Raw genomic sequence first — 114,544 nt, 5'->3', positions numbered from 1 at the left:
TCGAGAAGCACACCCCGCCGCCCGCCGTGGTCGCCCGGCTCTACGAGCAGATCATCCGGGTGCTGAACGACGAGGTCCACAGCGTGGGCCGGGTACCGGCACCGGGTGAGACGCTGGACACCTCGTACTTCAGGAAGATCGAGGACCGGCTGGATCTGTGCCGCCGTACGGCACCGCAAACCTTCGGCGCGCATCTCCTGGACACCGACCGGATCGTCGTCAACGGAGTCTCGTACCTCAACCACTCGGCTCTGCTGGAGCGGTTCCGTGCCACGCCGGAGTTCGCGGAGTTACTGGAACCGGCCTTCCACTCCCTCGTCATGGGCGACACGAACACCGAGAACATCAAGATCACCAACGACGACCCGCTACGGCACGCCCAGCGACTGATCGAATCCGGGGCACCGCGAGAGGACATCGACGCGGCCCTGGCGGCCATCACCCCCGCCGCGCTGGGGATCAGGTTCCTCGACCCGCGGGCCATCGGCTTCAAGAGCGACGGCAAGGAGACTCGCGACGACGCGATGTACGACAACAAGCCGTGGCACAACTCCATCGGTCACTACGACGAGATCCACTTCGAGCAGTTCACGATGAGCGTCGACGCCGGCGAAGGCAGGACTCCCCACGTCGACATCGCGTTCCTGCACGGCAACCCGTACCAGAAGGCGTACCGGATACGGGACGTGATCGCGAGCGGCGGCAGCGTCGACACCGAGGCACCCCAAGGCATGGAGGACCACTTCGCCACCGTCATGACGGCCGCGCTGGGTCTTGACGATCCCGACTCGCCCTACCTGCGGGACGACCCGTACTGGCTGATCCGGTTCGTGTTCATGATGGGCCAGCACTTCACGGCGATGCCCCCCTTCCACTTTCAGAAGGAACTGGACGGCACCCTCGTGGACACCTACCAGACCCAGCGCCGCCCGGTCGCCATCTACTGCGAGGGCATCAAGTGGCTGAACTGGGCCCTGCAGATGCTGGAGGGAAGCAGGACCGAGTTCCTGGGCCTCGCCGTACCCCCGCTGCCCTATCTCGACAGCTGACGGCACAACCCCGGGGGACGGTCGCCCTTCCTGCGGCCGTCCCCTCGCCGGGGCGGGCACCTTCACGTCTGCCCGGCCCCAACTCCCTTATCACATCCGCCCGTTCCCGGGCCGGATGGACAACCGTTCCCATCGAAGGACCGGCCTCATGAACTCTGTCACGCGCTCGCTCCCCGTCTCCGGACTGGGCGACATGTCCAACGAGTCCCGGATGATCGCGACCCCGTGGAGCCGGATGCTCCGCGGCATCGGCCTCGGCCAGTACCCGATCGACTACGACGCGGCTGTCGCCGGACACATCCGCGACGCCTTCGACCGCCTGGCAAAGAAGGTGTCGCCGTCCGACGGCTACACCCTGTTCTGCCGCGACATGGCGGACTTCACGCTGAGGGTCGCCGAACCCGGCGGCGACCGTGACTGGATGGCACCGGCCGTGGGGCCGCTGCTGGAAGCCGTCCGGTCCGTGCCCAACCCCTACTACCGGGCCACGGCCGGAAGCATCCTCATGGACGCGTTCGCCAAGCTCGGCCTCGACCTGTCGCTGCTGGTCAACGACGAGCGGGACTTTCCGGCAGAGGTGCTCGGCATGCTCGACGAGATCGCTCCCGACGCGATCCCGGACGAGAACCAGGGGCGGCACGGAGAGTACGAGCGGGTCTCCGCATGCTGCACGGTCTTCCTCGCCCTGGGGCAACTGGGCCTGCGGGACCGTCTGGTCACCGCTGAGCGGAACCACGTCGTCGAAGCGCTGAATCTGCTGGAGCACTTCCCCATCCCCTACTTCTGCGGGCGAGTGGGCGGGATGCTGATGTCCGTGATCGCGCTGCTCGGCTACACCGAGCACATCTTCGACGGCGAGCGCGACTACATGGCGGAGGTTCTCGGGTATCTGACGCGGGCCGACGAGGTGGGGAACTGGCCGGCCTTCCCCAACCCGATGCCGACTCCGTGGCTGAAGGTCTATCCGCTGCTGACGATGCTCAACGCCGTTGCCATGTGCGGCAGGGCGGAGTATCTGACACAGCCGATCGACGCCCTGGCCGAGTCCAGGAAGCTGATGTCCGAGATCCCCTGGAACACCCGGGTCCACATGTCGCAGTACTACGTCATCGCACTGCACAACCTGGGGCGCCTCGCGGACCAGCTGCCCGACCTGAACTCCTTCATGCAGGACGTCACGGCGGTCCTCGACATCGTCGACCCCGGGGAGAACTTCTCCCCCCGGGGCAACGCCTACCCCTACATCATCGAACTGTCGATGATGACCGGCCGAATGGATCTGATTCCGGACGAGGCGCTGGTGCGCATGGCCGACTCGTTCCCCGATCTGGACCGGGTGGGCGACTGGACGAACAGCATCGACGACAACCGGGCGAACCGCGCGTTCCCGTTCAGCTACGCCCTCAACGTTCTCGGCGAGATCGGCGCCGCGGAGCTGATCTTCACGCCCCGGGAGCGCTACGAGGGCCGCTCGGCCATCACCTGGTTCGTCGACGACCTGTCCGAGGACACCAGGGAAGAGGGCGACCGCATCTCGATGCTCGATCACTGCCTGGTCAGCTACGCCCTGAGGATGCGCGGAGCCGACGCCGGGCAGACCAAGCTCTTCCAGTCCTTCTCTTTCCCCTTCTCCGGGTGAACCCACCCCGTCACCACGCGTGGTGACGGGGCACCCCCCACTGGGCGGGCCGGACCGCGTCAATGCGGCCCGGCCCGCCCCGCGGCCGTTGCGGGCGACCACGCGGCCGCTGCGCAGCACGACGCCCGGGCAGGTCATGACCTGTCCGGGCAGTACGTCACGGGCCTGCACACCGGCCGGCCCGCCCCGGCGTCGAGCACCCGGGGCTCCCTCCCTGACGGAGGGACGGCACCCGGGTGGCTCGCACCGCCTGTGGGTTACTGCGCGGTCGACCGGTCGCTGCGCAGGAACACGGCACTGGTGAGGAGGCCGAGGAGCACGATCGCGGCGTTCACCGCGATCGCGACCTTCAGACCGCCGAGGATGGCCGAGGCTCCGGTGCCGGCCATGGCGGCGGTGACGACGGCGCTCATGATCGGCGTGCCCATCGTGATGCCGACCTGCTGGGTCATGGTGGCGAGGCCGGTGGCCAGACCCTGCTCGTGGTTGGCGAGCCCCGAGGTGGCGGTCACCATGAAACCCACGATGGCGAGCATGTTGCCGACACCGCCGAGGAAGCTGGCGACCAGCATCAGCCACATCCACGAGCGGTCGTCGCCGAGGCCGACCAGAGCCGCGGTGAACACGGTCTGCAGGACGCCTCCCACGATCAGCGTCCGCTTGGTACCGATCTTCCCGATGACCTTCGAGGCCGTGACGCCTCCGGTCACCGTTCCCAGGCCGAGGAAGCCGAACGACAGGCCGGCGACGAGCGCGGAGTAGCCGAGCACTTCCTGCAGGTAGAGGGTCAGAGGGAAGACCAGGGAGGTGAAGGTCGCGAACGCGATCAGACCGGCGACATTGCCCCAGGCCACCGACCGCTTGCCGAGCACGCTGAGCGGCACCAGCGGCGCGGACACCTTGCGCTCGACGACGTAGAAGATCACCAGCAGCACCACGCCCGCCGCGAGCGACGACAGGGCGCCTGCCGAGCCCCAGCCCTTCTCGCCCGCCTGAGTGAGCCCGAAGATGATGGCGAGCAGACCGAGCGTGACGCTGACGGCGCCGGGCAGGTCCAGCTTGGGGCGCTCGTCGAGGCGGGACTCCTTGATGATCCTCGGGGCGATGATCAGCACGGCGAGGGCGACGGGCACGTTGATGAAGAACGCCCACCGCCACGACAGCAGGTCGGTGAGCACGCCGCCGAGGATGGCGCCCGTGGTGAACCCGCTGGACATCAGTGCCCCGTTGAGGCCGAGCGCCTTCTGGCGCAGCGGGCCCTCCGGGAACGAGGTCGTCATCAGCGACAGCGCCGCGGGGGTCACGGCGGCGGTGGCCAGCCCCTGGAAGACGCGGGCCGTGATCAGCATCTCCGGGTTCTGCGCCAGGCCGCCCATGAGGGAGGCCGCGCCCAGGACCACGAGGCCGCCGAGGAACACCCGGCGGCGGCCGAAAAGGTCCGCGACCCGGCCGAAGAGCAGGGTGAAGCCGGCCGCGCACAGCGCGAACGAGGTGCCGATCCACTGCAGGTGCGCCAGCGAGAAGCCCAGGCCGTTGCCGATCACCGGCAGCGCCACGTTCAGGATGGCGAAGTCCACGGCCAGCATGAACTGCGTGGCGAGCAGCAGTACCAGCACCAGCCGGAGCCGGGGGGTGAGCACGGCTTCGGCTGGTGCCGTGTCGACGGCAGCACCGGGCGCGGTACCGGCCGCCTCCGTATCAGTGACAGACATGACGTCGAGTCCTTTTCCTCAGGGTTCCTGGCACGCGGCACGCTCGGTCACGTCACGCGCTGTTACGGAAAAGGATCGGCGGCGCCCGGATTCCCAGCCAGAACCCTGCCTTGCACAGCCATCACGAGGGTAGTCATCACACGACTACCCTTATGGCTACCGGCCCTTGGGCCCGACGGGCATCATGGGAGGTCAGTGGCCACGGCCCGACGCACTCCCCCGACCGTTGCGAGGGTAGTCATGACAGCACCGTCCTTACCGCTACCGGCACTTCGGGCCCGGTGGGCAGCACGGGAAGCCTGTGGCCACGGCCTGACGCACTCCGCCGACCTGGAGGCATGAATGGACGCCTCGTCCGAGCTGGGAGACTTCCTCAAGTCGCGCCGTGCCGCGCTGCGCCCCGAGGAAGTCGGCATCACCCCGCACCCGTCCCGCCGCCGTGTCACCGGGCTGCGCCGCGAGGAACTGGCGATGCTGGCCAACGTCAGCATCACCCACTACACCCGCCTCGAACAGGGCCGCGCCACCAACGCCTCCGACGGTCTGCTGGAGGCCATCGCGCGTACCCTGCGCCTCACCGACGACGAGACGGCCCATCTCAAGGACCTCGCCCGTCCCGCCACCGCGCCGTCCCGCCCCGCACCATCGCGGGTGGCGCACGCCAGCGTCTCGGCCCGGCAGCTGCTGAAGGCCATGACCGACGTACCGGCCGTGGTCATGGACCGGCGCAACGACGTCCTTGCCTGGAACCACCTGGGTCATGCCCTGCTCGCCGGACACCTGGCGCCCGAGAGCCCCGACACACCCGGCGACCGCCCGAACCTGACCCGGATGCTCTTCCTGGACGAGCAGTACCGGGAGTTGTACAGGAACTGGGACGACCAGGCCCAACTCGCCGTGGCCGCCCTGCGTCTGGTCGCCGGCCGCCACCCCGACGACCGCTCGCTGGCCGAGCTCATCGGCCAACTCACCATGCACAGCGATGAGTTCGCCTCTCTGTGGGCCCAGCACCCAGTGCGCACCTGCACCTCCGGAGTGAAGCATCTGCGTCACCCGCTGGTCGGTGCCATGGAACTCAGCTTCGAGAATCTCGTCATCCCGGGCACCTCGGGCCAGCGAATGATCGCCTACACGGCAGAACCCGGCTCACCGTCGGAGGCGGCACTGCGGCTCCTGGGCAGCGCGACGGCTCCGGTGGCCCAGGACCCGGCAGCGGTACGGCACGGCGTCACCGCCTCGGCGGTACGGTGACGCCCGCCCCGCTCGGACGTCGAGCGGGGCCGGCGTCGGCGTGGACCTACCGCGCCGTCAACGGGATGGCGGGGAGGGAAGCCGTCGCGGTGCGCGCGACGGACTCCTGGACCGCCTCCAGCGCCGCTGCCCTCTCCCCGTCGGTCAGGTGGGCCGGTCCGTAGGTGATCACGGGTTCGAGGACCTGGTAGCCGACGAACTCCAGCATTCCGCGGTGGATGTGGAACAGGAAGTCGTCCACCGCGCCGAAGGCGCCACCGGGTCGGAACGCCTCTCTGGAGCCGCCGGTCGTGAACAGCAGCATCGCCCGCTTACCGGCGAGCGCGGCGTCGCCGAAGAACCCGTGGTCCCCGCCGAAGAGGGCGCCCATGACGAACACCCGGTCGATCCACCCCTTGAGGATGGCCGGTAGCGAGAACCACCACAGCGGGAACGACAGCACGAGAAGATCGGCGGCGAGCAGCCGCTCCAGATGGTCCTTGACGGCCTCGTCGAGCGTGCCGTCCTGGACCGCGCGCATCTGCTCGGCCTGCGGCTTGAACGGCCCGTCCACAGGGGCGAACTCCTCACGGGCGAGGACCGGGGCCCAGGCGTCGCCGTAGAGGTCCAGGACGTCGACTTGGTAGCCGGCGCCACGGAGGGCCTGAGCGGCGGTGGCCATCTGGGCGGTGCTGAACGAGTCGGGCTCGGGATGAGCGTGGACGATCAGGGCGGTGGGAAGGGCAGCGGAGGTCGACATGCCGAGATCATATCGACGCATTGCGATACGTCAATATGAGTTCGGCGGGTGGCGGGGGGGGACGTCGCGCTACGAGGCGCCAGAGAGGTACGTGTACGGCTGGGCCGGTGTCAGCTTCGTTCCATGCGGGCGCAGATCCGGGTGGCCAGGTGGAAGGGGGTGACCGGGTACTGCTGGAGCGGAGCGACGAGTGTGCGGTGCGCCCTCGCGGGGACGAGCAGCGCGTGCGAAGGCATGGGCGGCGCGCCGGACTGATCGACGACCTCCACGACGAGACACCAGGTCGGCTCACGCTCGACCACAAAGCCTCCCAGGTCGCCGGTCCACAGGATGCGGCCTGTGTCGCCAACGGCAACAGGCGGTGCGCCGACCGCAGTCAGCGACCACCGCCTGTTGCCGTTGGTGGCACAGGTCCCTTGGCATCGGTCGGCTCATGCACCGCCGCAGACTCGCCCGCGACTACGAGAGACGACCGAACACCAGCCCTTGAGCCAGGCGCCGTGCGATGACACCCGCGGTCACCAATAGTGGCGTCGGCCGGCGACGGCGTGCCCCATGGACCCCATCAGCCAGAAAACGGCGCCCACCACGGCCAGGATGATGCCGAGGGTCCACAAGATCGATATGCCGGTGAGGAAACCGACAACAAGCAGGATGATGCCGAGCGCGATCATGACGTACCTCCTGGCGTGAGCTGATGTGTTACCTCCCGAGTGCCCCGAACCGGCAACCTCACCCCACTCCGCCGAGCAAGAAGCAACCACCGACGGGACTTTGGGGCGGGATCGCCTCGCGACCCCGCCCACCAACCCCCTGATGCACAGCACTTCCGCATCCGTATGTATCCCAGACCTTGCCCAGCCTATCGAATTTCGATAGGTTTCCATCGCAAATCGATGGAAGGACGGAACATGGGAAAGCTGACCGTGGGTGCGCTGCGTGTCGTGCTCGTGGTGGTGTTCGCCGGCACCGTGTTGGTACAGGCGTTGATGGTGTGGACATTGGTCAGCGGGAGCGACCCGGAGGACGGGTCGCTCCCGCTGACCGCACTGCGCGTGATCACGATCCTGGGCATGGTGTCGGTCCAGGTCGCCACGGTCTGCGTGGGGCGGTTGGTGACGATGGTGCGGCGCGGAACCGTGTTCTCCCACGCCGCCTTCCGATATGTGGACGGCGTGATCGGCGCGATCGTGGCGGCTTCCCTCGTGTGGTTCGCGGTCACGATCGTCAATGCGCCGGGCCAGCGGGACGACCCGGGCGTCACCGTGATCATGGGCGGCATCGGCCTGGCCATCCTGGGAGTTGCGCTCATCGTGCTCGTGCTGCGGATGCTGCTCGCCCAGGCCGTTGCCCGCGACGTCGAAGCGGCGCAGACGCAGGCCGAGTTGGACGAGGTGATCTGATGCCGATCGCCGTCGACATCGACGTGATGCTGGCCAGGCGGAAGATGTCCGTGGGTGAACTCGCGGACCGCGTGGGGATCACGCCCGCCAACCTGGCGGTGCTCAAGAACGGCCGCGCCAAGGCGGTACGCTTCGCGACCCTCGCCGCCCTCTGCGAGGTACTCAAGTGCCAGCCGGGCGACCTGCTGCGCTGGGAGGCCGACGACGCCGCGGGCGGATGACGTGCCTCAGGGCGGGCGGGACCACCGGCCCGTGACCCGCCCCCCGGACCGCCCTCGCGCCGCGCACAACCCGGGGCTCGGCAACCGTCGCCCGCGTCACGACCGCCGGCCTCCTCACCCCCCGCTGCCGTACCGCGCCGACCTGTCGACCGGTCAACTGTCGCTGCGCCTGACGCTGTCCCCACATCCACGACGCCGGGTACTGGCGGGACTCTTTCCCGTAACCCGTGATCTCGGCGCTCCAGGTACTCGCCGTCGCCGTCGAGGCCCGTCCCGGTGCACTCGGGACGGCTACCGCGAGGCTGTAGTCAATGAGCAGAAACTACGGCCGCGGATGCCGTCCCCTCAGGATCCCGCAGGTCCGGCGGATCCGGCCGGACGAGGCTGCCGGTAAGGCTTCACCACGCGGCGGGCGATGGCGAACCGGTGGGTCTCGGACGGGCCGTCGTAGATCCGGAACGGCCGCACCTCGCGGATCAGCCGCGCCAACGGGGCGTCAGAGGCCGAGATGCCCAGCGCCCCGCAGATCTGCACCGCCCGGTCGACCACCCGGCCCACCGCCTCCGCCACGAAGACCTTGGACACCGAGGAGAACTGCGCGGCGGCCCTGGAGCCGGTATCCAACTCCCATGCGGTACGCCAGATCAGCGCGCGGCTCGCCTCAATGTCGATCTCGGAGTCGGCGAGCATCTGCTGCACCATCCCGAGGTCCCCCAGCAGCGAGCCGAAGGCCTCACGGCTCCCCGCGTGTTGCAGCGCGACGTCCTGGGCGCGGCGTGCGGAGCCGAGCCAGCGCATGCAGTGCGTCAGCCGGGCGGGGCCGAGGCGGACCTGGGCGTTCTCGAAGCCCCGGTCCACCTGGCCGAGCACCTGTTCCTCGGCGACCACGCAGTTTTCGAACACGATCTCGCCATGACCGGCGAAGAAACTCTCGTCCAGGGTGTCGATGCTCCTGACGATGCTCATGCCCGGGGTACCGGCGTCCACGAGGAACATGGTCGCGCCGCCCGGGCTTCCGGGGCCGCCCTCGGTGCGGGCCATCACGATGGTGAAGTCGGCACCGCCGGCCCCGGTGATGAACCACTTGCGCCCGTCGATGCGCCAGCCGCCGGGAACCCGCGCGGCCGTGGTCCGCAGCGCCCGGGGGTCGGCGCCGGCGCCGGGCGCCGGTTCGGTCATCGCGAAGCAGGAACGGTACTCACCGGCAGCCAGCGGGCGCAGATAGCGCTCCTGCTGCTGCTCGGTGGCCACTTTCTCCAGCAGGTGCATGTTCCCCTCGTCCGGAGCCGCACAGTTCAATGCCAGCGGGCCGAGCACCGAGTAGCCGGCGGCTTCGAACACCACGGCCTGTCCCCGCAGGTCCAGGCCGTGCCCGCCCCACCGTTCGGGAAGGTGGGGCGCGAAGACGCCCGCCTCACGGGCGCCCTTCTGCAGGGTCTCCCGCAGCGCCTGCGGAGCGTCGTGGACGGACCCGCCGCACTCGCGCTCGGCCGGGATCACCACCTCGCGGACGAATTCGGCGGTGGCCTCGGCGAGCCGGGCGACGGACGGATCGACATCGAACTGGATCGGCATGGTTCCTCCGGCCGACGGGCGTACGGGCGCCGGTGCCCGTCGCGTCGTAGAAACTGTACAACGGGTCAAGTATCTTTCCCGAGGGGTGGCGTCGATCCTCTTCTGAAGAGCCCTCATTTGTGACCAGAAGAGGACCTGCCGCCACTGAAACTTTAGGACGGGCCCAGTATGTAAGCCCGATCGCCGACGAGCTGTGCCAACGAATGGGAGAAGACCTCCGATGAGCACCCAACCGGTCCGGGTCGTCCGCCACTCCGACGGGATCGTCGAACTGCTGCTGGACGATCCCGGCCGCGGAAACGCCCTCGACCTGCCGACCGCCGAGGCCTTGCGGGACGCGGCCCGTGACGTCGCCCGGGACCCCGGCGGCGCGGTCCTGCTGCGGGCAGTGGGCGGGAACTTCTGCGTCGGCGGCGACCTGCGCGCCTTCGCGGGCCGGGGCACGGAAACCGGCTCCTATGTGCACGCGGTCGCGAGCGCCGCCCACGCGGCCGTGCAGGTCCTGCATGAGCTGCCCGTGCCGGTGGTGACCGCCGTGCGCGGCGCCGCGGCGGGCGGTGGAGTAGGGCTCGCACTGACGGGCGACATCGTGGTGGCGGCCCGGTCGGCACGCTTCCGGCTGGCCTACACGGCGATCGGGCTCACCCCGGACTGCGGTGCGTCCTGGGTGCTGCAGCGCCTGCTGGGCCCACGCCGGGCCGCGGATCTGATCCTTACCAACCGGGTGCTGACCGGCGACGACGCCGAGGGATGGGGCCTGGTGTCCCGGGTCGTGGAGGACGCCGAACTGGACGACACGGCCTACCGGACGGCCGCCGCCCTGGCCGCGGGATCAAGGGGCGCGCTGCGGGCCGCGAAGGCGCTGTTGCGAGCGGGGGCCGACGCGCCGCTGGAGGAGCAACTCGCCGAGGAGTCGCGCTCCATAGCCGCCCTGGCGGGCGGCACGGAGGCCCAGGACGCCATGGAGTCCTTCCTCGCCGCCCGGTCCCGCGCCAGGGCATCGGCCGAGCGGTCGGCGGACCAGGAGCCGCAAAGTGTTTCTTGAGTTCCTCTTCACTAACAGGGTCGCTGGAGCGTAACCTCCGGGCAACACAGATCGCAGTTCCCTGCGACCCGGCATCCGTCGCCGCGCGGCCTGAGCCCGCGCCCCCACAGGAACAAAGGTGTGGAGATGCATTCTGCTGCCGCGGAGCGGACAGACACCATAGACCCGTCCCTCGCCGACGCCGTCATCGACCTCGTCCTGCGCGGCATGTGGCGCGGAACGCAGGAGTCCGCGCACCGCCCGCTGGTCGACGCCGGGCTGGCCATGGTGAAGGGCCCGATGGTGCTGCCCACCGAGTCCGCCAAGCAGGCCGCCGCACAGATGCTGCGGATCCCGGCCGGCTCCGGGCAGGAAGCGCAGATCAGCGCGGTCTACGAGGCGTTCCTGCCGGTCAACAGGAAGATCCGCGAGGTCTGCACGGCCTGGCAGTGCCGCCCCGACGGCAGCGTCAACGACCACGGCGACAGCGTCTACGACGCCGAGGTGCGCGAGCTGCTGGAGGACGTGCACGAGGCGATCCAACCTGTACTGCGCAGGCTGGAGCGGCTGCTCGCGGACAGCGGCCGCTATCTGACCGGCCTGGAGGAGGCTCTCGACCGGTTCGACGACGGCGACCGGCAGTGGCTGGCCTCCCCCCTGTGCGACTCGTACCACACCGTGTGGATGCGGCTGCACCAGGAACTGCTGCTGGTCCTGGGCATCAGCCGCGCCGAGGACGAGGCCCGCGAGGAGCAGCTCGTCCGAGGGAGCCACGGGTGAACATCACCGACCACCGCCCCGGCGTCGACACGCCGCCGCAGGCCCCCGGCCTCGCCCTGGTGCCGTACGGCCAGGGACGGACCCGCGGACTGGACGCGGACGCGCTGGGCACGCACGGCGTCGCGATGGACCGGCTGGTGGCCCTCGGGCTGACGGTGGTACCGGGGCTGACCGTGCCCGCGGGCACCGCGGCCTCGCTGGGCGAGCCCGGCACCGCCCGTGCGGCCGTCGAGCTCGTCGAGCAGTTGTCCGGGCGCCGCGTCGGCGATTCCGCCAGGCCGCTGCTGCTGCGGCTGTCGGCCAGTGCGCCGACGGACATCGCGGGGCTCCCGCCCGACCTCGCCTGTCTCGGAGTCACCCCCGACAGCGCCGTCGACCTGTGCACCGTCATCGGCCGCGCGGACGCTTTGGACGAGGTCTGGACGGCCACGGTGCGGATGATCGCCGAGTACGGACTCGACGTACCGGCCGCGCTGCTCGACGACGCCCTCCTCGACAACCCCGCACCCCATGCCCGCGTCGAGGCACTGCTCTCCCTGGTCGCCCGACATGCCGGACGGCCCTTCCCCGACGACCCGGCCGAGCAGCTCGCGCTGGCCGCCCGCGCGGTCCTCGCCCGCTGGGACTCGCCAAGGGCGCGAAGGGCACGCAAGGCCCAGAAGCTTCCGGCCGACCTGGACATCGCGCTGCACGTCCAGGCGCTGCGCATCGGTCCCGCCGACCGCTCCGGCTACGGCACGGCGGTCAGCCGCCACCCCGAGTCCGGCCGCTTCTCTCCGCGGGGTTCGTTCTTCCGGGGCGTACGCCGCAGCGCACCGCCCCCGCACACCGGCGAACCGCTGGAGAAGCTCGCGGGCGGGACGGTGCTCCTCGAGCATGCCCTGCTCACTCTCGAACGCCATCTGCACGCCCCCGTGTCCGTCGACTTCGAGGTCCGCGACGGCGAGGTCTCGCTGCTCGCCGCCTCGGCGCAGAGCCGCCCGCCGCTGCGCGCTTCGGTGTGCCTGGCGGTCGACCTGGTCCGTGACGGCGCCCTCGACAAGGACGCCGCCGTACGCCGCATCGGTCCCGCCCAGGTGCAGGAACTCCTGCACCCGCAGCTGAAGTTGACCGGCGACGAGGAACTCCTGGCACGGGGCCTGCCCGCGTCTCCGGGCGCCGCGACGGGCACGGTCGCCCTGTCCAGCGAACGCGCCCTCGAACTGGCCGCCGAAGGCGCGCACGCCGTCCTGGTGATGCACGAGACCACACCGGCCGACGTCCCCGGGATGCTGGCCGCCACCGCGGTGCTGACCGGCAGCGGCGGCATCGCCTCGCACGCGGCCGTGGTGGCGCGCGGCGCCGGCAAGCCGGCCGTCTGCGGCGTCGAGGGTCTGCGGCTGGACAAGGCGGCCGGCACGGTACGGATCGGGGAGCGAGTGCTGCGCGAGGGCGACGCGGTGTCGCTCGACGGCCGTACCGGCGCGGTGTACGCCGGAACGCTCAGTGTCAGCGTCGCCGGACCGCCGCCTGAGCTGTCCACCCTGCTCGAGTGGGCGGACGACTCCCGGCGGCTCGGAGTACGGGTCAACGCCGACACCGCGGCGGAGGTGACCACGGCCGTCGCGCTGGGCGCGGAGGGGGTGGGCCTGTGCCGTACCGAGCACCAGTTCCTCGGCGACCGGCTGCCGCTGATCCGCAGGGTCATCCTGGCCGCCGACCCGGCGGCTCGCGACGAGGCGCTGCTCGCCCTGGAGCACGCACAGCACGAGGACTTCACGGCGCTGCTGGCCGCGGTCGGGGACCGCCCGGTGACGGTACGTCTGCTGGACGCCCCTCTGCACGAGTTCCTGCCCGCTCCCGGCGAGGCCGGGGACGCGGCGGCCGAGCAGCGGGCCGCTTCGCTGCGCGAGGCCAACCCCATGCTCGGGCTGCGCGGGGTACGCCTGGCGCTGCTCCACGAGCGGCTGTACCCGGCGCAGGCGGAAGCCCTGTTCTCCGCCTGGGTGGAGGTCGCCGCCACCGGCGTCCGCCCCCAGCTGGAGGTGATGATCCCGCTGGTCAGCCTGCCGGAGGAACTTCGGGTAGCCGCCGCCTTCGTGCGCGACGCCGCCCAGACGGTGGCCGCCCGCACCGGCGTCCGGGTGCCGTACCGGCTCGGCACGATGATCGAGACACCGCGCGCAGCCCTGCTGGCCGCCGAACTCGCCGAGCACGCCGAGTTCTTCTCCTTCGGCACCAACGACCTCACCCAGCTCACCTACGGGTTCTCCCGGGACGACGTGGAGCGCCAGGTGCTCGCCTCCTACCAGGAGCGCGGATTCCTCACCGCCAGCCCGTTCGCCCGGCTCGATCCGCACGGCGTCGGCGCACTGATCGCCCTGGCCGTGGAAAGGGCCAGGAGCGTACGGCCGGACATCAAGCTCGGCGTGTGCGGTGAGCACGGCGGGGATCCCGAGTCGGTCTCGTTCTGCGACGACGTCGGACTGGACTACGTCTCCTGCTCCGCGCACCGCGTGCCGGTCGCCCGGATGGCGGCGGCACACAGCACGCTGCGCGGAAGCGGAAGCGACGAGAACGGGACGCCGGCATGACGACCACTGTGACCGGCCCCGCCGCCGGAACGACCGAGGCCTCGGAGGCCGAACTCGAGGATCTGCGCGCGACCGTGCGGTCCGTGTGCGCCGACGCGGGCGGCATCGCCGCGGTGCGCCGGCTCGACGAGCACGCCCCCGGCATCGACGCCGGCCTCTGGGACACCCTCGGCCGGCAGGTGGGCCTCGCGGCCCTCGGACTGCCCGAAGCGGTGGGAGGCGTCGGCGGCCTCGCGGAGATCGCCGTGGTCTGCGAAGAACTGGGCAGAACGTCGGCCGCCGTGCCGCTGCTGTCCTCCACCGTGCTGGCCGGGCAGGTGCTGGCCGGCTGCGGTACCGCCGAAGCACCGCTGGCGGAGGTGGCCGCAGGCACGGTGCACGCACTGGCCGTGGCCGCGCCCGACGGCGTGTGGCGGCCGGACGCCGTGCCGATCGGCGTCACCTGGCAGGGCAGTACCCCGACGCTGGACGGCATCGCACCCTTCGTGCTCGACGGCGCCGACGCCGAGGCCCTGGTGGTCGCGGCCGCCGGACCCGACGGCGTGGACCTCTTCCTCGCCGACCCGCGCGGACCGGGCGTGACCGTCCGCCGGGTGCCCACGCTGGACCTGAGCCGGGGCCAGGCCGTGGTCACCTTCGCCGCTGCCCCGGTGCGTGCGCTGACCGCTGGGGGCGAAGGGACGGAGGTCGTCACCCGCGCCCTCGACGTGGCCTTCGTGGCGCTGGCCGCCGAGCAGCTCGGCGGGGCGCAGGCGGCCCTGGACATGACGGTGGCGCATGTGCGGGACCGTACGCAGTTCGGCCGGGCGATCGGCAGCTTCCAAGCGATCAAGCACACCTGCGCGGACATGCTGCTCCAGGTCGAGTCCGCGCGGTCCGCAGTGGTCCGGGCGGTACGGACGGCCGGGTCGCCCGAGGCTTTCGCGGAGGCCGCGGCGGTGGCGCAGTCCTGGTGCGGCGAGGCGTTCACGTACGTCGCCGCCGAATGCGTCCAGTTGCACGGCGGCATGGGCTTCACCTGGGAGCACGACGCGCACCTGTACTTCCGGCGCGCCCAGTCAGACGCCGTGCTGCTGGGCGGCGCGGCCCACCACCGGGAACGACTCGCCGGGCTCCTGAGCTGGTGACCGCAGGACGGAAGCGACCGGTCACGTCGGGAAGGGCCGACCGTGACGGCAGGAAGAAGGCGGGCGGCATGACCACCAGACTCATCGACGAGAGCCTCTTCGACGGCGCGGATCCGCCGCGCCTCGTGGGCGCGCGCTGCACCGGGTGCCGCACCGTCGTCTTCCCCCGGCAGAACTCCTGCCCCAAGTGCTCGGACGGGGCGATGGCCGCGCACGTATTGCCGGACAGCGGCGAGATCTGGTCGTGGACGGTGCAGTCGTTCCGGCCCAAAGAGCCGTACCGCCCGCCCACCGGCGATCACCAGCCGTACGCCCTCGGCTATGTCGACCTCGGGGAGATCCTGGTGGAGGCGCGCCTCGACATCCCTCGCCGGCTGATTCGGATCGGGCTGCCGGTCCGGCTGACCACGGTGGAGGCGTACCGCGACGAGGACGGGACCCGGATCCTGACCTTCGCCTTCGGCTCGGCTGCCGAGGACGAGCGATGAGCCGCTCCGAAGAGGTCTACGTCGTCGGATGCGGCATGCATCCCTTCGGCCGGGACGAGAGCGTCAGCGGTATGGACATGGCCGAACGGGCGATACGGGAGGCACTGGCCGACGCCGGTGTCGGCTGGGCGGACATCGGGTACGCGGCCGGCGGCTCCGACGTGTCCGGCAAGCCCGACACCCTGGTGGGGCGTCTGGGGCTGACCGGCGTGCCGTTCGTCAATGTGCAGAACGGCTGCGCGACCGGCGCCTCGACGGTGCTCGCCGTCGCCAACGCACTGCGGGCGGGCGAGGCGTCGCTCGGACTCGCCGTCGGCTTCGACAAGCACGAACGGGGCGCGTTCCATGTCTCCGCGGCCCGGTACGGACTGGGCGACTGGTACGCGGAGACCGGGCTGATGTTGACGACCCAGTTCTTCGCGCTGAAGACGCAGCGGTATCTGCACGAGTACGCCATCCCTGAGCGGGCGTTGGCGATGGTGGCGGCACGCGCCTTCCGCAACGGCTCCCGCCACCCGCTCGCCTGGCGGCGCAAGGAGCTGACCGAGGAGGAGATCCTCGGTTCCGCGGAGGTCAGCCCGCCGCTCACCCAGTACATGTTCTGTTCTCCGGGGCAGGGCGCGGCGGCGCTGATCCTCGCCCGTGGCGACCGCGCCTTCGATCTGTGCGAACGTCCGGTCGAGCTGGCCTCGTTGGCCTTCCGGACCAGACGGTTCGGCTCCTTCGAGGTGTTCGCTCCCTGGCTGCCGCCTGGGCCGCACCGCAGCCCCAGCGTGGACGCGGCCGAGGCCGTGTTCCGCGGCGCGGGTCTGAGGCCCTCGGACGTCCAGATCGCGCAGTTGCAGGACACCGACAGCGGTTCCGAGCTGATCCACCTGGCGGAGACCGGGCTGTGCGGGCACGGCGAGCAGCCGGAACTGCTGGCCTCGGGTGCCACCGACCCCACCGGCCGGATCCCGGTCAACACCGACGGCGGCTGCCTGGCCGGTGGTGAGCCGGTGGGCGCTTCCGGTCTGCGCCAGTTCCACGAGGTCGTACGGCAGTTGCAGGGCCGCGCGCCGGGGGTGCAGGTGCCCGGTGGTCCCCGGGTGGGCTTCACCCATGTGTACGGGGCGCCCGGGATCAGTGCCTGCGCGGTACTGACGGTCTGACCGCAGTCGAAGGGAATCACCATGAGCGAGAACAGAACCGCCCTGGTCACCGGCGGCGCTCGCGGGATCGGCGTGGAGATCTGCCGACAACTCGCGGAGCGGGGGCTGCGGGTACTGGTCGCGGCACGGCAGCTGGAGGCCGCCGAGGAGGCGTGCCGCACCATCGGCCAGGGGGCGCTGCCGCTGGCCCTGGACGTGAGTTCCCCGAAGAGCGTCACCGAAGCGGTGCGGGAGGCCGCGGAGCTGACCGGCGGCGGGGTGGACGTGCTGGTGAACAACGCGGGAGTGTCCCTGGACGGCGAGCTGCGGCCTCCGTACGTCGACGAGGAGATCCTGCGTGCCACCCTGGACATCAATCTCGTGGGCGCCTGGCGGGTGGCCGAGGCCGTCGTCCCGGGCATGGTGCGGGGCGGCTACGGACGCGTGGTCAACCTCACCAGCTCGTACGGCTCCCTGGCGCTGATGGACTCCGGCCGGCACCCGGCCTACCGCGTCTCCAAGACCGCGCTCAACGCCTTCACCCGGATGCTCGCCGGCGAGCTGTCCGGCACTGGCGTCCTGGTCAACGCGGCCGACCCCGGGTGGACCCGCAGCGGCATGGGCGGTCCGTCCGCGCCGCGCGGCCCGGAGGAGGGCGCGGACACGCCCGTCTGGCTGGCGACCCTCCCTGACGGCGACGAGACGACGGGCGGGCTGTTCGCCGGCCGCGAGCCACTGCCCTGGTGAGCCAGGTCTGCCTTCCGCCGCCCTGGTGACTGACCGGCTCCGCTGAACGTGCCCGAGGGCGGTCTCAGGCCGGGGCGGCCGCGCTCCCCCGGTCGGCGGCGACGATGCGCAGCGCCAACGCCCTGACGGCCTCCTGCACGGACCGTGACGGCAGTTCCGACAGCGGCCCGCCCTCCGCCCGCAGCGCGGTGACGAGGATGGTCGTACTGATCAGCGTGCGCACGGCGAGCGCCTGCGACGCATGCCGCGTCTTGGCCGCCCGCGGGTTGCGGGTGGTGCCGTCCGGCAGATAGTCGTACGCCCGCTGGATGTGCCGCTGCTCGAACTCGTCGCGCAGCGCCTTGAGGTTGCCGTTGGCCGAGGCGACCTGGACCTGGTAGAGCCGGGCCTCGTCCGGGTTCTTCTCCACCCAGTCCCACACGGCGTCGATGACCCGCACCAGGCCTTCGGCGTCACCCGGCTCGGACTCCGGCCGGGCCGCCTCCACGACCGCGTTCAGCTGGTCGAAGACCCGCCGCATGGACAGTTCGAGCAGCTCCTCCTTGCCGGCGAAGTGGTAGTAGACGGCCGTGGGCACCACCTCGGCCTCGTCCGCGATGTCCTGCACGCTGGTCTCGGCGAACCCGTTGCGCCCGAACACCCTGACCGCGGCCGCGATGATGTGCTGCCGCCGCGAAGGACGGTGGGCCGGTTGCTTGCCGTTCTGCTTCGTGGCCATGCTGCTCCCTGTACGCCCGACGGTACTCGCCATGCTATCCAGTAACTCTGCCTGGTCGGGACCGTAATTCCTGGTGCCCGTGCGGTACGGGCGCAGAAAGATCCCGGCATACTTGACACCATGACTACATCCGGAACCCGCGCCGCTCACCGCCCCTCGCGCAGGCAGTGGGTGATCGAGGCGGCCACGGAGCTGTTCGCGACCCAGCCTCCGGACGAGGTGACGGTGGCCGACATCGCCGCGCGGGCGGAGATGACGTCAGCCGCGGTGTACTACCACTTCTCCTCCAAGGACCAGGTGCTCGTGGAGGGCATGCGGGTGTTCGCCGCGGCGCTGCGTGAGCAGGTGGAGACGCTCGCGGAGACCCACACCCCGGCCACGGACATCGGTCCCGCCATCACGGCGCTGGTGGCCTGGCTGGGCGAACACCGCTCCGCCGCCACCGTCTTCTTCGTGTCCTCGGCCGGTATGAGCCAGGAGGCGGAGGCGCTGCGGCACGAGGTCCGCACGCAGCTGCTGGAGGACTTGGTGCGGCTGGTCCGCAAGGCCGGCGGGCCGGTCACGGACGCGGAGGCGGCGGTGATCGGCCTGGGTGTGCTGGCGCTGCTGGAGACCGCGGCGATCTCACAGGCGCGGGGGGACGAGGCGTACCGCTCCCTGGGGCACCGCTCCTTTCTCCGCGAGGTGGGCCGCCTCGCGGAGCGGATCGCCGATCCGGTGACGAAGGGCTGAGCACTCCGCCGGAAGAACGGGACGCGGGCGCCGGAGACGACGTCAGACCAGCAACCGCAACGGCCTGCGCAGCAGTTCACCGACCGTGCGCAGGTACTCGGCCGCCGGAGCCCCGTCGACGGCACGGTGGTCGAAGGTGAGGCTCAGGGTGAGCACCCGCGTCCGCCGCGGCTGGTCGTCGACCCACTCGACGCCGTCCCTGAGCCTGCCCACGCCGAGGATGGCCACGTTGCCGGGATTGACCACGGGAGTGAAGAAGTCCACGCCGTAGCCACCCAGTGAGGTGACGGTGAAGGTGGCGCCCTCCAACTGCGCCGGGGAGATCCGCCCGGCACGGGCGTTCTCGGCCAACTTCCGGGAACAGCGCGCCATTTCGGGCAGCGGCAGGTCCGCCGCGTCCTGGATGACGGGAACGAGCAGGCCGTTGGGCACCGCGACCGCGAACCCGAGGTGGATGTCCTCGAACAGGTGGATGCCGTCCTCGAGCACTCCGGCGTTGAGCAGCGGATGGTCCCGCAGGGCCAGCGCGGCGGCCTTCATCAGGAAGTCGTTGAGACTGGGCACCGGCAGGTCGCTGTCGGCCCACTCCTGCTTGAGTTGCTCCCGCAGGGCCACGACGGCGTCCATCCGCACTTCGTAGCCGTGTGTCAGCTGGGCCATCTCCTGGAGGCTGGCGTGCATCCGGCCGGCGATGATGCCGCGCATGCCGGTCAGCGGGATGACGTCCCCTGGCTGTGGCGACGCGGTGGCCCGGCCGGCCGGCGCCGGAGTCGGTGCGGCCGCCGGGGTGACGGCGTCGAGGTCGGCCCGTCTGATCCGCCCGCCCGCACCGGTGGGCCGTACGTCCGCGAGGTCGATGCCCCGTTCCTTCGCCAGCCGGCGGACCAGGGGGGAGGTGGGGGTCACCGGGTCCGCCGAGAGGACGACGGGCGGCTGCGCCGGCAAGGCGAGCAGGTACTCCTCCACGTCCTCGGAGACGATCCGGCCACCGGGCCCGGTGCCGCGCAGGGCGGCCAGGTCGACTCCGGTCTCGGCGGCCACCCGCCGGGCGTTCGGGGAAGCCAGGAGCCGGCCCCCCGAGCCGTTGAGCCCACCGCTCCCGTTGAGGGATGCCGCCACGGGGGGAACTCCTGCGGCGGCCGACACCGCGTCCGCCGTGCCGGCGTCCACCGGTTCGGTGGGCACAGGCCCGCCGGATACCGGCAGCGCCTCCCCTTCGGCCAGCAGCCAGCCGATCAGCGCCCCTGCCGGAAGGGTCGCCCCGGCCTGGACCACGGGGTGGAACAGGCCTCCGGCCTCCGCCTCGACGTCCACGTCGACCTTGTCGGTGGCCAGCCGCAGCAGTGCGTCACCTTCCGAGACCGCGCCACCGGTCGGCACGAGCCACTCGTCGATCGTGCCTTCCTGCATGGTCAGGCCGATCTTCGGCAGCAGAACCTCGACCGCCACTTCGGTCACGACCTTTCGAGGAGACGACGGCAGCCCTGCACGATGCGGGCCTGGTCGGGCACATAGGCCTTCTCCAGCACCGGGGAGAACGGCACCGGGGAGAAGGGCGCGCCGATGCGCAGCACCGGAGCGTCCAGGTAGTCGAAGGCCGCGTCCTGGATCTGGGCGGCGATCTCCCCGCCGAGCCCTCCGAAGGTCACGGCCTCGTGCACCACGAGAACCCGGTTGGTGCGGCGCACGGAGGCGAACATGGTCTCGGTGTCCAGCGGCTGCACGGTACGCGGGTCGATGACCTCGACCTCGATGCCATCGGCGGCCAGTTCATCCGCCGCCGCGAGGGCCTCGCCCACCATGCGGCCCAGGGCGATGACGGTGACGTCGGAGCCGTGCCGTGCGGTGTGCGCCTGCCCCAGCGGAATGCCGTAGATCTGCTCGGGCACGTCGCTCGTACTGCCGAGGAGCACCTTGTTGAGCATCACGACGACCGGGTTGTCGTCCCGGATCGCCGACACGGTCAGGCCCTTGGCCGTGTACGCGTCGCTCGGCATGACGACCTTGAGCCCGGGGACATGCGCGAGCCAGGCCTCCAGGCTCTGGCTGTGCTGGGCGGCGGCGCCGAGGCCCGCGCCGGAGGCGGTGGTGATGGTGAGCGGCACCGAGACGGAGCCACCGAACATGTACTTCATCTTGGCGGCCTGGTTGACGATCTGGTCCAGGCAGACGCCGATGAAGTCCATGAACATCAGGTCGACGACAGGGCGAAGTCCCCGGGCGGCGGCGCCCACGCCCAGGCCGACGAGTGCGGCCTCGGAGATCGGGGTGTCGATCATGCGGCGGGGCCCGAACTCGTCGAGCAGGTTGTCGAACATGCGGAAGACGCCGCCGTAGCCGGCCACGTCCTCGCCGGCGACGAAGACGTTCTCGTCCTCGCGCATCGCCTGGGCGAGTCCTTCGTTGAAGGCCTTGACGTAGCTGAGCTTGCGGGCCGTGCCGCCCGGAGCGAGGGCCGGTGCTTCGGTGATCGTGGTCATGGCGGTCATCCCGAGTAGACGTTGAGCAGCAGGTCGGCGGTGTCGGGCAGCGGGCTGGCCTCGGCGTACGCGATGGCCTCGGCGATCTCGTCGCGGGTGCGCCGCCAGGTCTCGTCCAGCTCGGCGCGGGTGGCGGTGCCGTCGGAGAGGGCACGGGCCTCGATGAGGTCGATGGCGTCGCGGGCCTTCCACTCCTCGACCTCCGCGTCCGAGCGGTAGGGGTGCCGCAGTCCCTTGACGCCTTGGTGGTCGTAGTAGCGGTAGGTCTTGGCCTCGATGAACATGGGGCCCTCGCCGGCCCGGGCGCGTTCGACGGCTTCGACGGTGGCCTGGTGGACGGCGAGCGCGTCCATGCCGTCGACGATCACGCTGGGCATGCCGTAGGACGCGGCCCGCTCGGCGACGTCGGTGATCAGCATGTGCTTCGACTGCGGGGTGAACTCGGCGTAGCCGTTGTTCTCGCAGATGAACAGGACCGGCAGCCGCAGGATCGCGGCCATGTTGGCGCCCTCGTGGAAGCTGCCGATGTTGGTGGCGCCGTCACCGAAGAAGGTGACGGCGATGTTGTCCTCGCCCCGGTACTGGGCGGCGAAGGCGGCGCCCACGGCGATCGGGACGCCGGCACCGACGATGCCGTTGGCGCCGAGCATGCCGAGGGAGACGTCGTTGATGTGCATGCTTCCACCGCGGCCGAGGCAGGCGCCGGTGACGCGGCCGTAGAGCTCTGCGTACATGTGCTTGAAACTGACACCCTTGGCCACGGCATGCCCGTGCCCGCGGTGCGTGGAGGTGATCTGGTCGTCGTCGCGCAGGGCCGCCATCACGCCCGCGGCCACGGCTTCCTGACCGACGTAGAGATGCAGGAAGCCCGGCAGTTTGCCGGCCTCCATGAGCTTTCCGGCCTCGGTCTCGAACAGCCGGATGCGCACCATGCGCTCATGCAGATCCCTGACGACCTGCGCGGATGTGTGGTTCGCGGCCGGACCGGCCGACTTCTTCGATGCCCTTTGAGCCATCGTCCGCCCCTTCGCCCCGAGCGAGGTGTTTCCAGCAATCGGACTTTGTTGTACCGGTCTACAGTAACCAGCAGCGGGCACGTTACTGGAGAGGTTCTCTAATTACTACGCTTCGGTCCGACCAGGCTCCGGATCACCTCCGGGCCCGTCGCCCGACTCGAGCGCATCACCTTCCGGTTCGGCCCGGAAACCGACCCGGCGGGCGGCCGGCGGCACGGCCGACCGTGCACACGGCGGGGCCGGACGATCAGCAGTTCACCACCCTGGGCGGCCGGGATTTTCGATGGAGCCCGGGAAGTGGGAGCCAACGGCCCGTCACGCGCGAGCGACTGGAGCCGCTCCCCAGAAAGATCGAACATGTTCTGTAGCCATTTGCCCCGACTGAAGGTGATGTGACCTGCGGTATACCGTGCGGCGAGTTCCGGACTTTCTATTGACAGACAACACTTACCCCTGTTGTCGTGTCGCTCACAGCCCGGCCGCCGCATCTGAAGCCCCTCGCCGGTTCGCGGCCGAGAGGATTGTGAGGACATCGTGGTCCAGACCAGTTCGCCGGAACTCCGGGAGACAGGTGCCGATCACCGGCCGCCCCCGGCACCCGAGTACTCCTCGTGGATCAGCCGCGACCGGTCCACCGACGCCGCCGCCGTGGCGATGCGGCAGGAAGCCGCCGAGCTCGTCGAGCGCGTGCTGGAGCACTACCGCAACAACACGACGCACGAGGCGGACGGCCAGTGGACGGAACCCGTCGCCAACTACCTCGACGCCGACCGCTGGCAACGGGAGATGGACGCCGTCCACCGGACCGTCCCACTGCCGCTCGCCATGTCCGCCGAACTCCCCGGACCGAACACCTACAAGGCACTCGACGTGCTCGGTGTGCCGGTACTGATCACCCGGGACCGGCAGGGCGCCGTGCACGCGATGATCAACGCCTGCCGGCACCGCGGGGCCAAACTGATCGAGCCGGGTTGCGGGGTCTCCAAGCGGCTGACCTGCCCCTACCACTCCTGGTCCTACGACCTGGCCGGTGAACTGCGGGGCGTGTACGCCGAGAAGACCTTCGGCGACGTGCCCCGCACCGGGCGCGGTCTGGTACGGCTCCCGGCCGGCGAGCGCGCCGGCATCGTCTTCGTCTCACTGGACACCGCGGCCGAGCCGGACCTCGACGCCTGGCTCGGGGATCTGCAGCCGCTCCTCGAGGGGCTGCGTCTCGCGGACTGCCACCACTACTCGACCAAGGAGCTGACCAGCCCCAACTGGAAGGTCACGCTCGACGGCTACCTGGAGACGTACCACTTCGCCTCGCTGCACCCGAAGACGGTGTTCGAGACGAACCTCTCCAACATGATGGCCCATGACACCTGGGGTCCCCACCAGCGCATCGCACCGGCCCTGCGCCCCATCGCGCAGGCGGTCGAGCTGCCTCCGGAGCAGCGCGACCCCGGAGAGTGCGTCGGAGCCATCTACTGGCTCTATCCCGGTCTCGCCATAGCCGGAGGCTGGCGCAACAAGATCGCCGTCTCCCTGGTGCTTCCCCGGACGGCCACCGAGTCGGTCACCCAGCAGATCATCCTGCTGCGCGAACCGGCGGTCACCGAGGAGGAACGCCGCGTCGCCGACACGTTCGGCGAGTGGTTCTACGAGGTGGTCCGCGACGAGGACTACGCGACCACCTACGGAGTCCAGCAGGGGCTTGCCGCCCTCAACGGGACCGACTTCGTCTTCGGACGCAACGAGCCCGGACTCCAGCACTTCCACCGCACCGTTCACGAACACCTGGACAGCAGAGCCGCCAGGTGACGCACCGACAACCCTCGCAGGAGAACAACATGGTGGCTACGGGCAGCCTCGACGGACGTGTCGCGGTGATCACGGGCAGCACACGCAGTATCGGCCGCGCCATCGCCGAGGCCTTCCTGGCCCACGGCGCGACGGTCGTCATCAGCGGCCGCAGCGAACTCAAGGGCAAGCAGGCGCTGGAGGAGCTGGACGCCGGGGACAAGGCGGTCTTCCACCCCTGCGACGCCAACAGCCAGGCGGACATCGAGGCCCTGGCCGACTTCACCGCCGAGCGCTTCGGCCGGCTCGACATCTGGGTCAACAACGTCGGCGGGACCTCGGGCTTCGCTCCGGTCCACCAGCTCAGCGACGAGGCCTGGCACGACGCCCTCAACCTGAACCTCAACGCCTACTTCTACGGCACCCGCCGCGCACTGCCGACCATGCTGGCGGGCGGCTGGGGACGCGTCATCAACATCTCCTCCGTCGAGGGCAAGCAGGCCAACAAGCCCGCGATCAGCCACTACATCACCAACAAGCACGCCATCCACGGCCTGACCAAGGCGACCGCCTTCGAGTACGGCACGCAGGGCATCACCTGCAACGCCATCTGCCCCGGCGCCGTCGACACCGATCTGATGCGGGCCGCCGGTCCTGCCGCGGCCGAGGCCGAGGGGATCTCGTACGAGGAATGGCTGGGCCGCTTCGCCGAGCACGCCGCCACCAAGCAGATCACCACCGTGGAGCAGGTGGCCGCGGTCGCCTCGCTCCTCGCGAGCGACGCCGGCGCGGGCATCACGGGCACGCTGATCAGCGTGGACGGCGGAACGGCGCAATGGTAGAGACCGGCACCGACACGGACAGCAGGAGATCCTCGGCATGAAGAGCTGGATCACGGACGGGCGCCGCAGTGAGCGGCTGCCCCACTACACCCGCGCCAACGCGGGCGAGACCCTGCCGGAGCCCGCCAGCCCACTGGGCTGGACCCTGGTGTGGGGACGTGGGCTGCAGGGCTGGCGCCGCGGCTTCGTCGGCTTCGGCATCTACCACGAGGAGGAAGTGACCGGCCCCTGGCCGCCGTTCGCCGGAATGTTCGGCGGGTACTTCTACCTCAACCTGTCGCACATGCGGCTGTTCGGCATCCGTATGGGACAGACGGCGGACCAGATCGACACCGCCTTCGTCGGGCAGCGCTCCGACACCCCGGTGTACGTGGCGCATCCGGAGGACGAGGACGCGGAGCTGACGGCCAAAGCCGGGGCGACGGTGCAGCGGATGCTGGGACAGCCCGGCTTCCCCGAGGCCGACGCCGACCAGGAGCGGCTGCGCCGGATCCGGCGCGAGCGGCCCGACCTGACGCAGTTGTCCGCGGCGGAACTCGTGACCCACGCCCGCTCGCTCCTCGGCGAGGTGGAGACCACCTTCCAGCGGCACGTCGAGTCGTCGCTGCCGGCGTCCGTCGGACCGGCCATCCTCGGTCCGCTGTGCGCGGGTCTGGACCGGCCCGGCGCCATGCTGGACCTCATCGGCGGTCTCGGTGACGTCGACTCGGCCTCCCCCTCCACCGGCCTGTGGGCACTGTCCCGCCAGGTGGTGGCCTCGGCCGAGCTGACCGCGCTGTTCGACCGGGGTCCGGCGGCGGTGGAGCGGGCGCTCGACGGGGCGAGCGGCGACGTGAAGGCGTTCCGGGACGCCTTCGAGGAGTTCCTGGCCGCGTCCGGGGACCGGGGCCCCAACGAGTGGGACATCCACGCGCTGTCCTGGGAGGCGGCACCGGTCCAGGCCCTGGCTCTCGTCGACCGCATCCGGCACAGCCCGGACGACGACTCCCCGGCCGAGCGTCACCGGCGGCTGACCGAGCGCCGCGAACGGCTCGCGAAGGAGATCCGGGAGGCCCTCCCCGAGGACGTCCAGCCGGTGTTCGACGCCGGAGTGCACGCCTCCCAGGTGTGGATCCCGGCCCGCGAGCGGACCAAGGCGAACTGCGTGACCGTCATCAACGAGATCCGGATGGCGGTACGGGAACTGGGCCGCCGCGGGGTCGGGGCGGGGCTCTTCGCCGAGCCCGAGGACGTGATGATGCTGCTGGAGAGCGAGCTCGACGACTACGTCGCCGATCCGGGCCGCTTCGGCCCCGTCATCGCGCAGCGGCTTCGGGAGTACGCCGGACTGCGGGAGCTGGAACCGCCGTTCTTCGTCGCCCAGGACGCCCAGACGGCGATCGACACCTGGCCGCGGCGCAGCGAGGACGGGATCGCGACCGCCGGTGAAGGCGATGTGCTGAAGGGCGTGGGAGGCAGCCAGGGCACCTACACCGGCCGGGTGCGGGTGGTCACCGACCCCGCGTCGTGCGAGGCGCTCGAGCCGGGCGAGGTGCTGGTGGCGCCGATCACCGACGCGGCCTGGACACCGCTGTTCCTGGTCGCCGGGGCCGCCGTGGTGGACGTGGGCGCGCTCAACAGCCACGCCGTCGTGGTCTGCCGGGAGCTGGGCATCCCGGCCGTCATCTCCGTCGAGGGCGGTACCCGGCGGCTGCGGGACGGCATGGTGATCACGGTCGACGGCACCAGGGGCACGGTCACCGTGGACGGCGTCCCGGCAGCGCTCGCCATCTGAACGGCCCACGGGCCCGTCGTTCCTTCCTGACAGAGGGCGGCGGGCCCGAGGGCATGAGTACGAAAGGACCACCGTGACTGAGGAAGTCATCGTCGCCGGCTGGATGGACTACGAGCCCGCGGACCGCGACACGATGCTGGGCCACCTCGTCGAGGCCGGAAAGCACACTCGTGAACAGGAGCCCGGCTGTCTGGACTACGCCATGACGGCGGACCCGTCCGACGAGCGCCGGATCCGGGTGTACGAACGGTGGGCGTCCCAGCAGGCCCTGGACGAGCACTTCACCACGGCGCACATCAAGGACTTCCGCGCGGCCACGACCGGGCTGACGCGGGTGGGTGTGTTCCTGGAGGTCTTGACCATCGGGGCGAGTCGCTCCATGCGATAGGCACAGGGCATGCCGGGGGCGTGGGCCGGCCCACGCCCCCTGAACTATGCGCGGTGGTACGGATCGTCGGCCAACCGGACCAGCATCTTGCCGACGTTGCCACCGTCCAGCAGCGTCAGCAGGGCGCCGGCCGCGCTGTCGAGGCCGTCCGTCACGGTCTCACGGGCGGTGATGCGGCCCGAGCGGAGCCAGTCGGCGACGCGGCTCTCGAACTCCGGCCGCAGGTCGTCGTGGTCGCGGACGATGAAGCCGCACAGGGTGAGCCGCTTGAGGACCGCCTGGATCAACTGGTTGATGTCGGCGGAGCGCGACGCGCCGCCGAACTGCGACATCATGCCGCACAGGGCGACCCGGCCCCCGGTCCGCAACGCGTGGAGGGCGGCGGCGAGTTGCTCCCCGCCGACGTTGTCGAAGTAGACGTCGATGCCGTCGGGCGCCAGCCGCGCGAGCGCGTCGCGTACCGGCTCGGCGCGATAGTCCGCGGCGGCGTCGTAGCCGAACTCCTTGACCAGCAGGGCGCACTTGTCCGGCCCTCCGGCGGTCCCGATGACCCGCTCAGCGCCCAACAGCCTGGCGAGCTGGCCGGCCGCGCTGCCCACTGCCCCGGCCGCCGCCGACACGAAGACGGTGTCGCCGGGGCGCACCTCGGCGATCCGCGTGAGCCCGACGTAGGCGGTGAAACCGGTCTGTCCCAGCAGCCCCAACCACGTGGGCAGCGGAGCGAGTTGCGGGTCGATACGGCCCGCGGCATCGGTTTCCGCGAGGTCGAGCACGGCCCACTCCCGCCAGCCGAGCTGATGGCGTACGAAGGTGCCCGGCGGCACTGACGGACAGCGGCTCTCCACCACGACGCCGAGGGCGCGGCCGTCCAGCGGTGAGCCGGGCGTGAAGTTGTGCGTGTAGTGCTTCTCGGTGCTCTCCAGGCGCCCGCGCATCGACGGGTCGACGCTCATGTAGAGGTTGCGGACGAGCAACCGCCCCTCGCTCAGGGGCGGAAGCGGGCGCTGTTCGACGGCGAAGTCCCCGAGGGCCGGTTCCCCGTCGGGCCGGCGCACCAGGCAGACCACGCGGGTGGTGCGGGGCGGCACCGGCTCACGCCTCCGGCGGCGTGGCGCCGCGCCGCTGGGCGAGACGGCCCACCCAGCCGGCCATCTGGAGGTCGGCGTGGCGCAGTTCGCCCGACTGCCAGCGAGCCTGGAAGTCGAAGATGCCACTGGCTCCGGTTCTGGGGTCGGTCACCTCGACCAGCCCGTCCTCGGTGAGCCGGTACACCTGCCCGGTCAGCGGATGGGTCACTTGCTTGCGGCTCACGGCTCACTCCTGCGGTCGGCGGCGTACGCCGCGTTTGGTCACGGTCACCGGGCCCTCGACCCGGAGCCGGCAGGCGAGCCGGGTCAGGCCGTCCACCGGCCTGCGCAGGGCCTCGATGCCCTCGCGCTCCAGCGGGCCCACGGGAGAACAGTTCTCCACGCCCTCCTCGACCTGGACGAAGCAGGTGCGGCAGGTGCCCTTGCCGCCGCAGACGGTGGGCCAGCGGTAGCCGAGCCGCTGGGCGGCACTGAACAGGTCCTCACCGTCGCGGACTTCGATCTCGACGTCCGAGGGCCTGACCGCCACCGTGTGGGTCACTTGTTCATCCACTGGTCGAGCGTCTGGTTGAAGTGGCGGATGCGGCTCTCCTGGTAGTTGGACAGCGTGATGCCCGGCTTGCGCATCGCCTTCAGGCCCTGCTGGACGTAGGGCAGGTTCTCGCAGTCCTGGTCGAAGACCGGCCCGAGCACGCCGAGTTCGGGGATGTCCGCGAAGAGCATGTCGTCCGGCACCCAGCGGATCTTGACCGGGGGCGGCATCTCGCCGGGCTTCTTCGGGGCCGACATGAAGATGATCTCCGCGGTGCAGGAGTCGGGGTCGAGCCCGTGCGGCCGGAACCGGTAGATGATGTTGGACTTGGCGCCGCCCCAGGGATTGAAGTTGGGGAACAGCAGGTAGTTGATGGCGTCCAGCAGTTCGGTGTCCGCAGTCTGCGAGAAGTCCTGATGCGAGGTGGCTGCCAGCTGGTCGCGCATCCGCTGGGCGAGGACCTGGCGGGCGGTGCCGCCGGGCGGGATCGACGGCAGTTCGTCGCCTTCCTGGATCACCAGATCCCGGCCCTGGGCCGCCGCGTAGAAGGCACGGGAGTCGTAGAAGGTCTCCAGGACGTCCTCCTCCGTGACGGAGTCGGCCACGTGCGGGCTCGGGGCGCCCTGGATGTTGATCATCCGGTTCCAGTTCGGCTGGTCCGCCATCACGTCGTACTGGGAGTTGGCGTCGGCCAGCCACGGCAGCATCTGCGGGTGCGTGGCGATCACATGGAAGGACTCGATGAACGCGTCCTGGGCGACCTTCCAGTTACAGGGCAGCACCTTGGCGATGTGCAGCGACTTGTAGCGGTTCTCCAGCGGCCAGATGTAGTAGTCGTCGAAGGTGCCGCGGTAGCTCTCGAAGGACTCGGCGTACGGGTCCATGTTGATGAAGACGAAGCCGCGCCAGGTGGCCACCTGGGCCTCGGGCAGCGAGAACTTCTCGGGGCTGACGTGCGGGAAGTCCCAGGCGCAGGGCGGACTCTGCATGCTGCCGTCGAGGTTCCAGGCGAAGCCGTGGAAGGGGCAGCGGAACTCGCCGACGTTGCCGCCGCTGGTGCGCAGCTTGCGGCCGCGGTGCAGGCAGACGTTGACGTACGCGCGGATCTCCTCGGGGGCCGTGCGCACCACGATCAGTGAGTCGTCACCGATCTCGTAGATCTCGTGGTCGCCGACCTCGGGGATCTCGCTCTCCAGGCAGGCGAACTGCCACACGCGCCGCCAGACCTGTTCCATCTCGCGTTCGGCCCAGGCGCGGGAGGTGAAGCGGGCGGCGTCGACGTCCTCGCTGCCGATGTGGTCGTTGTGGTCGAACCTCAGCGCCTTGGGGACCGGCCGGCTGTCCCGGTCGAGATAGTCCTGGACGCTGGGTCCGGGGCACCGCGCCGGGCCCGTCTCCGACGTATCGTCCATCTTCGCTCCTCCGACAGAAACTTTAGAGTGAGTGTAGTTATCGATCGCGGTCAGGAGCAACACTCACTGAATCACCGACGCGACGTTCACCTTGAATTAGTGAGGACCAACCCCTCCCCAAGCCGGTCGGGGCGTGTCACACTCCGTCGCATCCGAGGCTGTAGAGCCTCAAAAGTTTCTCCACGGCCAGAGGTGGCGTTCCGCCCGTCTCGGCCACAGCGCCGCCCGGTCATCCCGACGGCCCGCGCCGTACCCCACGACGGCGATCCACGCAGCTTTCGATCACCCATGCGTGCCGTCCCGGACCGGGCGGCAACGGATCCCGCCTGACAGAGCCGGCCGCCGCGGACGCACAAGCGACGCGGGCCGCCGCAGCGCAGGCCCACACCACGGGAGTACTCAACGATGAGTCCCAGACCCGGACGCGCGCTCCGTCGCGCGCTCACCGCGATCGTCCCCGTCACCGCCCTGCTCACCCTGGCGGCGTGCGGCACCGACACCACTCCGGCCGCCGACTCCGCCAAGGCCGCGGGCGCCGACCCCGCCGGGCTGAGCGCGGCCCGTGCGGCCATGACGAAGTACTCGGCGCGCCCGGACAAGATCCCCGTCACCGCACCGGTGGGCAAGAAGATCCCCGCGGGCAAGAAGGTCGACTTCATCCTCTGCGGCGTGCAGTCCTGCAAGGATCTGGCCGACTTCTTCACCGCCGGGGCCAAGGAACTCGGCTGGGACGTCAAGCAGATCGCCACGCAGGGCACACCGGAGTCCGTCCAGGCCGCCTACGAGCAGGCACTGCGCGACAAGCCGGACGCCGTCGTAGCCTCCGGGTTCCCGCGCGCGGTGTACGCCAAGCAGCTGGCGCAACTGAAGCAGGCGGGGATCCCGGTCATCCAGTCGAACGCCGACGACGTGGCCGGCGACGGCATCTCCCTGCTGAAGAACGGGCCGAAGGACGTCGCCGTCCAGGGCGAGATGCTCGCCTCGTGGGTGGTGTCGGACAGCGGCGCCAACGCCGACACCGTCTACTTCGACCTGCCCGCGTACACCATCCTGAAGCCCGTCAAGGACACGTTCGCGGCCAAGTACCAGCAGTGGTGCGCGGGCTGCGGGCTGGACACCGTCGACGTACCGATCACCGCGATCGGCAAGGACATGCCGGACCGCGTGGTCTCCTACGTCCGCTCGCACCCGAAGGTGACCCACATCGTCTTCTCGCTGGGCCTGCTCAACGTGGGCGTGCCGGCCGCACTGAAGACCGCCGGCATCACCGGCAAGCACATCGCGGTGAACGTCGGCGACGCGCAGAACTACCAGTACATCGAGGGCGGTCTCAGCGACGCCGCCATGGCTCTCAACTCCCACGAGGCCGCCTGGCTCCAGGTCGACGCGCTGGCCCGCCACTTCACCGGCCAGTCCATGGCGGTGGATCAGAAGGCGGTGCTGCCCAACATGCTGATCACAGGCAAGGACAACCTCCCGTCCGCAGACGGCGACTTCCCGCTCGTCGAGGACTACCAGGCGCAGTTCAAGGCGCTCTGGGGTCTGAGCTGAGCGCCGGAAGGAGCAACGGTGCACGCTGAAACGTCGCTCGGGTCGGCCGGGACGCAGGAGACCGACCGGCCCGTGCTGCGGGTGTCCGGGCTGTCGAAGCGATTCGGCGCGACCCAGGCACTCCAGGACGTCGACCTCGACATCGCCCACGGCGAGATCCATGCGCTGATCGGGCCCAACGGCTCCGGCAAGTCGACCCTCATCAAGATCCTCGCCGGGTATCACCACGCAGCCCCGGGAGCGGCCGCCGAACTCGACGGCGAGCCGTTCGACCTGGGCCAGGTCACCGGCTCCCGGCACGACCGGCTCCGCTTCGTCCACCAGGAGCTGGGCCTGGTGGGCGAGTTGAGCGCCACGGACAACCTCGCCCTCAGCCGCGGCTTCGCCCGTACGGCCCTGGGCAACATCCGCTGGCCGGAGATGGAACGCCGTACGACCGCCCTGGTCGAACGTTTCGGCCTCGGCATCGACGTACGCCGTCCCCTGTCGACCGCCACCCCCGTCCAGCGCGCGGTGGTGGCCATCGCCGCCGCCCTGCAGGGCTGGGAGGGCCGCCGTGGCGTCCTCGTGCTCGACGAGCCGACCGCGGTGCTGCCGCCCGGGGAGGTGGCCCGGCTCTTCGACATCGTGCGGGAGATCCGCGACTCCGGTGCCAGCGTCCTGTACGTCTCGCACCGGATGGACGAGATCTTCGCGCTCGCCGACCGGGTCACCGTGATCCGCGGCGGTCGCCGGATCGCCACCCGCCGGGTCGACGAGCTCACTCCCCGGTCGCTGGCGGAGCTGATGGCGGGCGAGGAGACGGAGACCGAGCACCGGCCGCGGCCCGTTGCCGATGGCGCCGAGGCGGTGCTGGAGGTGCGCGGGTTGTCGGCCGGTCCGCTGCACGGCGTCGACTTCACCGTGGCCCGGGGCGAGCGGCTGGGCATCACCGGCCTGGTCGGCTCGGGCCACGAGGTGGTGCCGTACGCGGTGTGCGGGGCGTACGGCGGACCCGTGCGCGGCCAGGTGCGGGTACCGGAGCGCTCCCCGCGCTGGGGCGAGGCGAAGGACGCGGGGCGGCTCGGTATTCCTCTCGTTCCCGCGGACCGGGCCGGCGAGGGCGTGATCGGTGACTTCTCGGTCGGCGAGAACCTCACCCTCCCGCTGCTCGACCGGCTCCGCGCCGGGGCCGGGCGGCTGCACCGGCGCCGCGAATCCTCACTCGCCGAGGAATGGATCCGGCGGGTCGGGGTGCGCACCGCCGGCCGCGGCGCCCGGATCACCACGCTGAGCGGCGGCAACCAGCAGAAGGTCGTGGTGGCCCGCTGCCTGGCCCAGCAGCCGCCGGTACTGGTGCTGTGCGAACCCACGGCGGGCGTCGACATCGCGACCCGTCTGCAGCTGTACGACCTGATAGAGCGTCAGGCCGACCACGGGATGGGCGTGATCGTGTCCTCGTCCGACACCGAGGACCTGCTCGCCCTGTGCACCCGGGTCCTGGTGGTACGGGACGGCCGGATCGTACGGGAGATCAGCGGCCGGGACATCACCGAGCCCGCGCTGGTCCACGCCATGGAAGGAACCGAGTGACATGACATCCACCCCGACCCGGACCGCCGAGCTCCGGCCGAGCGGAACGGAGGTGCCCACGGTGTCCGGCGCACGGACCCTGGGCACGCTGAGCCGACGGGCGGTGGCAGCCCTGTCGTTCCGCACCATCGGCGCCGTCTACGTGTGGCTGCTGATCATCGTCCTCTTCTCCGTGTGGGCGCCGGACACGTTCCCGACCGTCACCACGGTCAAGCAGGTCCTGAACGGCAACGCGGTGGCCGGACTGGTGGCGCTCAGCGTCGTACTCCCGCTGACCGCACGCGTCTTCGATCTGTCGGTCGCCTACACCATGTCCCTCACCAGTGTGCTGACCGCCTACTTCATGGTCACCAAAGGGCTCGGCCCCGGCACCGCGATCGCCCTGGCGATGACCGCCGCCCTGCTGATCGGGTTGGTCAACGGGGTCGTGGTGGTGGTGCTGCGGGTCGACTCGTTCATCGCCACCCTGGCCACCGGAGCGCTGATCCAGTCCCTGATCACCATGGTCACCAACGACAGCTCCATCACCGGGGTGAAGCTGCTGGCCAAGCCGTTCGCCAACATCGCCCAGCTGGACGTCGGTGGCATCACCCTGCCGGTGCTGTATCTGCTGCTCGCCGCGACGGCCATCTGGTTCCTGCTGGAGCACACCGCGACCGGGCGCCGGTTGTACGCGACCGGCTTCAACGCCGACGCGGCACGCCTGCAGGGAGTGCGCACCAACCGGCTGCGCTTTCTGACCCTGGTGACGTCCGCGCTGCTCGCGGGCTTCGCGGGAGTCGTCTTCGCGTCCTCTGTGGGGTCCGGATCGCCGAGCGCGGGCACCCCGTATCTGCTGTCGGCCTACGCGGCGGCCTTCGTCGGGGCGACCCAGTTGCGTGCGGGCCGGTTCAACGCCTGGGGGACGGTGATCGCTGTGCTGCTGCTCGGCACCGGCATCACCGGGCTCGGACTCGCCACCAGCGCGCAGTGGGCCGCGAGCCTGTTCACCGGTTCCGTCCTCATCGTCGCGCTCGTTCTCACGGGTGGGCGGATCACCCTGCCGGCGGTCCTGCGCCGCCACAAGGCGCCCACGGTCGCCGAGACCGACGACGTGTCCGCCCCGGACGAGGAGTTCTCAGGATGAAGGCGGTTCAGTACCGGACGGTGGGCAGCGCGCCCGAGGTCGTCGAGGTTCCCGTGCCCGAGCCGGGCCCGGGTCAGGTGCTGCTGAAGGTGACGGCCGCGGGGCTGTGCCACTCGGACCTGGCGGTCATGAGCTGGCCGCAGGAGCAGTTCCCCTATCCCCTGCCGATGACGCTGGGCCACGAGGGCGTCGGCACCGTCGCGGGGCTGGGCAGCGGGGTCAGGGGAGTGGCCGAGGGCGACGAGGTGGCGGTGTACGGCCCGTGGGGGTGTGGTCTGTGCCGGGCGTGCGCGGAGGGCAGAGAGAACTCCTGCCCGCACGCTGCCGGGCTCGGCATCATGCCGCCCGGGCTCGGTCGGCCGGGTGCGCTCGCGGAGTACATGGTGGTGGACTCGCCGCGCCATCTGGTGCCACTGAAGGGGCTGGACCCGGCGCAGGCCGCGCCCCTGACGGACGCCGGCCTGACGCCGTACCACGCGATCCGCGCGTCCCTGCCCAAGCTCGTGCCCGGCAGCACCGCGGTGGTGGTCGGCGTCGGCGGTCTGGGCCACATCGCCGTACAACTGCTGCGGGCGTTGACCCCTGCCCGGGTGGTCGCCCTCGATGTCGGCAAGGAGAAGCTGGAACTGGCCCGCGCGGTCGGCGCCCACGAGACGCTGCTCTCCGACGGCGAGGCGGCGGCCCGGGTGCGGGAGCTGACCGACGGCATCGGGGCCGAGGTGGTGCTGGACTTCGTGGGGGCCGAGGCGACCCTGGCCTTGGCCGCCGCTTCGGTGGCGGTGGCGGGCGATGTCACCGTCGTCGGCATCGGGGGTGGCACTCTCGCGGTCGGCTTCGGCGGCGGTCTGCCGTTCGAGGTGTCCGTCTGCGCTCCCTATTGGGGCAGCCGCCGCGAGCTGATCGAGGTCCTCGAACTGGCGAGGCAGGGGCTCGTCTCCTCCCACATCGAGACCTACTCGATCGAGGACGCGCCCCGGGCGTACGAGCGCCTGCACGCCGGGGAGGTGGGCGGGCGCGCGGTCGTGCTGCCGCACGGCTGAGCCACGCGTGCGTGTCTGGGCCCGGGCCCCCGCAGGGACTCGGGCCCAGACACGTCAGGCCGACGCCGGTGCGGTGACCGGACGCTCGGCGCCCACCACCCGCTCCAGACACCGCCCGAGCACCGTCAGGAACTCCGGTGTCTCCCAGGGGCCCCGGTCCACGCGCCCGGTGTCGGCCACGCCGAGGTCCTGCATGTCGTACCGGCCCCGGCAGTGGCCGAGGGTGAAGTAGCAGACCTCGCCGAGACCGTGCCGTTTCAGATAGAGGACGGGGCGGGCCGCGGCGTCCAGCGCTGCCGTGTCGCCCTCCTCGAAGCCGCGGCAGGGCCCGGTGTACTCGGCGTGCAGCAGCACTTCCAGCTCACCGTGCAGCTCGCACACGTACAGCTCGTCGGTGACGGTGAACGGTTCGATCCCGGCGACCAGCGGATGGTCGGGCCGGGTCACGCGCACCTCGTACGGCTCGATGGGCGGGTGCGCCAGGAACTGGCTGCCGAGCACCTCGGCCAGCTGCCCGAGCAGCCGGGGGGTGGAGAACGTCCGGGGGCCGCCGGGGGCGGGTGCCTCGATCACCGCGTTGGTGCCGTGCAGGGCGAGCCAGCGCCCGCCCCGCGCGGTGAAGCGTGCCAGCGCGTCCCGCTGCGCCGGGCGGGGCCGCACATCGCAGGTGTAGCTGATCAGCAGATCAGCCTGCTCCAGCGCGGGGAGGCAGTCGTAGTCCTGATAGACCCTGGTGCGGACCCGGGGGTGGGCGCCCAGCATTTCCAGCAGCCTGAGCCGCGCGTGGTCGAAGTCGTGCCATCTGCCGCCGCAGACCAGTACGGCGTCCAGGCGGCCTGCCGGGCCCGCCACGGCTCAGTACTGGACGCGGGTCAGCAGCCCGCCGTCCACCACGAGGTTGACTCCGACGCAGAAGGAGCCCGTCCGGCCGAGCAGGAACGCCACCGCGGCGGCCACGTCCTCGGCGGTGCCGTAGCGGCCGATCGGCAGCTTGGCGAGCACCTCCTCGTAGACCTCCGGGCGGCTGGTGCGGATGGTCTCCCACGCGCCGCCGGGGAAGTCGATCGGGCCGGGCGAGACGGTGTTGACGCGGATGCCCTTCGGTGCGAGGGCATGGGCGAGGGCCGAGGCGTGCTGGACGACGGCGGCCTTCAGCGCGGAGTAGGAGTTGGCGCCCGCCGGGCGGGCGGTGTCGGAGGCGTTGGTGGTGCCGATGGCCACGACGGCGGCCCGGTCGGATGCCTCCAGATGGGGAAGAGCCGCCTCGACGAGGCCGGCGAACGGGATCAGGTCGCCGCGCAGGCTGGCCTCCCACGACTCGGGCCCTTTGACGTTGCCCGCCGAGACGTTGGACACCAGCAGGTCCAGTCCGCCGAGTTCACCGGCCGCCCGCTCCACGAAGCCCGCGAGGGCGGCCGGGTCGGTGACGTCGACCGGTTCCGCGAAGACGGTGGCCCCTTCGCCCCGCAGTTCGGCGGCCGCCTTGGCCAGCCCTTCCTCGCCCCGGGCGCACAGGGCCAGTGCACAGCCCTCGGCGGCCAGGGTCTCGGCGATCGCCCGGCCGATACCCCGGCTCGCACCGGTCACCAGCGCCTTCGCGCCTGTCAGTCCCAGTTCCATCGATGTCACTCCTTTGTGAGAAAGCCGCTTGGAAGCCTTTTAGTCGCCGGGAAGCTCCGAGAAGGGCGCCCGGTCCACCCGGGGTTCCGGCGGCAGCTTGAGGACCCGTTCGCCGATCAGGTTGCGCTGGATCTGGTCGGTGCCTCCGGCCAGCCGGTAGCCGGGGGCGCCGAGCAGATGCTGGGTCCAGGCGAAGGTGCCCGGTTCCCCGGTGTCGGCGCTGATCCGCGCTCCCATCAGCTCGGCGGCGACCTGGCCGGTGCGGGTGAGCAGTTCGGAGGCCATGAGCTTGGTCAACGAGGCCTCCGGACCCGGCCGGCCGCCGGCGGCGCTCGTCCTGGCGACGCGGTCGACGGTGGCCGTACGCAGGGCGGCGCGGACGTAAAGGTCGGCCAGGCGCTGGCGGACGAGTGGGTCCCCGGTCCGGCCGAGGGAGCGGGCGAGCGCGAGGACGTCGGGGAAGGTGCCGCCCTTGCGGCGGTTGCCGCTGCCGGATGCGGTCCGCTCGAAGGCGAGGGTGGCGTTGGCGACCTCCCAGCCCTGGCCCGGTCGCCCGATCCGGAGCCGGTCCGGGACGCGTACGCCGCTGAGGAAGACCTCGTTGAAGGAGGCGCCGCCGCTCATCTGCCGGATGGGGCGCGCCTCCACTCCGGGTGCGTCCATCGGGACCAGGAAGGCGGTGATGCCTGCCTGTTTGACGACGTCCGGGTCGGTCCGGGCGAGCAGCAGACCGTAGTCGGCGAACTGGGCGCCCGACGTCCACACCTTCTGGCCGTCGATCACCCACTCCTCGCGGTCCTGCCGGGCGCGGGTGCGCAGGGCCGCGAGGTCGGAGCCGGCGCCGGGTTCGCTGAAGAGCTGGCAGGCCAGCAGGTCGGTGCGCAGGAACGCGCGGGCGTGGTCGCGTCGTTGCTCGTCCGTTCCGAACAGGGAGACGGCCATCGCGACCAGGCGCACCGTGACACTGATCAGCTCGGTGGACGGCGGCACCTCGAACGCGGACTCCTCCTGGGCGAAGACCGCCACGTGCGCGGCGCTCAGGCCCGCGCCGCCCTTGTCCTCGGGGAGTGTCAGCGCCTGGTAGCCGGCGTCGAAGCGGGCCCGCTGATAGGCGCGGCAGCGATCCAGCAGGAGGCGTTCCTCGTCCTCCGGAAGGTTGTGGAACACGGCGAGGTCGGCGGCCTGGGTGGTGGACTCCGGCGCCGGCGCCGGTTCGAGCACCGTGGCCAGCCACTGCCGGACCTGCTGGCGCCATGCGTCCGGATCGGGCTGGGACATGGCTCCTCCTCGGGTACTTACCAGACGACAGTTTGAGTAACGGTGAGTGGGCCGTGGATCTCTTGCACCGCTGGAACATGCGGGAACGGCTTCGTCTGAGGTCAGAGTGTTCCGTACTTTCTTGATAAACGCTACAGTCTCCGCATTCCCTCTCTCCCGTCGACATCGGGAGAGGACCGCGGAGCCGCCGGAGGAGCCATGTCGCTGCTGCCACTCGACCGTCGCGCCCAGGAGACACCCGAGGAACCCGCCCTGGCGGACGACTTCGGAGTGCTGTCCTGGTCCGGCCTCGCCGACCAGGTGGCCCGGGCGGCGGCCCGGCTGCTGGAGTTCGCGCCCGGCCCCGGCGACCGGATCGCCGTCCTCGGCGACAACGCGATTCCGACGCTGGTGGCCCATCTGGCGGGCCTGCGAGCCGGAGTGGGGACCGTGGCCACCTCCCGGAACCTCACCTCGGGCGAGCTCGTCGACCAGATCACCGACGCGGGTGTGACCGGCATCGTCGCGGGACCGGCCGGCGCGGGCGCCGCCCTCGACGCGGCCCGGGAACTGGGTCTGCCGATCGTGACGCACGGAACCCCGTTGGCCGGGCACGCCTTCGACTGGGACAAGTGGCTGGCCGCCGCGCCCGCCGGACACACCCTCCCGACGGACCGGCCCGCCCGGCCTCCGCTCGTGTACACCTCGGGAACCACCGGACGAGCACGCGGCACCGAGGTGCGCTGGGTGAGCGGCCCGGTCGCCGACAGCTCCGCCTACCTCGCCGCGATGTCCGCCCGACCGGGATTCCCGCCGGGACCCCACCTGGTGTGCGGTCCGCTGCAGCACAACGCGCCACTGACCTCGCTGCGGCACCTGGCGGCCGGTCAGCCGGTGGTCGTCCTCGGCAGATACGACGCGGAGTCGTTCCTCAGCCGGGTGCAGAAGTGGCGGGTCTCCTCGACGGTGATGGTGCCCACCCACTTCCAACGACTGCTCGCCCTCCCGGAGGACGTCCGCGCCCGGTACGACGTCTCCAGCCTGCGGCAGGTCTCCCACACCGGCTCCGCGTGCCCGCCGGACGTCAAGCGCGCCATGATCGACTGGTTCGGTCCGGTGCTCACCGAGTCGTACGGCGCCAGCGAAGCGGGAACCGTGGCCCGCATCAGCAGCACCGAGTGGCTGGCGCACCCGGGCTCGGTCGGGCGGGTACACCCCCCGTTCGAGGTGCTCGTCACGGACGACGAGGGCGGGCAACTACCCTCCGGGGAACGCGGGTTGCTGGCCTTCCGGGCGCCCGACGACCAAGGTGTCCGCTACCACGCGGACCCCGACAAGACCAAGGCCGCCTATCTCTCCCCCGGCGTCTTCACGCTCGGCGACATCGGCTACATCGACGCCGACGGCTACATCTTCATCACCGACCGGGCTGCGGACGTCGTGGTCTCCGGCGGCGTGAACCTGTACCCGGCCGAGAGCGAGGCGGTCCTGCGCCGGCACCCCGCGGTCGTCGAGGTCGCCGTGATCGGCGTGCCCGACCCGGACTTCGGCGAGTCGCTGCGGGCGCTGGTCGTGGTCGCCGGGGACGAGCCGCCCGCCGGCGAGCTGGAGGCCTTCTGCCGCGAGCGCCTCGCCGCCTACAAGTGCCCGAAGTCGTACGAGGTCGTTCCCGAGCTGCTGCGCAACGCCATGGGCAAGCTCGACAAGCGCGCGATGCGCCGCCCCTACTGGGGCTCGGAACGCACCATCGCCGGCTGAGCCGCTCCCACATACCTAAGGATCATCCATGACCGAACTCCTTCTCGTCCGGCACGGCCTCCCCGTGGCGGGCGTGTTCGACCCGGGTCTGTCGCCGGAGGGCACCGCCCAGGCCGAACGCCTCGCCGACTGGCTGGCACACGAAAAACTCGACGCCCTCTACGTCAGCCCGTTCCAGCGGGCCCGCGAGACCATGGCGCCCCTGGAACGGCTCACCGGCCTGACGGCCACCGTCCTCGACGACCTGCGCGAGTGGGACACGGACGTGTCCCAGCCCTACACCCCACCGGAGCAGATCGGCACGGGTGACCCCCGGGCGGCGGCGCTCGCCGAGGGACGCTTCGAGGACTTCGTGCCCGACCTGGACTGGGACGCCTTCCGCGGGCGGGCCGTGCGCGCCATGGACACCATCCTCGACGCCCATCCCGGCGGACGGGTCGCCGCCGTGTGCCACGGCGGCATCACCAACACCTATCTCGCGACAGTGCTCGGTCTGCCGACGATGTTCTGGTTCCACCCCGGCTACACCTCGGTCAGCCGGGTGCGGCGCATGCCCGGCGGACGAGTCGTTCTGCACTCGGTGAACGAGACCGCCCACATGATCGCCGAACGCGCCGTCGACCCCGTCGTCTGACCGTCCCACACCCCAGGAGGTCCCGGCCATGCCCGGATCCGTCATCGTCGCCGGAGCAAGGACGCCCATCGGCAAACTGCTGGGCGCCCTCAGCCCGCTGTCCGCGGTCGATCTCGGCGCCCACGCCATCCGCGCGGCTCTGGCCGCCGTCCCTCTGGACCCGCGGGCCGTGCAGGCCGTCGTCATGGGGCATGTGGTGCAGGCCGGCGCCGGCCCCAACCCGGCCCGGCAGGCCGCGGTCCTCGCCGGCATCCCCTTCTCCGTACCGGCGAGCACCGTCAACAAGCTCTGTCCGTCCGGCCTGCACGCCATCGCCCTGGCCGACCTCATGATCGCCTCCGGCCGTCACGAGGTGGTCGTCGCGGGCGGCATGGAGTCCATGTCCGGCGCCCCGCACCTGCTGCGCGGATCACGCGCCGGCTGGAAGTACGGCTCGAACGCGGTCGAGGACGCCCTCGACCGGGACGCCCTCGTATGCGCCTTCGACGGCGTCTCCATGGGCGCGGCCACCGAGCGCTACCAGCAGCCGTTCGCCCTGACCCGGCAGGAACAGGACGAGTACAGCGCGCTCTCCCATCAACGGGCCGCCCACGCCCAGCAGTCGGGCGCGTGGTCCGAGGAGATCGCCCCCGTCACGGTGGCCGGACACCGAGGCGAGACGGTGGTGGACACCGACGAGGGCGTACGGCCGGGAAGCACCGCCGAGACCCTGGGCCGCCTGCGGCCGGCCTTCTCCGGCACGGGCACCATCACCGCCGGCAACTCCTCGCAGCTCTCCGACGGCGCCGCGGCCGTCGTCGTGATGAGCGCGGAGCGCGCCCGGCGGGAGGGCCTGACGCCGCTCGCCGAGATCGGCGCCTACGGCACGGTCGCCGGCCCCGACCCCTCACTGCTCGTCCAGCCGGCCGGCGCCGTCCGCGACGCCCTGGAGCGGGACGGCCGGCTGAAGGCCGCCGACCTGGATCTGTTCGAGATCAACGAGGCGTTCGCCGGAGTGGCCCTGGCTTCCGTACGCGAACTGGACATCCCACTGGACAAGGTGAACGTCAACGGCGGAGCCATCGCGCTCGGTCACCCGGTCGGCATGACCGGAGCCCGGCTGGTGCTGACCCTGGCGACGGAACTGCGCCGGCGCGGAGGCGGCGTCGGAGCGGCGGCCCTGTGCGGGGGCGGCGGTCAGGGTGACGCGCTGTTGCTGCATGTACCGACGCAGGCCTGAGACCGGGAGCCGAACCAGCATGAACGACCAACTGCCCTCGGTCCCGACCACCCTCACGGTGGCCGCCCGCGCCCTCGCCGCCGACGGCGTCGTCTCCCTGACCCTGCGCCGCCCCGACGGCGGCATGCTCCCCGTCTGGGCGCCCGGCGCCCACATCGACGTGCTCCTGGACGGTGACGCCGACGGCCTGGTCCGTCAGTACTCCCTGTGCGGACACCCGGCCGAACGCGAGGCCTGGCAGATCGCCGTGCTCCGCGAACCGGAGGGCCGCGGCGGTTCCGCGTACGTCCACGACCACCTGCGTGAAGGCTCCACCGTGCGGGTCCGCGGACCGCGGAACAACTTCCCGCTGCGGCCGGCCACCCGCCAGCTGTTCGTCGCAGGCGGCGTCGGCATCACGCCCATCCTTCCCATGGTCGAGGCCGCCGAGGCCGCCGGGGCCGACTGGCGTCTGCTGTACGGCGGCCGCACCCGGACCTCCATGGCATTCCTGGACCGCCTCGTCCCGCACGGCGACCGGGTACTCGTCCGCCCGCAGGACGAGTACGGCCTCCTGGACCTCGCCGCCCACCTCGACGTGCCCAAGGAGGGCACCCTGGTGCACGCCTGCGGTCCCGAGCCCCTGCTGCGGGCGGTGCAGGAGCAGTGCGCGGACTGGCCGCCCGGCACGCTGGGCGTCGAACGGTTCACCCCGGTCGCGACGACCGGGACCGGCGCGGCCACGGCCTTCGAGCTGGAGCTCGCCCGTTCCGGCCTCACCCTCACCGTGCCGCCGGACCGTTCGGTGCTCGAAACCGTGGAGGGGGCCGGCGTCACGGTCGACTTCTCCTGCCGGGAAGGCACGTGCGGCACCTGCGAGACCGACGTACTGGACGGCACACCCGACCACCGCGACTCGCTGTTGACCGAGGACGAACGAGCCGCCGGCGACACCATGCTCATCTGCGTCTCCCGCTCGTGCGGGCCTCGTCTCGTCCTCGATCTCTGACGCCGATCACTTCCCGCTCACCAGACCCGCTCACCAGAAAGGACGGACCCCGGATGGATCCCGTCACCCGTCTCGGCGTCGTCGGATGCGGCCTCATGGGCTCCGGCATCGCCGAAGTCGCCGCCCGTAGCGGCATCGACGTCCGTGTCGCCGAGGCCACGCATGACGCGGTCGAGGCAGGCCGCCGCCGGCTCACCGCCTCCCTCGACCGGGGCCTGCGGCGTGGCAAGCTCAGCGAGGAACAACGAGACCAGACCCTCGGCCGGCTCTCCTTCACCCGTGACCTCGGTGACATGGCCGACCGCCAGTTCGTCGTCGAGGCCGTCGCCGAGAACCGCGACATCAAGACCGGTGTCCTGCGCGACCTGGACAAGGCGATCGAAGACCCTACGGCGGTCCTGGCCACCAACACCTCCTCGATCCCCGTCGTCGATCTCGCCGTCGTCACCGAGCGGCCCGAGCGGGTCATCGGTCTGCACTTCTTCAACCCCGTCCCCGTGCAGCAGCTGGTCGAGGTCATTCCCTCCCTCGTCACCGGCGCGGACACGGTGCGGCGGACCCGCGGCTTCGCCGAGCAGCTGGGCAAACAGGCCATCCAGGCGCCCGACCGTTCCGGCTTCGTCGTCAACGCCCTCCTCGTGCCCTACCTGCTCAGCGCGGTACGGATGGTGGAGTCGGGCTCCGCGCGGCCGGACGACATCGACCGGGGCATGGAACTCGGGTGCGCGCACCCCATGGGGCCGTTGCGCCTGCTCGACCTCATCGGCCTCGACACCGCCCAGGCCGTGGCCGAGTCGATGTACGAGGAGTACAAGGAGCCGCTGTACGCACCGCCCGCTCTCCTGCGCCGGATGGTCGCCGCGGGTCACCTCGGCCGCAAGAGCGGCCGCGGTTTTCACACCTACGACAGCTGAACAAGATCCGGACGCCGAGGTCGAGGTCGACCTCGGCGTCCGGATGTGCACTGCCGTCCCGCTGAGGTGGTCAGTGCGGTCCGGGCAGGTGGGTGTCCGGTCTGGTTCGGTCCGGTGGCCTCCCGCGCGGCGGAAGGCTCAGGCGGCGTGGCAGAGGACTGCGGGGCCGGCCGGGGCCGCGGTGCGGGCCACGGTCGCCTGCACGCCAAGGGCGGTGCCACCGGTGGGCGCGGCCTGCGAGCGGCTCCTCGCGAAGACGACGAGACGCAGCAACGTGAATCGCGCGACACCGGCGAATGCTGAGGCCGAGAGGTAGACGACCTGCTCGAGGACCGCACCCGGCGCCGCCACCAGCTGCTGCAGGAGCAGCATTGCCGCACAGGTGACCGCGTAGGCGATCGCTGCGGACCCGGCCGACTGCGCATGCTGGCGCCAGGTCGCGCGCCCGCCCCCGAAGGTGAACCGGCCGTGCAACTCGGTGGCGAGGAGCGTGGAGACCACGGTGATCAGGGCGTTGGCCACAGCCCATGGAATCCAGGAGGCCAGGGCCGCCACGGCGAGGCTTGAGGCGACCCCTACCCCACCGCCGAAGAGCACGAAGCGGGCGAAGGCGGCGAAGGCAGCGGGCGCCGTCTGCTCCTGGCTGTGCGCTGACTCCATGGTCCGACCCCTTCGATGGCTCACTCAGCGAAAACGCGCGCCCCTCGCCTGCGAGACCGGGAGTGCGCGGTTAGTGATGCCACTATGGCACACACGTGGCGCCACTACGAGCCCAAATTGGCGCCCCAGTAGGGACGCCGCAGCGCACCGAAAGGCTCCAGATGGCACCGGAAGAGGTCACTGACGCCATTTCGCGCACCAGAGAACACGGTCCCACCACATGGAGGCACCACTCGGGGTTGCATGTGGCACTGCATTGGTGCCATCATGGCGTCATGGACCTCACCCCGTATGTCGACTCCCTCCGCCGTGAACTCGCGGTGGCCGCCGAAGCCGGCGGCGAAGAAGCCCGCGAGCTGGCCGAGAGGCTCACCGCTCCCCTGGAGTCGGCCACCCGTCTGACCATGCTCAACATGCTCTCCGCCGCGATGGACGAGATCACCCGTGAACTCGCCCCCGGCTCGGTCGACGTACGGCTGCGCGGGCTCGACCCAGACTTCGTGGTGACACCGCCGCCCACCTATGGCGGCGCCCCCGCCGAGCCGGTCGCGCCCGCCGAGCCGTTCAGGGCCCCGGTCCCGGCCGACGGCGACGACGGGGGCACCGCCCGCGTCAACCTGCGTCTGCCGGCCCACCTCAAGACTCGCGCCGAGGAGGCCGCGACCCGCGAGGGCCTGTCGGTCAACGCCTGGCTGGTGCGCGCCGTGTCGGCCGCGGTCGACGGCGGGACCCGGCCGCGTACGACGGAGAAGGCCCAGACCGTCGGGCAGAGTTTCACGGGCTGGGTGCGCTAGTCGCACCCCCCTCCACACCACTTCACCCACACCGCGTCCCACCAGCGGGGACGATCCAAAGACTCAAGAGGACGGGACAGCCATGCCTTCTTTCGACACTCCTGAAGCGATCTCGGTCACGGCGCGCGTGGAGGCCGGTTCCATCCAGTTCACCGCGGGCGACCGCCTCGACACGGTCGTCGATGTGCGGCCCCGCGACCCGAAGAAGGACGTGGACGTACGGGCGGCCGAGCAGACCGACGTCACGTACACGGGCGGCGCACTGACCGTCAGGACACCCAAGGGCAATCTGCTCGGGCTCGGCCGCACCGGCACGGTCGACGTGACGGTCGAACTGCCCACGGACTCCCGCATCGAGATGACGGGTGCCTGGGCCCAGGTGCTGGGCGAGGGCCGCCTCGGTGAGGTCAACGTGAAGACCTCCTCCGGCGATGTCCGCCTCGACACGACGGGTCCGCTCCAGCTGACCGCGTCGCACGGCTCGATCACCGTGGACCGGGTCGAGGGCCGGGCCGAGATCACCACCAGCTCCGGCAGCCTGCGCGTAGGCATCCTCGACGGCCCCGCCGTCCTGAAGAACTCCCACGGCACCACTACGGTCGACGCCGCGACCGGCGAGCTGCGGGTGAGCGGCGCCAACGGCGACATCGAGATCCGGCGGGCCGAGGACTCGGTCACCGCCACCACCGCCCACGGCACCCTGCGGGTGGGCGAAGTTGCCCGCGGAACCGTCCAGTTGGAGACCAATTACGGCGCCATCGACATCGGCGTCCGCGTGGGCACGGCCGCCTGGCTCGACGTCAGCTCGGGCTCCGGCCAGGTGCGCAACACGCTCACCGCGTCCGAGAGCCCGGAGCGGACCGAGGACACGGTCAAGGTCCGCGCCCGTACCAAGTACGGCAACATCGACGTCCGCCGCGCCAGGGCCTGAGCACTACATCCTCAACCAGCTCCGGCCCCCACCCACTTCAGCCTTCGACCGGAGGGCCCCATGCCTTCATCTGTCATGCCCACGCCCAGAAGGAGCGACGATCCGCGGTCGCCCGCCGCCGTCTCCACCGTCGGTCTGCGCAAGTCGTACGGCGACAAGACCGTCCTCGACGGCATCGATCTGCGTATCCCGGCCGGGTCCGTGTTCGCGCTGCTCGGGCCGAACGGTGCCGGTAAGACCACCGCCGTGAAGATCCTTTCCACGCTCGTCACCGCCGACGGCGGACAGGCCCAGGTCGCGGGCCACGATGTCGCCACGTCACCGGACGGCGTGCGTGCCGCGGTCGGTGTCACCGGACAGTTCTCCGCCGTCGACGGACTGATCACCGGCGAGGAGAACATGCTCCTGATGGCGGACCTGCACCACCTGCCCAAGCACGAGGGGCGGCGGGTCACCGCCGAACTGCTGGAACGGTTCGACCTCACCGAGGCCGCGAAGAAGCCCGCCTCCACCTACTCCGGCGGTATGAAGCGCCGACTCGACATCGCCATGACCCTGGTCGGCAAGCCCAGGATCATCTTCCTGGACGAGCCCACCACCGGCCTCGACCCGCGATCCCGCCACAACATGTGGCAGATCATCCGCGAGCTCGTCTCCGACGGCGTGACCGTCTTCCTCACCACCCAGTACCTGGAAGAGGCCGACGAACTCGCCGACCGCATCGCGGTGTTGCACGAAGGCAGGATCGCCGCCGAGGGCACCGCCGACGAGCTGAAGCGGCTGATCCCCGGCGGTCACATCCGGCTCCGCTTCACCGACCCGGACGCCTACCAGTCCGCCGCCTCCGCACTGCGCGAGGCCACCCGGGACGACGAGGCACTCGCGCTGCAGATCCCCAGCGACGGCAGCCAGCGCGAGTTGCGCTCCCTCCTCGACTGGCTGGACTCCGCCGGTGTCGAGGCCGACGAGCTGACCATGCACTCCCCCGACCTCGACGACGTGTTCTTCGCCCTGACAGGCGGCAACGACCGAACCGACAAGAAAGGTGAGGCTGTCCGATGAGCTCCGCCCTGGCTCCCGCCCGCCCGACCCGGATCCCGCTCGCCGTACGCGACTCGACCACGATGCTGCGCCGCAACCTCCTGCACGCCCGGCGCTACCCGTCCCTGACCCTGAACCTGCTGCTGACGCCGATCGTCCTGCTGCTGCTGTTCGTCTATGTCTTCGGTGACGTGATGAGCGCGGGCATCGGCGGTGGCGGCGCCGATCGCTCGGAGTACATCGCGTATCTCGTCCCGGGGATCCTGCTGATGACCATCGGCGGCACTCTGGTCGGCACAGCGGTGTCCGTCTCGATGGACATGACCGAGGGCATCACCGCCCGCTTCCGCACGATGGCGATCCACCGCGGCTCCGTGCTCATCGGACACGTCATCGGCAGCGTGCTGCAGTCGCTCATCAGCGTGGTCCTCGTCGGCGCCGTCGGCGTGGCCATCGGCTTCCGCTCCACGGACGCCACGGTCCTGGAGTGGCTGGCGGCATTCGGGCTGCTCACGCTCTTCGCCCTGGCGTTCACCTGGATCGCGGTCGGGATGGGCATGGTCAGCCCCAGCGCCGAGGCAGCCAGCAACAACGCGCTGCCGCTGGTCTTCCTGCCGCTCATCTCCAGCGCCTTCGTGCCGGTCGACGCGATGCCGGGCTGGTTCCAGCCGATCGCCGAGTACCAGCCGTTCACTCCCGCCATCGAGACCCTGCGCGGGCTGCTGCTCGGCACTGAGATCGGCGACAACTGGTGGATCACCATCGTCTGGTGCCTGGGCCTCGCGGCGCTCGGCTACCGCTGGTCGAAGGCGGTGTTCGACCGCGACCCGAAGTGACCATGCGAACTGCCTTCGACAGCTCGTCCCGCCAGTCCTCACGCGCGCCATGCTGTCCGAGGCGCACCGCCGGAGCTCGCCGCGGGCCATGTTCACCCTTCGAAGCGGTAGCCCATGCCTGGCTCGGTGATGAGATAGCGGGGGTGGGAAGGGTCCGTCTCCAGTTTGCGCCGCAGCTGGGCCATGTAGACGCGCAGGTAGTTGGTCTTGTTGCTCTGGGAGACGCCCCAGACCTCCTGGAGCAGGTGTTTCTGTGTGATCAGGCGCCCTGGGCTGGTGACCAGGATCTCCAGCAGGTGCCACTCGGTGGGCGTGAGGCGTACGTCGCGATCGCCCCGTACGGCCTTCTTGGCGAGCAGGTCGATGGTGAAATCAGCCGTCTCCACCAGGGTCGCCCCCGGCGCGAGCGGCAGGTCCTCGGTGCGGCGGACGGCGGCCCGCAGCCGGGCGAGCAGTTCGTTCATGCTGAACGGCTTGGTGACGTAGTCGTCGGCGCCGGCGTCCAGCGCGGCGACCTTCTCCTCGGACGCCTGCCGCGCGGACAGGACGAGGATCGGCACCCTGGTCCAGCCCCGCAGTCCCTTGATGACGTCGACCCCGTCCATGTCGGGCAGCCCGAGATCGAGCAGCACCACGTCGGGCTGACGGGCGGCTGCGAGCCGGAGCGCGGTGGTGCCGTCGGGGGCCACGTCGACCCCGTACCGGCGTGCCTGGAGATTGATGACGAGGGCTCGTACGAGCTGTGGGTCGTCCTCCACCACCAGCACCCGTGTCATGGGCGTGCGCCTTCCTGTCGTACGTCGGACCATGAGCAGCGGAGGCCGTGCGGTCGGCCTTATGGCGGCGGGAGTCGGCGGAACCCGGTTCTCCCCGGACCCGCCAACTCCCCTGTGGATCGCGTAACTCCATCAGCTCTTCGAAACGAGTTCCTTGAGCGCGATGTTGAGTTCGAGGACGTTCACCCGGGGCTCGCCGATGAAGCCGAGGGTGCGGCGCTCGGTGTGGTCGTCGACCACCTCCCGCACCTGGGCCACGGAGAGGCCGTTCCTCTCCGCGATCCGGTGGACCTGGATGTCCGCGTACTGCGGGGAGATGTCCGGGTCGAGGCCGGACCCGGAGGAGGTCACCGCGTCGGCGGGTACGTCGGAGGGCCTGACCGTGTAGCCGTTCACCGAGTTGTCCTTGACAACGGCGGCCTTGGCGGCGGTCACCCAGTCGATCAGCTCCTTGTTGTCGGCGGACCGGTTGGTGGCGCCGGAGAGGATCAGCTTGTACTGGGTGTTGACGCTGTTGCTGCCGAGGCCGTTCTGCGGACGGCCCTGGAACCATTTCAGGTCGGGTTCCGGGGTCTCCTGGCCCTTCTTCAGCGGCAGGTTGTACGCCTGGCCGATGAGGGACGAGCCGACGACCTTGCCGTCCGCCTTGATCTCGCTGCCGTTGGCCCGGTCGCTGAACAGTCCCTGGGCGATACCGGTCACCACCAGCGGGTAGATGACGCCGGTCACCAGGGTCAGCACGAGGAGGGCACGCAGGCCCGCCCAGAGCAACCGGGCAGTGTTGGATACCGAGTTGTTCATGGGGATCAGCACGCTTTCAAGGAATTACAGCCCGGGGATCAGGGAGATGAGCAGGTCGATGAGCTTGATGCCGACGAAGGGGGCGACCAGGCCGCCGATACCGTAGATCGTGAGGTTGCGGCGGAGCATTTTGTCCGCGCTGACGGGCCGGTACTGCACACCCTTCAGAGACAGCGGGACCAGCGCGATGATGATCAGCGCGTTGAAGATGACCGCGGACAGGATCGCGGAGTCCGGCGAGGCCAGGCCCATGATGTTGAGCTTGTCCAGGCCCGGGTAGACCGCCGCGAACAGCGCCGGGATGATCGCGAAGTACTTCGCCACGTCGTTGGCTATGGAGAACGTGGTCAACGCGCCCCGGGTGATGAGGAGTTGCTTGCCGATCTCGACGATCTCGATGAGCTTGGTCGGGTTGGAGTCGAGGTCGACCATGTTGCCGGCCTCCTTCGCGGCCGACGTACCCGTGTTCATCGCGACGCCCACGTCCGCCTGTGCGAGGGCCGGTGCGTCGTTGGTGCCGTCGCCGGTCATCGCGACGAGCTTGCCGCCGGCCTGCTCCCGCTTGATCAGCGCCATCTTGTCCTCGGGGGTGGCCTCCGCGAGGAAGTCGTCGACGCCGGCCTCCTCGGCGATGGCCTTCGCCGTCAGCGGGTTGTCGCCCGTGATCATGACGGTCTTGATGCCCATCCGCCGCAGCTCGTCGAACCGCTCCCGCATGCCCTCCTTGACGACGTCCTTGAGGTGGATGACGCCCAACACCCGTGCCCCGTCGGTGTCCTGGACCGCGACGAGCAGAGGTGTGCCGCCCGCCTCGGAGATCCGATCGGTGAGCACGCCGGCGTCCTCGGACACCTCGCCGCTCTGCTCCCGGACCCAGGCGACGACCGAACCGGCCGCTCCCTTGCGAATCTTTCGACCGTCTACGTCCACCCCCGACATCCGGGTCTGCGCGGTGAACGCGATCCACTCGGCGCCGGTGAGTTCGCCTTGGTGGCGCTCGCGCAGGCCGTACTTCTCCTTCGCCAGTACGACGATGGAGCGGCCCTCGGGTGTCTCGTCGGCCAGCGACGACAGCTGGGCGGCGTCGGCGAGATCGGCCTCCGTCGTCCCGCTCACCGGCACGAACTCGGACGCCTGCCGGTTGCCCAGAGTGATGGTGCCGGTCTTGTCGAGCAGAAGCGTCGAGACATCACCGGCCGCCTCGACCGCCCGGCCGGACATGGCCAGCACATTGCGCTGCACCAGCCGGTCCATGCCCGCGATGCCGATCGCGGACAGCAACGCCCCGATGGTGGTGGGGATGAGGCAGACCAACAGGGCCACCAGCACGACCATCGTGAGGTGGGTGCCCGCGTAGTCCGCGAACGGCGGCAGGGTCGCCACCGCCAGCAGGAACACGATCGTCAGCGAGGCGAGCAGGATGTTCAGCGCGATCTCGTTCGGCGTCTTCTGCCGGGCCGCGCCCTCGACCAGGTTGATCATCCGGTCGATGAAGGTCTCGCCCGGCTTCGTCGTGATCCTGATGACGATGCGGTCGGAGAGGACCTTCGTGCCGCCGGTCACCGCGGAACGGTCGCCGCCGGACTCCCGGATGACCGGCGCCGACTCGCCGGTGATCGCCGACTCGTCGACGCTCGCGACGCCCTCGACGACGTCACCGTCGCCCGGGATGATGTCGCCGGCCTCGCAGACGACCAGATCACCGATCCGCAACTCGGTACCGGGCGCCTGCTCCTCGGACTCCCCCACGAGCCGCCGCGCCACCGTGTCGGTCTTGGCCTTGCGCAGGGTGTCCGCCTGCGCCTTGCCGCGCCCCTCGGCGACCGCCTCGGCCAGGTTGGCGAAAACGACGGTCAGCCACAGCCAGGCGCTGATGGTCCAGCCGAACCAGTCGCCCGGGTCCTTGAACGAGAACACGGTGGTCAGCACCGAGCCGATCCACACCACGAACATCACGGGCGACTTGACCATCACCCGCGGATCCAGTTTGCGGCAGGCGTCCGGCAGCGACTTCACCAGTTGCCTGGGGTCGAAGAGGCCCGCGCCGACACGGCTCTCCGTGTGACCGGTCGGGACGTCCTGGTGGGGTGCCCGGGCCGGGGTGGCTGTGGACATCGAGTCCCCTTGCTTCTGCGTGTCGGTCGTCATGACGCCAGCCCCTCGGCGAGCGGGCCCAGCGCGAGCGCCGGGAAGTAGGTCAGACCGGTGATGATCAGGATCGCGCCCACCAGCAGGCCGGTGAACAGCGGCTTCTCGGTGCGGAGTGTGCCCGCGGTCGCCGGCACCGGCTTCTGCTCGGCGAGCGAACCGGCCAGCGCCAGCACGAACACCATCGGCAGGAAGCGCCCGAGAATCATCGCGAGGCCGATCGTGGTGTTGAACCAATGCGTGTCCGCGTTGAGACCGGCGAAGGCCGAGCCGTTGTTGTTGGCGCCGGACGTATAGGCGTACAGGATCTCGGAGAATCCGTGCGCCCCGCTGTTGGTCATCGAGTTGCCCGGGGTGGGCAGGGCCATCGCCGCGGCGGTGAAGACGAGCACCAGCGCCGGGGTGATGAGGATGTAGCAGGCCGCGAACTTGATCTCACGGGTGCCGATCTTCTTCCCCAGGTACTCGGGGGTGCGGCCGACCATCAGCCCGGCGATGAACACCGCGATGATCGCCATGATCAGCATTCCGTAGAGGCCGGAGCCGGTGCCGCCGGGTGCGATCTCGCCCAGCTGAATGCCCAGCATGGTGATGCCGCCGCCGAGTCCGGTGAAGGAGGAGTGGAAGGAGTCCACCGCTCCGGTCGAGGTGAGCGTGGTCGAGACCGCGAAGATCGACGAGGCGCCGACTCCGAACCGGGTCTCCTTGCCCTCCATCGCGCCGCCCGCGATCTGCAGCGCCGGGCCGTGGTGGGCGAACTCGGTCCACATCATCAGGGCGACGAAGCCGACCCAGATGGTGGCCATGGTGGCGAGGATCGCGTAGCCCTGTTTGATGGAGCCGACCATGATGCCGAAGGTGCGGGTCAGCGCGAAGGGGATGACGAGCAGCAGGAAGATCTCGAAGAGGTTGGTGAAGGGGGTCGGGTTCTCGAAGGGGTGGGCGGAGTTGGCGTTGAAGTAGCCGCCGCCGTTGGTGCCGACCTCCTTGATGGCCTCCTGCGAGGCGACCGCGCCGCCGTTCCACTGCTGGTGCCCACCCATGCTGTGCCCATTAAAGAATTGCCCGACCTCGTGGATACCGGAGAAGTTCTGGATGGCACCGCAGGCGACCAGGACGATCGCGGCGACGACGGACAGCGGCAGCAGGATGCGGGTCACACCGCGCACCAGGTCCGACCAGAAGTTGCCCAGCTCACCAGTCCGGGAGCGCGCGAATCCGCGGACGAGCGCCACCGCGACCGCGATGCCGACGGCCGCCGAGACGAAGTTCTGCACCGCCAGACCCGCCGTCTGCACGACGTGGCCCATGGCCTGCTCGCCGTAGTACGACTGCCAGTTGGTGTTGGTGACGAAGGAGGCGGCCGTGTTGAACGCCTGGTCGGGGTCGATCGACTTGAAGCCGAGAGAGCCGGGCAGGTGGCCCTGGAGCCGCTGGAGCAGGTAGAGGAAGACGACGCTCACGGCCGAGAAGGCGAGGACGCCGCGCAGGTAGGCCGGCCAGCGCATCTCGGTGTTCGGATTGGCACCGATGCCCTTGTAGATCCACTTCTCGACGCGCCAGTGCTTGTCGGAGGAGTAGACCTTGGCCATGTAGGTGCCGAGGGGGACATAGGCGAGAGCCAGCGCCGCTATGAGCGCGAGCAGCTGGAGCGCGCCGGCGAGTACGGGACCCATGCTGTGTCTCAGAACCTCTCGGGGAAGATCAGCGCGAGGACGAGATAGCCCAGCAGGGCGACGGCCACGATCAGGCCGACGACGTTTTCGACGCTCACAGCTTCGTCACCCCCTTGGCGACGAGGGCCACCAGCGCGAACACCGCGACTGTGGTGACGACGAAGGCCAGATCGGCCATCGCGAACTCCTGGAGTGAGGTTCGGGTGGAACGGACGATTAGAGGTAACCGCCCTTCTGGCCCGATTCCGTGGTCGTTGACGCCTCCCTTACGGCGGCGCCCGCACCTTTGACGGGTCTCATACGCCGGCGAGGGCGAGGTCACGGCAGCCGGGAGCCCAGCCGGCTCGGTCTCCGGGATCAGCAGAGTGACCTGGGTGGCCCAGGCTTCGGCTCTCGCAGGTCAGCCGTACCCAGGGCCCCCGTGGTCCACCTCGAACCCCACCGTGGTCAACGTTTCCAGCAGCGCCGGATCCTTCTGGGCGGTGACCGATCCCGACCGGCCGGAGTTCAACCTGCCGTTGACGCACTACTCCGCGTCCAAGTCCGCGGCCACCATGCTCACGGTCCAGTACGCCAAATCCCAGCCGGGTATCAAGTTCACGCAGTCGAGCCCGGGACCACCGCAACCGACCTCACCGCTGCGTTCGGAGTCGGGAGGACGCCGGAGGAGAGCGCCAAGGTCGTCGTGCGCCTGGCCACTCTCGACGCGGACGGCCCGACAGGAACCTTCCAGGACGAAAACGGGGAAGTGCCCTGGCAGCCATGTGAGGTCGTGCACCGGGGCACGTTGAGGCAGCGCGATAGTCGCCAGGCATATGCCAGGAGTACCACCCCCTCGATGGACGGCACGCCACTGCGGCATTCGACGTACCACTCATCACCCCGCCGACCGGTTCACTCCCGTCGGAGCGATCGATGCCGATGGGACTGATGTACGACGTACGTGCGACCGAATTCGAAGGGGAGGGACCACAGGAGACGCCCCTGGCACTCCGGCCACACCATCACCACGGACCTCAGCCGCGGCTCGCATGCCTTCCGGACTCCCGTCAGAAAGTTCAACGGAACACACATCCACCTCCCGGCCACCCGCATAACGTGCGGTGACCCGAACCGCGCCCCCCACTGCGCTTGGAGTTTTGGGATGTCCTACGACCGCTCGGAATTATCCCTGTCGCACCGGCACAACGGACGGGTCCCCTCCCCCACCGCACACCGGCCGCCGTCACTCGCGTCGGCCGGAACGCGTCCGGGAAGCGGGGCCCGTCAGCGTTCGTGGTCCAGCTACCACCGCGCCCTGCGCGTCCTGCGCCGCGCCTGCCGGTGGCAGCGACGCGTCGCCACCCTCGCCGCCCTCGGTTACTTCGCCGTCTTCCTCACCCTCACCGTCAAGGCCCCCGCCTTCATGGCCCGCCCGGCCCTCGGCGGGCTCCCCACCGGCCTGATGCTCGCCGTCGTACAGATCCCCGTCACCTGGCTGGCCGTCCTGCTGTTCGAGTACGCGGCACGGCGGTTCGTCGATCCCCTGGCCCGCAGAGTCAGCCGGTACGCGCCACCGGCCGACGGCGACGGACGGGCACAGGCATGACCGACCTCGGCGGCTCCGCGCAGTCCTGGTCCCTGGTCGCGTTCTGCAGCGTCGTCACCCTCACGCTCCTGCTGTGCGTACTGACCGGCCCCGACCGCGACGACCTGGAGGAGTTCTACACCGGCTACCGGACACTCTCCCCGCTGCGCAACGGTCTGGCGGTCGCCGGCGACTACATCTCCGCCGCGACCGTACTCACCATCGGCGGGGTCATCGCCCTGTGCGGCTACGACGGAGTCGTCCTGGCCCTGAGCACGCTGCTGTCCCTGCTCCTGCTGATGTTCCTGCTCGCCGAACCCCTGCACAACACCGGCCGGTTCACCATGGGTGACGCACTGAGCCGACGTGTTCCCGGCCGGGCCGTGCGCATCACCGCGTGCGTGGTGACCCTGCTGTCGCTGATCCCGATGATGATCGTGCAACTGGCGGGCGTGGGACAGCTGCTGGCGTTCATCCTGGGCTTCTCCGACCGTGCCACGCAGACCGGCTGCATAGCCGGCGCCGGCATCCTGATGATCAGTTACGCCGCCCTGGGCGGGATGAGGGGGACCGCGCTGATCCAGATCATCAAGACGGTGATGCTCCTCGGGTCCGGCCTCGTGGTCGCCGTACTCGTCCTCGCCACTTTCGGCTGGCACCCGGGCACGCTGGTCGACACCGCCGCGCAGCGCAGTGGGACAGGCCAGGCGTTCCTTCGGTACGGCCTGCAGTTCGCGGACGGGCCGCACCCCGGGCTGGACATGGTCAGCACGCAGGTCGCCATCGTGCTCGGCGGTGCCTGTCTGCCGCACGTCACCATGCGGATGTACACCGCGGGCAACGCCCGCCAGGTACGGCGCACGATGTCCTGGGCGGTGTCCACGGTCGCCCTGTTCATGCTGGTGATCACCGTCATCGGCCTCGGTGCCACGGCACTGGTCGGCCGCGAGCGGATCACGGCCGCCGACCCGCACGGCAGCACCGCCTACCTGCTCGGCGCCCGCGCCGCGTTCGGCCCCGACGTCTCCCGCACCGAGAGCCTGGTGTTCAGCACCGTCACCACGGCGGTCTTCCTGACCCTGCTGGCGTCCGTCGCCGGGATGACACTCGCCTGCGCCAACTCCCTGGCGCACGACGTCGCCGCCTCCCGGCGCACGGGAATGCCGGCCCTGCGGGAGATGACCCTGGCGAGGGCCGGCGCGCTGGTCGTCGGCATACCGGTGGTGCTGCTGGCGGCCCTGGCCCAGCACCGCAGCCTGCAGCCGCTGGCCACCCTGTCCTTCTGCATGGGCGCCTCCGCCATCGCGCCCGCGCTGCTCTACTCGCTGTTCTGGCGGCGCTTCGGCAAGGCCGGGCTGCTCGGCACGCTGATCGGCGGATCGGCTGCCGTCCTGGTCCTGATGTCGGGCACCCGGCTCGTCTCCGGCTCCCCGGCATCGGCCTTCCCGGAGGCCGACCTGAACTGGTTTCCCTTCACGACGACCGCCCTGGTCTCCGTACCTGTGGGCTTCGCCTGCGGCTGGCTGGCCACCATCCTGAGCGGCCGTCGCAGCGCCCGTCGTGCCCGCGAACGGTACGCCGGCATCGAGCAGCTGATTCTGGCCGGACCTCCGCAGCGCCACCCGAGCTGGAGCGACAACGACTAGAACTCGATGTGTTGCCGGGTGTCGAGAAGCTGGCACCGACTCCGTCCCAGGTGTGACCGACGCCGACGACAACGGAGGAGCGACCATGCAGACGAACGAGATCACCGAGGTCCTGAACCGACCGATCAGCCAGGAGCTGCTGGCCCGTGACGTGACCCGCCTGGCCTACGTCGCGAAGGACGGCACACCCCGCAACGTACCGATCGCGTTCGTCTCGAACGGCTCGCAGATCATCATGTGCACTACGAAGAACGCACCGAAGCTCCCCGCCCTGCGCGAGAACCCGGCGGTCGCCCTGACGATCGACACCGAGGTGCACCCGCCCCGGATTCTGCTCATCCGGGGCCGGGCCGAGCTGGACTTCGTCGATGGCATCCCGGACGAGTACCTCCAGCCGACCAGCAGCTACGAGATGACCCCCGAGCAACGGGTCGACTGGGAGGCGGAGGTGCGTTCGCTCTACCACGACGGCATGGTCAGGATCGTCGTGACCCCGACCTGGGCCAAATTGATCGACTTCGAGACGACGCTGCCGAGCGCGGTCGAGGAACTGGTCCGGCAGCGGGAGGAGCGTCAGCGCGCGTGACCCACCTCCATACGGCCGTCAGCCGCACGTCAGTGTCGGCACCGCCCAGTCGCCGTGGTCGTTGCCGTTGCCGTCACCGCCGTCACCGACCTTGAGGTCGACCACCTGGGCGCCGCTGACGTCGACGTCGACGGGGACGGCGGCCTGTCGGCCACTGATCGTCGGCGTGGTGACCAGCGTTTTGCCGTCGGCGATCACGGAGAACGTGACCGTACCCGCGCCGCCCGTCTCGTCGTCGACCCCTACCTGCGCCGTCAACCGCGAGCAGTTGCCGGCGAGGTAGAGCTGGATGTCGCTGAGGGCGTTGGTGCCGAGGCCCTTGGCGTAACCCACTCCGCCGATAGTGATCGCACGGCCGTCCCCGGCCGCCTGCTCACCGACGCTGCTGTCGCGTTCGACCGGACCCCACCCGTTGGTGGAGGACAGGAACGGCAGGTCGCTCACCGCACTCTTCCCCGTCGGCGGAGCCGGAGGTATCCCGCCGATGATCCGCTCGTCGGTACCGGTGGCCTGCCGGCCGTTCTGTACGTAGTGCACCGTGGTGGTGAGTGCCGAGGCGGAGGGCAGGTCCCCGGCCGGTGGCTGGACCTTCCAGGTGAAGGTGGCCGATCCGCCCGGCTGCAGGCGGTTGAGGGACAGCGGGCCCGTGGCGCTCACGTTCCAGCCGTCGGGGGCGGACAGCGCGGCAGTCAGCGAGGACGCGGACGCTCCGCCCTTCGGCACCCGTACGGTCGTCCGGGCCGTGAAGGTCTCTCCCGGCTGAGCGGTGTCGGGCACGTCCAGGGTGACCTCCGCGCCCGGACGCTTCGGCATCGCGTACTTCCGGGAGTCGTAGCGGGGGCTGTCGTTCTGCGCGACGCGCAGGGACGAGGCGTAGCTGCCGTAGTCGGTGAGCGAGACCTTGCCGAGGCCGCCGGTGCTGCCGTCCAGGTTCCACACGGCGATGGCGATGCTGTTGCGGCCGTTCGGATCGAGGATGCCGTTGGGAACGGGGAAAGTGTGCTGCGGGCCCAGGTAGTTGACGTAGTTGCCGACCTGCCAGCCGTTCACGAAGATCGTGGCACGATACTTGCGTGCCGGGTCGTCGGTGAACGTCAGGCCGAGTGAGGTGTCCTGGCCGTGCGGCAGGTCCAGAGTGGCATCTGTGCGGTACCAGGACACCCCGGGGCTGGTGTCGGTCGTCGGCAGGGTTACCCGGCCCCACTTGCCGTCCGGGTAACCGGGGAGGGACCATCCCGCCCGCTCGCCGTAGAGGCCGCCCGTCGAGAGCGGGCCGCGCACCGTGTCCTGCAGGTCCTCGCCACCGCGTACGCCCTGAAGGCGCCAGGTGACCGAGGTCAGCGGCGCTCCGACGAGGGAGGCGCTGGTCAGACCGCGCGCGGTCTTGTTGCCGTTGGTCGAGTTGTAGTCCTCCTCGTGGCCCATGTTCACGGTGAGCACGGAGAGCACGTTGTCGCCCTTGGACTTGACCGAACCGGCCGGGAAGGTGAAGTCGGCGCTGCCCGTGGTGGAGCTGCCCAGGAAGGTGCCGTTGAGCCAGGCGGAGAACGCCTGTGCGCCACCGCCGGAGTCCGAGACCAGGTTGATGCCCGTTTCCTTGCCGGTGGCGCGGAAGCGGCCGCGGTACCAGGTGTTGCCGGTGTGGAAGCCGTAGTCGTCGGCGTAGAGCACCGGCAGTTTGTTGATGCCGGAGACGCTGTTGGTCGTCGTCCTGTCGGCCACCTGCCAGCCGGTGTCGTCGAAGCCGGAGGCGGCTTCTGGGGACTCCTGTGCGTGCTTCCAGTTGGACAGCGTGGGCAGGTGTATCGCGGCGGCCGTCGGGATGCCGCCGGTGAGGCTTCGGGTGTCGGTGGCCCGGGTGGCCACCTTCTGGCCGTTCCAGGTGACCCGGGCCGCGGAGGTGAACACCTCGATGTTCTTGTCGTCGGCGTTGTCGCCGGTGAGCGCCACGGTGCGGCCACCGTCCAGGCTGGTCGCCGTCCGCACCAGGTGCGTGCCGCGCACCAGGACCGGGCCGGTCGCGGTGTCCTGCCGCCAGAACGTCTTCGCGGTTGCCTTGTCGCCCACGAGCAGCAACAGCGGGCGCTGTCCGCCGCCGCTGACACTGATCCGGATCAGGCCCTTGTGGGTGTAGTTCAGCCGCAGGTCGCCGGTGGCCGGATCCCAAGTGGTCGTGACCGCACCGCCGGTGGCGGTCACGGTCGGCTTCGAGGCGTAGCGCAGGACGGTCTCGCCGTCGCTGTCCGGGTCGCCGTAGAGCACGGCCACGTCCCGGTCGCCGATGGTCGCGCCGGTCATGATCTCGGAGGTCGAGTACTGCAACTGGGATTCCCCGAGGCGGTAGTTCGCCACGATCACGTGGGAGTCGCGTCCGTCGAGCGTGATCGCGGTGCCCGGCTGCTGGGGCACGACCGGGTAGGTCGGCTCCGAGGCCGCGGTGCCCGTCGGCACGTCGATGGCGTCGACGGCCACATAGTTGTCGGTCGATCCCGAGCCGTGGTTCCCGGCTACGACGATCTTCAGCGTGTGCGCGCCTGCCGGCAGGCCGGTCTTCTGGAAGACGACCGCCTGGTTCTCGGCGCCGGAGTCGTCGACCGTCGCCACCTTGGTGCCGTCGAGGTAGACGTCGGCGTTGCCGTGGTTGTTGGTCTTCGAGCCGATCCAGCGGATCGCGGTGCCGTCGAAGGGGACGGTGACCGAGTCACCGGCCTTGTTGGAGAACGACTCGGTCTTCTTGTAGTCGCCGCCGGTATAGCTCTGGTTGGCCACGTGCGACCACGAACCGGCGTACTGGAGCGCGGAGTCGGGGTCGTCCCAGGTGTAGCTGGTGTCCCCGGCCGGCTGGGCGTTGAAGTCCAGCGAGATGTGGGCCTTGTCGACCGCCGTGGACGTGGAGTTCCCGTGCCGCAGCACGTGGAACTGCGTCTTGGTGTCCGGGTTCATCCGGGCGGTGTCGACGACCGCGGAGTCGTCCGGTGGCGTGGTCCTGATCGCGTCGGTCTTGGTCAGCGGGGCCACCGACTGGGTGAAGTACCCGATCAGCTTGTCCTCGTCGTACTTCGGATCGAGCTGCCGGGTCTCGCGGATCGCGGCTCCGTAGTCGTACGACGTGTAGTTCTGGGGCATGCTGAGCCAGCCCCAGTTGGTGCCGCCATAGGTCATGTAGAAGCTCTGCGCGGTCGCGCCCACGGCGATGTTCTGCTTGTAGAAGACGTTCGCGAACTGGTCGTTGATCAGCTGGGCGCACTTGTCGTAACCCGGGCCGCCCCAGGGGTCGAAGGCGCCGCCCTGGAACTCGGGTGAGTACAGGGGCTTGCCGGCCGGGTGGTCGTAGCTGATGTCGGGGACGCCGTTCCACTTCGTGGGGTTGGAGCAGTCGAAGCCCTGCGGGTAGGAGTCCGGGCCGTCCACGTCCAGGGCGCCGGCACCGGAGTTGAAGGTGCCGTTGTTGTTGCCGGTCAGCGGCACGGTGATGCCGTCGGCGCGGGCCTTGTCCTCCAGGTGCTGCATGTAGGAGCGGGCGGAGGCGGAGCCGTTGTAGTACTCGTTCTCGACCTGGTAGGCGATGACGGAACCGGTGCCGTTGGTGAGTTGATGCCGGGCGATGATCCGGTCGATCTGCGTCAGCCACTCGTCCGCGTACTTCAGGAACCGCGGGTCGTCACTGCGGTTGTTCTCCGCCTTGGTGGTCAGCCAGCCGGGCAGGCCGCCGCTGTCGACCTCCGCGTTGATGTACGGCGCGGGGCGTGCGATGACGTAGAGACCGGCTTCCTCGGCCATGTCGAGGAGCTTGTCGACGTCGCGCACCCCGGTGAAGTCGTACACGCCCGGCTTGGGCGAGTGGTAACCCCAGTCGAAGTACAGGGAGGTGGAGTTGAAGCCGGCGGCCTTCATCTTCTGGAAGATGTCCCGCCACAGGTCCGGGCTCGGGAGCCGGAAGTAGTGGAACTCGCCGGACCACAGGTAGGTGCGCTTGCCGTCGACGAGGAACGAGTAGCCGTCGAGAGTGACCGTGTGCGCCTGCGCGTCGGCGGTGGGAGCGGCGGCGGGCGGCGGCCCGCCGGTCACCCGTGCCGCGGCGGGCGCGGTCATGCCCACGGCCAGGGCGAGGGTCGCGGCCGTCGCGAGGATCGCCCTCCACCACCCGCGGCGACCGGGTCTCGCGGTCTCTGAATCGGTCCGGTTCGCTCGCACTGCGGCCTCCCTCTCGCCTGAGCGATCAGCATCAAACAGACTCAGGCAAAGTCGAACAGTAGGGGGGCAGTTGGCTCAGCACAATGGGGCGGGAGAAGTCGGACGGGGCGGTGGGGGCGAGTGACACGCCGGGGGCCGTCCGACGAAGGCGGTTGACTGCCGGGCGGCTGTCCGGCGCGGCAAGTGCGGAGCAAGCCGCCGTAACGGCGCGGGGCTTGACGCGTGCGGGCCGCGCGATGGTCTCGCGGGGTCGGCCCGGCCGCTCAGGACGCGGCCGTTCGTCGCTCGAACACCACTTCCCGGGCCGTCCCGAGCGCTGTCGCCACCGCGCCGAGGAGGACCGCGTCCTCGCCCAGCCGACTCGGGGCGAGCCTGGGGCGCAGCGGGGTCAGGGCTTTGAGGTTGTCGCGCACCGGCTTCAGAAGAAGGTCCACGCTGTGGCCGACTCCCCCGCCGAGGACCACGAGATCCGGGTCGAGCACGGCCGCCGCCACGGCCACCGTGTGGGCGATGCGCTCGCCCTCCAGCCGGACCGCCTGGACCGCGGCGTCGTCTCCGTGCCGGGCCGCGTCGAACACGGCCTTCGCGGTGAGCTGTCCCCGCATGCCGAACCGGCGCGCCGCCTCCACGACCGCCACGCCCGACACCGCGTCCTCCAGCCGCTCCGGCTTCTGCTGCCCGGGCCACGGCAGGAACCCGATCTCCCCGGCGAGACCGTGCGCCCCCGTGAACAACCGCCCGTCGCTCACCACTCCCATGCCGAGCCCGGTGCCGATGAGGATGTACGCGAACAGCCGGCTGCCCGCCCCGACGCCGTACGTGTACTCACCGAGCGCGGCGAGGTTGGCGTCGTTGTGCACCTCCAGCGGGACGCCCAGTTCCTCACGCATCCGGTCGAAGAGCCCGGCACGCCCCCAGCCCGGCAAGTGCATCGCGTACCGCACCCGGCGGTGCTCCTCGTCGTACACACCGGGCGTGCCCACCACCGCGTGCACCACCTCGTCCGCCGCCATGCCCGAACCGGCGACCACCTGCCGGGCCGTCGACACCACCAGGTCGGCCATCGCACCCGAGCTGCGGGCCTGGTTGCGTACGTCGCTGCGGGCGACGACGGAACCGTCCAGGTCGGCCACGGCGACCCGCAGCCAGCTGCGGCCGACGTCGATGCCGAGGACGTGACCGGCCGCCGGATCGGGCGCGTACAGCACCGCCGTACGGCCGCGCTCGGGTACGTGGGTGCCCACCTCGCGGACGAGTCCGGCCGACTCCAGTGCCGCGAGGGCGCTGGAGACGGTCGGCTTGGACAGGCCGCTCTCACGGGCGAGCTGTGCCCGGGACGCGGGGCCGGACGCGCGCAGCCGCTCCAGCAGCAACCGCTCGTTGGTACTGCGCAGCCGCTGCCGGTTCCAGGGCTGCTCGTGCTGCTCTACGACGTCACCGGCGGCCATCACACCATTCTCACGCACAGCAAGCCCCCTCTTGACGCATCAAGTAAGGCTCCTTAACTTTATCGGCCAACAGACACCGGATACCGGCCCGCACGCCGCGTCTCACACCCTTCGCGCCTCACCCCCAGGAGCCCCCATGTCCGGTAGCCCACCACCCAACGGTGGTTTCGTGCGTCGTGTCGGCCTGTTCCAGGCCACGGCCATCAACATGAGCCAGATGTGCGGCATCGGCCCGTTCGTCACGATCCCGCTGATGGTCGCCGCGTTCGGCGGCCCGCAGGCGGTGGTCGGATTCGTCGCGGGCGCGGTCCTCGCGCTCGCGGACGGGCTGGTGTGGGCCGAACTGGGCGCGGCCATGCCCGGCTCCGGGGGCAGTTACGTCTATCTGCGCCAAGCCTTCCAGTACCGCACCGGCCGCCTGATGCCGTTCCTGTTCGTCTGGACGGCGATGCTCTTCATCCCGCTGATCATGTCCACCGGCGTGGTCGGCTTCGTCCAGTATCTGGGCTACCTCGCCCCCGACCTGGGACGGACCTCCGGCGACCTGATCGGCCTGGGCGTCATCGCCCTGGTCGTGATCCTGCTGTGGCGGGGCATCGAACACATCGCCCGCATCACGGCCGTGATGTGGGCGGTCATGATCGTCTCGGTACTGCTGGTCATCCTGGCCGCGGCGACCGACTTCAGCGCCCATCTCGCGTTCACCTACCCGGCACACGCCTTCGACCTGGGCAGCAACAGCTTCTGGATCGGGTTCGCGGGCGGACTGACCATCGGTATCTACGACTACCTCGGCTACAACACCACGGCCTACATGGGCGCCGAGATCAAGGACCCGGGCCGCAACCTGCCCCGTTCGATCGTCTTCTCCATCCTCGGCATCATGACGATCTACCTGCTCCTGCAGATCGGCACCCTGGGCGTGATCGACTGGCACCGCATGACGGACGCCAAGGACATCGCCTCCACCTCGGTGGCCTCGGCGGTGCTGGAGGAGACCTGGGGCAAGGGTGCCGCCGACACGGTCACCGTCCTGATCCTGATCACGGCCTTCGCCTCCGTCTTCACCGGTCTGCTGGGCGGCTCACGCGTGCCCTACGACGCGGCCCGCGACCGGGTCTTCTTCCGGCCCTACGCCAGGCTGCACCCCCGGCACCGTTTCCCGACCCTCGGCCTCGCGACGATGGGCGTGATCACGGCGATCGGCTTCCTGATCGGCCGCCACACCGACCTGGCGACCCTGATCCAGCTGCTCACGACGGTGATGGTCATCGTCCAGGCGCTGGCCCAGATCGTGGCGCTGAGCGTGCTGCGCAGGCGCCGGCCGACGATGAGGAGGCCGTACCGGATGTGGCTCTACCCGGTGCCGAGCATCATCGCCTTCGCCGGCTGGTGCGTGATCTACGGCTACGCGGACAAGAACTCGCCGGGCCGCCACCCCATCGAGTGGTCACTGGCGTGGCTGGCTCTCGGCTGTGTGGCGTACGTGCTCTGGGCGCGCTTCGAGAAGGTGTGGCCGTTCGGCCCGAAGGAGATCACGGAGGACTACCCGACGCCCGAGACGGCACCGGCGGAGCCGACCGGCGCGTGACCTCGCCGACCCGGGTTCAGAGGGGCGTGGACGAGGAGGGCACGAAGGGCTCTCCGTGTCCGGGCACGATCAGGGCAGGGCCGAGGGCAAGGACCTTCTCCCTGGCCGCCCGCAGCTGCTCGCGGTCGGGGGCGAAGGGGTCGTCGGCCGGTCCCTCGGCGGTCCACCACAGATGGGTCAGGACGACCAGCCCCTGGGCGGCCGTGACCAGGGTGCTGACGTCCTGCTCGGTGTGGCCGGGTGTCGTCATGAGCGTGATCGACGGCGAGAGCCGGAATCCGTCGGCGTCGCGGTCCTCCCAGATGTCGTCGCGGTAGACCGCCATGTGGTCGTGGAAGCGGGCTTCGGGGAACAGGGCCGCGTTCAGCGTGTGGTCCGGGTGGTGGTGGCTGAAGATCACGTCGGTGACGTCTTCCGGGCGCAGTCCGTGGTGCGTGAGCGGATCGAGGATGAGTCGGCGGTCCGCCACCATGCCCGGATCGACTACCGCGACCGTCGCACCGTCGACGAGCAGGGTGACGGTGCCGGCCACCCGCTCGTCGGCGTATCCGGTGGTCAGGACGTGGAAGGCGGCGGTCATCGGGGACTCCTCGGGCGAAGGGTGTGTCGGACGAACGGTCACCGGGGCGATGAGGACGGCGCGGGCGCCGCTCCCCCGTCAGCCCGCGGTCGTACCGGAGGGAAGCGCTTCGGCCGAGCGCAGGTGCTCTTTCAGCCACCGCTCGGTGTTGCTCACGTGCAGCAGTGCCGCCGCCTGGCTGAGAGCCGCGTCCCGTGCGGCCAGGGCCTCGAAGATCGCCTCGTGCTCGGCGAGGGTGCGGCCCGCCGCCCGTGTGTCGACCAGGCCGCGCCAGATCCGGGCACGCAGTGTGCGGCCGGAAATGCCCTCCAGGAGCGCCAGCAGGGACTCGTTGCCCGTGGCCGAGACAACTGCCCGATGGAAGGCCGCGTCATGGGCGTTGAGCCGTTCGACGTCGTCGCACGCCTCCCGCATGGCATCCAAGTGGCCTTTCACTTCGGCCAGTTGGTCGTCGGAGATGCGGGTGGCGGCAAGGGCTGTGGCGACCGGCTCGAGGAGCCGCCGTACCTCCATGAGGTCCTGGAGAGCGACCGAGTCGCCCTGCAGCAGTTCCACCGCACCACCGAGGCCCTCCAGGAGAAGGCTGGGCTGGAGACTGGTGACATAGGTGCCGTCGCCCCGCCGGACCTCCAGGACCCTGGCGACGGCCAGCGCCTTGACCGCTTCGCGGGCGAGGTTGCGGGACAGGCCCAGCTGGGCGGCGAGGTCCGGCTCCGGAGGGAGCTTGGACCCTGGAGGCAGGGCTCCGGTCCGGATCAGCTCACGGATCTGCTCGATCGCCTTGTCCGTCAGAGACACCGCGCATCCCTTCCTCCACGTCGCGCCCCGACCCGTGCCGCAGTCCGCATGCCAAAGGCGCCGCTGATGATACTGGGGTGCGTATGACCGAAAGGCGACGGCGCCGGCAGGCGGAGTTGGTTCCGAGGGTCTTACAGACCTCGGCGATCGCCGCAATACATGCGATGTCTGACCGGGTAAATCACGAAGGAAAACGCAATAAATAGGGCAACTCGCCTTGCCTGGCAACCGCTTTCATCCCTGCATACCGATTGACATCCCAGGGAGCCATGACAGACGGTCATGCTTAACAAGCGGCCCCCACGCCCCAGGGATGTCTCCATGTCGAGTTCCATCAGCAGACGCAACTTGCTGGCCGGTGCCACCTGCGTGGCGGCGGCCGTCGCCGGAGGCACGTTCGGCGCCGGTGTCGCCCAGGCGGCGCCCAGCACGTACACGCCCGACTGGAACTCGGTCGACCAGCACCCGCCGGCCCCGGAGTGGTTCCAGGACGCGAAGTTCGGCATCTACTTCCACTGGGGCGTCTTCAGCGTCCCCGCCTTCGACAACGAGTGGTACCCGCGCAACATGTACCAGGCCGGAAGCAACGCCAACCGGCATCACATCGCGACCTACGGCCAGCCGGCGACCTGGCCCTACCACAACTTCATCAACGGCGCGCGAGACCTGGCGGACCACACCGTGCAGTTCGCACCGAAGCTGAAGTCGGCCGGCGGGAAATTCGACCCGGACGAGTGGGTGCAGTTGTTCGTCGACGCCGGCGCCAGGTTCGCCGGCCCCGTCGCCGAGCACCATGACGGCTTTTCCATGTGGGACAGCCAGGTCAACGAGTGGAACTCGGTGAAGAAGGGCCCGGGCCTCGACCTCCTGCGGCTGTTCTCCACGGCGATCCGCGCCAAGGGCCTGAAGCTGCTGGTGGCCATGCACCACGCGTACCACTTCAACGGCTTCTACGAGTTCGCCCCCGCGCAGACGGACCCCAGCCTCAAGAAGTTCTACGGGCAACTGGGTTCCACCGCCGAGAACCAACTCTGGTACGACAAGCTCAAGGAGGTCATCGACCGCGCCCAGCCCGACATCCTCTGGCAGGACTTCAAGCTCGACGCCGTCGCGGAGACGCAGCGCCTGAACTTCCTCTCCTACTACTACAACCAGGCCGACAGCTGGGGCCGCGAGGTCGTCGCCACCTACAAGGACGGCATGAACGGCAAGGGCGAGGTCTTCGACTACGAACGCGGCGGCCCGGCCGACCTCACCACGCCGTACTGGCTGACCGACGACAGCATCTCCAGCAGCAGCTGGTGCTACACCCAGGGCATCGGCTACTACACCGTCCAGCAGATGCTGCACTCGCTCCTCGACCGGATCAGCAAGAACGGCAACATGCTGCTCAACATCGCGCCGATGGCCGACGGCACCATCCCCCAGGCGCAGAAGGACATCCTGCTCGGTATCGGAGACCACCTGAAGCGCTTCGGCGAGTCGGTGTACGCGACCCGCGCCTGGACGACGTACGGCGAGGGCCCGACGAAGATGGGCGGTGGCTCGTTCACCACCCCGCACGCCGGCACCGCGCAGGACATCCGCTTCACCCGCGACAAGGCCGGCAACGTCCTGTACGCCACCGTCCTGGGCTGGCCCGGCAACTCACTGACGATCAAGACCCTCGGCTCGGACCGGATCAACCTGTCGTCGCTGACCTCGGTCAAGCTCCTCGGTGCCACCGCCGGCACCTACATCGACCTGCCCACGCCGACCCAGAACGCCTCCGGCCTCACCGTCACCCTGCCGTCCGCGGCGCCGTACAGCGCCGACGCCTACGTGCTGAAGCTCGCCTTCTCCGGCGGGATCCCCCCGCTGCGGCCGCTCGCCGGCGCCGTCGTCTTCACGGACGTCGGCTACACCGGCAAGGCCGCCGTGCTCACCGTCGGCGACTACACCGCGGCGGACCTGAGCGCGGCCGGGGTGGGGCCCGGCACCGTCTCCTCCCTCCGGCCGGCCTCCGGCTACCAGGTGATCGGCTACTCCGGCGACGACTTCACCGGAACCGCGTGGACGTTCACGGCCGACAACCCCGACCTGAGGGTCACCGGCAACAACGACCGGATCACCTCGGTGAGGGTCCAGTTCAACCCGACGACGTACTTCCGGATCGTCAACGCCACCGACGGTCTCGCTCTGGACAGCGGTGGCGACGTGGCCTCCGGCTCCAACCTCAAGCAGTGGACCTGGGACGGCAGTTCGAACCTGCAGTGGCATGCGGAGGCTGTCGGAGACGGCTACTACAGGCTGGTCAACCGCACGAACGGCATGGTCGCCGACGGATGGGGCGCCACCGAGGACGGCTCCCCGGCCCGGCAGGCTCCCTGGAACGGCGGCACCAACCAGCAGTGGACGATCACCCACCGGGGCGGCGACCGCTATTCGATCGCCAACCGCACCACCGGTCTGGTCCTCGACGGTGGCGGCGACGTCGCCTCGGGCTCCGTCACCAAGCAATGGACCTACGGCAGCAGCGCCAACCTGCTGTGGACCTTCACGGCGGTGTAGTCGCCCCCCGCGGTCGGTTCCTCAACTCCCCACTACGGCGCAGGCGTTGCCGTTGAGGGTGTAGGAGCCCGGCGCGGCCGTGTCGCCGGTGTGGACGGCCTGGAAGCCGATGCCGACCGAGGCGCCCGGCGCGATGGTGGCGTTGTGGGAGAGGTTCCTGGCCGTGACCTGGCCGGAGGCGGGTGAGTAGTCCGCGTTCCAGCCGGAGGTGATGGCCTGGCCGCCGGGCAGGGTGAAGACCAGGGACCAGCCGTCGATCGCGGTGGTGCCGGTGTTGGTGATGGTGATGTTCGAGGTCAGGCCGCTGTTCCACGCGCTGACGGTGTCGGTGACCCGGCAGGTGGCGGTGCCCGGTGACGGGTCGGAGGTCTGGAACTGCGTGAAGAACTTCCACACCTCTCCCGGCACCCATGTCCTGCCGCTGTCACCGGGGGCACCGTCCTGTGGAGCGGCGATGTGTCCCTCGTCGAACACGGCCCAGGCGACCGGATGTCCGGTCGAGCAGCCCGAGTAGGTGGTGACCCGGTGCGTCAGGCTGCCCTGGGCGGGTTCGGGCGGGTTCTGGGGGGTGCAGCCGTTGTTCCTGACGAACGTGTCCCGCATCGCCCGTCCGCCGGAGATGGCGAGGACGTTGTCCCTGAGGCCGTGCACTCCGAGGTAGGCGATGGGCTGGGTTCCGCCGCTGCATCCGCTGAGCTGCCCGCCGCTCTGCACCGCGACCGCGCGGAAGACCGTCGCGCGGGAGCATGCGAGGGCGTACGACATGGCGGCGCCGTAGCTGAAGCCGAGGGCGAAGCGCTGGGTGGTGTCGACGCACAGGTCCGCCTCGATCCGCCGGAGGATGTCGTCGACGAAGGCGACGTCCTCTCCGCCGGAGTTGGCCCAGCCGTTGTTGAGGCCTTGTGGTGCCACGAAGACGGCGCTGTTGTTCGCCAGTCGCTGCAGCCCGTAGTAGGCCCAGGTGCCCGTTTCCACCGTGCGGCCGGTGGCGACGTCGGTGGAGGTGCCGCCCAGCCAGTGGAATCCGAGGACCAGCCGGTAGGCGTGATCGCGGTCGTAGCCGTCCGGGATCTTCAGGATGAAGCTGCGGTTCTTGCCGCCGCTCTGGATCGTGTACGTACCGCTGGTCAGCGTGGGGGCCTTGCCGCATCCCGCGGTCGGGGCGGCTGTTGCGGAGGCGGTGAGCGCGGCGTTCTCGCCGCGGCCGGCGGCCAGTGCCGAGCCTCCCGTGGCCAGCACGAGCAGCACCGCCACAACGGCGTGCCATAAGCGGAACCGTGCGCTTGTCATCGTGCGACTCCCCTTGTCCGGTCGGTGCTTTCCTGGTGGTGGAACAGGAGCGCGACGTCCCTTCACGCGCGGGTCCACTTCTGGCCGGCCTGCCCGGTGCAGGTCCACAGGACCAGCGGCGTTCCGTTGGCGGTGCCTGACTGGTCGGCGTCGAGGCACAGCCCGGCGTGGACGTTGCGGATCGTCCCGTCGGAGCCGATGGTCCACTTCTGGTTGTCCTGGCCGTTGCAGGGCCAGGTGATGACACGGGTGCCGTTGGAGGTGCCCTGGTCGTAGGCGTCCAGGCACTTGTCGCCGTAGACACGGATCTCGCCGCCGGCCCATGTGGTCCACAGCTGGTTGGCGGCCGTGTGGCAGTCCCAGAGCAGTGCGGTGGCTCCGGCCACGGTGGAGGCGTTGTCCACGTCCAGGCAGCGGGCGGAGGCGTTGCCGCGCAGTCGCGAGGTGGTGGCGGCCACCGGGCTGCCACCGGTCACCCGGAACACGGCCACGCCGTGCGCGGGGACGCTCGCCGAGATCTGCCCGGACGTGCCGGCGGTACCGCCGGTCCACAGGTCCGTCAGGGTGAACGCCCCTCCGGACAGCCCGACTTGCGCGGCCGTGGTGGTGATGTTCGCGGTGCCGCCTCCCCGATTGAACAGGCCCACGGCGACCGAGCCGTCGGACAGGGGCTTGGCGAACACCTCGGTGCTGCCGTCGTCGCGCACCCTGCGCCCGCCGGCGCCCAGCGGATCCTGGTTCACCGCCAGCAGCCGCGGGTTGCGCAGGATGGCGCTCACGTCGGCGGACATGGTGCGGATGTCGTTGCCGGCCATGAGCGGTGCGGCCAGCAGCGCCCACAGGGCGAAGTGGGAGCGGGACTCGGTGAGCGACAGGCCGGGGCGGCCCACGACCAGCATGTCGGGGTCGTTCCAGTGTCCCGGGCCGGACTGGGCCGCCAACGGCGCGGTGATGTCCAGGACGTTGCCGACGCCCATCGGGTAGCTGTTGGTGTTGCCGTTCTGCCAGATGTCGAGCAGGTCTTCGGTCGTCCGCCACAGGTCGGCGACCTCTCCCCAGTTGTACGTGGCGCCGGTGATGGCGTGGAAGCTGTTGGGGTTGATGCTGTAGACGATCGGCCGTCCGGTGGCTCGCAGGGCGTCACGCATCAGCGAGAAGCGCGCGACCTGCTCGTCGCGGGTGCCGCTGGAGGAGCACCAGTCGTACTTGAGGTAGTCGACGCCCCACGAGGCGAACGTCGCGGCGTCCTGGGCCTCGTGCCCCCTGCTGCCCGTCGATCCCGGATAGGCGCCGCTGGTCTGCGCGCAGGTGCGCTCGCCCGGCACCTGGTAGATGCCGAACTTCAGGCCCTTGCCGTGGATGTAGTCCCCGAGCGCCTTCATCCCGCTCGGGAACTTGGCCGGACTGGCCCGCAGGTTGCCTGCCGCGTCACGCTGCGGGTCGAACCAGCAGTCGTCGACCACCACGTACCGGTAACCGGCGTCCCGCATGCCCGAGGAGACCATCGCGTCGGCGGCCTGGCGGACCTGTGCCTCGGTGATCCCGCACCCGAAGCTGTTCCAGCTGTTCCAGCCCAGGGGCGGGGTGAGTGCGGGGCTGCCGGGAGCGGCCGAAGCGGTGGAGTGGGCGGAAGCCGTCAGGGACGCGGTGACGGCCAGCGCGGTGGCCGCGAGGACGCGGAGCAGTCGTCTGCCTGAGGGTCGGGGCACCGGTGACTCCTTCCAAGACAGTGGATGAAACCACGCTGACTGGTCTCATATCAGGTACATGACATCCATCTGCAGTTCGAAATTTCGGTCGAGTTTCGGATCGTCGGCTGTACGGATGCTAGGGAGGATCCCGTGCATGTCAACACCTGACGGGCCGCCTCCCGTTCACCTCGGCGTACCCGGAGGGCCCAGATCCTCGAAACCTTTCGGCCTCAACAGCGAATCCTGCGAGAGGCATTGACGGGATGTGTCAGGCACATATCATCCTGGTTGCTCGACGCGTCAGTCGACGTTCGCACTCTCGAACGAGCAGGACAGCCCCGCCCCCACAGCGCTCCCTCGCAGAGAGAACGACACATGGATATGTCATGTCCTCGCCAATTCATGGATCGCCGCCAGGCGCTGACCGCCACCGGCGGCCTGGTCGCCGGTGGCTTCCTGTCTCTGGTGGGACCCTCCCCCATCGCCGCTTCCGCGGCCCCCGCGCAGTACACGAACCCGGTGATCTGGCAGGACTTCGCGGACATCGACGTCATCCGCGTCGGCGGCACCTACTACGCCTCTGCCTCGACGATGCACTACTCACCGGGCGCACCCGTCCTGCGTTCGTACGACCTGGTGAACTGGGAGATCGCCGGTCACTCGGTGCCCGTCCTGGACTTCGGCGCCAAGTACGACCTGAACGGCGCCCGCGGCTACGTCAGAGGGATCTGGGCGTCCTCACTGGCCTACCGTCCGAGCAACAGGACGTTCTACTGGCTCGGCCAGATCGACTTCGCCAGGACATACGTCTACACCGCCACCGCCGCCGAGGGGCCGTGGAGCAGACTGACGACGATCAGCACCCCGTACTACGACGCGGGCCTGCTCGTCGACACCGACGACACCTTGTACGTGGCGTACGGCAACACCACCATCAGCGTGGCCCAGCTCTCACCCGACGGCCGCGACCAGGTCCGCACCCAGCAGGTGTTCACCACACCGTCAAGTGTCGGCACCCTGGAGGGCTCCCGCTTCTACAAGATCAACGGGCAGTACTACATCTTCCTGACCCGCCCTGCCAACGGCCAGTACATCCTGAAGTCGTCGGGCGGCCCCTTCGGTCCGTACACGATGCGACAGGTCCTCCTCGACCTGCGCGGGCCGATCTCCGGCGGCGGTGTCCCGCACCAGGGCGGGCTGGTGCAGACCCAGGGTGGCGCCTGGTACTACATGGCCTTCGTGGACGCCTACCCCGGCGGCCGGGTACCGGTCCTCGCACCGGTCGGCTGGACCTCGGACGGCTGGCCCGTCGTCCAACTGGTGAACGGCGCCTGGGGCGCGTCGTATCCCGGCCCCGCCGTGCCCACCCCGCCCCGCCAGGTCACCCCCATGACCGGCGTGGACACCTTCGACCACACGGCCCTCAATCCGAGGTGGGAGTGGAACCACAACCCGGACAACACCAAGTGGTCGGCCGGCAACGGCCTGACCCTGCGGACCGCGACCGTCACCAACGACCTGTACTGGGCCCGCAACACGCTCACCCACCGCATCCAGGGACCCACCTCCACCGCCACGGTCCGGATCGACCACTCGGCGATGCGCGACGGCGACCGGGCAGGACTCGCGCTGCTGCGTGACTCCTCCGCGTGGATCGGCCTCAGGCGCGACGGCGGGACGACCCGGGTGGCGATGGTCAACGGGCTCACCATGGACGGCAGTTGGAACACCACCGGCACCGGCTCCGAACTCGCGAGCGCGCCGCTGTCCCAGGGCGTCATCTGGCTGCGGGCGAGCGCGGACATCCGCCCGGGCGCGGCACGCACCGCAACCTTTTCCTACAGCACCGATGGCACCACCTTCACCCGGCTCGGGCCCCCCTTGTCCCTGGGAAACGACTGGCGTTTCTTCATGGGCCACCGATTCGCCCTCTTCAACCACGCCACCCAGGCACTCGGCGGTGCGGTCCGCGTCCTGCGGTTCGAACTGTCGACGCCCTGATCCCATCCCTCCGATCGCACGGCGCAACCCCCCACCCGACCGTACGAGGAGAACCATGAACCCGCTGAAGCGGCTCGGCCGTCGCCGAGCCTCGGTGTTATCCCTGCTGGCCGTGGCCGCCCTGGTCACCCCCGGCGCCGCGAGCGCCGCGCCCGACGACGTCCGCGCCTCCACGCTGGGCGCCCAGGCGGCCCAGTCCGGACGGTACTTCGGTGCCGCCGTGGCCGCCGGACGGCTCGGCGACGGCACGTACACCGGGATCCTGGACCGTGAGTTCAACTCGGTCACGCCCGAGAACGAGATGAAGTGGGACACGGTCGAGCGCTCCCGCGGCTCGTTCAACTTCGGCCCCGGCGACCAGATCGCCAACCGGGCCGCGGCGCACGGGCAGCGCCTGCGCGGACACACCCTGGTCTGGCACCAGCAACTGCCCGGCTGGGTCAGCTCCATCAGGGACGCCAACACCCTGCGCAGTGTGATGAACAACCACATCACGCAGGTGGCGAACCACTACCGGGGCAAGGTCTACGCCTGGGACGTGGTCAACGAGGCCTTCGCCGACGGCGGCAGCGGCCAGATGCGCAGCTCGGTCTTCCGGGACGTACTGGGCACCGGCTTCGTCGAGGAGGCCTTCCGGACCGCGCGGTCGGCCGACCCGTCGGCCAAGCTCTGCTACAACGACTACAACATCGAGAACTGGAGCGACGCCAAGACCCAGGGCGTCTACCGCATGGTGCGCGACTTCAAGGCGCGTGGCGTGCCCATCGACTGCGTCGGCCTCCAGTCCCACTTCGGAGCCGGCGGACCGCCGGCCGGCTTCCAGACGACCCTGTCGAACTTCGCCGCGCTCGGCGTGGACGTCCAGATCACCGAACTGGACATCGCGCAGGCGTCGACAGCCGCGTACGCGAACACGGTGAGGGCGTGCATGAACGTGGCGCGCTGCACCGGCATCACCGTCTGGGGCATCCGCGACAGCGACTCCTGGCGCAGCGGCGAGAACCCGCTGCTCTTCGACCGCAACGGCAACAAGAAGCCCGCCTACCAGTCGACGCTCACGGCGTTGGGCGGCAGCGCCGCGGCACCGCGGACGGGCTCCCGTACACCCCGGTCCGCCGCGGCACTCCCCTCGTCCTTCCGCTGGAGTTCGAGCGGCCCGCTGATCGCGCCGAAGCCGGACTCCACGCACAACATCGCGGGGATCAAGGACCCGTCGGTCGTCTACTACAACGGCAAGTACCACCTGTTCGCGAGCACCGCGAGCTCGGCCGGGTACAACCTGGTGTACCTGAGCTTCTCCGACTGGTCCCAAGCGGGCTCGGCCACGCACCACTACCTGGACCGCACCGCAATCGGCGCCGGGTACCGGGCCGCGCCCCAGGTCTTCTACAACACACAGCAGCGCCTGTGGTACCTCGTCTACCAGACCGGCAACGCCTCGTACTCGACGAACCCCGACATCAGCAACCCCAACGGGTGGAGCGCACCGCGCAACTTCTACTCGTCGATGCCGGACATCATCAGGCAGAACATCGGCAACGGCTACTGGGTCGACATGTGGGTGATCTGCGACAGCGCCAACTGCTATCTGTTCTCCTCCGACGACAACGGCCACCTCTACCGCTCCCAGACCACTGCCGGACAGTTCCCGAACGGGTTCACCAACACCGTCATCGCGGCGCAGGACTCCAAGTACGCCCTGTTCGAGGCGAGCAACGTGTACAAGGTGCAGGGCAGCAACCAGTACCTGCTCCTCGTCGAGGCCATCGGCTCGGACGGCCGGCGCTACTTCCGCTCCTGGACCGCGAGCAGCCTCGCCGGCTCCTGGTCACCCCTGGCCGCGTCCGAGAGCAACCCGTTCGCGAAGTCGGGCAACGTGACGTTCCCCGCCGGTGGCTGGACCCGGGACATCAGTCACGGTGAGATGATCCGCGCGGGCTACGACCAGACGCTCACCATCCCGGCCTGCAAGCTCCAGTACCTGTACCAGGGGAAGGACCCCAACGCCGGCGGCGACTACAACAACCTGCCGTGGCGGCTGGGCCTGCTCACCCAGAGCAACTCGACCTGTTGAAAGTGTGGGCCCCGCATGGTGTGCGGGGCCCATCGGGGTGAGGCGCGGTACGGGTCGTGGCCCCGCACGTCGATTCAGTGGCCCCGTCCCCGGAGCCTGCCGAGCAGCTGCCGGGCCTGGGCTCGGCGACGCGGATCGGCCGAGGCACGGCGCACCTGCTCGGCGGCGCGGCGTCCCTGCGGGCTCCTGCTGAACTGCTTGATCTTCTCCAACATGCCAGGCACGACTGTCCTCCTGAGAAGGTCGACGACAACTCCTGCACGACAAGGCCTTCGTACAGACGCGATTACCCCGCACCCGCCGTCCCACCCCTGTCGCCGCCCCGTGCGAAACGGCTCCGGCACGACAGGGGCCACGCCGAGAGGGGCCGGCTGCTCCCGGAGGAGGAGACCGGCCCCTGCGTCGAGCGGACGGGATCAGCTCAGGCCGAGGTCCGACAGGGCGGTCGTCCAGTCCGTGACGATCGCGTCCTGTGCGTCGGCGAGGGTGACAGTGCCGGCGCAGACGGCCTTCTTGAGCTTGTTCTCGACGGTGTCCTTGTTGGCGGCGGTCTTGGTGCCGTACTCCGGCTCGGGCCAGAGGTTCAGCGCACTCTTGGGAGAACCGCCGAGTTCCAGGGGGACGAAGTGGTCCTCCTCGTAGTCCGAGGTGCTGGTGTCCGTGTAGCCGTACTCGACGATCTGTGTCTTCTTCAGCGCGGTGGTGTAGGAGCTGGACGGCCGGACGGTCGCGGTCCACCCGGAGACGCAGATGGTGGAGCCGATGGTGGACTGGGTGACGTCCGGGTTGAAGTCGCCGGGCTGGCAACTCGGGTCGGGCAGGGGGAGGTAGTCCTGGCTGCAGCTCTGGGCGTGCGCGGTGCCGGCTGCGACCGTGAGTCCGGCGGCGGCGAGGGCCAGGGAGGAGAGAGCGGTGACCAGGGAGCGGGATATTCGGGGCATGGGGGGTCTCCCGGAGGGGTGCCCGGCAGGAGTTCCGGGCGGTCGTGAGCATGACAGCATCCGAGTCGTCTATGCGGGTAGACCCTTTTGCCGGTCACGGAGAACCCTTTCTTGAATGTTTGATTACGACGGGACTGACGGAGAGCAAGTCATGGCCAGGACTTGGTTTTCGGGCCTCGCAGGAGGACTTGTTCGCGAGGAACGCTCAGGGCTCGTCCGTCACGGCGGCGGTGAAACGCGCGGCGAGTGCCTGCACCGCCGCGCGCAGTTCCTGCCCGCCCTCGACACGGAAGGCGAGCGGCAGCTGAGCCAGCCACTCCTGCGCGTACATCGTGGGGTTCCTCGTGCTGCCGACGAGCACGCACCCGTCATCCGAGGGTTCTAGCCGTCCCATGGGCGGACGGATCGACGGCAGCACCTCGGACATCGGGGCGTCGAACACCACCCGGGTGGGAAACTCCCACCCCGTGCCCAGGTTCTCCTCCAGCGTCGCCACCGGGTCGAGGCCGTCGGGCACCTCGAAACCGTGGGTGGTCTGCCGGACCGCGCGGACCCGGTCGATCCGGTATGTGCGGATCGCGTCCGCGCGATGGGAGTGGCACAGGAGGTACCAGCGGCCGTAGCGGACGACGACCGCCCAGGGGTCCACCTCGGCCTCCCACTCGCTGCCGGACTCGCTGCGGTAGGTGACCAGCACGCGGCGTCGCACCGCGCTCGCCGCGACGAGCGTGCTCGTGAGGGCGGGATCCGGACGGGACGCGTGCCGGTCGGGCGCCGCCGACGCGTGCTCGCGCAGGGCGGCCGCCTGCCGGCCGACGCTCTCCGGGAGTGCCCGGATGACCTTGCCCAGGGCGGCACCGACGAGGTCGTCGGCACCGGGGTCGGCGGCCGCCGGCTGACCGTCGAGGACCGCCATGACCAGGCCCAGCGCCTCGGGCTCCGTGAAGACGACCGGAGGCAGCCGCGCCCCGCGCCCCAGTCGGTAGCCGCCGTAGGGGCCCCGGGCCGAGTGCACGGGGATGCCTGCCTCGCGGAGGATTCCGACGTACCGGCGCGCGGCCCGTTCCGTGACACCCAGGGACGCGGCGAGCTCGTCGGCCGTCACCCCCGCGGTGCGGGACTGGAGGATCTCGAGGGTGCGCAGGGCTCGCGCGGTGGGGCTGAGCTCGGTCGGCACCCGAGCAGATTAGGCGGTCACGAGACATACCGGAAGTGGATTGTCCGGAACCGGTCGTAGCGTGAGGGCACCGACCTCACGGGCTTCACGGGAAAGAGAACTGATCCATGGACATCCTGCTCATCGCCGGCCTGTGGCTCGACGGATCCGCCTGGGACGACGTCGTGCCCGCGCTCGAGGAACTCGGCCACCGCCCCGTGGCGCTCACCCTCCCCGGTCAGGGTGACGGAGCTGAGTCCGCCACGCTGGAGGACCAGGTGGCGACCGTGCTCGCCGCCGTGGACGCGGCGCCGGACAGGCCCATGGTGGTCGGGCACTCCGCCGCCTGCACCCTGGCCTGGCTCGCCGCCGACGCGCGGCCGGAGCGGGTCGCCAAGGCGGCCCTCATCGGAGGCTTCCCGTCCGCCGACGGGCAGCCGTACGCCGACCTCTTCGAGACCGAGGACGGCGTGATGCCCTTCCCGGGCTGGGGCCCGTTCGAAGGACCGGACTCCGCCGACCTCGACGAGGAGACACGCAGTCGCATTGCCGCGGCGGCGATCCCCGTGCCCGAGAGGGTGGCCAAGGGTACGGTGCGGCTGAAGGACGAGCGGAGGTTCGACGTCCCGATGCTGCTCATCTGCCCCGAGTTCACCCCCGCCCAGGCCCGGGAGTGGATCGACGCCGGCGACGTGCCCGAGGCCGGTCGCACCAGGCATCTGGACTTCGTCGACATCGACTCGGGCCACTGGCCGATGTTCACCAAGCCGGTCGAACTCGCCCGGCTGCTGGCTGCGGCGGCCGATGCCTGAGCCCTGGCCGCACCGTTCAGCGGCCGGGCGTGCCGGTCCGGGCCGCCGGATTCCCGGGCACCGCCGCGCCGGTCCGCCGTGCTGCACGACTCGACGGCTCCTCCCGGCCCATCTCGATCGCCCTGACCAGCGCGCCGAGGTCGTCGGCTCCCTCGCCGCACCGCGCCAGGGCCGGATGACCTCGTACGACATCGCCGTAGAGCTGCCACTCGGTGTCGATCCCGGACCGTACGCGCGAGCGGGCGCAAGGTGGTGGTTGCCGGCGCTCCGCGACGGCCCCGCGGCGTGAGGAGACGGTCACCTTGTTCGACTACGACTCGGAGCTCGCTCGCTATCACGAGCGACTGCTGGAAGCCCTCTGCATTCGTCCCGGCGATCGTGTCCTCGACATCGGCTGCGGCACCGGCCGGACCACCCGGGACGCGGCCCGCGCGGCGTCGCCCGGCAGCGCGCTCGGCATCGACGTGTCGGGTCCCATGCTGGCGCGGGCCCGCCGGCAGACCGAGACGGAGGGGCTCCGCACTGTCGATTTCGTGCAGGGCGACGCCCAGGCCCATCCGTTCCCGCCGGAGTACTTCAGTCTGGGCGTCAGTCGGTTCGGCACGATGTTCTTCTCCGACCCGGTGGTCGCGTTCGCCAACATCGGGCGGGCCCTGCGTCCGGGTGCGCGCTTCGTGCAGCTGGTCTGGCAGGCCGCCGACCGCCAGGAATGGCATACCGCGATCCGGGAGGCGCTGACCGGCGGGCACGCGTCAACGTCGTCCGCCTCGACGGCCGACGGCCCCTTCACGCTGGCCGACCCGGACGTCGTGGCCGGGATTCTCACCGCGGCCGGCTTCACGGCGGTGGACGTCGTCGACGTACGCGAGCCGGTGCGATACGGCCCGGATGCAGACAGCGCGCGTGCTGCCGTACTCCAGCTGCGCATGGCGAAGGAATGGGTCGCCGAACTGGATGCCGCGTCCGCCGAACGCGCCCTCGACCGGCTGTGCGCGACTCTCGACGCGCACGACACCGGCGACGGCGTCTGGTTCGACTCCCGCGCCTGGCTGGTCAGCGCGCGCCGACGTTGACCGTCCGCGAGCGGACGCGGGAGCGGTCAGGCCTGGGCGGCGCGGTTGCCGCGGACCCGCTGGGCGACGTCGCGCAGCTTGATGTTGTGCTGCTGCGAGATGCGGCGCAGCACGTTGAAGGCCTCGTCCTCGCTCAGCTTGTGGCGTTCCATCAGGATGCCCATGGCCTCACCGATGGCGTGCCGGGTCTTCATGGCGTCCTCGAGCTGGTCGATGGTGCGGGCGTCGGCCAGGGCGACGGCGGCGTGCGAGGCCAGCATCCAGCCGGCGGTCTCTATGTCCTTGCCGAAGGCGCCCGGGCGGCGGGAGTACAGGTTCAGCGCGCCGAAGTCCTCGTCGTGGGTGTAGAGCAGCACGCCGGTCATGCTGCCGATACCCAGATCGCGGGCCGCCACGGCGAACCGGGGCCAAGCAGGCTGCGGCTCGGTGATGTCCCCGATCCGGAACACCCGCTCCCCGTCCCCGCCGGTGGCCCGGGCGGCGAGATCGAAGCACGGGCCCTCCGCCAGCTCACCCTGCAGGCGGTCGGATGCTTCCACCCCGTCGCCGCACGAGGACAACGTGACCGCCCGGCCCTTGCGGACCGCCAGGATCCCGGCCGCGTCACAGCCGTCCACCAGTCGCACCGCCGACGCCGCGATCTCGTCCAGTGTCCCCTGCACCGACTCCTGCGCCAGCAACGTCCGCGCGAGCTGGGCCATCGCCTCAGCGAATTCCCGCCACTCCACCGCCACCACCCACCTCGCCCCTCGGTGCGGCCCACCCTACCGCCGACCCACACTCCACCATCGGCCGAACCGGCCTCGCCGGCCCACGCCCCGGCGTGGGCGGCGTGACGGGCACACCTGAGCGCGGCCTCTCCGGCTCGTTGGCAGAACCGGAGAAGCCTGGCCGGAGCGGCCCCCATGGGGTACGCCGCCACACCCGGCCTGTCCTTCTAGTCCCCACCCTTGACCACGCTACTCCTGCGCGATTCCGGTGCCGTCATGCCGTGAAGGGCGTGGGCCGACAGCCACCGGCCGTGATCGATTTTTCAACGGTCCTCATGTCGGACGCGGACGACGAGCTTGCCGGTGGCGCGGTCGTGTTCCATGTCGTCGTGGGCCCGCGGCACCTGCTCCAAGCCGTCGTAGACGCGGTCCACGGGGAAGGCCAGCCGCCCGGAGGCGACGGCGTCGAGGATCTCCTGGAAGGCCTCCCGAGGCAGGTCGGCGGCGTCCCCGAAGTAGCCGGCGAGGCGTACGCCCCTCGGCAGGTACTCGTTCGGGGAGAAGTCCCGGACCGTCCACTGGTTGGAGAGGCTGCCACCGAAGCAGGCCGTGCCGTGTACGCGTACCGCGCGCAGAGTGTCGGGCAGGGTCGGAGTGCCGACCAGGTCGAGGGCGGCGTCGACGCCGTGCGGGTACAGCTCGCGTACGGCGGGCGCGACCTCGCCGGTGTCGAGGAGGGGGTGGTCGACGCCGTGCTCCGACAGCAGCGCGAGGCGGTCGGCCCGCCGGGTGGTGGACAGCACTGTGGCACCGCGCCAGGTGGCCAGCGCGGCGGCTGCCAGGCCGACCGAGGAGGTGCCGCCGCGGATCAGCAGGGTCTGGCCGGGCCGCAGGTCCAGGCCGACGGTGAGCGAGCCGTAGGCGGTCTGCACCATCTCCGGCAGGGCGCCCAGCACCTCCCAGGGCAGGTCGGTGTCGACGGGGATGACCTGGGACAGCGGCACCGATGTGTACTCGGCGTAGCCGCCGTCGTAGGTGCGCCCCATGTCCCCCATCATCGCCACGACCTTCTGCCCGGGAGCCGGCCCACTGCCGGCCGGGGCCGCGTCGACGGTGCCGGCGACCTCGATGCCCGGCACCCGGGGAAAGCTGACGCCCTCGCTCAGGCCCAGCCGGAGCTTCAGCTCCGAGCGGTTGAGACCGAACGCCTCGACGCGGATCCGTACCCAGCCGTCCTTCTCGGGCGGGAGCGGGAGTGTGGTCAGCCGCAGGTTGTCCACGGGGCCGGGAGCGGAGAGCCGGACGGCGCGCATCGTGCTGGGCGAGGACGTCATGAGCCTGCTTTCTACCCGGAGGCGGAAGAGTCGGTCGGCGGTGGTCAACGTGCGGTCGCCTCGGGTTCATTCCCGACTCGCCCCGGGTTTCCGCCTGTTGAGGGCCGGCTGGCGGCGAAGTCCGTGCAGAGGGCTCGGCGGCGAGGTTCCGGACAGGATGTCCAAGCGCCGCGAACCGGAAACGTGGACGTGAAGCGCTGCGTCACTCGGTCGACAGGGTCCGCGCCCTGCGGTACTCGCCCCGCGCGAGCAGGGAGAACGTCAGCGTGGCGCACAGGGCCAGGGCGACGATCGCCCACTCCAGGGCGCCACTGTGCTGGTCGGGGTCGACTCCGAAGACTTCCTCGATCCAGTCGGGCCAGATCAGCGTCACCAGGAAGAGCAGTCCGCACAGACCGGCGGCCACCGCCTCGATCCGGCCCCGCCGCCGCATGTTTCGTGTCATCGCCGTCACCTTCGATGAGTGCCGAGTCGCGGCCCGGTCAGACCGTCGACAGGTCGATTCGGAACATGCCGCGGCCGTGCGTGGCGCTGACCAGCGTCTCGTCCATCCAGAACAGCTGGTCCACGGAGCAGTTGGCGGGCCCCTCGTTGGTCGGCGACCAGGTCGCTCCGCCGTCCTCGCTGGCGAAGAGCCCGACTTCCGTGCCGCAGTAGAGCAGTTCGGTACGGCGCGGATGGATGGCGACCGCCCTGACCGGAACGTCCGGCAGCGACTCGGCGAGCTGAATCCAGCGAGCGCCGCCGTCGTGGGTCACCCAGAGGTTGTCCGGTTCGAATCCGCCGAAGGCGACGAAAGCGGTCTCCAGGTCCCGCGGGTCGACGGTGACGCAGGTGCAGTAGCGGCTGGGACGCAAGCGGCTGGGCCCGGTCGCCCCGACACGCTCCCAGGCCGGTGTCGACGCCGTGCCGTTGACGGTGCGGAACAGCATGCCGTTGACGTGTCCCACCCAGATCAGGTCGGAGTTGCCGGGTGCCACCGTGACGGCACTGATCTTCGATCCGGCACTGGGTTTGACGGCCTGCCAACTCGGCCCGGACGCGGGTGTGTTGACCGCCTTGGCGTTGTTGGTCCGCCAGAGCGACAGACCGCCGGCGAGCAGCCGGTCGGAGTTGTCGGGGTCCAGCGCGAACGGGGCGATGAAGAGTGCCTGGTTGTTCTTCGCGTCCGGGATGTGGAAGGGCAGGGGCTTCCAGTCCCAGTCCTTGATGTCGTTGTTCCAGAACTGGCCGCTGATGTAGCGGTCGCCCTCGGTGTCGTCGCTGGTGCCGCCGTCGGTGTTGCGATGGATGTTCAGGAAGACGTACTCGCCGTAGAAGACATCGGGATCGTCCGGGTCGGCGGCGCACCAGCCCCCGTCGCCCCCGAAGATCTGCTGCCAGCCCTCGGTCCCCGTGGCGGGGTCGAAGCAGAGGGTGCCGTTGTCCTGTGCGCCACCGATGATCTTTCCGCTGAGCCGGTTGCCGGCTCCGGAGAAGAACTGGGTCACGCCGTAGTTGTTGTCCAGCTCGGTCCATCCGTTGACGAACGGGGCCTTCGGCTCGGTGCCGGTCCGCGCCAGGTCGGCCGCCGTGAAGACGCCGCCGTCGTTGCCGAAGAAGACCGTGCGGTTGTCGGTCCCGTCGTACCCGGGGTGCGAGACGATGGCATGGTGGTCGGCGTGCACCGACCGCCCGTCCCACCAGGTGCTGATCTCGGTGATGTGGTCGCCGCCGTCGGTGCTGCGCCACAGGTCGATGCCGCCGAGTACGACGAGGTTCTCGTCCGTCGGATCACCGGCCCACACGGCGTTGCCGTACCAGCCCTGGTCGCCGAGGTAGTCGGCCACGTGGCCGCTGTGGTCGAGGGTCTTGCGGAGGTGGTAGCTCCGGCCGCCGTCCGTGGAGCGCCAGATTCGGCCGCTGGTCATCTGGACCGAGGCGTAGACGACGGCGGGGTCCTTGGCCGCGTAGGCGAGTTCCACCCGGCCCGACCACGGCTTGCTCTCGTGTGTCGCCGTTTGCCAGGTCTGTCCGCCGTCGGAGCTGACGAAGGCCGCGCCCGCGTCCAGCGCGCCCGCCACGGCCCGCGTGTCGTCGGTGAGGTCGAAGAGGACGATGCCGACGGGGACGTCGAGGACCTGCGTCCACGTCTTGCGCTCGGCGTCGGCGCAGCGGAACAGGCCGGTCGTGGTGGCCGCGAGGACGACCTCGCCGGTGCGGGAGACCGCGATCCGGGTCACGGCACGGAAGTCCGCGGTCTGCGTGGCGGTGAGCGGCGCCCAGTCGACGCCGTCGGTGGTGCGGAAGACGCCGTTGCCGCGCAGGGCGTCGCTGTTGGAGAAGCCCTCGCCGGTGCCGACGTAGAGCGTCGTCGGGGTGCTCGGGTCCATGGTCAGGCAGGAGCAGGCCAGGTTGCCGAGGAAGTCGTCGACGGGCGCCCACCGCCGACCGCCGTCGAGGGAGTGCCACACCCCGCCGCCGGCGCTCGCGGCCCAGATCCTCAGCGGGTCCTGGGGGTGGATCGCGATGCCGCGGGTGCGGCCGCCGATGTTGCCCGGGCCGAGCCATTCCCACTCGGTGAGCTGCATCCCGGCCGTCGGGGTCGGGCCACCGGCGAGGCCGTCGCCGGACGGGCCGGTGGGGACGCCCGCGGTCCGGGCGGAAGGGGGTTCGCCGCTCTGCAGGCGCGCCCGCATCCGGTCGAGGGCGGTCCCCTGGGCGTGCGCGGGCACGGTGCCGTCGTCACCGCGTTCCTGTTCGAGCCTGAACAGCCGTCGGGCGTTGGGCAGATCGGGATGGTTCAGGCGGCGCAGTGCCCGCCGTATCGCGGCGTCCGGCAGTCCGAGGAGGGTCTCGTTCGTCGCGCCACGGCTCCTGCGCAGCAGCGGCACCTGTTCGATCCGGATGTTCTTGGCCCGTGCCAGCTGTGCGTCGGAGATGGTCATGATGCCCCCTGGGAGGACGCGTTGAGCTTGCCCCGCACACTGCTCGCTTTATGCGGATTCGACAATCACATCCGGGAAAGCGAGTGGATTAACTCCGCTTCGAGCCACTCGAGTTGTCAGGCTGCGGCCAAAGCCCGGGCAGTCGGCCCTACGTCCATCGTCACCCCGGGCGCCGGGGAGTGCCAACTCGACGGTCGCACGGTCGGCCGATTCCCTGAACGCCTGCACGGGCTGGGTTACGCTCATCACCCGCTGGGGGGAACTGGCGTGCATCGAACGTGACTTCGGGGGTTCTCTTGTCGGGACAGCGGCCGGCGTCGGCGGACGACGCGGCTGCCGCACTGCGGCAGACCGGTGCCTTACCACTGCGCCTCGGTGACCCGAGGCGCGTCGGACCCTATGCGCCGGTCGCGCTGCTCGGCAGCGGTGGGATGGGACGGGTCTATCTGGCGCGTCCCGCGGACGACAGCCCGGGCCTGGTCGCGGTGAAGGTGATCAGGCCGGAGTACGCGGAGGATCCGAGGTTCCGGCGCCGGTTCGAGCGCGAGGCAGCCGTGCACGCCCGCCTTCGTACACCGCACGCACCCCGACTGTGCGGCACGGGCTTCGAGGACGAGTTGCTGTGGATGGCCACGGAGTACCTGCCCGGCTTCGATCTGGCGGAAGCCGTCAAGGCGTACGGCGCCCTGGAGGCGGCCGCGGTCTGGCGGCTGGTGGCAGAGCTGGGGCAGGCACTCGCGGGTCTCGCCGTCGAGGAGATCGTGCACCGGGACCTGAAGCCGTCCAACGTGCTGCTGTCCGTCCGGGGCGCGCATGTGATCGACTTCGGTATCTCCAAGGCCGCCGACGCGAGCGCGATCACCGGCACGGGCAACCGGGTGGGGACCCCCGCCTACATGTCGCCCGAGCATCTGAGAGAGGGCCGGTCCGACACGGCGTCGGACGTGTTCTCGCTGGCCGGGACGCTGGTCTACGCGGCAACGGGGCGTGCGCCGTTCGGTGACGGCACCGGGGTCGACGTGATGCACCGGGTGGCGTACGAGGACCCGAACCCCGAGGTGGTCGGTGAGATCGCGGAGGCGGACGCGGAGCTCGGTTCGCTGCTGACCGCCTGCCTGGACAAGGAGCCCGCGCGGCGGCCCACTCCGCAGGAGCTGGTCGACGCCGGGCGGTCACGCCCCGTGCTGTCGACCTGGCCGGAGCCGCTGGGCGGCAAGGTACTCGCCCGGCAGCGGGCGTACGAGGCGCTGCACCGGCTGCCTGTCGAAGGCATCAGCGGTCTCCGGTCCCCGGGCGACCTGCTGCTGCCCCCGTCCGAACGGTTGCCGGCGCCTGCTCCGCCCGACGCGCGGGCACCGGAGAAGGACGACAGCTCCGCGGCCGTGCCCCCGCCCGTACAGCCGGGCCCGGTGGAAGTCCCGACCCGGAGCCGTAGGACAGCGTTATTGGTCGCCGCCGCGGGCGTCGCGATCTGCGTCGTGGCCGCCGTGGCCTTACTGCTCATCCGTCAAGATCCTCCCGCGTCCGCATCCCCGAAAGCCGGTGTCACCAGGGTGGACGGCACCGGCCCCCGCGACGCTTCCAGCGGTTCGGTGTCCCCGAGTACGAGTGGACTGACCCGCCCGGACGTCGACGGCGCCGTGGCGGAGAACCACGACACCAAGCCGGGAACCGCCTCGGCGGAGCCCGAGGCCTCGGGCTCCGCCGGCGACCAGGACGACAACGCAGTGCCTCCAGGTGACACTCCGTCCACCGTGCTCTCCCCCACGCCGTCCGCCGACAGCCCGTCCGCCGGGACCGACACCGCGCCCTGGCTCTCGGAGTGCACGTACTACGGCGGCAACGGACGCACCCGCCTCGGCGACAGCGGCAAACGCGTACAGCAGGTGCAGTGCATCCTGACTGAGCGTGGATACAGCGTCGGAAGCGCCGGTGTGGACGGTGAGTTCGGGTCGGGCACGGAGACCGCGGTCCGGGCCTTCCAGAGCGACCGGGGGTTGAACGCCGACGGCGTCGTCGCGCACGACACCTGGGTCGCCCTGCGCAGCGCCCAGTGACGATCCGGGACCACCGGCCGCGCCGCGCTCACTCGTCGATCACCGAGCCGAAGTAGGCCCCGTGGGCGCTGCCGCCGAGGGCGGCGGCGCCGTAGGAACGGGAACCGTCGGCGAGCAGTCCGTTACCGCTCGCGGGCAGCAGCCACACCGCGCCGTCGCCGGCGTTCTCGTCGGGCGCGGCGGCCACCAGCTCGGCCCGGCCGTCGCCGTCGGTGTCGATCAGCCGCACCTGGGCGCCCCAGCCGTCACCGGCCTCGGCGGCTCCGGGGATGCCCGGGGTGTTCTGGTCGAAGTGCTGGGCGCCGGTGCCGGTCAGGCCCGCCTGCGCGCCGCGCAGCAGCCACACCGCGCCGGCACCGGCTTCGCCGTCCGCGTCCTCGCCGGGCGCGCCGACCGCCACGTCGGCGAAACCGTCACCGTCGACGTCCGCGACGGAGAGCTCGTTGCCCCAGGAGTCGTCCTTCTCCCCCGCTCCGGGCACGCCCGGGGAGTTCTGCGACCACCACTGCGGGGCGGTGCCGGGGCCCTCCTCACCGGCGGGCCCTTCCTCACCGCCGTAGTAGACGCCGACCAGGCCGCCGGGCGCTTCCGCGTCACCGGCCGCCTCGTCCACGCCGCTGAGCTGGCCGACGACGAGGTCGTCGTAGCCGTCGCCGTTGATGTCGCCGGAGGCGGTGCCCAGGCCGCCGTGCAGGTCGCGCCCGTAGCTCAGGCCCTCCTCTCCGCCCGCGTAGAGCGCCGACCAGCCCTTGATGTAGTCGTCGTCGGGGCTGTAGCCGGAGACGACGAGGTCGGCGAAGCCGTCGCTGTCGTAGTCGCCGGTGGTCAGGTAGGCGGACTGGAGGGTGTGGCCTGTGGAGTGCGGGGTGCCGACCTGGCGCAGGACGCCGGCGTGGTACGTGAAGACGTGCAGGCCCACCTTCTGGTCCAGGACGACGAGCTGGTCGCCGTCGATGTCCCCGGTGAACCGGGCGGCGGCCACCGAATGGCCGAACCGTGCGCCCTCGGCGGGCGTGGCGGCGGCGACGGTCGCGGTGCGCCCGGTGTCGAGGCCGTTCGCGGATCCGTAGACGACGGTGACCCGGCCCGCGTCCTCGACGGTGCCCTCGTCCTCGCCGGGCGTGCCGATGACCGCGTCGTCGTAGCCGTCGCCGTCGAGGTCGCCGGTCGCGACCGCCTGTCCGAAGTGGTCCCCGGTCTCGGAGGTTCCGGGCACGCCCTTGGTCGACTGGCTGAGAAGCTGGACCCGGCCCTTGGGCACGGTGGTGTTGGTGCCGATGCCGTTGGGAGCGCCGTACTGCGCGGTGACGTATCCGGCGCCCTCCTTGCCGTCGACCGTGCCGTCCGGGACGCCGGTGAGGAGGTCGCTGTAGCCGTCGCCGTTGAAGTCGCTGTTGCGGTCGACGGCGGCGGTGCCGCCCGGGACGCCCGCGAAGGCGGTCGGTGCGGCCAGGATGCCCGCTCCCGCCAGCAGCAGGAAGGAGGCCGCCGCGACGGCGGCCGAGCCTGCGGTACGCCGCTTGGTGCGCATGGTGATGCTCATGTCTGTTCCCCCCGTGGGAAGTTGATGACCCGTCAGTCGGCTGGTCCGGCCGACCGGTCTTGGTGCAACGCAGGGTTCGACACGACGGGCCCGGAACAAGTTGTGGGGCCCGGGCGTGCTGTGACATGCCAGTGACATCCGTTGCCGCACCACGACACGCGGGGGGAATTGCAAGATCAGTGCACCGGCTCACCGATGCCCAGCAGGTTGCCCTCGCTGTCGCGGAACCAGGCCGCGCGTTCTCCTCGGGCGTTCTTGCTCGGGTAGTTGCCGTCGATGTCGGCGATGCCGTTCTTCGTACGGAAGCCGGGGAGGTCGACGTCCTCGAAGACCACGCCACGCTGCTGCAACTGCGAGACGACGGTCCCGATGTCGTCCACCTCCCATCCCATCTGGGTGAAGGTGCCGGGCGAGGCCCCTGCCGACCGGAAGAGGGCGAAGTCCGTGCCCCCGCAGCGGTACAGCAGTCCACCGGGGCGTTCGTCGACGGGCTCGAGACCCAGCTTCTCGGCGTAGAAGCGCCGGGCCCGGTCGAGGTCCTGAGCGGGAAGCCTGGTCGCCACGCGGCCCCGGGCCAGAATGTTCCTGTCGTCTGCGGTCATGCTTCCACTGTGCGCCGGTTCGCCGCCGTGTGCCGGGCGCACCCTTCCCGATCTTGAACTGACGGTCAGTGCTGGGCGAACTGGACCCGGGTCGGCTGCACGACGTCCGGCTTGACGCCGATACCGTCGATCTCCAGTCGCTCGCCGTAGATGTCGGTGATCCTGATCGCGCCACCGCAGCCGCTGCCCTGCTCGGACAGGAAGTAGTTGTAGTCCGTGCGGGGCAACTCCTTCCAGCCGGCGGCGGTTTCGACCTCCAGCCGGGCCAGCGGGTTGCGGTGGCCGATCGCCTGGACACCGCACCAGTAGCGGCTCGATCCGGTCTTGTACCGGATGGAGACCGTGTCGGAGGTGCTGGGGCTCAGCAGGCTCCAGGTGATCGGGATCCGGCCCTGTACGGGGGCGGCGAGTTTCGCGAACGCCTGGGGGCTGAGGTCGAGTTGGCCGGGCGCGCAGGGCAGGGGGCACTCGTTGGTGATGCGGACCGTGACGGAGGCGCCGCTCCCGGCCCGGACGCGGATGTACGCCCCGCACGCCCTGGACGTCTCATAGTCGGTGTGGTTCATCGCCGCGGTCATGACGTCGCTGGTGGGGCCGTACAGGCAGGCGCCGTCGCCGTTGCCCACGTCGTAGAAGGTGGCCACCCCGTCGTAGGTGACGCCCGGTTTGATCCGTCCGGTCAGCGGTGCCGAAGCGGACACCTTCCGCGCCGGAGGCGAGGACGGCGCCGTCGACGGCCTGGGCGACGCGGTGCTCGCGGTGGCCTTCGGGCTGCTGGTGCGGGCCGACGCCGAAGGTGATGCCTTGGCGGGCTTCGACTCCTGTGTCGTCGGGGTGGGCGTGCCGCTGGTGCCGGCGACGGCCGTCGCCGCGGCCGGGTCGGCGACGTCGGTCTCGTGGTCGGGGCCGAAGGTGACGAACAGGGCCGCCACGAGCGCGACGACGACGGCGACGGCCGCCGAGACGAGAGCCGTGCGTCGCCTGCCCGACGAAGAGGAACGATGCGAACGAGATGCCACTGGTGCGTCCTTCGGTGATCCGTGCGAGCCTCCGGCGGAGGGTGCTTCCGACCGTCAGTCGCCACCGCGCGCGGAAAGGTTGCCGGGGACTTCCCGGGCCACCGCCTCCCCGGTCGGGTCCAGTCCCGTCATGAGTTCCGCGAAGGCACCGGCGGCGGCCGGGGAGGTGAAGAGGCGGTCGAGACGGGCGCGGGCGAGGTTGCGCAGAAAGGGCTCGGCGTCGCCCGCGTCGTGAAGGGTCCGGGTGAGCCAGTGGGAGAACTCCTGGTCGTTCCAGACGCGGCGCAGACAGCGCGCCGAATAGGTCTGCAGGGCAGTGTCGTCGCCCTGGACGGAGTCGCGCACGGCCCGGGCGAGGAGATCGGCGTCGTACAGGGCGAGGTTCATGCCCTTGCCACCCATGGGTGACACGATGTGCGCCGCGTCGCCGACCAGGAAGAGGCGGCCGTACCGCATGGGGTCGTGGACGAGGCTGCGGAGCCGGAAGATCTCACGGTCGGTGATCGGACCGGACACGAGGCCGGGGTCGCCGAGCCTGGTGCGCAGGGCGTCCCAGACGCGGGCCTCGGGCCAGGCGTCGGGGTCGTCGTCGGGCGGGCACTGGAGGTAGTAGCGGCTGGCCTGCGGCCCTCGCGGGAAGTGCGCGGCGAAGCCCTCCCGGCTGACGGCCAGAAGGGGGTGGGCCGGGGGCGGGGCCTCGGCCAGGACGGTGAGCCAGCCGATGCCGTGGTCGAAGGCGTACGCGGTCAGCGCGCCGTCGGGGACGGCCGTACGGCTGACGCCGTGGTCGCCGTCGCAGCCGGCGACGAAGTCGCACGTGATCGTGCGGGGCGTGCCGTCGGCGGTGCGGTAGCGGACGGTCGGGCGGTCGCCGGTCAGGTCGTGCAGGGAGACGTCGGCGGCCTCGAAGCGCAGGTCGCCGCCGTCCTCGAGATAGGTGGCGGTGAGCTTCTGCACAAGGACCTGCTGAGGGCACAGGCGGGCCGGAGGGCCGTCGGAGCCGTCGCTGTCGGACACCGGATGGCTGCGGCCGTCCACCCGGAACTCCAGGATGCCGTCGTACGGGACACCGCCGAGGACCCGGTCCGTCAGCCCCCACGAGTCGAACATGCGGACCGCGCGTGTTTCGACGATGCCGGCCCGCTGGCGCTGCGCCACGTAGTCGCGGGAGCGGCGTTCCAGGACGACGCAGTCGATGCCGCTGTGCCGCAGCAGCGTGGCGACGGCCATCCCGGCCGGCCCCGCGCCGATCACCACGACGGTCGTGGATTCGGCGGAACCCGGCAACTGTCTTGCTCCTTCGGCCACTTGGGCACCTCCGGAGTCAGCCTATCGAGGACGCCGGCCGAAAAGAGGCGGATCCGATCAGCACGGGCACAGCTGATCGGATCCGTCTTCTGAACAACAGTGCGCTCAGCGGTAGCAGGTGGTGAGGCCGGGCCGCCACGGGCAGGCGAGCGCGGCGAAGCCGCCGTTGGCCACGACGTCGACGCTCAGCGTGTCGCCGCCGCGCAGGACCTGGCGGTCCTGGACGAGGCCGTCGGCGCCGTCCCGGATCGTCTCCACCAGCCATCGGCCCGGGCCGAGGGACAGCGGCACCGCGGCCGTGCGGGCGGCACCGGCGTAGATGCCGCCCAGGAACCAGCGCCCCCCGCTGCGGCGGGCCAGCACGGCCTCCTGACCGGGTTCGCCGGCGAGGAGGCGGGTGTCGTCCCAGGCCGCGGGGACCTGGTCGAAGTAGGCACGGGCGAGCGGCCGGGCATCGTACGACTCCGGGGTGCCCGCGAACATCTGCAGCCCCGACTCGTAGGCGACGGTGAGGCCGACCTCGGCCGCGTCGGAGTTGGGCCGCAGACCGACGCGCTGGAAGGCGCCGGGCGTGAAGTCCATGGAGCCGATGACATTGCGCGTGAACGGCAGGGTGGTGAGATGCGCGGCGGTGTTGGTGCGCTTCTCCTCGCCTCCGACGCCCTCCAGGGTCATGACCTGCGGCCAGGTGCGCTGGATGCCCTTGGGGATCGTGGAGCCGTGGAAGTCGATCATGAGGTGGTGGGTGGCGGTCTCCTTGAGGATGGCGTCGTACCACTGGAGCATGGGCTGCGCCTCGGAGTTCATGAAGTCGATCTTGACGCCCTTCACACCCCACTTCTCCAGGGTCGGCAGCCACTGGGCGCGTTCCTCGGGGGTGTCGAGGTCGCGCTGGTGGATCCAGACGATGATGCCGACGCCCTTGGCGCGGGCGTACCGGACGAGCTCGGGCATCCAGCTGTCGGTCTGCCAGTTCGGGTCGGTGGTGTCCCATTCGTCGGTCTTGAAGTACCAGCCCGCGTCGACGGCCTCGTAGGGCCAGTTCCGCTCTGCGGCGTAGTCGACGAAGGCTTTCTGCGCCGTCAGGCTCTGGCCGGCTTCGCGGCCGCCGGCGAGCCAGGTCCACAGCACGGTGCCGGGCCGGATCCAGGAGGGGTCGGCGACTTTGGAGGCGGGGGCGAGGTCGTCGGTGAAGGTGGACCGGGTGACGGTGGCGAGGTCACCGGTGACCATGGCCCGCCAGGGGGTGGCGAGCGGGCCGTCGGTGTGGACCCGGTCGTCGGCGAGCTTGATGCGGTAGGTGCCGGTGCCCTGGGTGTGGGCGAGCCGGGCACCGGAGTAGGCGCCGGTGAGGTCGGACTCGGCGAGCAGGGTGTAGCCGCCGTCGGTCGCGAACAGGGCCTGGTCGGAGTAGTCACCGGTGGGTGCGGTCGCGGCCGTGTACTGGGCGAACTGGCCTTCGTTGTCCACCCGGTAGGTGCCGAGCCAGCTCTTCGCGTCCGCCGGGAGATTGAAGGCGGACGTCTCGCCGAGGACGTCACCGGATCCCGCGGGCAGGGCATAGCGGTAGGCGATGCCGTCCGCGGAGGCGCGGACGACGAGGTCGAGGCGGGCGCCCGCGGCCGTGGCGAAGGAGAGACGGGTCTCGTTCATGCGGACGAGGCGGTCCAGGCGTTTGCCGGACTTCGTGCGGTAGCGCTCCTGGACCGTACGGCTCTTGCGGTGCAGGAAGCGCAGGTCCTTGGACAGGTCGGCCTGTTCGGTGACGATGCCGACGGGTGACGGCTCGATGACCGTACGGCCGTCCCGGGACACGGCGAGGCTCAGCGTGCCCGTGGCGTCGTCGAGGGTGACCTGCGCGCGCGGCGCGTGTGCTCCCGCGGACAGGGACCAGGACTGGTCGTGCGGTTCGGCCTGTGCGGGTGCCGTGGTGAGGAGTGCGGCCGCCAGCGAGGCGCAGAGTGCGGTGACCGCGGTTCTGATCGGAACTGCCATCGGATACCTCCGAGTTGTGTGGCCTTTACGGCAGACCCCAGGCCGGTCCCGGCTCGCTGACGGCGACGGGCGCGATGCTCAGGTCGGGGCGGGAGCCGGTGTGGACGAGCACCTCGCGGCCGCGGGGCAGGTCGATGGCGAGGGTGCCGTCGCCGAGGTCGCGGGTACGGGCCGCGGTGCCGTCGTCCAGCACCGCGGTGAGGCGCCCGGTGAGGCCGTGCCGGAGCTTGAGGGGCTCGCCCGCCAGGCTCCTGACCCTGATGAAGCGGGTGGTTCCCGCCTTGCGGACGGCGCTGACCAGGAAGGCGCCCTCGGTGCGGAAGTTGTGCAGGGTCAGGTCCGCCCAGGCGGTCGGGACGGCCGGGAAGACGCGGATCACTCCGCCCCAGCTCTGGCAGAACATGTCGTGCAGGGACTGCGAGGCGGACAGCGGGGTCTCGATGACCGGGCCGGACTCCGTGTAGTGGGTGTTGGGCCGGCACGGGTAACGGGTGGTGGGGTCGAAGAACTTGCGGAGGTAGCTGATCGCGGTGTCGCCGTCGCCGCTCATCGCGTACATGGAGGCCGCGCCGGTGTAGCTGTAGCCGCGGTGGGCGCCGGTCAGCGCGTGCCAGTGGACCAGCGACTTGGTGATGAGGTCGCGGTTCTCGGGCTGGTCCCAGTTGACGAGGTAGAGGGGATAGACCATCAGCAGGTGCGAGTAGTGGCGGTGGGACTGGGCGTAGGGGGTGTCGGCACCGATCATGAAGCCGTTCGCGTCGACCGGGTACGGCGTGAGCCGGGCCAGCACCTCCTGCCAGCGCGGGGCCAACTCGTCGTCGATGCCGAGGAGTTCGGCGGAGTCGAGGAGGGTCCGGCAGCCCCAGCGGATCAGGGCCAGGTCGTAGTTGGTGTCCTGCGGCGGTACGACGGGGTATTCGGGCGAGAGGGTGCTGGGCAGGTGGAGCTTGCCGTCGCTGCCCGGGGTGAGGAAGTGCAGGTAGTAGTTGATGGCCCGGCGCAGCACCGGGTAGATCGTGTCGCGCAGCAGGGACTTGTCCATGGAGTGCCGGTACGACAGCCACACGTTGTGCAGGGCCCAGGTGAGGTCGCCGGTCTCGGCGCCGGTGCCGGGCCGGCCGACGCCGCGGTTGGCGAACATGTCGGAGCTGCGGCCGATGCCGGAGCTGTCGGCGCGGTAGGCGGCCGGCACGTTGGCGCTCAGCTGTTCCTGGTTCTGGCGCAGGGTGGTGGCCAGCGAGTCGAGCTCCGGGTGGTTGAAGCCGTGGATGAGCCAGTACTCCAGTTGGACGTTGAGGTTCCACCAGACCGCGGGCCAGGGCGTGGGCTCCAGCCAGGGTCCGGAGGTGGCCATGACGGGGCCGCCGGCGCGGCTCGCGGAGGCGACCTTGTAGAGCTGGATCCAGTGGAAGCTCTGGAGCCGCTGGTCGGGGAACGAGACGAAGCTCTTGCGGTAGAACTCGTGCCACCAGTCGGTGTGGCGGCTCCTGAGCGCGCTGTACGACTTCACGCGGCGGAGGTTGCGCAGCGAGTCGGCCTCCGCTGCGGTGCCGGAGGGGTGGCTGTGGCCGACGCTGAGGAGCAGGTCGTCGCCGGTGCGGCGGTGGGCGGTGGCGGTCTGGCCGCCGCCGGTGAGGGGCTGGAGGACCTGTTCGGTGCCGTCGGTGGCGGTGCGGGTGGTCCAGGGCGGGTTGGCGGTGTAGTCGGCGGGCGGAGCCTCGCTGATCTTGCGGGGGCTGATGGCCTCCTCGGGGTGGAAGGTCCAGCCGGCCCGTTCACCGCCGGCGGCCTTCACCCGGACGGCCAGGACTTCGTCGTGGATGAGGGCGGCGAGGGTGAGGGTGCCGGCCGTGGTGGTGACCGTGCCGGTGAGTTCGGCGTTCCACAGGCTCAGCCGCCAGTCGACGGCGGTGATGGTGCCGACCGGTTCGAGGGTGAGGTGGCCTACGGGGAGACGACAGGTTCCCCAGCCGCTGCCGAACTCGGGGCGGTGGTCCTGGACCCGGCCGTGCTGGACGGTGAAGCGGATCCGGTTGGCGCCGGGCTCCTGATAGATCATGCTGCCGAGTTGGCCGTCGCCGAGGAAGGGGCCCTCGTACCAGAGGGTGGGCAGCTTGGTCCACAGCAGGTCCTGGTCGCGCAGGAAGCGGGACCATGCGCCGTCGGTGGTCATGGTGTCCCGGAGTTTCCAGGGGCTTCCGGCGGCACCTGCCGAAGACATCGGTTCTTCGGCGCGGGCCGTACCGGGTAACGCGGCCACCGCGGCTCCGCCCAGCGCGGTGCCGAGTACGGCCCTGCGGGCCGGCTGCGAGTGTCTCTCCGGCTGTGAGGTCATCGTCGTCCTCTCTACCTGACGGATCCTCGATACATCGGGTGTATCGGGGAACCTAAGAGGCCCTTGTGTACCTGTCAATGACTTCAGCACCATGCGAACCACATGACAGTCAGGACATTCATGGGGCTGCTCACTCCGGAGCTCCATGTCAGCAGGCCTAGGCCAGCCCTTTGACCCATCCGATGTATCCGCGTCGTTCAGGGCGTGGGCGCCTGCGTCCATGGCTCGTCAGCCCGGCCTGAAGGGGCCGTTGACACCTCACAGGTTCGGCGTCACGGTGAGGGTTCCCTGCGCAACGGGCCCCGGAGGTCTTGCCTTGGCTGGTTCATCCGCACCGAACTCGGACGCCGAACTCGTCGAACGTGTACGGAAACTTCAGCCCCTCATCCGTTCGCACGCCCTGCGCACCGAACAGGAACGCCGGGTGACAGGCGAGGTCGTCACGGCTCTCACGGACGCCGGGGTCCTCCGCATGAACGTGCCTCACCGGTACGGCGGTTACCAGGCCTCGGTGCGTACGCAGGTCGACGTACTGAGCGAGGTCTCCGCCGCGTGCGGGTCGACGGGGTTCATGGCGCTGATCCAGGCCGGGTGTGCCTTCATCGCGGCGCTCTTCCCGGACGAGGCGCAGGACGAGATCTTCACCGGCCCCGGCATACGGGTCAGCGGCACGCTCGTACCGAGGGCGAAGGCTCGTCCGGTGGACGGCGGTTACGTCGTCGACGGAACCTCTCCGTTCGCCACCGGCTGCCAGGACTCCCACTGGCACCTGCTGACCGCTGTCGCGGACTCCGGGGGCGGCCCACCGGAACTGCTGTGGACGGCCGTTCGGATGACCGACCTCGACGTGCTCGACGACTGGCACGTCTCAGGTCTGGCCGGGAGCGGCAGCAACAGCGTCGTCGCCCGTGACGTCCATGTGCCGGCCCACCGTGTGCTGCCCCTGGGGCCGTTGCTTGGCGGGTCCTTCCCCTCGCGGCGCAACGGCGCCGACCCCTTCTACGGCATGCCCGTCCTCCTGCTGTTCTGTGCATGGACAGCGGCCGGTGCCCTCGGTCCGGCCCGGGCGGCGCTCGCGGAGTTCGGCGAGCGCATCCATCAACGGGGCATCACCTACACGGTCTACGAGCAGCAGCACACCGCCCCGGTGACGCATCTGCAGTTCGCCGAGGCCGCGATGAAGATCTCCTGCGCCGAACTGCTCACCGCCGACTTCGTCTCACTGATCGACGCCCGGGTCGCGGACGGCAATCCGTACACGCCGGAGGAACGGGCTCGGATCCGCGCCCAGGCCGGCTATGTGGCGCGGCTGTGCAAGGAGGCCGTGGATCTGATCGGTTCCGCATCGGGGGCGTCGTCGCTGCGTCTGGAGGTGCCGGTCCAGCGTGCCGTGCGGGACCTCAACGCCCTGAGTCTGCACTCCTTCGTCAACCCCGCCGCCAATCTGGAGCTGTACGGGCGGGTGTTGTCCGGGTTGGACGCCGGTACGCCGTTCCTCTAGCGCGCCTCCCTCCGGCCACCGGCAAATGGCGGCCGGGGATCTACCTGTCCGTCAGCGCGCTGACCAGTTGGTCCAGTCCGTCGAACCGTTCGTCGAAGTCGTCGCGGTCCGTCGGCGGGTCCCCGACGGGCCGGTGGACGTAGGCGGTCCGCATCCCCTTCGCCTGGGCTCCGCGCAGGTCCCAGGCGTGGGCGGCCACCATGAGGACGCGGTCCGGTGCGCATCCTGCGGTGTCCAGGGCGAGTTGGTACACCTCCGGGGCCGGCTTGTAGGCCTGGACGGTTTCGGCGGACAGGGCCTGGTGCCAGCGGAGTCCGGCATGGGCGTTGAGCCGGAGCAGCGCGGTGTGTGCGGCGTTGGAGAGCCCGAGCACGGGGAAGTGCCGGGACAGCTGCTCGAGACCGGCCGGAGAATCGTCCCAGGGAGGCAGGCGCCGCCCCGCCGTGGCCAGCCGGGCCACGGTCGACGGATCGGCGAACCCGGCCCGGGCGGCGATCAGTTGAGCGGCTTCTGCGTCGATGACGGAGGTGCTGGCGTACGCACGGTCGCCCTGGCCGATACGTTGCTGCTCTCGTTCGCCGTACCGCTGCCACAGCGCGAGCAGTTCGTCGACCTGCGCCTCGTCGGACCCGGGCACCGCTTCACGGATCCCCGCTCGAAGCCCGCTCGGTTCGTCGACGAGGGTGCCGAGGACGTCGAAGACGACGACCTCGATGTCACGGATCGCGGCCATGCGGACTCCCGTCGACGCCGATGTCATCTACTCGACCGGTGATGATCCTGTCATCCAGGATCATCACCGGCCAAGACGGTCACGCGCGGCTGTCCGTGTCCGGGTCCCGGTCAGCCGTTGGCCAGGAGCTCCAGCGTGTCGATCACGCGGTTCGAGAAACCCCACTCGTTGTCGTACCAGGCGACGACCTTCACATGGCGGCCCTCGACGCGGGTCAGAGCCGAATCGAAGATCGACGAGGCGGGGTTGCCCGTGATGTCCGAGGAGACGAGCGGGTCCTCCGAGTACTCGAGGACGCCCGCGAGGGGCCCCTCGGCGGCGGAGCGGTAGGCCGCCAGTACGTCCTCGCGGGTCACGTCACGCGAGACGGTCGTGTTCAGCTCGACGATGGAGCCGACAGGGACCGGGACGCGGATCGAGTCGCCGGACAGCTTGCCGTCCAGGTTGGGCAGCACGAGTCCGATCGCCTTGGCTGCGCCGGTCGTCGTGGGCACGATGTTGACGCCGGCGGCGCGGGCGCGACGGGCGTCGCGGTGCGGGCCGTCCTGGAGGTTCTGCTCCTGGGTGTAGGCGTGCACGGTCGTCATGAAGCCGTGCTCGATGCCGGCGAGCTCGTCGAGCACATGGGCGAGCGGTGCGAGCGCGTTGGTCGTGCACGAGGCGTTGGAGACGATCGTGTGCACGTCCGGGTCGTAGGCGTCGGTGTTGACCCCGTAGGCCAGCGTGACGTCGGCGCCGTCCGAGGGCGCGCTGACGAGGACCTTCTTCGCGCCCGCGTCGAGGTGGGCGCGGGCGGCCTTGGCCGAGGTGAACCGCCCGGTGGCCTCCAGCACCATGTCGACGCCGAGCTCGGCCCACGGCAGTTGCGCCGGTTCACGCTCGGCGAGCACGGTGATGCGACGGCCGTCGACGACCAAGGTGTTGCCGTCGACGGTCACCGGACGGCCGAGTCGGCCGGCCGTGCTGTCGTAGGCGAGCAGCCTCGCGAGAGTGGCGGGCTCGGTGAGGTCGTTGACGGCGACGACCTCCAGGGCGCTGTCCCGTTCGAGGAGCGCGCGCAGCACATTGCGTCCGATGCGGCCGAATCCGTTGATGGCGATGCGAGTCATGAATGGTGTCCCTTCCCTATGCCCACCAGGCTCGCGCGCGGCGTCGCTCGCTGACAGTGGCGGGATCGCCATGGTTCAAAAGGATCGCGCCACACGCTCTTCGGAAAGGGTTGGACGGAGCAATGCCCGGGCTTGTAGCTTGCAGTCGACCGCGACGCCGCCCGAGGAGGTGAGACCCATGAACGCTGTATCGATGTGGGTGCTCCCCCTTGCCGTCACGGTCGGGCGATTGACGTAGGTGTCGCCGGGAGCGCCGCCACCACAAGGCACTCCCGAGAGGCAACACCTCATGTTCGATGTGATCATTTCCGGCTGCGGGTCGACTGGCGCGATGCTGGCCGCAGAACTCCGGCTGCACGATGTGCGGGTACTCGTTCTGGAGAAGGAAACCGAGCCCCCGTCCTTCGTGCGCATCGTCGGTCTGCACATGCGCAGTCTTGAGCTGATGGCCATGCGCGGGCTACTGGACCGGATGCTCGAACACGGCAGAAGGCGTCCGGTCGGTGGGCTCTTCGCCGCCATCGACAAACCTGCGCCCAAGGACCTGGATTCCGCGCACGCCTATCTGCTGGGCATCCCGCAGCCAGTGATCGAGCGCCTGCTCGAAGAGAACGCGACCCAACTGGGTGCGCAGGTCCGGCGCGGTGGTGCGGTGACCGGTTTCGAGCAGGACGACAAAGGTGTGACCGTTGAGCTGGCCGACGGCGAACGGCTGCGTTCGCGCTATCTCGTCGGCTGTGACGGCGGGCGCAGCACGGTGCGCGAGCTGCTCGGCGTCGGCTTCCCCGGTGAGCCCTCGCGCACCGAGACGCTGATGGGCGAGATGAAAGTGGGTGTGCCGCAGGAGGAGGTCGCCGCGAAGGTGGCCGAGATCGGCAGAACCAATAAGCGCTTCTGGCTCAGGCCCTTCGGGGAAGGCGCGTACAGCGTCGTAGTGCCTGCCGCGGGAGTCGGCGATCGTGCGGAACCGCCCACCCTCGAGGACTTCAGACAACAGCTGCGCGCTGTCGCCGGAACCGATTTCGGCGTGCACTCCCCGCGCTGGCTGTCCCGATTCGGGGACGCCACCCGGCTGGCCGAACGCTATCGGGTGGGGCGGGTGCTGCTGGCCGGCGACGCGGCACACATCCATCCGCCCACCGGCGGACAGGGTCTCAACCTGGGCGTTCAGGACGCCTTCAACCTCGGCTGGAAACTGGCCGCACAGATCCGCGGCTGGGCGCCGGAAACACTGCTGGACACCTACCAGGCCGAACGCCGTCCGGTCGCCGAGGACGTGCTGGACAACACCCGCGCCCAGATGGAACTGCACTCCACCGAACCGGGCCCGCAGGCCGTGCGCAGGCTGCTCACCGAACTGATGGACTTCGACGAGGTGAACCGCCACCTCATCGAGAAGATCACCGCGATCGGTATCCGCTACGACTTCGGCGAGGGCCCCGAGCTGCTCGGCCGTCGCCTGCCCGACCTCGACGTGAAAAGCGGCCGCCTCTACGGTCTGCTGCATCGCGGCCGCGGACTGCTGCTGGACCGCACCGAACGCCTGTCCGTGGGCGGCTGGGCGGACCGGGTCGATCACCTCGCGGACCCCACCGCGGCACTCGATGTTCCCTGCGTCCTGCTGCGCCCCGACGGTCACGTCGCCTGGATCGGCGACGATCAGCGGGACCTTGACGACCACCTCTCCCGCTGGTTCGGCAAGCCGGCCCGGCCGGACCGCCGCTCAGCTCCCACGGCTACTCGCCCCGGGTGAAGGTGCGCCGGTACTCGCTCGGCGTCGTTCCCAGGATCCGCTGGAAGTGCAGGCGCAGGTTCGCCCCGGTGCCGAGCCCGACGTCGGTCGCGATCTGCTCGACACTGCGCTCCGAACGCTCCAGCAGCTCACGGGCCATGTCGATGCGGGCCCGCATGACCCACTGCATCGGCGTGTATCCGGTCTCCTCGACGAAGCGCCGCGAGAAGGTGCGCGGCGAGACCGCGGCCTGGCGCGCCAGGAGGTCGAGGCTGAGGGGTTCGTCGAGCCGGTGCAGGGCCCACTCCCGGGTGGCGGCGAAGCGCTCGCCGAGCGGCTCGGGCACGCTGCGCGGCACGTACTGCGCCTGACCGCCACTGCGGTAGGGGGCCGCGACCAGGCGCCGGGCCGCGTGGTTGGACGCGGCCACGCCGAGGTCGCCGCGCAGGATGTGCAGACACAGGTCGATGCCGGAGGCGGCGCCGGCCGACGTCAGGACCCGGCCCTCGTCGACGAACAGCACGTTCTCGTCGACCCGGATGAGGGGATGCCTCGCCGCGAGCGCCCTCGTGTAGTGCCAGTGGGTCGTGGCGCGTCTGCCGTCGAGCAGGCCGGTCGCGGCCAGCGCGAACGCGCCGGTCGAGATGGCGGCCAGCCGCGTGCCCCGGCCGTGGGCGGCGACCAGCGCCTCGACGACGGCCGGCGGCGGGTCCTCGCGGTCCGGGAACCGGTAGCCGGGGATGAAGACGAGGTCCGCCCAGGCGAGCGCCTCCAGACCGTGGGCGACGTGGTACGACAGCCCGTCCCCACCGCTCACCAGCCCCGGGGCCGCGCCGCACAGCCGCACCTCGTACGGCATGCTCGCGCGGGTGGTGAACACCTGCGCGGGGATGCCGACGTCGAGCGGCTTGGCACCTTCGAGGACGAGAACGGCGACGCGGCGAAGGCGGGAGGCGGACACGGGGACAGGCTACGCAGAGGTCAGGCGTCCTCGACCGTCGCGGTGACGGGCGTGCCGATCTCGACCGTGCGGCTGACCGTGCACAGGCGGTCGTGGGAGGTCTGCACCGCGCGGGGCAGGATGGTGCGGGCCCGGTCGGCGCCCTCGCCGTCGGGGAAGGTGACGGTGAAGGTGACCGCGAGGTCGGTCAGCCGGTTGCCGAGCTCGTCGTTGATCTTGTTGCCGCTCACCTCGACGGAGAAGGAGGTCGGCTCGGCGTGCCGGCTGGTGGCGAGGTCGACGTCCACCGCCGTGCAGCCGCCGAGCGCGGCTAGGAGCAGTTCGACCGGTGTGAACTCGCTGTCGGAGCCGGTGCCGAAGCTGATCGTGCCGCCGCGGGTGTTGGTGGCGACGAAGTGGCCGGTGCTGGTGCGCTCGACGGTCACGGACCGCGCGGAGTTTTCGCTCATGCCGAGGACATTAGTCCGGGGTGCCGAGCGGTGCCCGCGGGCATCGGGTCTGGTCCGTCACCACTCGGCCGCCAGCGCCTCCACCAGCCGGGAGACGGCGGTCGGGTCCGGCAGGCTGCGCAGCTTGGCCACGGCCTCGCGGCTCCCGAAGGCACGCTGCTCGGCCGTCATCGCCGGATCGACCGCGCACTCGGCCTGTACGTACACGTAGTTGAGGTCGGTCGCGAAGAGCATCGAGAACGCGTCCAGGTTCTTGATCACGGCGCGGCCCCCGGCGTCCCGGTAGGCCCGCACCAGGCGCCGTGCCGCGTCGACGTCGAAGCGGTTGCCGCCCGACCACACGTGGACGGCGCGGGCCAGTTCACGCTCCGCCGAGACGGGCCCGGCGTTGTCCCAGTCGAGCAGGACCGGTCCGTCGGGGCCGACCAGAACGTTCTGCGGCCGCATGTCGAGATGGGAGGTCACCACGTCGCCGGGGGACGACGGCGAGACATGCCGCGCCAGCTCGACGGCTGTCGTGGCGACGAACCGGCCCAGCTCCCCCGCCCAGGGCAGACCGGCCCGCTCCACCTTCCCGAGCAGTTCGGCCCAGTCGGACTCCGGGTTGCACCGTTCGTACCAGCCGCTCGGTGTCCCGCTCGTGCCCGCTCCCGCCTTGTGCAGGATGGCGAGCGTACGGCCGCACCAGCTCAGGGTCGCCGGGTCCGACGGGTCGGCCGCGGTGCCGTCGACCCAGTCGTACAGCTTCACGTAGGAACCCTCGGGGAGCCGTACGACATGGGCGCCGGTGCGGTCGGCCATGAGACGCGGCGCGGAGATGCCGAGCGTCTCCGCCGCGCCGCGCAGTGCGGACTCGGCGCCGACGTCCGGCTCTTCCTTCTCGAAGAGCAGCTCCTTCACCGCCCAGGCGGTGCCGTTCCCGGACAGTTTCCAGATCTGTCCCAGGGCGCCGCGGGCGACGGGCGTCATCGTCCAGTCCCCCGGGCCGAGCGCATAGGTGTCCGCGATGAGCTCAGCCGTGTTCCGCATACAACTCCCCGCTCCTGCCGCGCAGTTGATCTCAGCCTATCCGCAGCAGTCCGATGTCCCGGCCGAACCGGTCTCCAGTCGGCAGAAGCAGGCCACGGCCTCCTCGTGATGGAAGGCGTACGTCCACACCAGGCCACGGTCGAATCAGAGTTGGGCCTCGGCGGAGTCGGTGGTGACGGGTCTGCCCGAGGAAGGGCTTTTCGGCCGCGTGGGAGCCGATCTGTCGCCCGAACGAACGCAGGTGCCGGAGAGAGGACTTGGGAGACCGTCAGTCCTCTCTGCGGCACCTGCCGGGCGGTGCTAAGCCGTCACACACGGAAGATCTCGAGGAAACTGCTCCAGAAGCCCTTCTTGGCCGGCTTCTGCGCCGCGGGCGCGGGCGCGGGGACGCGTGCCCCGGGAGCGGACTGCTGGACGACGGTCGGGCGGGGCGCGGTGGGCACGCCGTACGCCGATGCCATGCGGGTGGCCGGGGTGGGGCTGAACTGGACGGGGAGGGTGGCCAGGGCGCGGTGGAACGGGCCGGGACGCCACTCCAGTTTCTGGGCCGGGACGCTCAGGACCAGGTCGGGCAGGGCGTTGAGGATCAGCTCGATGGCGGTGACCGCGATGACCTGGGCCGGGCTCTTGGCCGGGCAGGCATGCGGGCCCGCACCCCAGGCGAGGTGGGCGCCGCGGCTGTGGGCCTGGCCCGACGAGGTGAGCGCCGGGTCGCTGTTGGCTCCCGCGAAGCTGATGACCAGAGGGGAGTTCGCCTGAACGACCACTCCGCCGAGGTCGACGTCCTGCACCGGGAAGTGCGTCGCGTAGTTGGCGATCGGCGGGTTGTTGAGCAGGACGTGGTCGAGGGCGTCCTCGATCTGCATGCTCGGCCCGTTGTCGCCCTCCCGGTCGAGGAGCAGCAGGAGGGAGTTGGCGATGAGGTTGCGCTCGGGCTCCACGCCGGCGCCCACCAGCATCACCAGCTGGTCCTTGAGCTCCTCGTCGCTGAGGCCCGCGGGGTGCTGGACCAGCCAGGAGGTGATGTCGTCGCCGGGTTCGCGGCGCTTGAGGGAGACCAGCTCCATGAAGCAGGCGGTGAGTTCGTCGCTGGCACGCAGCGCGTCCTTGCCGTCGAACATGTCGGCCATCGCGCTCGTGACGCGGTCACCGATGGCGGCGGGGCAGCCGAAGAGCTTGTTGATCATCAGCAGCGGCAGCAGCTTGGCGTAGTCGTTGATCAGGTCCGCCCGGCCCCGCTCACTGAACTGGTCGATGAGGTAGGCGGCGATCGGTTCGACATCGCGGCGGATGCGGGTGACGTTGAGCCGGTCGAGGCTCTCGGTGACCGCCTTGCGCAGCCTGAGGTGCTGGGCGCCGTCGGTGAACAGGCAGTTGGGCCGGTACGCCATCATCGGCAGGACGGGGCTGTCGAGGGGAACGCGGCCGTCGTTGAGGGCGGTCCAGCGGCGGCCGTCACGCGCGAACAGGGAGGGGTTCTGGAGCACCCGCAGGGCCGTCTCGTGTCCGACGACCAGCGTGGCGTCGACGCCGGGGGCCAGTTCCACCGGGCCGGCCGGTCCGTGCGCCCGGAGGTAGTCGTAGACCTTCTGGGGGTCCGCGGCGAAGGAGCCGTCGTACATGGGGCATCTGGCCGCACCGGTGGCGGCCGTGTCGTGAACGTCCATGTCTGTGTCCTTTGGTGGCCCGGACCGTGTGGTCCGGGCGGGGGTGGTGGTTCAGGCGGCGCGGTCGAGGAGGTGACGCACGAGGGCGATCAGGGCGCGGGCGGAGGAGCGCTGGTCCCGGGCGTCGCAGTAGATGACGGGGGTGTCCGGAAGCAGGTCGAGTGCTTCGCGGATCTCGTCCTCCTCGAAGTGGCTGGTCTGCGAGAAGGTGTTGACGGCGATCGCGTACTCGAGGCCGTACTCGTCGATCAGGTCGATGACCGGGAAGGTCTCCTCCAGGCGTGAGGGGTCGACCAGGAGCAGGGCGCCGAGCGCGCCGCGGGCCATGTCCTCCCACAGCTGCATGAAGCGCTGCTGTCCGGGGGTGCCGAACAGGTACAGCACCAGCTCGTCGCTCAGGGTCAGCCGGCCGAAGTCCAGCGCCACGGTGGTGGTCGCCTTCTCCGGCGCCCCGCGCAGGTCGTCGACGTGCATGGACGCCTGCGTCATCTTCTCCTCGGTGCGCAGAGGAGTGATCTCCGACAGGGACCCGATGAAGGTCGTCTTGCCCACGGCGAAGTGTCCGACCACCAGGATCTTCGCGGCGGTGGTCACGTCGGCGGACACGTAGATGGAGCCGTTCGCCCCGGGGTCAGCCGATGTTGAGGGTTTCGAGTCCATGCAGAACCTTCTCGAGTATCGCTCGGGGAACGTGCTGGGCGGGGGCCGGTTCAGCGCGACGCAGGAGGTGCCCCTGTTCGAATAAATCGGACAGCAGCAGTCGGGCCACGCCGACGGGCAGTCCCAGATGACCGGCGACTTCGGCGACCGACAGGTAGCCGCCCGAACAGAGCTCCCAGATGGCCCGTACCTCGGGTCCGGCCCCGAGCGGCAGGGTCCGGTCGGGGGCCAGGCACACCAGCGTGTGCAGGGCCAGGTCGTCGTCGGAGGGGAGACGACGGCCGCCCGTGATGACGTAGGAGCGGACGAAGTCGCTGGTTACGGGAGCGTCCTCGCCAGGCCAGGTCATGCGTCTACGCCGGTGTTCTGGCGCGGAGTGGCGCTCATCGCCTTGGTCAGCGCGCCCACCGTCTTCTGCATCCGGATCGACATGGCCTCCATGTCGACGTCCAGGGCGGTGGAGACGGCGAGGTAGGAGCCGCTGCCCCCGGCGATGAGGAAGATCCATCCTCCGTCGAACTCGATCAGTGTCTGCTTCCAGAGGCCCCTGCCGCCGCCGACGAAGGGGGCGACGCTGCGGCACAGGGACTGCAGGGAGCTCATCGCGGCGGCGTTGCGTTCCGCGTCGTCACGGACGATGCCGTCGGACCGCTGCATCAGCAGGCCGTCCGCCGAGACGAGGATGGCGTGGCGGGCTCCGCGCACCTCGAGCACGTCGTTCAGCACCCACGACAGATCGGGATTCACTGGTTCTGAGGTCCTTCCGTGTTGTCTGAGTCCCGCCCGAGCAGGGTTCCGCGAGCGAATGCCTTGAGCCGCGACGCGGTCTCTTCGCCGGCCGCGTCCAGGTCGGGTACGTCCACGCCGGGCGAGGCCACCACGGAGACGGAGCCGTTGCGCCGCCGGCGGCGCTTGGGAAGTCCTCCGGCGGTCTGTCCGACGACGAGGGAGGCCACGGGGGCCGGCTTGGCCGCCATGGGCTCGCCCTCGTGCTCGTCGAGTTCGACGGGTGCGGGTGCGGGCACGTCCGCCGTCAGAAGGTTCTCGGGCACCCGGATCACGGCACGCACACCGCCGTAGGGGGAGACCGCGTCGACGGAGACGTGGAACCCGTAGTGGGCGGCGAGCTTCCCGGAGAGGGCGAAGCCGAACTTGGGCGGGTCGCCGAGACTCGTGATGTCCACGGAGCCGCCGGTGGTCAGCAGGGACGCGGCGCGGGCCTTGGTCTCCTGGTCCATACCGAGACCGGCGTCGTCGACGATCAGGCATATCCCGGTGGGGACGGCCTGGATGTTGATCTCGACGGGGGTGCCGGGGGCGCTGTACTTGGTGGCGTTGTCCAGCAGTTCGGCCAGGACCATGGCGACCGGTTCGACCGCGCGGCTGGTGATGGCGACGTTGGCCTGGGAGTGGACCCTGACCCGCTCGAAGTCACGGATCCGCCCCTGGGCGCTGCGGGCGACGTCGTACACCGAGGCGTCCCGGTCACGCCGGCCGAGCCACCCGCCGCAGAGCACGGAGATGCCCTTGGTGCGGCGGCTGAACTGGCTGCCGGTGTGGTCGACCAGCATCAGGTCGGCGAGGACCGCGTGGTCGTCGCCGTACTTCTGCTGGAGGCCGTCGAGCAGGGCCAGCTGCTCCTCGGCCAGGGTCGCCAGGGTGCCGACGGCCGACTTCAGGGTCGCCTTCGTCGCCGACTCGGCGTCCTTGCGCACCTCTTCCAGGTCCGCGGCGTGCCGCGCACTCACCGACGAGTAGGTCGTCTGGAGCTCGGCGAGCTGGCCTCGGACACCGGCCACGTCGCCGTGCAGTTTGTTGTTGTTCGCGCGGAGCTGGATGTTGGTTCTCCGTGCGCGCATCACTGCGAAAATCGCAGCGATGAGTACCACGAGCAGGACCCACAGGAGTGGATCTTCGAACAATGACGTCATGAGACTCTCTTCAAGTCGCCTCGCGTCGGGAGACTGACCATGCATGGGCCTCCGGAAATGCCCGCCACCGTGCGGCGCGGACCTTACCGGCGGACCAACCGTCACTCCTTCACGATGGGGCCGTTTTGGCTGTCCCCCGTACGCGCGTATGACGCGTCATCAGCCTACTGAAAAGTGTAATGATCTTATCAGCCGTCACAGTGTCAACAGGCGTACCAGTGGCGACACTTGACGACTCTCCACAAAGATCCCGCAAAGGCCTCATCGACCCCTGCCGGCGGCCACCGCCGCCCACGCTTCGGCACTTCATGATCAACGCGCGCAGCCTACCAAGGCCGCGAGAACGCTCTCCGGCCCCTCGGTGAAAACTCGATTGCGGCCGCCGGACCCGCCCCGGACCCTTGCCTCATGCCCTACCTGCTGCGCGCTGCCGCGCCCACCGACGCGCCGGCCGTCACGGAGTTGCTCAACGACATCGACCGGATCGAGGTCGGGCGGCCCGAGACCGATCTGCACACGGTGGAGTCCGATCTGGGACACCCCGGGACCGACCTCGAGCGCGACTCCTGGCTGGCCTTCGACGGAGCCCGTCTCGTGGCGTACGCCCTGGTCTGGGACGACTCGAAGGGCGAGCGCATCAACGCGGACCACTATGTGCTGCCCGACCACCAGCAGGCCGGCGTACTCCTCCTGGAGGCGATCGAGACCAGGGCACTGGAGAAGGCCCGGGCGAACGGCGCCTCGACGGCCGTACTCCATCTGCACCTCAACTCGGCGCCCACGACCGACCTCACGCTGATACGGGCCCGAGGCTGGTCGGTCGTACGGCGCTATCACGTACTGGAGCGGGCGCTGCGCGGGAGCGAGGACCTGCCGCCCGAGCCGCCCGCGGACGTGCGGGTGCGGGCCTGCGCCGACGAGGCGGACCGGAAGCAGACCCACGCCCTCTACCAGGCCACGTTCGCCGAGCACTTCGACTTCCAGCCGCGCGAGTACGAGCAGTGGCTGTACGACATCCACGCCGACCGGCTCGACTGGTCCCTCGTGTGGCTCGTCTCCACCGAGGACCTCGGGGACGTCGGCTTCCTGATCGCCCGCGACGACCGCGAGGCCATGGGGTGGATCCGCAGCCTCGGCGTCGTCCGCGAGGCCCGCGGCCGGGGTCTCGGCGGACTGCTGCTGCGACAGGCCTTCGCGGCGTTCGCGGCCCGCGGGCGGGACACCGTGGGCCTCGGTGTGGACACCGAAAACACCACCGGCGCCCCCGAGTTGTACGCACGCAACGGAATGTCGGTCCATTACGCCGTGGATACCTGGGAAATCGTGCTGAGTTGAATACCGGGGCCGCGGGAGACCGCTATTGGTTTGTGCCGCGCAGCAATTCGCAGACGAAGTTCTCCTGCAGCGCGCGCATTTTCCGCAGCCCTTCCGCGTCGCCGGACTGGGTGATCTGGGCGGTGACCGAGAACGTCAGTGAACGGCGGCCGTCGGGGGTGGCCGCGATGAACTGGGTATAGCCGAGCGTGTTGCCGGTGTGGCCCAGGACGACACCGCATCGCGTCTCGTAGCGGAAGATCGCGAGACCCGCGGAGTTGCGGCCCGGCCCGGCGGGCTCGGACGCGCCCTTGACCCACTGCCGCTGCCGCTCGACGACCTTCCCGCCGTAGAGCCGGCCACCCGCGTAACCCCGGATGAAGCGGGTCATGTCGTTCGGCGTGGAGACGATGCCTCCGGAGGCCCAGACGCCCGACATGCCGATGACCTCGCTGACGTCCTCCGGGGACGCCGACGGACTCACGTCATAGCCGTGCAGGTAGGGCTTCGGCATCCGGTACCCCTGCGGGAGGCTGGTGGAGTGCAGACTCAGCGGCGCGTAGACGCGTTGACGCAGGAGTTCTTCGTACGGCGTGTGAGTCGCCGCCTCCGCCATGAGTGCCACGGCGATGTTGTCCGAGTTCGAGTAGCGGTACTGCGTGCCCGGCTTGAAGAGCAGGGGCTGATCGGCGATGTAGTCGAGCAGGCGCCGGGAGTCGAAACGGTGGCGCGGGTCGGCCCGCAGTTCGTCGAGGAACCCGGCGCTCCGGGAGTAGTCCGGAAGACCACTGGTGTGGTTCAGGAGTTGACCAAGCGTCACCGATCCCCATGCGGCGGGGAGTTGGGGCAGGCGTTTGCGCAGGGTGTCGTCCAGGCGCAGGGTGCGGCGGTCGACCAGGGTGAGCGCGACCGCCCCGCTGAAGGCCTTGGCGGTGCTCGCGATGCGCATGTGGTCGTCGGGGCGGGGCGCGCGGCGCGCGCGGGTGTCGGCCACTCCGGCGCGCACGATTCGGGTCCCCTTCTCGGTCCGCAGGACGACGATGGCCCCGGGCGGGCCGCCGGGTCGGCGCACGAAGTCGTCGAGCTGACGCTGAAGCGTCTGGTTGCCCGAGGCGTCGGCGGCGGTACAGCCCATCACCGGAGACAGCGCGGCGAGACAGGCCGCGAGGGCGGACGCCGCTCGCAGGCGGGATCGGCGGAGAGGCATGGAGGCTCCCGGGGGAGGGACGTCATGGCCCGTCCAGCTTCACCGGCAGCGACGGTCCCCTGCTTCCCGTGCTGCTGCATACGGACCAGTGCCCGGGGCACGGAGGGCTGCCGTGAATTCGCCCTGCCGGGATCAGCGGTCGCCCTTGTGCAGCTTAGTTTGCGGGTACAACGGCATCTTCCGGGGCGGTCGCCGGGGGGTGCGGTCGGATTCGGTTTCCCGGACCGAGAATGGGCTCACGTCGATTTTCCGAGGCCCACGTCGCCTCCGTTTCCCGGCCTCGCCCCTGTTCTGACTCGGCTGTCTCGCCCAGCAGGGGGTGGCCGTCCGCCGGTGGAGCTCTGCGGCGGACGGCCACCCCCTGCTACTCGGGCGTTCCGGTCGGTGTCACATCGAGCGGCGGCTGGTGCGTCGCAGGAGAACGAAGCCGGAGATCAGGAGGATCGCGCCCAGTGCGGCCGGCCACAGCTGGGTGCCGGTCTCGGCGAGACTGCCCTGGTTGCCCTGAGGCTCGGGCTGCGCGGCGACCGGGGGCTGGGCGACGGCTCCGGTGGTGCCGGTTCCGGGGGCGTCGGTCGCGGTGTCGTCCTGGGGGGCGGGCTGGTTCGCCTGGCCGTTGCCGCTCCCGTTGCCGTTCCCGATCTCGGGCGACGGCGCGGTGGTGCTGTGGGCGGTGGGTGAGCTGTAGGTCTTCGGCTGGTCCGCGGCGGGGGCGGTCGTCTGGCCGCCGGCGGGGGCTTCGGTGGTCGGCGTGGGCTGCTGCTGCGGCTCGTCGCCGTTTCCGGGGTTCTCCTCGGAGCCGTTGCCGTTGCCGTTGCCGTTACCGGGGTCCTGACTGGCGCCGGGGTCCGGGGTGGAGCCGTTGTCGCCGCCGTTATCGCCGTTGCCGTTGCCGTTGTCGCCGCCGGTGTTGCCGTCGCCGTTGCCCGGGTCGTCCTGGCCGGTGCCGGCGCCACACTGACGGCCGTCGTTGATGCAGCCGACCATCTCGTTCATCAGGTTCTCGTCGAAGACGTTGATGAAGTCGCCGTGGTCGGTGACGGGCTTGTGCAGCTGCTCCGGGAAGGAGTCGACCGCGAACAGAGGGGTCGTACGGCCGCCGTCGTTCAGGCTCGGCGCGTCGACGTCGTAGACGATGCGCTGGACCAGCTGCGGGATGGCCTCGAAGCCGTCCGGGCAGGTGCCGTCGTTCTGGGCGAACGCCACGTGGGTGCGGTGGTTGGCGCTGTCGATGTTGCGGCCGTCCCAGCAGCTCTGGAACTTGAAGGTGCGCACCACGTCGCTGCCCTGCGGGCACAGCGGGTACTTGTCCTTCAGCTGCCGGTCCTCGAACCCGGTGCAGCTCCAGGACGCGTTGGCGTTGGCGGTGCCGTTGACGAACGCCTTGGCGTCACCGGTGATGATGCGCAGCAGCCGCGGCATCGCGGTGACCTTGCTGCGGGGGTTGCCCACGAACGTCAGCGTCACTTCCTTGGGGGTGACGATCTTGCCGGCGTTGCCCTCGATACCACCGCCGGGCGAGTTGGCGTCCTGTTCCTGCGTTCCGTTCTGGAGCCGGATCACGGGCCAGTAGTACGTGGACTTGTCGCCCTGGTCGACACAGCTCGTCTCGGCGTTCGCCAGGTCCTGGTCGCTCGCGAAGGCGGTGTTGGACTGGTTGCCGACGTAGTCGTGGAAGTGGTGGGCGCCGTTGGAGACACCCGGGGCGACGATGACGTTGTCCGAGTTGAACAGGCCGTTCGCGTTCACACCGCAGCTGGTCACGAAGGTGCCACGGGAGGCGTCGCCCTGAGCCTGCGGCGCCTGTGCGGCGGATGGAGCGCTGTTGATGTCGGCGTAGTCCGCGGCGACGGGACCGTTTCCGGCCTGTCCGCCGTTGCCCTGCTGACCGCCCTGGTCCTGGCCGTCACCCTGCTGGCCGTCACCCTGTTGGTCGTCGCCCTGCTGTCCGTCCTGGTTCTGGCCGTCGCCCTGCTGGTCTCCCTGGTCCTGACCGTCGCCCTGCTGCTGGTCCTGACCATCCCCGTTCTCGTTCTCGGTCTCGCGCAGGGTGCAGGCGGCCATGTCACCGAGGCCGTCCGGCTGCTCTCCCGTGCTTTCGAGCGCGGCGGTGATGCGCTGGATCGTGGCGGCGCGGTTCTCCTGGAGCGGGTCGACGATACGACTCTGCGCGGCCTCGCGATTCTCCACTGAGGGGTCCTGGAGTTGCTGATAGGCCTCGGCTATCTGCTGGTCCAGCGAGGCGAGTTCCTTGTCGACCTCCGCCCTCGACGCGTCGGGCACGCTGGTCAGCGTGTCCCCGACGTCCGGACAGTCGATCGTGACGGCTCCCCACGACGTCTGCTGCGGCGTTCCGCTCTCCGTGGCGGAGGCGTACACATTCACCGCGACCAGGCCACCACCCCCAAGCATCAGGGCCACTGCGGCGAAGGTCGCACGTCGTGCGCCTGTCGGTCGTCTGCGATTGCTGCGTCCCACGGAAGTACTCCTGCGCGTGTCGGCTCTCTCCGGGCATGCAAATCCCTCGCCCCATACGGACGGCGGGCCCCCTGTGTTCAAGCGCCTCGGAAATTCACAGCACTCTCATACGGAGCACGAGGTTCCACCACCCCCCTCCCGAACTTCTGTGCAGGGAAAACGAGGTGACTCGTACACAGCTGCGCCCCTACGGTTCTCGTCATGAACAGCGCGAGCTCCCGGCGCCTCCTGAACGTCGTGGACGTCGAAGCCACGTGCTGGTCCGGCTCCCCTCCCCCTGGCGCGGTCAGCGAGATCATCGAGATCGGGCTGACCGTCGTAGACCTGTCGACAGCCGAGCGGGCCGAGCGGCACCGGATCCTGGTGCGGCCCGCCCGGTCCGAAGTCAGCGACTTCTGCACGGAGTTGACCGGCCTCACCCAGGACGAGGTCAACAGGGGGCTGCCGTTCGGGGAGGCCTGCCGGCTGCTGGCCGCCGAACACGCCTCCGGCGCGCGGCCGTGGGCGAGTTGGGGAGACTACGACCGCCACCAGTTCACCCGGCAGTGCGGGGCCACGAGAACGGCGTATCCCTTCGGCCGCCGCCACACCAACGCCAAGGCGGTCTTCGCCGAGGTACACGGTCTGCGCAAGCGCCCCGGGATGGCCCAGGCCCTCGGCCTTGCCGGGCTGCAGCTCGAAGGACGCCATCATCGCGGCGAGGACGACGCCTGGAACATCGCCGCCCTGGTGTTGCACCTGGCGGGGCGGGACGGCTGGCCCACGGAATGAGTGAGCGAGCCTCCGAGCCCACGACGGTGGCCGCCGCCGTGATCATCCGCAGCCGGAAGCCTGACGGGTCTCCTGGCGGGAGGCCGACGCCAACCTGTCCCCTGCCCGAAGGGCGCCGCATCCACAACGGGAACTCGCCGTCCCTCGCGCCCGGAACGCTGACGCATCCGTCCCCGCAGGCCGGCCTGCCCGCCCGGCCGCAAGGCAGACGCATCCACGCCGGAGGCACACCTCCCCCGGCCGGAACACTCACGCATCCATCCCCGGAGGTCGGCCTGCCCGCCCGGCCGCAAGGCAGACGCATCCACGCCGGAGGCACACCTCCCCCGGCCGGAACACTCACGCATCCATCCCCGGAGGTCGGCCTGCCCGCCCGGCCGCAAGGCTGACGCATCCACGCCGGAGGCCGGAACGCCCACGCATCCGTCCCCAAGGCCGTCCCGCCCACCCGGCCGCAAGGCAGACACAACCACCCTCATGAGCCCGGCCTGCCCCCGGCCGGAAGCCGACGCCTCCCCGGCCCCAGGCCGGTCTGTCACGGGCCGGAGGCCGGCACGTCCGCCGGCCGCAGGTCGGGCTCGTCGTGTCGAAGGCGGTGCGCCGGGTACTCGGGGCTCGACGTCACGGTCCCGCGGGTGCGGGCCGGTCAGGAAGGGGGCACTGATGACGCAGCACGCCGACGACGACGTCGACCGCCACCGCGGCGTCGCCGGACTGCGGCTGGCGACGGGGAGCGCCGACGCGCTCGGCTCGACGCTGCCGGTCGACCGCAACCAGGCGATCCTGGAGGCGGCCAAGCAGGTCGGCGCGATCCTGAAACGGGAGGGGCACCCGTTCGCGCTCGCGGGCAGCGTCGCCGTGTACGCCCATGGCGGCGCCCAGAACCTGCAGCACGATGTCGACTTCGCCATCCTCCCCGAGGACGCGCAGTCCGTGGCCGAGACCCTCCGTCAGGCGGGTCTGCAGGTGCGGACGCCTCCGGAGGACTGGCTGCTGAAGGCCGACTGCATGGGCCAGCAGGTCGACCTGATCTTCGAACTCGCGCACCAGCCGGTCACCAGGGAACTGCTGGCACGGGCCGACGAACTCTCGGTGGACTCGGTGTTCATGCCGGTGCTGTCCCCGACCGACCTGCTGCACAGTCTGCTGTCCGCTTTCTCCGAGCACCACTGCGACTTCGGAGCGGTCCTGCCCATCGCCCGCGCACTGCGGGAGAAGGTCGACTGGGAGGCCGTACGCAGGGACTGCGGGGACGCGCCGATGCCGGACGCGTTCTTCTACTTCCTGGAACGCCTGGAGGTCATCGAGCCGAGGACGAGGGAGGGACGGCCATGAGCGAGCCGACGGCGGAACACTCCGAGGAGAACGTGGAGTACCGCGTCGCCCACCTGCGTGACCGGCTGGCCGCCGAGGAACTCGGCGAGCTGGGAGTCCGTGCCGAGGTGCGGGCCGGGTCGGTCGTGGTCAGCGGCACGGTGCCCTCCGCGCAGTGCCGGGAGACCGTGCTGCGGACCGTCCGCGAGGAACTCGACGGCCTCGCCGTGCACACCGATGTGGTGGTGGCGGAGAACGTCACGCCCGATCATGCGGAGGAGCTGCCGTGATCCGCG

The 114,544-nt window shown here is 70.3% G+C and carries 101 protein-coding genes (2 of these 101 only partly in view); 47 read left to right on the top strand and 54 right to left on the bottom strand.

The genetic code is table 11. From position 1 onward, the window contains the following. Positions 1-1,049, top strand: the end of a protein-coding gene (locus tag BFN33_RS11810) for an ACP S-malonyltransferase (protein ID WP_069759901.1). 2,575 nt of this gene lie to the left of the window's left edge; 1,049 of the gene's 3,624 nt are visible here — the last part of the coding sequence; the start codon falls outside the window, past its left edge; it ends in the stop codon at positions 1,047-1,049. Between the two features lie 148 nt (positions 1,050-1,197). Beyond that, the gene (locus tag BFN33_RS11805; protein WP_069759900.1) at positions 1,198-2,688 is read left to right on the top strand and encodes a hypothetical protein; all 1,491 of its coding nucleotides are present in this window, start codon (positions 1,198-1,200) and stop codon (positions 2,686-2,688) included. 257 nt (positions 2,689-2,945) lie between these two features. Here BFN33_RS11805 and BFN33_RS11800 read toward each other — a convergent pair whose 3' ends face one another. After that, complete coding sequence (locus tag BFN33_RS11800; RefSeq protein WP_079140770.1) at positions 2,946-4,400, bottom strand: MFS transporter; 1,455 nt, start codon at positions 4,398-4,400, stop codon at positions 2,946-2,948. Between the two features lie 342 nt (positions 4,401-4,742). Between BFN33_RS11800 and BFN33_RS11795 the strand changes: the two genes are divergently transcribed. Further along, positions 4,743-5,651 (top strand): helix-turn-helix transcriptional regulator, encoded by a 909-nt coding sequence (locus BFN33_RS11795; protein WP_069759899.1) that lies wholly within the window; start codon positions 4,743-4,745, stop codon positions 5,649-5,651. 46 nt (positions 5,652-5,697) lie between these two features. On the opposite strand, the gene BFN33_RS11790 is transcribed toward BFN33_RS11795, so the two are convergent. The 3 genes from BFN33_RS11790 to BFN33_RS52630 form a co-directional block, all read right to left on the bottom strand. After that, positions 5,698-6,390 carry an NAD(P)H-dependent oxidoreductase gene (locus BFN33_RS11790; RefSeq protein WP_069759898.1) on the bottom strand — a complete coding sequence of 231 codons (693 nt, stop codon included), beginning with the start codon at positions 6,388-6,390 and terminating at the stop codon, positions 5,698-5,700. Positions 6,391-6,500: 110 nt separating this feature from the next. Beyond that, positions 6,501-6,692: a hypothetical protein gene (locus tag BFN33_RS11785; RefSeq protein ID WP_069759897.1), complete on the bottom strand. Its 192-nt coding sequence runs from the start codon at positions 6,690-6,692 to the stop codon at positions 6,501-6,503. Positions 6,693-6,908: 216 nt separating this feature from the next. Next, positions 6,909-7,064 (bottom strand): DUF6131 family protein, encoded by a 156-nt coding sequence (locus BFN33_RS52630; RefSeq protein WP_088245310.1) that lies wholly within the window; start codon positions 7,062-7,064, stop codon positions 6,909-6,911. A 237-nt stretch (positions 7,065-7,301) separates the two neighbouring features. Here BFN33_RS52630 and BFN33_RS11780 point away from each other — a divergent pair, with 237 nt between their 5' ends. Both BFN33_RS11780 and BFN33_RS11775 read left to right on the top strand, forming a co-directional pair. Then, the gene (locus tag BFN33_RS11780; protein ID WP_069759896.1) at positions 7,302-7,793 is read left to right on the top strand and encodes a DUF2975 domain-containing protein; all 492 of its coding nucleotides are present in this window, start codon (positions 7,302-7,304) and stop codon (positions 7,791-7,793) included. After that, positions 7,793-8,014 carry a helix-turn-helix transcriptional regulator gene (locus BFN33_RS11775; protein WP_069759895.1) on the top strand — a complete coding sequence of 74 codons (222 nt, stop codon included), beginning with the start codon at positions 7,793-7,795 and terminating at the stop codon, positions 8,012-8,014. The genes BFN33_RS11780 and BFN33_RS11775 overlap by 1 nt, the downstream gene beginning before the upstream one ends. A 345-nt stretch (positions 8,015-8,359) precedes the next feature. Here the strand turns inward: BFN33_RS11775 and BFN33_RS11770 are convergent, their stop codons facing one another. Further along, complete coding sequence (locus BFN33_RS11770; RefSeq protein ID WP_069759894.1) at positions 8,360-9,589, bottom strand: acyl-CoA dehydrogenase family protein; 1,230 nt, start codon at positions 9,587-9,589, stop codon at positions 8,360-8,362. 220 nt (positions 9,590-9,809) lie between these two features. Between BFN33_RS11770 and BFN33_RS11765 the strand changes: the two genes are divergently transcribed. The 7 genes from BFN33_RS11765 (at position 9,810) to BFN33_RS11735 (ending at position 17,458) form a co-directional block, all read left to right on the top strand. Beyond that, entirely contained in the window at positions 9,810-10,634 is an 825-nt protein-coding gene (locus BFN33_RS11765) for an enoyl-CoA hydratase/isomerase family protein (protein ID WP_069759893.1), read from the top strand. A gap of 126 nt (positions 10,635-10,760) precedes the next feature. Beyond that, positions 10,761-11,393 (top strand): hypothetical protein, encoded by a 633-nt coding sequence (locus BFN33_RS11760; protein WP_069760241.1) that lies wholly within the window; start codon positions 10,761-10,763, stop codon positions 11,391-11,393. Next, entirely contained in the window at positions 11,390-13,966 is a 2,577-nt protein-coding gene (locus BFN33_RS11755; RefSeq protein WP_079140769.1) for a putative PEP-binding protein, read from the top strand. The genes BFN33_RS11760 and BFN33_RS11755 overlap by 4 nt, the downstream gene beginning before the upstream one ends. After that, positions 13,963-15,093 carry an acyl-CoA dehydrogenase family protein gene (locus tag BFN33_RS11750; protein ID WP_069759892.1) on the top strand — a complete coding sequence of 377 codons (1,131 nt, stop codon included), beginning with the start codon at positions 13,963-13,965 and terminating at the stop codon, positions 15,091-15,093. The genes BFN33_RS11755 and BFN33_RS11750 overlap by 4 nt, the downstream gene beginning before the upstream one ends. 68 nt (positions 15,094-15,161) lie before the next feature. Beyond that, entirely contained in the window at positions 15,162-15,581 is a 420-nt protein-coding gene (locus tag BFN33_RS11745) for a Zn-ribbon domain-containing OB-fold protein (RefSeq protein WP_069759891.1), read from the top strand. After that, positions 15,578-16,732, top strand: a complete 1,155-nt coding sequence (locus BFN33_RS11740) for a thiolase family protein (protein ID WP_069759890.1) — start codon at positions 15,578-15,580, stop codon at positions 16,730-16,732. Before BFN33_RS11745 ends, BFN33_RS11740 begins: the two co-directional genes overlap by 4 nt. Positions 16,733-16,753: 21 nt before the next feature. Further along, positions 16,754-17,458 carry an SDR family NAD(P)-dependent oxidoreductase gene (locus BFN33_RS11735; RefSeq protein WP_069759889.1) on the top strand — a complete coding sequence of 235 codons (705 nt, stop codon included), beginning with the start codon at positions 16,754-16,756 and terminating at the stop codon, positions 17,456-17,458. 64 nt (positions 17,459-17,522) lie between these two features. On the opposite strand, the gene BFN33_RS11730 is transcribed toward BFN33_RS11735, so the two are convergent. Then, positions 17,523-18,176 (bottom strand): TetR/AcrR family transcriptional regulator, encoded by a 654-nt coding sequence (locus BFN33_RS11730; RefSeq protein WP_069759888.1) that lies wholly within the window; start codon positions 18,174-18,176, stop codon positions 17,523-17,525. A gap of 120 nt (positions 18,177-18,296) precedes the next feature. Here BFN33_RS11730 and BFN33_RS11725 point away from each other — a divergent pair, with 120 nt between their 5' ends. Next, the gene (locus tag BFN33_RS11725) at positions 18,297-18,908 is read left to right on the top strand and encodes a TetR/AcrR family transcriptional regulator (protein ID WP_069759887.1); all 612 of its coding nucleotides are present in this window, start codon (positions 18,297-18,299) and stop codon (positions 18,906-18,908) included. 42 nt (positions 18,909-18,950) lie between these two features. On the opposite strand, the gene BFN33_RS11720 is transcribed toward BFN33_RS11725, so the two are convergent. The 3 genes from BFN33_RS11720 to BFN33_RS11710 are packed head-to-tail and all read right to left on the bottom strand — an operon-like array spanning position 18,951 to position 22,404. After that, positions 18,951-20,366 carry a 2-oxo acid dehydrogenase subunit E2 gene (locus tag BFN33_RS11720; protein WP_256122725.1) on the bottom strand — a complete coding sequence of 472 codons (1,416 nt, stop codon included), beginning with the start codon at positions 20,364-20,366 and terminating at the stop codon, positions 18,951-18,953. Beyond that, the gene (locus tag BFN33_RS11715) at positions 20,363-21,388 is read right to left on the bottom strand and encodes an alpha-ketoacid dehydrogenase subunit beta (protein WP_069759886.1); all 1,026 of its coding nucleotides are present in this window, start codon (positions 21,386-21,388) and stop codon (positions 20,363-20,365) included. Before BFN33_RS11715 ends, BFN33_RS11720 begins: the two co-directional genes overlap by 4 nt. Before the next feature lie 5 nt (positions 21,389-21,393). Further along, positions 21,394-22,404, bottom strand: coding sequence for a thiamine pyrophosphate-dependent dehydrogenase E1 component subunit alpha (locus BFN33_RS11710; protein ID WP_256122724.1), 1,011 nt, complete (start codon positions 22,402-22,404; stop codon positions 21,394-21,396). Between the two features lie 534 nt (positions 22,405-22,938). Here BFN33_RS11710 and BFN33_RS11705 point away from each other — a divergent pair. The 4 genes from BFN33_RS11705 (at position 22,939) to BFN33_RS11690 (ending at position 27,190) form a co-directional block, all read left to right on the top strand. Next, positions 22,939-24,207 carry an aromatic ring-hydroxylating dioxygenase subunit alpha gene (locus BFN33_RS11705; protein WP_069759884.1) on the top strand — a complete coding sequence of 423 codons (1,269 nt, stop codon included), beginning with the start codon at positions 22,939-22,941 and terminating at the stop codon, positions 24,205-24,207. Between the two features lie 29 nt (positions 24,208-24,236). Further along, positions 24,237-25,028, top strand: a complete 792-nt coding sequence (locus BFN33_RS11700; protein ID WP_069759883.1) for an SDR family NAD(P)-dependent oxidoreductase — start codon at positions 24,237-24,239, stop codon at positions 25,026-25,028. Between the two features lie 37 nt (positions 25,029-25,065). Beyond that, a complete protein-coding gene (locus BFN33_RS11695; RefSeq protein ID WP_069759882.1) occupies positions 25,066-26,802 on the top strand; it encodes a PEP-utilizing enzyme in 1,737 nt (578 codons plus the stop codon). A 73-nt stretch (positions 26,803-26,875) separates the two neighbouring features. Beyond that, on the top strand, positions 26,876-27,190 hold the full coding sequence (locus tag BFN33_RS11690; protein WP_069759881.1) for a putative quinol monooxygenase: 315 nt from the start codon (positions 26,876-26,878) through the stop codon (positions 27,188-27,190). 44 nt (positions 27,191-27,234) lie between these two features. Here BFN33_RS11690 and BFN33_RS11685 read toward each other — a convergent pair whose 3' ends face one another. The 4 genes from BFN33_RS11685 to BFN33_RS11670 are packed head-to-tail and all read right to left on the bottom strand — an operon-like array spanning position 27,235 to position 30,222. Next, positions 27,235-28,278: an NADP-dependent oxidoreductase gene (locus tag BFN33_RS11685; protein WP_079140768.1), complete on the bottom strand. Its 1,044-nt coding sequence runs from the start codon at positions 28,276-28,278 to the stop codon at positions 27,235-27,237. A gap of 4 nt (positions 28,279-28,282) precedes the next feature. Then, positions 28,283-28,501, bottom strand: a complete 219-nt coding sequence (locus BFN33_RS11680; RefSeq protein WP_069759880.1) for a transposase — start codon at positions 28,499-28,501, stop codon at positions 28,283-28,285. 3 nt (positions 28,502-28,504) lie between these two features. After that, the gene (locus BFN33_RS11675) at positions 28,505-28,831 is read right to left on the bottom strand and encodes a 2Fe-2S iron-sulfur cluster-binding protein (RefSeq protein WP_256122723.1); all 327 of its coding nucleotides are present in this window, start codon (positions 28,829-28,831) and stop codon (positions 28,505-28,507) included. Beyond that, the gene (locus tag BFN33_RS11670) at positions 28,816-30,222 is read right to left on the bottom strand and encodes an SRPBCC family protein (protein WP_069759879.1); all 1,407 of its coding nucleotides are present in this window, start codon (positions 30,220-30,222) and stop codon (positions 28,816-28,818) included. Before BFN33_RS11670 ends, BFN33_RS11675 begins: the two co-directional genes overlap by 16 nt. 405 nt (positions 30,223-30,627) lie before the next feature. Here BFN33_RS11670 and BFN33_RS11665 point away from each other — a divergent pair, with 405 nt between their 5' ends. Genes BFN33_RS11665 through BFN33_RS11650 form a run of 4 tightly spaced genes read left to right on the top strand, consistent with a single transcriptional unit; the run spans position 30,628 to position 35,511 of the window. After that, entirely contained in the window at positions 30,628-31,773 is a 1,146-nt protein-coding gene (locus BFN33_RS11665) for a substrate-binding domain-containing protein (protein ID WP_069759878.1), read from the top strand. Positions 31,774-31,791: 18 nt separating this feature from the next. Next, complete coding sequence (locus tag BFN33_RS11660; RefSeq protein ID WP_079140767.1) at positions 31,792-33,345, top strand: sugar ABC transporter ATP-binding protein; 1,554 nt, start codon at positions 31,792-31,794, stop codon at positions 33,343-33,345. 1 nt (position 33,346) lies between these two features. After that, positions 33,347-34,471 carry an ABC transporter permease gene (locus BFN33_RS11655; protein ID WP_069759877.1) on the top strand — a complete coding sequence of 375 codons (1,125 nt, stop codon included), beginning with the start codon at positions 33,347-33,349 and terminating at the stop codon, positions 34,469-34,471. Then, positions 34,468-35,511, top strand: a complete 1,044-nt coding sequence (locus BFN33_RS11650) for an NAD(P)-dependent alcohol dehydrogenase (RefSeq protein WP_069759876.1) — start codon at positions 34,468-34,470, stop codon at positions 35,509-35,511. The genes BFN33_RS11655 and BFN33_RS11650 overlap by 4 nt, the downstream gene beginning before the upstream one ends. A 54-nt stretch (positions 35,512-35,565) precedes the next feature. Here BFN33_RS11650 and BFN33_RS11645 read toward each other — a convergent pair whose 3' ends face one another. Genes BFN33_RS11645 through BFN33_RS11635 form a run of 3 tightly spaced genes read right to left on the bottom strand, consistent with a single transcriptional unit; the run spans position 35,566 to position 38,409 of the window. Next, a complete protein-coding gene (locus BFN33_RS11645; protein ID WP_069759875.1) occupies positions 35,566-36,363 on the bottom strand; it encodes a ThuA domain-containing protein in 798 nt (265 codons plus the stop codon). A gap of 3 nt (positions 36,364-36,366) precedes the next feature. Continuing rightward, complete coding sequence (locus BFN33_RS11640) at positions 36,367-37,131, bottom strand: SDR family NAD(P)-dependent oxidoreductase (RefSeq protein ID WP_057613193.1); 765 nt, start codon at positions 37,129-37,131, stop codon at positions 36,367-36,369. A 39-nt stretch (positions 37,132-37,170) separates the two neighbouring features. Next, entirely contained in the window at positions 37,171-38,409 is a 1,239-nt protein-coding gene (locus BFN33_RS11635; RefSeq protein WP_069759874.1) for an acyl-CoA dehydrogenase family protein, read from the bottom strand. Between the two features lie 198 nt (positions 38,410-38,607). Here BFN33_RS11635 and BFN33_RS11630 point away from each other — a divergent pair, with 198 nt between their 5' ends. The 5 genes from BFN33_RS11630 to BFN33_RS11610 are packed head-to-tail and all read left to right on the top strand — an operon-like array spanning position 38,608 to position 43,901. Beyond that, entirely contained in the window at positions 38,608-40,146 is a 1,539-nt protein-coding gene (locus BFN33_RS11630; protein WP_069759873.1) for an AMP-binding protein, read from the top strand. 28 nt (positions 40,147-40,174) lie between these two features. Beyond that, a complete protein-coding gene (locus BFN33_RS11625; protein ID WP_069759872.1) occupies positions 40,175-40,780 on the top strand; it encodes a histidine phosphatase family protein in 606 nt (201 codons plus the stop codon). Positions 40,781-40,808: 28 nt separating this feature from the next. After that, entirely contained in the window at positions 40,809-41,999 is a 1,191-nt protein-coding gene (locus tag BFN33_RS11620; RefSeq protein WP_069759871.1) for an acetyl-CoA C-acyltransferase, read from the top strand. Positions 42,000-42,018: 19 nt separating this feature from the next. Further along, entirely contained in the window at positions 42,019-42,987 is a 969-nt protein-coding gene (locus tag BFN33_RS11615) for a PDR/VanB family oxidoreductase (RefSeq protein ID WP_069759870.1), read from the top strand. 53 nt (positions 42,988-43,040) lie between these two features. Beyond that, complete coding sequence (locus tag BFN33_RS11610) at positions 43,041-43,901, top strand: 3-hydroxybutyryl-CoA dehydrogenase (protein WP_069759869.1); 861 nt, start codon at positions 43,041-43,043, stop codon at positions 43,899-43,901. Between the two features lie 138 nt (positions 43,902-44,039). Here BFN33_RS11610 and BFN33_RS11605 read toward each other — a convergent pair whose 3' ends face one another. Then, positions 44,040-44,561 carry a hypothetical protein gene (locus tag BFN33_RS11605; protein ID WP_069759868.1) on the bottom strand — a complete coding sequence of 174 codons (522 nt, stop codon included), beginning with the start codon at positions 44,559-44,561 and terminating at the stop codon, positions 44,040-44,042. A gap of 275 nt (positions 44,562-44,836) precedes the next feature. On the opposite strand from BFN33_RS11605, the gene BFN33_RS11600 reads away from it, so the two are divergent. The 4 genes from BFN33_RS11600 to BFN33_RS11585 all read left to right on the top strand — a co-directional run bounded on the left by BFN33_RS11600 (position 44,837) and on the right by BFN33_RS11585 (position 48,163). Next, positions 44,837-45,355 carry a toxin-antitoxin system HicB family antitoxin gene (locus BFN33_RS11600; RefSeq protein ID WP_069759867.1) on the top strand — a complete coding sequence of 173 codons (519 nt, stop codon included), beginning with the start codon at positions 44,837-44,839 and terminating at the stop codon, positions 45,353-45,355. Positions 45,356-45,437: 82 nt separating this feature from the next. After that, positions 45,438-46,286 carry a DUF4097 family beta strand repeat-containing protein gene (locus tag BFN33_RS11595; RefSeq protein ID WP_069759866.1) on the top strand — a complete coding sequence of 283 codons (849 nt, stop codon included), beginning with the start codon at positions 45,438-45,440 and terminating at the stop codon, positions 46,284-46,286. Positions 46,287-46,361: 75 nt separating this feature from the next. Beyond that, on the top strand, positions 46,362-47,348 hold the full coding sequence (locus tag BFN33_RS11590; RefSeq protein WP_069759865.1) for an ATP-binding cassette domain-containing protein: 987 nt from the start codon (positions 46,362-46,364) through the stop codon (positions 47,346-47,348). Continuing rightward, entirely contained in the window at positions 47,345-48,163 is an 819-nt protein-coding gene (locus tag BFN33_RS11585) for an ABC transporter permease (protein WP_069759864.1), read from the top strand. The genes BFN33_RS11590 and BFN33_RS11585 overlap by 4 nt, the downstream gene beginning before the upstream one ends. A 92-nt stretch (positions 48,164-48,255) precedes the next feature. Here BFN33_RS11585 and BFN33_RS11580 read toward each other — a convergent pair whose 3' ends face one another. From BFN33_RS11580 to kdpF, 5 genes are all read right to left on the bottom strand, one after another. Next, entirely contained in the window at positions 48,256-48,939 is a 684-nt protein-coding gene (locus tag BFN33_RS11580; RefSeq protein ID WP_069759863.1) for a response regulator, read from the bottom strand. Positions 48,940-49,071: 132 nt separating this feature from the next. After that, positions 49,072-49,740, bottom strand: coding sequence for a potassium-transporting ATPase subunit C (locus BFN33_RS11575; RefSeq protein ID WP_176742367.1), 669 nt, complete (start codon positions 49,738-49,740; stop codon positions 49,072-49,074). A gap of 24 nt (positions 49,741-49,764) precedes the next feature. Next, positions 49,765-51,888, bottom strand: a complete 2,124-nt coding sequence (kdpB, locus tag BFN33_RS11570) for a potassium-transporting ATPase subunit KdpB (RefSeq protein ID WP_176742366.1) — start codon at positions 51,886-51,888, stop codon at positions 49,765-49,767. Beyond that, on the bottom strand, positions 51,885-53,564 hold the full coding sequence (gene kdpA, locus BFN33_RS11565; protein ID WP_069759861.1) for a potassium-transporting ATPase subunit KdpA: 1,680 nt from the start codon (positions 53,562-53,564) through the stop codon (positions 51,885-51,887). The genes kdpB and kdpA overlap by 4 nt, the downstream gene beginning before the upstream one ends. 8 nt (positions 53,565-53,572) lie before the next feature. After that, entirely contained in the window at positions 53,573-53,662 is a 90-nt protein-coding gene (gene kdpF, locus BFN33_RS11560; RefSeq protein WP_069759860.1) for a K(+)-transporting ATPase subunit F, read from the bottom strand. A gap of 1,046 nt (positions 53,663-54,708) precedes the next feature. Here kdpF and BFN33_RS11550 point away from each other — a divergent pair. The 3 genes from BFN33_RS11550 (at position 54,709) to BFN33_RS11540 (ending at position 57,363) form a co-directional block, all read left to right on the top strand. Continuing rightward, positions 54,709-55,152, top strand: coding sequence for a DUF485 domain-containing protein (locus BFN33_RS11550; RefSeq protein WP_069759858.1), 444 nt, complete (start codon positions 54,709-54,711; stop codon positions 55,150-55,152). Continuing rightward, the gene (locus BFN33_RS11545; protein ID WP_069759857.1) at positions 55,149-56,777 is read left to right on the top strand and encodes a cation acetate symporter; all 1,629 of its coding nucleotides are present in this window, start codon (positions 55,149-55,151) and stop codon (positions 56,775-56,777) included. The genes BFN33_RS11550 and BFN33_RS11545 overlap by 4 nt, the downstream gene beginning before the upstream one ends. A gap of 85 nt (positions 56,778-56,862) precedes the next feature. Further along, complete coding sequence (locus BFN33_RS11540) at positions 56,863-57,363, top strand: pyridoxamine 5'-phosphate oxidase family protein (protein WP_069760235.1); 501 nt, start codon at positions 56,863-56,865, stop codon at positions 57,361-57,363. An 18-nt stretch (positions 57,364-57,381) separates the two neighbouring features. Here BFN33_RS11540 and BFN33_RS11535 read toward each other — a convergent pair whose 3' ends face one another. Beyond that, positions 57,382-61,557, bottom strand: coding sequence for a beta-galactosidase (locus tag BFN33_RS11535; RefSeq protein WP_069759856.1), 4,176 nt, complete (start codon positions 61,555-61,557; stop codon positions 57,382-57,384). Between the two features lie 263 nt (positions 61,558-61,820). Continuing rightward, complete coding sequence (locus BFN33_RS11530) at positions 61,821-63,005, bottom strand: ROK family transcriptional regulator (protein WP_069759855.1); 1,185 nt, start codon at positions 63,003-63,005, stop codon at positions 61,821-61,823. Between the two features lie 136 nt (positions 63,006-63,141). On the opposite strand from BFN33_RS11530, the gene BFN33_RS11525 reads away from it, so the two are divergent. After that, positions 63,142-64,596 (top strand): APC family permease, encoded by a 1,455-nt coding sequence (locus BFN33_RS11525; protein ID WP_079140766.1) that lies wholly within the window; start codon positions 63,142-63,144, stop codon positions 64,594-64,596. 16 nt (positions 64,597-64,612) lie between these two features. Here the strand turns inward: BFN33_RS11525 and BFN33_RS11520 are convergent, their stop codons facing one another. Continuing rightward, a complete protein-coding gene (locus tag BFN33_RS11520; RefSeq protein ID WP_069759854.1) occupies positions 64,613-65,176 on the bottom strand; it encodes an MBL fold metallo-hydrolase in 564 nt (187 codons plus the stop codon). Positions 65,177-65,254: 78 nt separating this feature from the next. Then, positions 65,255-65,974, bottom strand: a complete 720-nt coding sequence (locus tag BFN33_RS11515; RefSeq protein ID WP_069759853.1) for a FadR/GntR family transcriptional regulator — start codon at positions 65,972-65,974, stop codon at positions 65,255-65,257. A gap of 321 nt (positions 65,975-66,295) precedes the next feature. Between BFN33_RS11515 and BFN33_RS11510 the strand changes: the two genes are divergently transcribed. After that, on the top strand, positions 66,296-68,524 hold the full coding sequence (locus BFN33_RS11510) for an alpha-L-fucosidase (RefSeq protein WP_069759852.1): 2,229 nt from the start codon (positions 66,296-66,298) through the stop codon (positions 68,522-68,524). Between the two features lie 21 nt (positions 68,525-68,545). On the opposite strand, the gene BFN33_RS11505 is transcribed toward BFN33_RS11510, so the two are convergent. Then, positions 68,546-69,814 (bottom strand): cellulose binding domain-containing protein, encoded by a 1,269-nt coding sequence (locus BFN33_RS11505; RefSeq protein WP_069759851.1) that lies wholly within the window; start codon positions 69,812-69,814, stop codon positions 68,546-68,548. Positions 69,815-69,876: 62 nt separating this feature from the next. After that, a complete protein-coding gene (locus tag BFN33_RS11500) occupies positions 69,877-71,523 on the bottom strand; it encodes an RICIN domain-containing protein (protein ID WP_069759850.1) in 1,647 nt (548 codons plus the stop codon). A gap of 384 nt (positions 71,524-71,907) precedes the next feature. Here BFN33_RS11500 and BFN33_RS11495 point away from each other — a divergent pair, with 384 nt between their 5' ends. Together BFN33_RS11495 and BFN33_RS11490 are read left to right on the top strand one after the other, a co-directional pair. Further along, positions 71,908-73,506, top strand: a complete 1,599-nt coding sequence (locus BFN33_RS11495; protein WP_256122722.1) for a glycoside hydrolase 43 family protein — start codon at positions 71,908-71,910, stop codon at positions 73,504-73,506. Between the two features lie 55 nt (positions 73,507-73,561). After that, a complete protein-coding gene (locus tag BFN33_RS11490) occupies positions 73,562-75,580 on the top strand; it encodes a non-reducing end alpha-L-arabinofuranosidase family hydrolase (protein WP_069759848.1) in 2,019 nt (672 codons plus the stop codon). A 74-nt stretch (positions 75,581-75,654) separates the two neighbouring features. Here the strand turns inward: BFN33_RS11490 and BFN33_RS53120 are convergent, their stop codons facing one another. The 3 genes from BFN33_RS53120 to BFN33_RS11480 all read right to left on the bottom strand — a co-directional run bounded on the left by BFN33_RS53120 (position 75,655) and on the right by BFN33_RS11480 (position 77,698). After that, entirely contained in the window at positions 75,655-75,804 is a 150-nt protein-coding gene (locus BFN33_RS53120; protein ID WP_176742365.1) for a hypothetical protein, read from the bottom strand. 192 nt (positions 75,805-75,996) lie between these two features. Beyond that, positions 75,997-76,521, bottom strand: coding sequence for a hypothetical protein (locus BFN33_RS11485; RefSeq protein ID WP_069759847.1), 525 nt, complete (start codon positions 76,519-76,521; stop codon positions 75,997-75,999). 205 nt (positions 76,522-76,726) lie between these two features. Then, positions 76,727-77,698, bottom strand: coding sequence for a YafY family protein (locus BFN33_RS11480; RefSeq protein ID WP_069759846.1), 972 nt, complete (start codon positions 77,696-77,698; stop codon positions 76,727-76,729). Positions 77,699-77,805: 107 nt separating this feature from the next. Here BFN33_RS11480 and BFN33_RS11475 point away from each other — a divergent pair, with 107 nt between their 5' ends. Then, complete coding sequence (locus BFN33_RS11475; RefSeq protein WP_069759845.1) at positions 77,806-78,489, top strand: alpha/beta fold hydrolase; 684 nt, start codon at positions 77,806-77,808, stop codon at positions 78,487-78,489. Positions 78,490-78,505: 16 nt separating this feature from the next. On the opposite strand, the gene BFN33_RS52620 is transcribed toward BFN33_RS11475, so the two are convergent. Further along, complete coding sequence (locus tag BFN33_RS52620; protein ID WP_141757962.1) at positions 78,506-78,790, bottom strand: hypothetical protein; 285 nt, start codon at positions 78,788-78,790, stop codon at positions 78,506-78,508. A gap of 1 nt (position 78,791) precedes the next feature. Between BFN33_RS52620 and BFN33_RS11470 the strand changes: the two genes are divergently transcribed. Further along, a complete protein-coding gene (locus BFN33_RS11470) occupies positions 78,792-79,562 on the top strand; it encodes a class I SAM-dependent methyltransferase (protein ID WP_069759844.1) in 771 nt (256 codons plus the stop codon). A 26-nt stretch (positions 79,563-79,588) separates the two neighbouring features. On the opposite strand, the gene BFN33_RS11465 is transcribed toward BFN33_RS11470, so the two are convergent. From BFN33_RS11465 to BFN33_RS11450, 4 genes are all read right to left on the bottom strand, one after another. Further along, the gene (locus BFN33_RS11465; protein ID WP_069760233.1) at positions 79,589-80,290 is read right to left on the bottom strand and encodes a GAF and ANTAR domain-containing protein; all 702 of its coding nucleotides are present in this window, start codon (positions 80,288-80,290) and stop codon (positions 79,589-79,591) included. Positions 80,291-80,595: 305 nt separating this feature from the next. Beyond that, on the bottom strand, positions 80,596-81,606 hold the full coding sequence (locus tag BFN33_RS11460; protein WP_088245321.1) for a zinc-binding dehydrogenase: 1,011 nt from the start codon (positions 81,604-81,606) through the stop codon (positions 80,596-80,598). A gap of 202 nt (positions 81,607-81,808) precedes the next feature. Further along, positions 81,809-82,051, bottom strand: a complete 243-nt coding sequence (locus BFN33_RS11455) for an ABC transporter permease (protein ID WP_256122721.1) — start codon at positions 82,049-82,051, stop codon at positions 81,809-81,811. 37 nt (positions 82,052-82,088) lie between these two features. Next, positions 82,089-84,533 (bottom strand): hypothetical protein, encoded by a 2,445-nt coding sequence (locus tag BFN33_RS11450; protein WP_069759842.1) that lies wholly within the window; start codon positions 84,531-84,533, stop codon positions 82,089-82,091. A gap of 296 nt (positions 84,534-84,829) precedes the next feature. On the opposite strand from BFN33_RS11450, the gene BFN33_RS11445 reads away from it, so the two are divergent. Next, entirely contained in the window at positions 84,830-86,590 is a 1,761-nt protein-coding gene (locus BFN33_RS11445) for a serine/threonine-protein kinase (RefSeq protein ID WP_069759841.1), read from the top strand. 28 nt (positions 86,591-86,618) lie between these two features. Here the strand turns inward: BFN33_RS11445 and BFN33_RS11440 are convergent, their stop codons facing one another. The 6 genes from BFN33_RS11440 to BFN33_RS11415 form a co-directional block, all read right to left on the bottom strand. Further along, the gene (locus tag BFN33_RS11440; RefSeq protein WP_176742364.1) at positions 86,619-88,133 is read right to left on the bottom strand and encodes an FG-GAP and VCBS repeat-containing protein; all 1,515 of its coding nucleotides are present in this window, start codon (positions 88,131-88,133) and stop codon (positions 86,619-86,621) included. Positions 88,134-88,309: 176 nt separating this feature from the next. After that, positions 88,310-88,735 carry a VOC family protein gene (locus tag BFN33_RS11435; protein WP_069759840.1) on the bottom strand — a complete coding sequence of 142 codons (426 nt, stop codon included), beginning with the start codon at positions 88,733-88,735 and terminating at the stop codon, positions 88,310-88,312. A gap of 65 nt (positions 88,736-88,800) precedes the next feature. Continuing rightward, positions 88,801-89,754 (bottom strand): expansin EXLX1 family cellulose-binding protein, encoded by a 954-nt coding sequence (locus BFN33_RS11430; RefSeq protein WP_069759839.1) that lies wholly within the window; start codon positions 89,752-89,754, stop codon positions 88,801-88,803. Between the two features lie 54 nt (positions 89,755-89,808). Continuing rightward, a complete protein-coding gene (locus tag BFN33_RS11425) occupies positions 89,809-91,062 on the bottom strand; it encodes a 4-hydroxybenzoate 3-monooxygenase (RefSeq protein WP_079140764.1) in 1,254 nt (417 codons plus the stop codon). A 105-nt stretch (positions 91,063-91,167) separates the two neighbouring features. Further along, on the bottom strand, positions 91,168-93,057 hold the full coding sequence (locus BFN33_RS11420) for a glycoside hydrolase family 97 protein (protein ID WP_069759838.1): 1,890 nt from the start codon (positions 93,055-93,057) through the stop codon (positions 91,168-91,170). Between the two features lie 25 nt (positions 93,058-93,082). Next, positions 93,083-95,392, bottom strand: coding sequence for a Tat pathway signal sequence domain protein (locus BFN33_RS11415; RefSeq protein ID WP_069759837.1), 2,310 nt, complete (start codon positions 95,390-95,392; stop codon positions 93,083-93,085). 316 nt (positions 95,393-95,708) lie between these two features. Between BFN33_RS11415 and BFN33_RS11410 the strand changes: the two genes are divergently transcribed. Then, a complete protein-coding gene (locus tag BFN33_RS11410; RefSeq protein ID WP_069759836.1) occupies positions 95,709-96,893 on the top strand; it encodes an acyl-CoA dehydrogenase family protein in 1,185 nt (394 codons plus the stop codon). Positions 96,894-96,933: 40 nt separating this feature from the next. Here BFN33_RS11410 and BFN33_RS11405 read toward each other — a convergent pair whose 3' ends face one another. Further along, positions 96,934-97,626 (bottom strand): haloacid dehalogenase type II, encoded by a 693-nt coding sequence (locus BFN33_RS11405; protein WP_069759835.1) that lies wholly within the window; start codon positions 97,624-97,626, stop codon positions 96,934-96,936. A 110-nt stretch (positions 97,627-97,736) separates the two neighbouring features. Then, entirely contained in the window at positions 97,737-98,735 is a 999-nt protein-coding gene (gene gap / locus BFN33_RS11400; RefSeq protein ID WP_069759834.1) for a type I glyceraldehyde-3-phosphate dehydrogenase, read from the bottom strand. A 289-nt stretch (positions 98,736-99,024) separates the two neighbouring features. Between gap and rox the strand changes: the two genes are divergently transcribed. Next, on the top strand, positions 99,025-100,488 hold the full coding sequence (gene rox, locus BFN33_RS11395; RefSeq protein ID WP_069759833.1) for a rifampin monooxygenase: 1,464 nt from the start codon (positions 99,025-99,027) through the stop codon (positions 100,486-100,488). Here the strand turns inward: rox and BFN33_RS11390 are convergent. The 8 genes from BFN33_RS11390 to BFN33_RS11355 form a co-directional block, all read right to left on the bottom strand. After that, a complete protein-coding gene (locus BFN33_RS11390) occupies positions 100,472-101,428 on the bottom strand; it encodes a GlxA family transcriptional regulator (protein WP_069759832.1) in 957 nt (318 codons plus the stop codon). The two genes, rox and BFN33_RS11390, sit on opposite strands and share 17 nt — an antisense overlap. Before the next feature lie 20 nt (positions 101,429-101,448). Then, positions 101,449-101,877 (bottom strand): OsmC family protein, encoded by a 429-nt coding sequence (locus tag BFN33_RS11385; protein ID WP_069759831.1) that lies wholly within the window; start codon positions 101,875-101,877, stop codon positions 101,449-101,451. 57 nt (positions 101,878-101,934) lie between these two features. Next, positions 101,935-102,906, bottom strand: coding sequence for a phosphotransferase enzyme family protein (locus BFN33_RS11380; RefSeq protein WP_069759830.1), 972 nt, complete (start codon positions 102,904-102,906; stop codon positions 101,935-101,937). 308 nt (positions 102,907-103,214) lie between these two features. After that, positions 103,215-104,573, bottom strand: coding sequence for a cytochrome P450 (locus BFN33_RS11375; protein WP_176742363.1), 1,359 nt, complete (start codon positions 104,571-104,573; stop codon positions 103,215-103,217). Between the two features lie 51 nt (positions 104,574-104,624). Then, positions 104,625-105,233 carry an ATP/GTP-binding protein gene (locus BFN33_RS11370; RefSeq protein WP_007386763.1) on the bottom strand — a complete coding sequence of 203 codons (609 nt, stop codon included), beginning with the start codon at positions 105,231-105,233 and terminating at the stop codon, positions 104,625-104,627. Next, the gene (locus BFN33_RS11365; protein ID WP_007386762.1) at positions 105,205-105,582 is read right to left on the bottom strand and encodes a DUF742 domain-containing protein; all 378 of its coding nucleotides are present in this window, start codon (positions 105,580-105,582) and stop codon (positions 105,205-105,207) included. The genes BFN33_RS11370 and BFN33_RS11365 overlap by 29 nt, the downstream gene beginning before the upstream one ends. Next, entirely contained in the window at positions 105,579-105,980 is a 402-nt protein-coding gene (locus BFN33_RS11360) for a roadblock/LC7 domain-containing protein (RefSeq protein WP_069759829.1), read from the bottom strand. The genes BFN33_RS11365 and BFN33_RS11360 overlap by 4 nt, the downstream gene beginning before the upstream one ends. Further along, positions 105,977-107,164: an ATP-binding protein gene (locus BFN33_RS11355; RefSeq protein ID WP_069759828.1), complete on the bottom strand. Its 1,188-nt coding sequence runs from the start codon at positions 107,162-107,164 to the stop codon at positions 105,977-105,979. Before BFN33_RS11355 ends, BFN33_RS11360 begins: the two co-directional genes overlap by 4 nt. Before the next feature lie 408 nt (positions 107,165-107,572). Here BFN33_RS11355 and BFN33_RS11350 point away from each other — a divergent pair, with 408 nt between their 5' ends. Next, a complete protein-coding gene (locus BFN33_RS11350) occupies positions 107,573-108,499 on the top strand; it encodes a GNAT family N-acetyltransferase (RefSeq protein WP_069759827.1) in 927 nt (308 codons plus the stop codon). 22 nt (positions 108,500-108,521) lie between these two features. On the opposite strand, the gene BFN33_RS11345 is transcribed toward BFN33_RS11350, so the two are convergent. Both BFN33_RS11345 and BFN33_RS11340 read right to left on the bottom strand, forming a co-directional pair. After that, positions 108,522-109,685 carry a serine hydrolase gene (locus tag BFN33_RS11345; RefSeq protein WP_069759826.1) on the bottom strand — a complete coding sequence of 388 codons (1,164 nt, stop codon included), beginning with the start codon at positions 109,683-109,685 and terminating at the stop codon, positions 108,522-108,524. Between the two features lie 387 nt (positions 109,686-110,072). Next, on the bottom strand, positions 110,073-112,097 hold the full coding sequence (locus BFN33_RS11340; RefSeq protein WP_069760228.1) for a DUF1996 domain-containing protein: 2,025 nt from the start codon (positions 112,095-112,097) through the stop codon (positions 110,073-110,075). A gap of 267 nt (positions 112,098-112,364) precedes the next feature. On the opposite strand from BFN33_RS11340, the gene BFN33_RS11335 reads away from it, so the two are divergent. The 4 genes from BFN33_RS11335 to BFN33_RS11320 all read left to right on the top strand — a co-directional run. Then, positions 112,365-112,934 (top strand): 3'-5' exonuclease, encoded by a 570-nt coding sequence (locus tag BFN33_RS11335; protein ID WP_069759825.1) that lies wholly within the window; start codon positions 112,365-112,367, stop codon positions 112,932-112,934. Between the two features lie 663 nt (positions 112,935-113,597). Continuing rightward, the gene (locus BFN33_RS11330; protein ID WP_069759824.1) at positions 113,598-114,269 is read left to right on the top strand and encodes a nucleotidyltransferase family protein; all 672 of its coding nucleotides are present in this window, start codon (positions 113,598-113,600) and stop codon (positions 114,267-114,269) included. Then, on the top strand, positions 114,266-114,538 hold the full coding sequence (locus BFN33_RS11325) for a BON domain-containing protein (protein ID WP_069759823.1): 273 nt from the start codon (positions 114,266-114,268) through the stop codon (positions 114,536-114,538). The genes BFN33_RS11330 and BFN33_RS11325 overlap by 4 nt, the downstream gene beginning before the upstream one ends. After that, positions 114,535-114,544, top strand: the start of a protein-coding gene (locus BFN33_RS11320) for a metallophosphoesterase (RefSeq protein WP_069759822.1). Its footprint extends 716 nt past the window's final position; the window shows 10 of its 726 coding nt (coding positions 1-10); its start codon is at positions 114,535-114,537; its stop codon lies beyond the right edge, outside the window. The genes BFN33_RS11325 and BFN33_RS11320 overlap by 4 nt, the downstream gene beginning before the upstream one ends.

The sequence above is a fragment of the Streptomyces sp. LUP47B genome (assembly GCF_001746295.1).
Classification (GTDB): Bacteria; Actinomycetota; Actinomycetes; order Streptomycetales; family Streptomycetaceae; genus Streptomyces.
Note: the sequence above shows the minus strand (reverse complement) of the source record. Positions and strands in the feature narration are given on the sequence as shown.

Excerpts from the sequence above, each read along its gene's own strand:
- BFN33_RS11805 (WP_069759900.1), top strand. The coding sequence starts at position 1,198 with ATGAACTCTGTCACGCGCTCGCTCCCCGTCTCCGGACTGGGCGACATG.
- BFN33_RS11800 (WP_079140770.1), bottom strand. The coding sequence starts at position 4,400 with ATGTCTGTCACTGATACGGAGGCGGCCGGTACCGCGCCCGGTGCTGCC.
- BFN33_RS11795 (WP_069759899.1), top strand. The coding sequence starts at position 4,743 with ATGGACGCCTCGTCCGAGCTGGGAGACTTCCTCAAGTCGCGCCGTGCC.
- BFN33_RS11790 (WP_069759898.1), bottom strand. The coding sequence starts at position 6,390 with ATGTCGACCTCCGCTGCCCTTCCCACCGCCCTGATCGTCCACGCTCAT.
- BFN33_RS52630 (WP_088245310.1), bottom strand. The coding sequence starts at position 7,064 with ATGATCGCGCTCGGCATCATCCTGCTTGTTGTCGGTTTCCTCACCGGC.
- BFN33_RS11780 (WP_069759896.1), top strand. The coding sequence starts at position 7,302 with ATGGGAAAGCTGACCGTGGGTGCGCTGCGTGTCGTGCTCGTGGTGGTG.
- BFN33_RS11775 (WP_069759895.1), top strand. The coding sequence starts at position 7,793 with ATGCCGATCGCCGTCGACATCGACGTGATGCTGGCCAGGCGGAAGATG.
- BFN33_RS11770 (WP_069759894.1), bottom strand. The coding sequence starts at position 9,589 with ATGCCGATCCAGTTCGATGTCGATCCGTCCGTCGCCCGGCTCGCCGAG.
- BFN33_RS11765 (WP_069759893.1), top strand. The coding sequence starts at position 9,810 with ATGAGCACCCAACCGGTCCGGGTCGTCCGCCACTCCGACGGGATCGTC.
- BFN33_RS11760 (WP_069760241.1), top strand. The coding sequence starts at position 10,761 with ATGCATTCTGCTGCCGCGGAGCGGACAGACACCATAGACCCGTCCCTC.
- BFN33_RS11750 (WP_069759892.1), top strand. The coding sequence starts at position 13,963 with ATGACGACCACTGTGACCGGCCCCGCCGCCGGAACGACCGAGGCCTCG.
- BFN33_RS11745 (WP_069759891.1), top strand. The coding sequence starts at position 15,162 with ATGACCACCAGACTCATCGACGAGAGCCTCTTCGACGGCGCGGATCCG.
- BFN33_RS11740 (WP_069759890.1), top strand. The coding sequence starts at position 15,578 with ATGAGCCGCTCCGAAGAGGTCTACGTCGTCGGATGCGGCATGCATCCC.
- BFN33_RS11735 (WP_069759889.1), top strand. The coding sequence starts at position 16,754 with ATGAGCGAGAACAGAACCGCCCTGGTCACCGGCGGCGCTCGCGGGATC.
- BFN33_RS11730 (WP_069759888.1), bottom strand. The coding sequence starts at position 18,176 with ATGGCCACGAAGCAGAACGGCAAGCAACCGGCCCACCGTCCTTCGCGG.
- BFN33_RS11725 (WP_069759887.1), top strand. The coding sequence starts at position 18,297 with ATGACTACATCCGGAACCCGCGCCGCTCACCGCCCCTCGCGCAGGCAG.
- BFN33_RS11715 (WP_069759886.1), bottom strand. The coding sequence starts at position 21,388 with ATGACCACGATCACCGAAGCACCGGCCCTCGCTCCGGGCGGCACGGCC.
- BFN33_RS11710 (WP_256122724.1), bottom strand. The coding sequence starts at position 22,404 with ATGGCTCAAAGGGCATCGAAGAAGTCGGCCGGTCCGGCCGCGAACCAC.
- BFN33_RS11700 (WP_069759883.1), top strand. The coding sequence starts at position 24,237 with ATGGTGGCTACGGGCAGCCTCGACGGACGTGTCGCGGTGATCACGGGC.
- BFN33_RS11695 (WP_069759882.1), top strand. The coding sequence starts at position 25,066 with ATGAAGAGCTGGATCACGGACGGGCGCCGCAGTGAGCGGCTGCCCCAC.
- BFN33_RS11670 (WP_069759879.1), bottom strand. The coding sequence starts at position 30,222 with ATGGACGATACGTCGGAGACGGGCCCGGCGCGGTGCCCCGGACCCAGC.
- BFN33_RS11665 (WP_069759878.1), top strand. The coding sequence starts at position 30,628 with ATGAGTCCCAGACCCGGACGCGCGCTCCGTCGCGCGCTCACCGCGATC.
- BFN33_RS11655 (WP_069759877.1), top strand. The coding sequence starts at position 33,347 with ATGACATCCACCCCGACCCGGACCGCCGAGCTCCGGCCGAGCGGAACG.
- BFN33_RS11650 (WP_069759876.1), top strand. The coding sequence starts at position 34,468 with ATGAAGGCGGTTCAGTACCGGACGGTGGGCAGCGCGCCCGAGGTCGTC.
- BFN33_RS11640 (WP_057613193.1), bottom strand. The coding sequence starts at position 37,131 with ATGGAACTGGGACTGACAGGCGCGAAGGCGCTGGTGACCGGTGCGAGC.
- BFN33_RS11635 (WP_069759874.1), bottom strand. The coding sequence starts at position 38,409 with ATGTCCCAGCCCGATCCGGACGCATGGCGCCAGCAGGTCCGGCAGTGG.
- BFN33_RS11630 (WP_069759873.1), top strand. The coding sequence starts at position 38,608 with ATGTCGCTGCTGCCACTCGACCGTCGCGCCCAGGAGACACCCGAGGAA.
- BFN33_RS11625 (WP_069759872.1), top strand. The coding sequence starts at position 40,175 with ATGACCGAACTCCTTCTCGTCCGGCACGGCCTCCCCGTGGCGGGCGTG.
- BFN33_RS11620 (WP_069759871.1), top strand. The coding sequence starts at position 40,809 with ATGCCCGGATCCGTCATCGTCGCCGGAGCAAGGACGCCCATCGGCAAA.
- BFN33_RS11615 (WP_069759870.1), top strand. The coding sequence starts at position 42,019 with ATGAACGACCAACTGCCCTCGGTCCCGACCACCCTCACGGTGGCCGCC.
- BFN33_RS11610 (WP_069759869.1), top strand. The coding sequence starts at position 43,041 with ATGGATCCCGTCACCCGTCTCGGCGTCGTCGGATGCGGCCTCATGGGC.
- BFN33_RS11605 (WP_069759868.1), bottom strand. The coding sequence starts at position 44,561 with ATGGAGTCAGCGCACAGCCAGGAGCAGACGGCGCCCGCTGCCTTCGCC.
- BFN33_RS11600 (WP_069759867.1), top strand. The coding sequence starts at position 44,837 with ATGGACCTCACCCCGTATGTCGACTCCCTCCGCCGTGAACTCGCGGTG.
- BFN33_RS11595 (WP_069759866.1), top strand. The coding sequence starts at position 45,438 with ATGCCTTCTTTCGACACTCCTGAAGCGATCTCGGTCACGGCGCGCGTG.
- BFN33_RS11590 (WP_069759865.1), top strand. The coding sequence starts at position 46,362 with ATGCCCACGCCCAGAAGGAGCGACGATCCGCGGTCGCCCGCCGCCGTC.
- BFN33_RS11585 (WP_069759864.1), top strand. The coding sequence starts at position 47,345 with ATGAGCTCCGCCCTGGCTCCCGCCCGCCCGACCCGGATCCCGCTCGCC.
- BFN33_RS11580 (WP_069759863.1), bottom strand. The coding sequence starts at position 48,939 with ATGACACGGGTGCTGGTGGTGGAGGACGACCCACAGCTCGTACGAGCC.
- BFN33_RS11575 (WP_176742367.1), bottom strand. The coding sequence starts at position 49,740 with ATGAACAACTCGGTATCCAACACTGCCCGGTTGCTCTGGGCGGGCCTG.
- kdpB (WP_176742366.1), bottom strand. The coding sequence starts at position 51,888 with ATGACGACCGACACGCAGAAGCAAGGGGACTCGATGTCCACAGCCACC.
- kdpA (WP_069759861.1), bottom strand. The coding sequence starts at position 53,564 with ATGGGTCCCGTACTCGCCGGCGCGCTCCAGCTGCTCGCGCTCATAGCG.
- BFN33_RS11550 (WP_069759858.1), top strand. The coding sequence starts at position 54,709 with ATGTCCTACGACCGCTCGGAATTATCCCTGTCGCACCGGCACAACGGA.
- BFN33_RS11545 (WP_069759857.1), top strand. The coding sequence starts at position 55,149 with ATGACCGACCTCGGCGGCTCCGCGCAGTCCTGGTCCCTGGTCGCGTTC.
- BFN33_RS11540 (WP_069760235.1), top strand. The coding sequence starts at position 56,863 with ATGCAGACGAACGAGATCACCGAGGTCCTGAACCGACCGATCAGCCAG.
- BFN33_RS11530 (WP_069759855.1), bottom strand. The coding sequence starts at position 63,005 with ATGGCCGCCGGTGACGTCGTAGAGCAGCACGAGCAGCCCTGGAACCGG.
- BFN33_RS11525 (WP_079140766.1), top strand. The coding sequence starts at position 63,142 with ATGTCCGGTAGCCCACCACCCAACGGTGGTTTCGTGCGTCGTGTCGGC.
- BFN33_RS11520 (WP_069759854.1), bottom strand. The coding sequence starts at position 65,176 with ATGACCGCCGCCTTCCACGTCCTGACCACCGGATACGCCGACGAGCGG.
- BFN33_RS11510 (WP_069759852.1), top strand. The coding sequence starts at position 66,296 with ATGTCGAGTTCCATCAGCAGACGCAACTTGCTGGCCGGTGCCACCTGC.
- BFN33_RS11505 (WP_069759851.1), bottom strand. The coding sequence starts at position 69,814 with ATGACAAGCGCACGGTTCCGCTTATGGCACGCCGTTGTGGCGGTGCTG.
- BFN33_RS11495 (WP_256122722.1), top strand. The coding sequence starts at position 71,908 with ATGGATCGCCGCCAGGCGCTGACCGCCACCGGCGGCCTGGTCGCCGGT.
- BFN33_RS11490 (WP_069759848.1), top strand. The coding sequence starts at position 73,562 with ATGAACCCGCTGAAGCGGCTCGGCCGTCGCCGAGCCTCGGTGTTATCC.
- BFN33_RS11485 (WP_069759847.1), bottom strand. The coding sequence starts at position 76,521 with ATGCCCCGAATATCCCGCTCCCTGGTCACCGCTCTCTCCTCCCTGGCC.
- BFN33_RS11475 (WP_069759845.1), top strand. The coding sequence starts at position 77,806 with ATGGACATCCTGCTCATCGCCGGCCTGTGGCTCGACGGATCCGCCTGG.
- BFN33_RS11460 (WP_088245321.1), bottom strand. The coding sequence starts at position 81,606 with ATGACGTCCTCGCCCAGCACGATGCGCGCCGTCCGGCTCTCCGCTCCC.
- BFN33_RS11455 (WP_256122721.1), bottom strand. The coding sequence starts at position 82,051 with ATGACACGAAACATGCGGCGGCGGGGCCGGATCGAGGCGGTGGCCGCC.
- BFN33_RS11450 (WP_069759842.1), bottom strand. The coding sequence starts at position 84,533 with ATGACCATCTCCGACGCACAGCTGGCACGGGCCAAGAACATCCGGATC.
- BFN33_RS11440 (WP_176742364.1), bottom strand. The coding sequence starts at position 88,133 with ATGAGCATCACCATGCGCACCAAGCGGCGTACCGCAGGCTCGGCCGCC.
- BFN33_RS11435 (WP_069759840.1), bottom strand. The coding sequence starts at position 88,735 with ATGACCGCAGACGACAGGAACATTCTGGCCCGGGGCCGCGTGGCGACC.
- BFN33_RS11420 (WP_069759838.1), bottom strand. The coding sequence starts at position 93,057 with ATGGCAGTTCCGATCAGAACCGCGGTCACCGCACTCTGCGCCTCGCTG.
- BFN33_RS11415 (WP_069759837.1), bottom strand. The coding sequence starts at position 95,392 with ATGACCTCACAGCCGGAGAGACACTCGCAGCCGGCCCGCAGGGCCGTA.
- BFN33_RS11405 (WP_069759835.1), bottom strand. The coding sequence starts at position 97,626 with ATGGCCGCGATCCGTGACATCGAGGTCGTCGTCTTCGACGTCCTCGGC.
- gap (WP_069759834.1), bottom strand. The coding sequence starts at position 98,735 with ATGACTCGCATCGCCATCAACGGATTCGGCCGCATCGGACGCAATGTG.
- rox (WP_069759833.1), top strand. The coding sequence starts at position 99,025 with ATGTTCGATGTGATCATTTCCGGCTGCGGGTCGACTGGCGCGATGCTG.
- BFN33_RS11385 (WP_069759831.1), bottom strand. The coding sequence starts at position 101,877 with ATGAGCGAAAACTCCGCGCGGTCCGTGACCGTCGAGCGCACCAGCACC.
- BFN33_RS11380 (WP_069759830.1), bottom strand. The coding sequence starts at position 102,906 with ATGCGGAACACGGCTGAGCTCATCGCGGACACCTATGCGCTCGGCCCG.
- BFN33_RS11375 (WP_176742363.1), bottom strand. The coding sequence starts at position 104,573 with ATGGACGTTCACGACACGGCCGCCACCGGTGCGGCCAGATGCCCCATG.
- BFN33_RS11370 (WP_007386763.1), bottom strand. The coding sequence starts at position 105,233 with ATGGACTCGAAACCCTCAACATCGGCTGACCCCGGGGCGAACGGCTCC.
- BFN33_RS11365 (WP_007386762.1), bottom strand. The coding sequence starts at position 105,582 with ATGACCTGGCCTGGCGAGGACGCTCCCGTAACCAGCGACTTCGTCCGC.
- BFN33_RS11355 (WP_069759828.1), bottom strand. The coding sequence starts at position 107,164 with ATGACGTCATTGTTCGAAGATCCACTCCTGTGGGTCCTGCTCGTGGTA.
- BFN33_RS11350 (WP_069759827.1), top strand. The coding sequence starts at position 107,573 with ATGCCCTACCTGCTGCGCGCTGCCGCGCCCACCGACGCGCCGGCCGTC.
- BFN33_RS11345 (WP_069759826.1), bottom strand. The coding sequence starts at position 109,685 with ATGCCTCTCCGCCGATCCCGCCTGCGAGCGGCGTCCGCCCTCGCGGCC.
- BFN33_RS11340 (WP_069760228.1), bottom strand. The coding sequence starts at position 112,097 with ATGCTTGGGGGTGGTGGCCTGGTCGCGGTGAATGTGTACGCCTCCGCC.
- BFN33_RS11335 (WP_069759825.1), top strand. The coding sequence starts at position 112,365 with ATGAACAGCGCGAGCTCCCGGCGCCTCCTGAACGTCGTGGACGTCGAA.
- BFN33_RS11330 (WP_069759824.1), top strand. The coding sequence starts at position 113,598 with ATGACGCAGCACGCCGACGACGACGTCGACCGCCACCGCGGCGTCGCC.
- BFN33_RS11325 (WP_069759823.1), top strand. The coding sequence starts at position 114,266 with ATGAGCGAGCCGACGGCGGAACACTCCGAGGAGAACGTGGAGTACCGC.